This is a genomic window from Kitasatospora sp. NPDC004723, assembly GCF_040609255.1.
Classification (GTDB): Bacteria; Actinomycetota; Actinomycetes; order Streptomycetales; family Streptomycetaceae; genus Kitasatospora.
The window spans coordinates 1-112,826 of sequence record NZ_JBEXJT010000017.1 but is presented as its reverse complement, the minus strand read 5'-3'; the positions used below and the strand labels follow the sequence as shown (position 1 = coordinate 112,826).

At 73.5% G+C, this 112,826-nt stretch carries 101 protein-coding genes, 1 rRNA gene and 6 pseudogenes (1 of these 108 running past the window's edge); 35 read left to right on the top strand and 73 right to left on the bottom strand.

The features are described from left to right. Positions 1 to 204 carry the 3' portion of a hypothetical protein gene (locus tag ABZW10_RS18910; RefSeq protein WP_355366658.1) on the top strand. It extends 831 nt beyond the left edge of the window, so the window shows 204 of its 1,035 coding nt (coding positions 832-1,035); the start codon falls outside the window, past its left edge; it ends in the stop codon at positions 202 to 204. A 293-nt stretch (positions 205 to 497) separates the two neighbouring features. Here the strand turns inward: ABZW10_RS18910 and ABZW10_RS18905 are convergent, their stop codons facing one another. From ABZW10_RS18905 to ABZW10_RS18845, 13 genes and pseudogenes are all read right to left on the bottom strand, one after another. Further along, positions 498 to 1,631, bottom strand: a complete 1,134-nt coding sequence (locus tag ABZW10_RS18905) for a methyltransferase domain-containing protein (protein ID WP_355366655.1) — start codon at positions 1,629 to 1,631, stop codon at positions 498 to 500. After that, a complete protein-coding gene (locus tag ABZW10_RS18900) occupies positions 1,628 to 1,777 on the bottom strand; it encodes a hypothetical protein (RefSeq protein WP_355366652.1) in 150 nt (49 codons plus the stop codon). The genes ABZW10_RS18905 and ABZW10_RS18900 overlap by 4 nt, the downstream gene beginning before the upstream one ends. Positions 1,778 to 1,803: 26 nt before the next feature. Then, a complete protein-coding gene (locus ABZW10_RS18895; RefSeq protein WP_355366649.1) occupies positions 1,804 to 2,388 on the bottom strand; it encodes a DUF6262 family protein in 585 nt (194 codons plus the stop codon). Next, a complete protein-coding gene (locus tag ABZW10_RS18890) occupies positions 2,385 to 4,967 on the bottom strand; it encodes a site-specific integrase (RefSeq protein WP_355366646.1) in 2,583 nt (860 codons plus the stop codon). Before ABZW10_RS18890 ends, ABZW10_RS18895 begins: the two co-directional genes overlap by 4 nt. A gap of 11 nt (positions 4,968 to 4,978) precedes the next feature. Further along, on the bottom strand, positions 4,979 to 6,154 hold the full coding sequence (locus tag ABZW10_RS18885) for a tyrosine-type recombinase/integrase (protein ID WP_355366643.1): 1,176 nt from the start codon (positions 6,152 to 6,154) through the stop codon (positions 4,979 to 4,981). Positions 6,155 to 6,240: 86 nt separating this feature from the next. Further along, a complete protein-coding gene (locus ABZW10_RS18880; RefSeq protein WP_355366640.1) occupies positions 6,241 to 7,149 on the bottom strand; it encodes an MvdC/MvdD family ATP grasp protein in 909 nt (302 codons plus the stop codon). A gap of 1 nt (position 7,150) precedes the next feature. Beyond that, a complete protein-coding gene (locus tag ABZW10_RS18875) occupies positions 7,151 to 7,411 on the bottom strand; it encodes a hypothetical protein (RefSeq protein WP_355366637.1) in 261 nt (86 codons plus the stop codon). A 71-nt stretch (positions 7,412 to 7,482) separates the two neighbouring features. Next, positions 7,483 to 8,310, bottom strand: a complete 828-nt coding sequence (locus tag ABZW10_RS18870; RefSeq protein ID WP_355366634.1) for a helix-turn-helix transcriptional regulator — start codon at positions 8,308 to 8,310, stop codon at positions 7,483 to 7,485. Continuing rightward, a complete protein-coding gene (locus ABZW10_RS18865; protein ID WP_355366631.1) occupies positions 8,307 to 8,828 on the bottom strand; it encodes a DUF6879 family protein in 522 nt (173 codons plus the stop codon). The genes ABZW10_RS18870 and ABZW10_RS18865 overlap by 4 nt, the downstream gene beginning before the upstream one ends. Continuing rightward, a complete protein-coding gene (locus tag ABZW10_RS18860; protein ID WP_355366628.1) occupies positions 8,812 to 9,015 on the bottom strand; it encodes a hypothetical protein in 204 nt (67 codons plus the stop codon). Before ABZW10_RS18860 ends, ABZW10_RS18865 begins: the two co-directional genes overlap by 17 nt. Positions 9,016 to 9,116: 101 nt before the next feature. Next, the gene (locus tag ABZW10_RS18855) at positions 9,117 to 9,629 is read right to left on the bottom strand and encodes a DUF6879 family protein (RefSeq protein WP_355366625.1); all 513 of its coding nucleotides are present in this window, start codon (positions 9,627 to 9,629) and stop codon (positions 9,117 to 9,119) included. Between the two features lie 378 nt (positions 9,630 to 10,007). After that, positions 10,008 to 10,193: pseudogene (locus tag ABZW10_RS18850) on the bottom strand (DUF6879 family protein); the annotation flags it as partial. Next, positions 10,130 to 10,495 carry a hypothetical protein gene (locus ABZW10_RS18845; RefSeq protein ID WP_355366622.1) on the bottom strand — a complete coding sequence of 122 codons (366 nt, stop codon included), beginning with the start codon at positions 10,493 to 10,495 and terminating at the stop codon, positions 10,130 to 10,132. The pseudogene ABZW10_RS18850 and the gene ABZW10_RS18845, both read right to left, overlap by 64 nt. A gap of 268 nt (positions 10,496 to 10,763) precedes the next feature. On the opposite strand from ABZW10_RS18845, the gene ABZW10_RS18840 reads away from it, so the two are divergent. Both ABZW10_RS18840 and ABZW10_RS18835 read left to right on the top strand, forming a co-directional pair. After that, positions 10,764 to 11,213, top strand: coding sequence for a hypothetical protein (locus ABZW10_RS18840; RefSeq protein ID WP_355366619.1), 450 nt, complete (start codon positions 10,764 to 10,766; stop codon positions 11,211 to 11,213). 250 nt (positions 11,214 to 11,463) lie between these two features. Further along, entirely contained in the window at positions 11,464 to 11,970 is a 507-nt protein-coding gene (locus ABZW10_RS18835; RefSeq protein WP_355366756.1) for a hypothetical protein, read from the top strand. 27 nt (positions 11,971 to 11,997) lie between these two features. Here the strand turns inward: ABZW10_RS18835 and ABZW10_RS18830 are convergent. Further along, positions 11,998 to 12,222 (bottom strand): annotated as a pseudogene (locus ABZW10_RS18830) (DUF6879 family protein); the annotation flags it as partial. A gap of 536 nt (positions 12,223 to 12,758) precedes the next feature. Between ABZW10_RS18830 and ABZW10_RS18825 the strand changes: the two are divergent. The 3 genes from ABZW10_RS18825 to ABZW10_RS18815 all read left to right on the top strand — a co-directional run bounded on the left by ABZW10_RS18825 (position 12,759) and on the right by ABZW10_RS18815 (position 15,283). Then, the gene (locus ABZW10_RS18825; protein WP_355366616.1) at positions 12,759 to 13,787 is read left to right on the top strand and encodes a hypothetical protein; all 1,029 of its coding nucleotides are present in this window, start codon (positions 12,759 to 12,761) and stop codon (positions 13,785 to 13,787) included. Positions 13,788 to 13,824: 37 nt separating this feature from the next. Next, positions 13,825 to 14,454: a hypothetical protein gene (locus ABZW10_RS18820; RefSeq protein ID WP_355366613.1), complete on the top strand. Its 630-nt coding sequence runs from the start codon at positions 13,825 to 13,827 to the stop codon at positions 14,452 to 14,454. Positions 14,455 to 14,776: 322 nt separating this feature from the next. After that, positions 14,777 to 15,283 (top strand): DinB family protein, encoded by a 507-nt coding sequence (locus tag ABZW10_RS18815; RefSeq protein ID WP_355366610.1) that lies wholly within the window; start codon positions 14,777 to 14,779, stop codon positions 15,281 to 15,283. 11 nt (positions 15,284 to 15,294) lie between these two features. On the opposite strand, the pseudogene ABZW10_RS18810 reads toward ABZW10_RS18815, so the two are convergent. Continuing rightward, positions 15,295 to 15,417, bottom strand: a pseudogene (locus tag ABZW10_RS18810) (IS5/IS1182 family transposase); the annotation flags it as partial. A gap of 155 nt (positions 15,418 to 15,572) precedes the next feature. Between ABZW10_RS18810 and ABZW10_RS18805 the strand changes: the two are divergent. Then, positions 15,573 to 16,166 (top strand): hypothetical protein, encoded by a 594-nt coding sequence (locus ABZW10_RS18805; protein WP_355366607.1) that lies wholly within the window; start codon positions 15,573 to 15,575, stop codon positions 16,164 to 16,166. 77 nt (positions 16,167 to 16,243) lie between these two features. On the opposite strand, the gene ABZW10_RS18800 is transcribed toward ABZW10_RS18805, so the two are convergent. The 3 genes from ABZW10_RS18800 to ABZW10_RS18790 all read right to left on the bottom strand — a co-directional run bounded on the left by ABZW10_RS18800 (position 16,244) and on the right by ABZW10_RS18790 (position 17,768). After that, a complete protein-coding gene (locus ABZW10_RS18800) occupies positions 16,244 to 16,534 on the bottom strand; it encodes a DUF397 domain-containing protein (RefSeq protein WP_355366604.1) in 291 nt (96 codons plus the stop codon). 164 nt (positions 16,535 to 16,698) lie between these two features. Further along, on the bottom strand, positions 16,699 to 16,881 hold the full coding sequence (locus ABZW10_RS18795) for a DUF397 domain-containing protein (RefSeq protein WP_355366601.1): 183 nt from the start codon (positions 16,879 to 16,881) through the stop codon (positions 16,699 to 16,701). Continuing rightward, complete coding sequence (locus tag ABZW10_RS18790; RefSeq protein WP_355366598.1) at positions 16,878 to 17,768, bottom strand: helix-turn-helix transcriptional regulator; 891 nt, start codon at positions 17,766 to 17,768, stop codon at positions 16,878 to 16,880. Before ABZW10_RS18790 ends, ABZW10_RS18795 begins: the two co-directional genes overlap by 4 nt. Positions 17,769 to 17,894: 126 nt before the next feature. On the opposite strand from ABZW10_RS18790, the gene ABZW10_RS18785 reads away from it, so the two are divergent. Beyond that, positions 17,895 to 18,404, top strand: coding sequence for an ATP-binding protein (locus ABZW10_RS18785; protein WP_355366595.1), 510 nt, complete (start codon positions 17,895 to 17,897; stop codon positions 18,402 to 18,404). After that, complete coding sequence (locus ABZW10_RS18780) at positions 18,391 to 18,597, top strand: hypothetical protein (RefSeq protein WP_355366592.1); 207 nt, start codon at positions 18,391 to 18,393, stop codon at positions 18,595 to 18,597. The genes ABZW10_RS18785 and ABZW10_RS18780 overlap by 14 nt, the downstream gene beginning before the upstream one ends. A 32-nt stretch (positions 18,598 to 18,629) precedes the next feature. Here the strand turns inward: ABZW10_RS18780 and ABZW10_RS18775 are convergent, their stop codons facing one another. After that, complete coding sequence (locus tag ABZW10_RS18775) at positions 18,630 to 19,028, bottom strand: RidA family protein (RefSeq protein ID WP_355366589.1); 399 nt, start codon at positions 19,026 to 19,028, stop codon at positions 18,630 to 18,632. A gap of 72 nt (positions 19,029 to 19,100) precedes the next feature. Here ABZW10_RS18775 and ABZW10_RS18770 point away from each other — a divergent pair, with 72 nt between their 5' ends. Then, on the top strand, positions 19,101 to 20,006 hold the full coding sequence (locus ABZW10_RS18770; protein ID WP_355366586.1) for a LysR family transcriptional regulator: 906 nt from the start codon (positions 19,101 to 19,103) through the stop codon (positions 20,004 to 20,006). Here the strand turns inward: ABZW10_RS18770 and ABZW10_RS18765 are convergent. After that, positions 20,003 to 20,470 (bottom strand): hypothetical protein, encoded by a 468-nt coding sequence (locus tag ABZW10_RS18765; protein WP_355366583.1) that lies wholly within the window; start codon positions 20,468 to 20,470, stop codon positions 20,003 to 20,005. The genes ABZW10_RS18770 and ABZW10_RS18765 overlap by 4 nt on opposite strands. 221 nt (positions 20,471 to 20,691) lie before the next feature. Between ABZW10_RS18765 and ABZW10_RS18760 the strand changes: the two genes are divergently transcribed. Beyond that, positions 20,692 to 21,123, top strand: coding sequence for a hypothetical protein (locus ABZW10_RS18760; protein WP_355366580.1), 432 nt, complete (start codon positions 20,692 to 20,694; stop codon positions 21,121 to 21,123). Between the two features lie 72 nt (positions 21,124 to 21,195). After that, positions 21,196 to 21,750, top strand: a complete 555-nt coding sequence (locus ABZW10_RS18755) for a hypothetical protein (protein WP_355366577.1) — start codon at positions 21,196 to 21,198, stop codon at positions 21,748 to 21,750. Positions 21,751 to 21,772: 22 nt separating this feature from the next. Here ABZW10_RS18755 and ABZW10_RS18750 read toward each other — a convergent pair whose 3' ends face one another. From ABZW10_RS18750 to ABZW10_RS18735, 4 genes are all read right to left on the bottom strand, one after another. Beyond that, a complete protein-coding gene (locus ABZW10_RS18750; RefSeq protein ID WP_355366753.1) occupies positions 21,773 to 22,726 on the bottom strand; it encodes a bile acid:sodium symporter in 954 nt (317 codons plus the stop codon). 162 nt (positions 22,727 to 22,888) lie between these two features. Further along, on the bottom strand, positions 22,889 to 23,350 hold the full coding sequence (locus ABZW10_RS18745; protein ID WP_355366574.1) for a hypothetical protein: 462 nt from the start codon (positions 23,348 to 23,350) through the stop codon (positions 22,889 to 22,891). A 255-nt stretch (positions 23,351 to 23,605) separates the two neighbouring features. Next, entirely contained in the window at positions 23,606 to 25,348 is a 1,743-nt protein-coding gene (locus ABZW10_RS18740) for a glycoside hydrolase family 3 N-terminal domain-containing protein (protein WP_355366571.1), read from the bottom strand. 47 nt (positions 25,349 to 25,395) lie between these two features. After that, positions 25,396 to 26,685 (bottom strand): MFS transporter, encoded by a 1,290-nt coding sequence (locus tag ABZW10_RS18735; protein WP_355366568.1) that lies wholly within the window; start codon positions 26,683 to 26,685, stop codon positions 25,396 to 25,398. 127 nt (positions 26,686 to 26,812) lie between these two features. On the opposite strand from ABZW10_RS18735, the gene ABZW10_RS18730 reads away from it, so the two are divergent. Then, positions 26,813 to 27,496: a TetR/AcrR family transcriptional regulator gene (locus tag ABZW10_RS18730; RefSeq protein ID WP_355366565.1), complete on the top strand. Its 684-nt coding sequence runs from the start codon at positions 26,813 to 26,815 to the stop codon at positions 27,494 to 27,496. A 3-nt stretch (positions 27,497 to 27,499) separates the two neighbouring features. On the opposite strand, the gene ABZW10_RS18725 is transcribed toward ABZW10_RS18730, so the two are convergent. Both ABZW10_RS18725 and ABZW10_RS18720 read right to left on the bottom strand, forming a co-directional pair. Continuing rightward, positions 27,500 to 27,916 (bottom strand): Rid family hydrolase, encoded by a 417-nt coding sequence (locus tag ABZW10_RS18725; protein ID WP_355366562.1) that lies wholly within the window; start codon positions 27,914 to 27,916, stop codon positions 27,500 to 27,502. Positions 27,917 to 27,923: 7 nt separating this feature from the next. Further along, positions 27,924 to 28,826, bottom strand: a complete 903-nt coding sequence (locus ABZW10_RS18720; protein ID WP_355366750.1) for an EamA family transporter — start codon at positions 28,824 to 28,826, stop codon at positions 27,924 to 27,926. A gap of 188 nt (positions 28,827 to 29,014) precedes the next feature. Between ABZW10_RS18720 and ABZW10_RS18715 the strand changes: the two genes are divergently transcribed. Next, positions 29,015 to 29,893: a LysR family transcriptional regulator gene (locus ABZW10_RS18715; RefSeq protein WP_355366559.1), complete on the top strand. Its 879-nt coding sequence runs from the start codon at positions 29,015 to 29,017 to the stop codon at positions 29,891 to 29,893. Between the two features lie 88 nt (positions 29,894 to 29,981). Here the strand turns inward: ABZW10_RS18715 and ABZW10_RS18710 are convergent, their stop codons facing one another. Further along, positions 29,982 to 31,349: a DUF1254 domain-containing protein gene (locus ABZW10_RS18710; protein ID WP_355366556.1), complete on the bottom strand. Its 1,368-nt coding sequence runs from the start codon at positions 31,347 to 31,349 to the stop codon at positions 29,982 to 29,984. Positions 31,350 to 31,820: 471 nt separating this feature from the next. On the opposite strand from ABZW10_RS18710, the gene ABZW10_RS18705 reads away from it, so the two are divergent. Next, entirely contained in the window at positions 31,821 to 33,512 is a 1,692-nt protein-coding gene (locus ABZW10_RS18705) for an IPT/TIG domain-containing protein (protein WP_355366553.1), read from the top strand. A 95-nt stretch (positions 33,513 to 33,607) separates the two neighbouring features. On the opposite strand, the pseudogene ABZW10_RS18700 reads toward ABZW10_RS18705, so the two are convergent. Beyond that, a pseudogene (locus ABZW10_RS18700) lies at positions 33,608 to 34,020 on the bottom strand (XRE family transcriptional regulator); the annotation flags it as partial. Between the two features lie 71 nt (positions 34,021 to 34,091). Here ABZW10_RS18700 and ABZW10_RS18695 point away from each other — a divergent pair. Next, the gene (locus ABZW10_RS18695; protein WP_355366550.1) at positions 34,092 to 34,313 is read left to right on the top strand and encodes a hypothetical protein; all 222 of its coding nucleotides are present in this window, start codon (positions 34,092 to 34,094) and stop codon (positions 34,311 to 34,313) included. A gap of 52 nt (positions 34,314 to 34,365) precedes the next feature. On the opposite strand, the gene ABZW10_RS18690 is transcribed toward ABZW10_RS18695, so the two are convergent. The 5 genes from ABZW10_RS18690 to ABZW10_RS18670 form a co-directional block, all read right to left on the bottom strand. Beyond that, positions 34,366 to 34,797, bottom strand: coding sequence for a hypothetical protein (locus ABZW10_RS18690; protein WP_355366547.1), 432 nt, complete (start codon positions 34,795 to 34,797; stop codon positions 34,366 to 34,368). 86 nt (positions 34,798 to 34,883) lie between these two features. Further along, complete coding sequence (locus tag ABZW10_RS18685; RefSeq protein ID WP_355366545.1) at positions 34,884 to 35,888, bottom strand: winged helix-turn-helix domain-containing protein; 1,005 nt, start codon at positions 35,886 to 35,888, stop codon at positions 34,884 to 34,886. A gap of 254 nt (positions 35,889 to 36,142) precedes the next feature. Further along, on the bottom strand, positions 36,143 to 36,925 hold the full coding sequence (locus ABZW10_RS18680) for a hypothetical protein (protein ID WP_355366542.1): 783 nt from the start codon (positions 36,923 to 36,925) through the stop codon (positions 36,143 to 36,145). A 91-nt stretch (positions 36,926 to 37,016) separates the two neighbouring features. Then, the gene (locus ABZW10_RS18675; protein ID WP_355366539.1) at positions 37,017 to 37,565 is read right to left on the bottom strand and encodes a PadR family transcriptional regulator; all 549 of its coding nucleotides are present in this window, start codon (positions 37,563 to 37,565) and stop codon (positions 37,017 to 37,019) included. A 100-nt stretch (positions 37,566 to 37,665) separates the two neighbouring features. After that, positions 37,666 to 39,717 (bottom strand): NADPH-dependent 2,4-dienoyl-CoA reductase, encoded by a 2,052-nt coding sequence (locus ABZW10_RS18670; protein ID WP_355366536.1) that lies wholly within the window; start codon positions 39,715 to 39,717, stop codon positions 37,666 to 37,668. Between the two features lie 218 nt (positions 39,718 to 39,935). Between ABZW10_RS18670 and ABZW10_RS18665 the strand changes: the two genes are divergently transcribed. Continuing rightward, the gene (locus ABZW10_RS18665) at positions 39,936 to 41,174 is read left to right on the top strand and encodes an FAD-dependent monooxygenase (RefSeq protein ID WP_355366533.1); all 1,239 of its coding nucleotides are present in this window, start codon (positions 39,936 to 39,938) and stop codon (positions 41,172 to 41,174) included. Between the two features lie 85 nt (positions 41,175 to 41,259). On the opposite strand, the gene ABZW10_RS18660 is transcribed toward ABZW10_RS18665, so the two are convergent. From ABZW10_RS18660 to ABZW10_RS18650, 3 genes are all read right to left on the bottom strand, one after another. Further along, on the bottom strand, positions 41,260 to 41,835 hold the full coding sequence (locus ABZW10_RS18660) for a TerD family protein (protein WP_355366530.1): 576 nt from the start codon (positions 41,833 to 41,835) through the stop codon (positions 41,260 to 41,262). 164 nt (positions 41,836 to 41,999) lie between these two features. After that, the gene (locus ABZW10_RS18655) at positions 42,000 to 42,542 is read right to left on the bottom strand and encodes a hypothetical protein (protein WP_355366527.1); all 543 of its coding nucleotides are present in this window, start codon (positions 42,540 to 42,542) and stop codon (positions 42,000 to 42,002) included. Between the two features lie 136 nt (positions 42,543 to 42,678). Beyond that, positions 42,679 to 43,188 (bottom strand): hypothetical protein, encoded by a 510-nt coding sequence (locus tag ABZW10_RS18650; RefSeq protein WP_355366524.1) that lies wholly within the window; start codon positions 43,186 to 43,188, stop codon positions 42,679 to 42,681. Positions 43,189 to 43,652: 464 nt separating this feature from the next. Between ABZW10_RS18650 and ABZW10_RS18645 the strand changes: the two genes are divergently transcribed. Then, positions 43,653 to 43,955: a hypothetical protein gene (locus tag ABZW10_RS18645; RefSeq protein WP_355366521.1), complete on the top strand. Its 303-nt coding sequence runs from the start codon at positions 43,653 to 43,655 to the stop codon at positions 43,953 to 43,955. Positions 43,956 to 43,959: 4 nt separating this feature from the next. On the opposite strand, the gene ABZW10_RS18640 is transcribed toward ABZW10_RS18645, so the two are convergent. Further along, positions 43,960 to 45,534: a glycerol-3-phosphate dehydrogenase/oxidase gene (locus tag ABZW10_RS18640; RefSeq protein ID WP_355366518.1), complete on the bottom strand. Its 1,575-nt coding sequence runs from the start codon at positions 45,532 to 45,534 to the stop codon at positions 43,960 to 43,962. 86 nt (positions 45,535 to 45,620) lie between these two features. Next, the gene (locus ABZW10_RS18635; protein ID WP_355366515.1) at positions 45,621 to 46,208 is read right to left on the bottom strand and encodes a TetR family transcriptional regulator; all 588 of its coding nucleotides are present in this window, start codon (positions 46,206 to 46,208) and stop codon (positions 45,621 to 45,623) included. 77 nt (positions 46,209 to 46,285) lie between these two features. Between ABZW10_RS18635 and ABZW10_RS18630 the strand changes: the two genes are divergently transcribed. Together ABZW10_RS18630 and ABZW10_RS18625 are read left to right on the top strand one after the other, a co-directional pair. Next, positions 46,286 to 47,854, top strand: a complete 1,569-nt coding sequence (locus tag ABZW10_RS18630; RefSeq protein ID WP_355366747.1) for an FAD-binding oxidoreductase — start codon at positions 46,286 to 46,288, stop codon at positions 47,852 to 47,854. Then, on the top strand, positions 47,851 to 48,768 hold the full coding sequence (locus ABZW10_RS18625) for a diacylglycerol kinase (protein ID WP_355366512.1): 918 nt from the start codon (positions 47,851 to 47,853) through the stop codon (positions 48,766 to 48,768). Before ABZW10_RS18630 ends, ABZW10_RS18625 begins: the two co-directional genes overlap by 4 nt. Here ABZW10_RS18625 and ABZW10_RS18620 read toward each other — a convergent pair. Continuing rightward, the gene (locus tag ABZW10_RS18620; protein WP_355366509.1) at positions 48,722 to 49,138 is read right to left on the bottom strand and encodes a hypothetical protein; all 417 of its coding nucleotides are present in this window, start codon (positions 49,136 to 49,138) and stop codon (positions 48,722 to 48,724) included. The genes ABZW10_RS18625 and ABZW10_RS18620 overlap by 47 nt on opposite strands. Before the next feature lie 134 nt (positions 49,139 to 49,272). On the opposite strand from ABZW10_RS18620, the gene ABZW10_RS18615 reads away from it, so the two are divergent. From ABZW10_RS18615 to ABZW10_RS18605, 3 genes are read left to right on the top strand one after another with little or no spacing between them, the layout of a single operon-like run. After that, positions 49,273 to 49,635, top strand: a complete 363-nt coding sequence (locus tag ABZW10_RS18615) for a hypothetical protein (protein ID WP_355366506.1) — start codon at positions 49,273 to 49,275, stop codon at positions 49,633 to 49,635. 34 nt (positions 49,636 to 49,669) lie between these two features. Then, positions 49,670 to 50,953 carry a tetratricopeptide repeat protein gene (locus tag ABZW10_RS18610; RefSeq protein ID WP_355366503.1) on the top strand — a complete coding sequence of 428 codons (1,284 nt, stop codon included), beginning with the start codon at positions 49,670 to 49,672 and terminating at the stop codon, positions 50,951 to 50,953. Continuing rightward, positions 50,946 to 52,262: a Clp protease N-terminal domain-containing protein gene (locus ABZW10_RS18605; RefSeq protein ID WP_355366500.1), complete on the top strand. Its 1,317-nt coding sequence runs from the start codon at positions 50,946 to 50,948 to the stop codon at positions 52,260 to 52,262. Before ABZW10_RS18610 ends, ABZW10_RS18605 begins: the two co-directional genes overlap by 8 nt. 100 nt (positions 52,263 to 52,362) lie before the next feature. Here the strand turns inward: ABZW10_RS18605 and ABZW10_RS18600 are convergent. Further along, positions 52,363 to 52,653 (bottom strand): annotated as a pseudogene (locus ABZW10_RS18600) (hypothetical protein); the annotation flags it as partial. Positions 52,654 to 52,696: 43 nt separating this feature from the next. Further along, positions 52,697 to 52,849 (bottom strand): hypothetical protein, encoded by a 153-nt coding sequence (locus ABZW10_RS18595; RefSeq protein WP_355366497.1) that lies wholly within the window; start codon positions 52,847 to 52,849, stop codon positions 52,697 to 52,699. Positions 52,850 to 52,885: 36 nt separating this feature from the next. Between ABZW10_RS18595 and ABZW10_RS18590 the strand changes: the two genes are divergently transcribed. Then, complete coding sequence (locus ABZW10_RS18590; protein ID WP_355366494.1) at positions 52,886 to 53,446, top strand: TetR/AcrR family transcriptional regulator; 561 nt, start codon at positions 52,886 to 52,888, stop codon at positions 53,444 to 53,446. Positions 53,447 to 53,577: 131 nt separating this feature from the next. Here the strand turns inward: ABZW10_RS18590 and ABZW10_RS18585 are convergent, their stop codons facing one another. The 9 genes from ABZW10_RS18585 to ABZW10_RS18545 form a co-directional block, all read right to left on the bottom strand. Further along, entirely contained in the window at positions 53,578 to 54,939 is a 1,362-nt protein-coding gene (locus tag ABZW10_RS18585; RefSeq protein ID WP_355366491.1) for a DUF2252 domain-containing protein, read from the bottom strand. A 197-nt stretch (positions 54,940 to 55,136) separates the two neighbouring features. Then, a complete protein-coding gene (locus ABZW10_RS18580) occupies positions 55,137 to 56,735 on the bottom strand; it encodes a multicopper oxidase domain-containing protein (protein ID WP_355366488.1) in 1,599 nt (532 codons plus the stop codon). Beyond that, positions 56,732 to 57,355 (bottom strand): hypothetical protein, encoded by a 624-nt coding sequence (locus tag ABZW10_RS18575; RefSeq protein ID WP_355366485.1) that lies wholly within the window; start codon positions 57,353 to 57,355, stop codon positions 56,732 to 56,734. The genes ABZW10_RS18580 and ABZW10_RS18575 overlap by 4 nt, the downstream gene beginning before the upstream one ends. 331 nt (positions 57,356 to 57,686) lie before the next feature. Beyond that, complete coding sequence (locus ABZW10_RS18570; protein WP_355366744.1) at positions 57,687 to 58,001, bottom strand: ABC transporter permease; 315 nt, start codon at positions 57,999 to 58,001, stop codon at positions 57,687 to 57,689. A 914-nt stretch (positions 58,002 to 58,915) separates the two neighbouring features. Next, positions 58,916 to 60,286, bottom strand: coding sequence for an ABC transporter permease (locus tag ABZW10_RS18565; protein WP_355366482.1), 1,371 nt, complete (start codon positions 60,284 to 60,286; stop codon positions 58,916 to 58,918). Continuing rightward, positions 60,283 to 61,080: an ABC transporter ATP-binding protein gene (locus ABZW10_RS18560; protein WP_355366479.1), complete on the bottom strand. Its 798-nt coding sequence runs from the start codon at positions 61,078 to 61,080 to the stop codon at positions 60,283 to 60,285. Before ABZW10_RS18560 ends, ABZW10_RS18565 begins: the two co-directional genes overlap by 4 nt. Positions 61,081 to 61,294: 214 nt before the next feature. After that, positions 61,295 to 62,083, bottom strand: a complete 789-nt coding sequence (locus ABZW10_RS18555; RefSeq protein ID WP_355366476.1) for an aminotransferase class IV — start codon at positions 62,081 to 62,083, stop codon at positions 61,295 to 61,297. Between the two features lie 70 nt (positions 62,084 to 62,153). After that, entirely contained in the window at positions 62,154 to 63,587 is a 1,434-nt protein-coding gene (locus ABZW10_RS18550; protein ID WP_355366473.1) for a pyridoxal-phosphate dependent enzyme, read from the bottom strand. Between the two features lie 135 nt (positions 63,588 to 63,722). Continuing rightward, the gene (locus ABZW10_RS18545) at positions 63,723 to 64,823 is read right to left on the bottom strand and encodes a GNAT family N-acetyltransferase (protein WP_355366470.1); all 1,101 of its coding nucleotides are present in this window, start codon (positions 64,821 to 64,823) and stop codon (positions 63,723 to 63,725) included. A 604-nt stretch (positions 64,824 to 65,427) separates the two neighbouring features. Here ABZW10_RS18545 and ABZW10_RS18540 point away from each other — a divergent pair. Continuing rightward, positions 65,428 to 66,588, top strand: coding sequence for a glycosyltransferase 87 family protein (locus tag ABZW10_RS18540; RefSeq protein WP_355366467.1), 1,161 nt, complete (start codon positions 65,428 to 65,430; stop codon positions 66,586 to 66,588). Beyond that, the gene (locus ABZW10_RS18535; RefSeq protein WP_355366464.1) at positions 66,585 to 67,757 is read left to right on the top strand and encodes a glycosyltransferase family 4 protein; all 1,173 of its coding nucleotides are present in this window, start codon (positions 66,585 to 66,587) and stop codon (positions 67,755 to 67,757) included. Before ABZW10_RS18540 ends, ABZW10_RS18535 begins: the two co-directional genes overlap by 4 nt. Before the next feature lie 302 nt (positions 67,758 to 68,059). Here ABZW10_RS18535 and ABZW10_RS18530 read toward each other — a convergent pair whose 3' ends face one another. The 4 genes from ABZW10_RS18530 to ABZW10_RS18515 form a co-directional block, all read right to left on the bottom strand. Beyond that, positions 68,060 to 68,755, bottom strand: coding sequence for an alpha/beta hydrolase (locus tag ABZW10_RS18530; protein ID WP_355366461.1), 696 nt, complete (start codon positions 68,753 to 68,755; stop codon positions 68,060 to 68,062). A gap of 56 nt (positions 68,756 to 68,811) precedes the next feature. Then, entirely contained in the window at positions 68,812 to 69,477 is a 666-nt protein-coding gene (locus ABZW10_RS18525; RefSeq protein WP_355366458.1) for a response regulator transcription factor, read from the bottom strand. After that, positions 69,465 to 70,763 carry a sensor domain-containing protein gene (locus ABZW10_RS18520; RefSeq protein WP_355366741.1) on the bottom strand — a complete coding sequence of 433 codons (1,299 nt, stop codon included), beginning with the start codon at positions 70,761 to 70,763 and terminating at the stop codon, positions 69,465 to 69,467. The genes ABZW10_RS18525 and ABZW10_RS18520 overlap by 13 nt, the downstream gene beginning before the upstream one ends. A 168-nt stretch (positions 70,764 to 70,931) precedes the next feature. After that, on the bottom strand, positions 70,932 to 71,894 hold the full coding sequence (locus tag ABZW10_RS18515) for a DMT family transporter (protein ID WP_355366455.1): 963 nt from the start codon (positions 71,892 to 71,894) through the stop codon (positions 70,932 to 70,934). Positions 71,895 to 72,022: 128 nt separating this feature from the next. Between ABZW10_RS18515 and ABZW10_RS18510 the strand changes: the two genes are divergently transcribed. From ABZW10_RS18510 to ABZW10_RS18500, 3 genes are all read left to right on the top strand, one after another. Then, entirely contained in the window at positions 72,023 to 72,913 is an 891-nt protein-coding gene (locus tag ABZW10_RS18510; RefSeq protein ID WP_355366452.1) for a LysR family transcriptional regulator, read from the top strand. An 85-nt stretch (positions 72,914 to 72,998) separates the two neighbouring features. Further along, entirely contained in the window at positions 72,999 to 73,655 is a 657-nt protein-coding gene (locus ABZW10_RS18505) for a hypothetical protein (protein ID WP_355366449.1), read from the top strand. Positions 73,656 to 74,081: 426 nt separating this feature from the next. Continuing rightward, on the top strand, positions 74,082 to 75,776 hold the full coding sequence (locus tag ABZW10_RS18500; protein ID WP_355366446.1) for a translation initiation factor 2: 1,695 nt from the start codon (positions 74,082 to 74,084) through the stop codon (positions 75,774 to 75,776). 1,226 nt (positions 75,777 to 77,002) lie between these two features. On the opposite strand, the gene ABZW10_RS18495 is transcribed toward ABZW10_RS18500, so the two are convergent. After that, positions 77,003 to 79,096 (bottom strand): NB-ARC domain-containing protein, encoded by a 2,094-nt coding sequence (locus ABZW10_RS18495; RefSeq protein ID WP_355366443.1) that lies wholly within the window; start codon positions 79,094 to 79,096, stop codon positions 77,003 to 77,005. Positions 79,097 to 79,403: 307 nt separating this feature from the next. Between ABZW10_RS18495 and ABZW10_RS18490 the strand changes: the two genes are divergently transcribed. Then, positions 79,404 to 80,651: a chitinase gene (locus ABZW10_RS18490; RefSeq protein WP_355366440.1), complete on the top strand. Its 1,248-nt coding sequence runs from the start codon at positions 79,404 to 79,406 to the stop codon at positions 80,649 to 80,651. Positions 80,652 to 80,752: 101 nt separating this feature from the next. On the opposite strand, the gene ABZW10_RS18485 is transcribed toward ABZW10_RS18490, so the two are convergent. The 7 genes and pseudogenes from ABZW10_RS18485 to ABZW10_RS18455 form a co-directional block, all read right to left on the bottom strand. Then, positions 80,753 to 83,815, bottom strand: a complete 3,063-nt coding sequence (locus ABZW10_RS18485) for a hypothetical protein (protein WP_355366437.1) — start codon at positions 83,813 to 83,815, stop codon at positions 80,753 to 80,755. Next, positions 83,815 to 85,701 (bottom strand): HSP90 family protein, encoded by a 1,887-nt coding sequence (locus ABZW10_RS18480; RefSeq protein WP_355366434.1) that lies wholly within the window; start codon positions 85,699 to 85,701, stop codon positions 83,815 to 83,817. The genes ABZW10_RS18485 and ABZW10_RS18480 overlap by 1 nt, the downstream gene beginning before the upstream one ends. 125 nt (positions 85,702 to 85,826) lie before the next feature. Further along, on the bottom strand, positions 85,827 to 86,798 hold the full coding sequence (locus ABZW10_RS18475; protein WP_355366431.1) for a hypothetical protein: 972 nt from the start codon (positions 86,796 to 86,798) through the stop codon (positions 85,827 to 85,829). 232 nt (positions 86,799 to 87,030) lie between these two features. Next, positions 87,031 to 87,912 (bottom strand): geranyl diphosphate 2-C-methyltransferase, encoded by an 882-nt coding sequence (locus ABZW10_RS18470; protein ID WP_355366428.1) that lies wholly within the window; start codon positions 87,910 to 87,912, stop codon positions 87,031 to 87,033. A 15-nt stretch (positions 87,913 to 87,927) separates the two neighbouring features. Further along, positions 87,928 to 89,025: pseudogene (locus ABZW10_RS18465) on the bottom strand (family 2 encapsulin nanocompartment cargo protein terpene cyclase); the annotation flags it as partial. Positions 89,026 to 89,445: 420 nt separating this feature from the next. Then, positions 89,446 to 90,114, bottom strand: a complete 669-nt coding sequence (locus ABZW10_RS18460) for a phosphatase PAP2 family protein (protein WP_355366425.1) — start codon at positions 90,112 to 90,114, stop codon at positions 89,446 to 89,448. A 108-nt stretch (positions 90,115 to 90,222) separates the two neighbouring features. Beyond that, on the bottom strand, positions 90,223 to 90,873 hold the full coding sequence (locus tag ABZW10_RS18455; RefSeq protein WP_355366422.1) for a DedA family protein: 651 nt from the start codon (positions 90,871 to 90,873) through the stop codon (positions 90,223 to 90,225). Between the two features lie 148 nt (positions 90,874 to 91,021). Between ABZW10_RS18455 and ABZW10_RS18450 the strand changes: the two genes are divergently transcribed. Beyond that, entirely contained in the window at positions 91,022 to 91,699 is a 678-nt protein-coding gene (locus ABZW10_RS18450) for a response regulator transcription factor (protein ID WP_355366419.1), read from the top strand. Continuing rightward, on the top strand, positions 91,692 to 93,140 hold the full coding sequence (locus ABZW10_RS18445; protein WP_355366416.1) for an ATP-binding protein: 1,449 nt from the start codon (positions 91,692 to 91,694) through the stop codon (positions 93,138 to 93,140). Before ABZW10_RS18450 ends, ABZW10_RS18445 begins: the two co-directional genes overlap by 8 nt. A gap of 58 nt (positions 93,141 to 93,198) precedes the next feature. Here ABZW10_RS18445 and ABZW10_RS18440 read toward each other — a convergent pair whose 3' ends face one another. From ABZW10_RS18440 to ABZW10_RS18415, 6 genes are all read right to left on the bottom strand, one after another. Continuing rightward, positions 93,199 to 93,843, bottom strand: a complete 645-nt coding sequence (locus tag ABZW10_RS18440; protein ID WP_355366413.1) for a response regulator transcription factor — start codon at positions 93,841 to 93,843, stop codon at positions 93,199 to 93,201. Beyond that, positions 93,795 to 95,021: a sensor domain-containing protein gene (locus ABZW10_RS18435; protein WP_355366738.1), complete on the bottom strand. Its 1,227-nt coding sequence runs from the start codon at positions 95,019 to 95,021 to the stop codon at positions 93,795 to 93,797. Before ABZW10_RS18435 ends, ABZW10_RS18440 begins: the two co-directional genes overlap by 49 nt. Positions 95,022 to 95,298: 277 nt before the next feature. Then, positions 95,299 to 97,800: an FtsX-like permease family protein gene (locus tag ABZW10_RS18430; RefSeq protein ID WP_355366410.1), complete on the bottom strand. Its 2,502-nt coding sequence runs from the start codon at positions 97,798 to 97,800 to the stop codon at positions 95,299 to 95,301. After that, positions 97,800 to 98,603 carry an ABC transporter ATP-binding protein gene (locus tag ABZW10_RS18425; RefSeq protein ID WP_355366407.1) on the bottom strand — a complete coding sequence of 268 codons (804 nt, stop codon included), beginning with the start codon at positions 98,601 to 98,603 and terminating at the stop codon, positions 97,800 to 97,802. Before ABZW10_RS18425 ends, ABZW10_RS18430 begins: the two co-directional genes overlap by 1 nt. A 170-nt stretch (positions 98,604 to 98,773) precedes the next feature. After that, positions 98,774 to 99,493: a flavodoxin family protein gene (locus tag ABZW10_RS18420; protein ID WP_355366404.1), complete on the bottom strand. Its 720-nt coding sequence runs from the start codon at positions 99,491 to 99,493 to the stop codon at positions 98,774 to 98,776. Positions 99,494 to 99,579: 86 nt separating this feature from the next. Next, positions 99,580 to 100,308 (bottom strand): DUF5995 family protein, encoded by a 729-nt coding sequence (locus ABZW10_RS18415; RefSeq protein WP_355366401.1) that lies wholly within the window; start codon positions 100,306 to 100,308, stop codon positions 99,580 to 99,582. Positions 100,309 to 100,559: 251 nt separating this feature from the next. Here ABZW10_RS18415 and ABZW10_RS18410 point away from each other — a divergent pair, with 251 nt between their 5' ends. Continuing rightward, complete coding sequence (locus ABZW10_RS18410) at positions 100,560 to 100,907, top strand: VOC family protein (protein ID WP_355366398.1); 348 nt, start codon at positions 100,560 to 100,562, stop codon at positions 100,905 to 100,907. 42 nt (positions 100,908 to 100,949) lie between these two features. Here the strand turns inward: ABZW10_RS18410 and ABZW10_RS18405 are convergent, their stop codons facing one another. Then, positions 100,950 to 101,624, bottom strand: coding sequence for a TetR family transcriptional regulator (locus ABZW10_RS18405; RefSeq protein WP_355366395.1), 675 nt, complete (start codon positions 101,622 to 101,624; stop codon positions 100,950 to 100,952). 58 nt (positions 101,625 to 101,682) lie between these two features. Between ABZW10_RS18405 and ABZW10_RS18400 the strand changes: the two genes are divergently transcribed. Both ABZW10_RS18400 and ABZW10_RS18395 read left to right on the top strand, forming a co-directional pair. Further along, positions 101,683 to 102,561 (top strand): SDR family NAD(P)-dependent oxidoreductase, encoded by an 879-nt coding sequence (locus ABZW10_RS18400; protein ID WP_355366392.1) that lies wholly within the window; start codon positions 101,683 to 101,685, stop codon positions 102,559 to 102,561. A gap of 275 nt (positions 102,562 to 102,836) precedes the next feature. After that, a complete protein-coding gene (locus tag ABZW10_RS18395; protein ID WP_355366389.1) occupies positions 102,837 to 105,848 on the top strand; it encodes a hypothetical protein in 3,012 nt (1,003 codons plus the stop codon). A gap of 79 nt (positions 105,849 to 105,927) precedes the next feature. On the opposite strand, the gene ABZW10_RS18390 is transcribed toward ABZW10_RS18395, so the two are convergent. The 4 genes from ABZW10_RS18390 to rrf all read right to left on the bottom strand — a co-directional run. Beyond that, on the bottom strand, positions 105,928 to 109,041 hold the full coding sequence (locus ABZW10_RS18390) for an acyltransferase family protein (RefSeq protein WP_355366386.1): 3,114 nt from the start codon (positions 109,039 to 109,041) through the stop codon (positions 105,928 to 105,930). 16 nt (positions 109,042 to 109,057) lie between these two features. Further along, a complete protein-coding gene (locus tag ABZW10_RS18385) occupies positions 109,058 to 110,773 on the bottom strand; it encodes a glycosyltransferase family 2 protein (RefSeq protein ID WP_355366735.1) in 1,716 nt (571 codons plus the stop codon). Positions 110,774 to 111,098: 325 nt separating this feature from the next. Beyond that, positions 111,099 to 112,547 (bottom strand): glyceraldehyde-3-phosphate dehydrogenase, encoded by a 1,449-nt coding sequence (locus ABZW10_RS18380; RefSeq protein WP_355366383.1) that lies wholly within the window; start codon positions 112,545 to 112,547, stop codon positions 111,099 to 111,101. Between the two features lie 189 nt (positions 112,548 to 112,736). Continuing rightward, positions 112,737 to 112,826 (bottom strand): 5S ribosomal RNA (gene rrf / locus ABZW10_RS18375); the annotation flags it as partial.

Genomic DNA, 112,826 nt, shown 5'->3' with positions numbered 1-112,826 from the left:
CCGAAGGACGGCCTCGGCAGCATCAAGGCGATGAGCCTGTCGCCGGACGGCAAGGACCTCCTCATCGCCCAGGCCGACGACGACTTCTACTCCACCCACCTCGTGTCGTACCGCCTCGACACGCAGGTCCGCTCCGACCTCCAGCTGCCTTACAAGACCTACAAGGCCCGCTGGTTCACCGCCCCGGACGTCGAAAGCTACTGAGCCCGGAGCGGGGGCAACCAGCTGACGGGAGAGGCCTCACCGCTCGGACAGCCGGGTGCGGGAAGCCGGCCTCCGTCAGCCCTGCCGGGCAATCGGGGGGAGGGCTACCCGCGCCGGTGGCGGAGCCAGGCGCATCCGTGGGAGCTCAGCACGTGCCACGGACGGCCGGGTGCCTCGGCGGCGCGGGGCGTCCACAGGCCGGTGCGGATCGTGCCGAAGGCCGTGGCGGACCGATCACGAGGTCACGCTGTCCGCCCGACGCTCCGCTGCCCGGGAGTGTGCTCCGGGCTCGATCAGAGGGCGCAGGACGTCGTCCCGCCGTCCGGGGTGGTGTAGGTGACCAGTTGGGGGCCGCCCGGGGCGGCGGTGAGGGTGAACCACTCGCGGCGGGGGCGATGGTGGCGGCGCCAGGTGGTGTAGGCGGCCTCGATGATCTGCCAGAGGTCGCGCGGTCCGCCGGTGGTCACGGTGGACGGGCGGCCGGGGTGGTCCGGATGGTCCTGGACGTGGACGGTCGAGCCGTCGTTCGGGTCGTGGAGCGTGCCACCGGAGCGCACGACGGCCGGGGGCAGGCGCAGGCCCGCCCAGAAGGAGAAGCCGTGGTCGTCCAGCACGCGGGCGCCGACGACGCTCGTCCGTTGCCGGCCCGCGACGGGGACGTCGTGGGCCGGCGCCGGGCTCCCGTCCGCCCGCAGGGGCATGAACGCGGCGGGCCGGTGCAGGAACCGGCCCGCCGCGCCGCCGTCGGGCAGCTTGGTGAGGCAGGCCACCGCGCCGCCGCCGAGCGCGTTGCCGATCGGCGCGACGATCAACCCGCCCGTCACGCACTGGTCCAGCCAGGCCGGTGGGAGGCGGCGGACGGAACAGGTCGCGATGATCCGGTCGTACGGCCCGCCGCCCGGGCAGCCGACCGCGCCGTCCGCCCGCCGCACGACGGCCGCCGCGAAGCCCGCCCCGGCCAGCCGCTCCCGCGCCGTGTCCGCGAGGCGCCCGGTGCGGTCGACGGTGGTGACGTTCCCGGCCCCCGCGAGGTGGCAGAGCAGTGCGGCGTTGTACCCGGTCCCCGTGCCGACCTCCAACACCCGGTCGCCGGGCCGGACATCGAGCGCGTCCAGCATCTCCGCCATCAGCCCCGGCGCCGTCGACGACGACGTCGCCACCCCGCCCACCCCACTGGCCGGCGCGTCCTCGGCGTGCACCCCGTCCACCTCGGTGACCAGCACCTCGTCCGCGTAGACGGCCCGCAGCCACCCCTCGTCGCCGCTCCGCCAGGGCCGGTGCACCCCGTCCTCGGACCGGTAGAACGCCGGTACGAACGGATGCCTCGGCACGTTCAGGAACGCCTCGACCACCCGCGAGGACAGCACGGAGGCGCCCCGCTCGATGTCCCGTGCCAGCCGGATCCTCGCGTCGAGTTCCGCGGTCATTTCTCGTCCTCTTCCAGGTAGTCGCAGATGGCGGCGGTGATGGGCAGCCCCGTCGCCTGTTCGACGAACCCGTACTGCCCGTTGGGGTTGACCTCGAGTTTTCCGACCTCGTGAGCGAACTCTGCCGCGCTGACCTGCTGTTTCACGTGGCGTGCATGTTCGCCATGTGCGTTCACGGGGTGGACCGGGTTTCGAGGAGTTGGGCTTCGAGCTGGGCAATGCGCCGGTCCTGGAAGCGGTTGTTGGACCGGGCGGCCTGGAGGCGTTCTTCGAGGGTGCGTTTGGCGTGCTCGGACTCGCGGAGCCGTTGCTTGAGATTGGAGTTTTCCGCAGTGATGCGATCGATGGACTCTGTGGTCTGTTCGGTTTCCAAGTCACGCATATGGCCCATGAGTTGAGCAATTCTTCCGCGCTGGGTCCGGACCTCGGCGTGCGCGGCTTTGAGGGCGTCCTCGGCGTTAAGGGCGCGTTCTCGCCAGGCCGTGTCGGTCCCAGTCCGGGTGACGTCTGCTGCGACGCTCCCATGCGTGGCGGCCTGGTCGGTGGCCTGACTGAGGAGCTTTCGGGCGTCAGAGTTTTCGTAGAGGAAGGTGCGCGAGACGTGTGCCCGGCGAGCGACGGCAGCGGCGGTGACAGGGGCTTTCTCACGTCGCAATGCTGCGACGGCGGCGCTGACTTGGTTCACTTTGGCCGCCGTGCGCTGGCGGCGGGCTTCGAGAGCTGCGGTCGTTCTTGGCAGGGGGACCTGCTCGTTCATGCCGGGATCTCCTCGTCGGCGGGGTCGCTGTCCGTGGCGGCGAGGGCAAGGTCGGTGGCCCGGAAGCCAGTGCTCCAGAGCCGCTGGAAGTAGTCCTGGGGGCGTCGCAGGTCCAGCGCGAGAGCGTCATCGAGCAGGCCGAGACCGGCCAGGGCTTTCTCCAGGCCGTCGATGGCGCGGGCGGTGGGGGCGAAGACCTCGTAAAGGTAGTCCGCGGTCGCGTCGTCGGGGGCGCGTTCGGCGATGGAGTGCCACTGCTCGCGTTTGCGGCGCCAGTAGAGCAGGTCGGCGCCGGACATGACGAACTTGTCGCAGTTCTCGCAATCGAGGTTGAAGGGGCAGGCGCCGCCGTCGACGACGGGTTGGAAGGTGCAGAACCCGCCTTCGGTCGGGGTGCTGCGGCGGGCCAGGTCGATGGCCAGGGCCTCGGCCTGGCGGCGGTTGAGAGGGGCGAGGTGGCTGGAGAGCAGTTCGCCGGGGCGGGCGGCGCCGGGGCCGGCGACCCAGACATGTTGGAGGACGTCGTCGATCTCGGAGACGGCCACTTGCGCGTAGTGCTCGGCCATTCGGTCCGAGACCTGGCCGAGGTAGCGGCGGATGTGGGAGAGAGAGGCGCCGTGCCGCAGGAGTTTGGTTGCCAGGGTGTGCCGGGCCTGGTGGGGGACGACGTGGCCGAGGTCGAGGTCGTCGACCCAGGGCCGGAAGTGGCTTTGGAACCAGTTGTAGGACAGCGCCCGCTGGCCGTCGCGGCTGCGTTGGGTGGACGGGAACAGGGCCATCGCGGTGCGCTGGCGAGGTGTGGCCTGGCGTCCGCCGTGCTGGTCAGCGAAGCGGGCGAGGGTCTTGCGTTGCCGCTCGGCGAGCCGGTCGTAGAGCGGTTCGGGGATGCGAATGGCCTGATCGTAGTTGCCGACTTTGGTCTGGTCGTGCCAGAGCATGGGCAGGCCGTTGTAGCGGCCGATGCATTCCAACTTCAGGTTGATGATCTCCCCGGCTCGGCGGCCGGTGTAGACGATCGCCTCCCAGATGTCCCGCATGCCCTGGTCGCCGGGGTCATGGGCCGTCGCCAGCAGCTCCAGGTTGCCCTGGTCGGCGAGCGCGCGGGCCACCTCATCGGGGAACGGGCTGCGGCGGCGAGTCGCGGTTCGACCGCCCGAGGGCATGGCGACGATGAACTCCCGTGACAGGCCCAGCTGTTCGCAGATGCCGGTCTCCAGAGCGCTTCGGAGCACCTGGCGCGCCCCGTTGAACAAGGTCCGCCGCAGGGCTGGCGTGACGACGACCTTGCTCGTGTGGTCTCGCGAGGAGAGCACACGAGCGGGCAGCTTCATCCGCTCCTTGCGCCGGATCTCGGCGACGTAGCGCTCGGCGTGTTCGGCGGTGAGCTCGCTCGGATCGTGGCCTCCGTCGGGGGCATGCGCCTGCAGGAAGGCGCCGAGCTCCAGGCATCCCTTGCGGGCGACGTCCATGAAGACGGCGGTTCTGGGGCACTGTGGCGAGCGAAGCACCGCGGCGAGGTGGTCCCAGAGCAGGTCGCGCAGCCACCGCTGTGGCACGTCAGTCAGCGGGTAGAAACCGGAACGGCCCTTGAGCAGGACTCCGAACAGCTGGGTCTGGAGAAATCCGGCCTCCCGGGCGTCCTGCGGGGTGAGGTAGAGCAGCTGGAGCTCGGCGAGGACCTCACTCGCGATCATGCGTTGGTAGCAGTTCTTGACCGCGGAGAGGTCCAGATCGGTCAGACAGTTCAGCTCCTGCCGGTGGCAGAGGTCCACCAACCCCTGGATCCACGGCAGTTCCCAGGCCCGCCGCTGGTCTCCGCGGCCGTGGGCGTGCAGGCCCCACTGGATCTCGGCCCTCAACAGTGGTCGAAGCCCGCGCAGGTTGATCTCGCCGACCCGCATCACCGGTGGCTGGGTCGCGCACCAACGACGGAAGACAGCCTCGTCCTGGAAGTTGATGGGTATGGACAGGCCGCGCTTCTCGTGACTGTTTGACCATTTCGCTGGCAGCGACGCTCCGCCCGGCCTGTCCGCAGCGCGGTAGCGGTCCAGGTGCAGCGTGCACAACCCCAGCGGGGACTCGGCCAACTCGTCGCAGGCCCGAGTCCGGCACTCTCCGTAGCTGTCGCACGGCATCTGCCCACTGACCCACACCTCGAAGTCGGCGTCATCGCCTCTCGTGCGCTGGTGGTTGCTCCAGCGGTTGCGATGCCGGCGACACAAGGCCAGCTCCCGGTTGAACGCAGGCCGCCCAGGACAGATGCGGCACCGGACCGCCTCCACCATCCGGCTGGCCTTCAAGGGCTCCGCAGTGTGCACGAAGTCGCTCTTGCGCCCGCCATCGTTCTTCGCCCGCTTCCACTGCTCGGCGTGGATGGCGCACAGATCGTTCTTCGCCCAGCGCGGACGCTCGCAGTCCACGACCGAGCAGTGCCAGGGGTAGACAGGGTGCCGGTTCGGGACGCGGATCACCTCCTCCCGAAAGACCGGCTCGAAGCCCGGCCCCTCGATCAGCGCAGTCAGCACCTCCAGCCGGTCCCGGGCCTCGCGCCGGTGCGGGTCGGGCATGCTGGCGGTCAAGGACAACACGCTCATTCGCCCTCACCCCACGCCTTGTTCAGGGCCCGCGCGAAGTCCGGGTCGTGGACGTCGGCATGCGCGTAGATCTCGTCGACCGTGGTCGCCGAGGCCCAGCCACCCGCTTCCCGGGTGATGATCAGGTTGCCGCCGGAGGCATCAAGGACGGCGGTGGCGAAGGAGTGCCGGAATCCGTGGGGTTTGACCCGGCCCAGCTCCGCGCGTTCCCCCGCCCGCCGCAGCATGCGCCGGGCGGCATCCGTGGTCCACGGCTGCCCACTCTGACCGCCGTGCAGTTGGACGAGGAGCATGCCATGCCCGGCCTGCCGGGGGTACTCGGTGGTCATGTACTCGAAGTAGGTGTGGATCATTGCCGGGCTGACCCGCCGGATCAGCCCGCCCGTCACGGCGCCGTCTTCAATTGCCCACTCGGGCTTGGTCTTTGCTGCCGCCCGATTCGGGTTCGCCGGCCGGTGGCAGACATGCACGTGCGGCGAGCGGCACTGCCCGCACCCGGCACCCTCCCGCAGGTGCAGGTCCTCCAGGTGCAGGCCGCACAGCTCCCCGATCCGGAAACCGCCGTCGGCCAGCCAGGTCACCACCATCCGGTCCCGGGCCGAGTTGACCACCGCCAGAAGCGTCTCCTTTGCCCCCTCCGGGGCCATCTTCGGATGCCGCCGCCGCACCCGCCGCGGGGCCAGCGGATTGCTCGGCATCGCCGTCTTCACGTGCCCGAGCAGAGCGCGGTTGCGGTCCGCGCGGCTCGGCAGCCGGGTCCGGTCCAGTTGCTTGCCGAGGTCTTCGTTGACGCCGAGCGCGGCCTGGTGAAGGTAGAAGCCCTTCAGACAGGCCGCCGCCAGCGACAGCGTCGCCTGCCTGTACGGCCGCTTCCCCTCCCGCCACGGCTGTCCGAACGGCCCGGACGTCTTCGCCCCGACCGCCCCCATGTACCGCTGAAGATCCGACAACGCCACCGCCGCCAGCGGCAGGCACTCGCGCTCCAACCAGCGCAGATGGTCCACCAGCAGGTAGGCGTACGTGCGATCGGTCCCCGGCTCCCGCGTCCGCAAGAACCGATCCGCCTCTGCATGGACCGCACCCTCGGGCCAGACGATCGTGTAGGCCCGCGTACCGTCCCGCCGCTCCAGAACCTGCACCCGCAGGTCCCCGATCACCAGCTGCCGGCTCATACCCGGCCCCTGGACCACATACCGAACATCACGTACATGGCCGGTCAACGAGTACGCCACGATTCAGGACACGGGCACCACGAACATCACGAACAGTCAGAAAGGAGGTCGGTAAACTCCAGGAACACCCACTCCCCGGACGGCGTCACGACGAAGTCGAACGCCCCGTAGGGCAGGCCGAGTCGCGCGAGCATGCGGTGCACGCCGGCAGCCACCTCGGCCGGGGGCTCGCACACGCGGTAGCGGAGGCTGTCGTAGTCGCTGCGCCAGTCGACCCGGGCGGCGTCCGACTCCGCGTGGATCTCGGCCGCGAACAGCCGCCCGCCCACCGCCGTGAGCCGGACCTCGTACGCCTTCGGCACCCACTCCTGGAACAGGTGCGCCGTGGCGGCGATGGCCGGGTGCCCGACGTCCTCCGGCCGGAGCACGCTCGCATACACCGCCAGCGACTCACCGCCGGCGGTTCCCCGGATCGGCGTGAACGGCTTGTAGACGACGGGCCCGCCGATCCGCACCGCGAACTCCCGCGCGGCCTCGGCCCGGTTGGTGATCAGCGTCCGCGGCACCGCCAGTCCGCACTCCGCCGCCACCCGGAGCTGGAGCGGCTTGGACTCGGCTTCCTCGGCCCGGCCCGGCGGCGGCAGCCACCGGGCCGGGAGAGCGGACAGCAGGCCGCCGAAGCCCCGCCGGGCTTCGGCGGCCACCACCGCCCGGGCCTCCGGGGCAAGTCCGGGCGGGAACTCGCACGGTGTGGGGCGGCGGTAGTAGACCGAGCGGACGGCGGCCAGGTCGAGGGAGCGACGGCCGGTGGCGAGCACCCCACCCCACCCGGAGGGCGACCCGTCGAGGCCCGCCGCCACGGCGAGCCTCGACGGGAACCACGCCGTGTCCGCCCGGAAGACCGGCACCGCACGCCGGTTGAGCTCCTCGATCACCAGATCGGCGGTCGGATCGAACGCCCCCGTGACAACGAGAACAGTGCCGGAACCGGACATCTCAGTCGTTGCTGCTTCCGGGGTCGTCCGGCGCGTCCAGCTGCCCGGACGGCTGCGTCGGCCCGTACGTCTTGGGCGGGTTGCTGGTCATGTAGACGCCGGGCGGCAAACCTGCGTAGCTGCAGGTCTGCGTCTCCTCGTCGTACACGACCTCGGAGGCCAGGGCGCCCCCGCTCCCCGTGACCGGGCTCAGGAACCGGAACGCGAACGGCCGCGCCGCCCCGCCCAGTTCGTCCAACACCGGCAACGTCGCAGTGGACATGGATCTCCCTCTCCTTCTGCTCACCTCACGCGGTGAGCAGGATTCAAGGTAGAGCCGAATCCGATGGACAGTCAGGAGGTTTCACGTTGCCGCAAGAACTCGTCCCTGATGGCGGCGAGCATCTCCCGCATGGGCTCACCTTCGAGGGAGAGCTGCTCGAATTTCCTGAACCGCGCCAGGTAGAGGTCCAGGTCCTTGGGGTCCGTGGTGGAGACCTCAGCGTGTGGGATCTCCACGATGACCAGCCGGCTGTCATAGACGATGAAGGAGGACGAGCTGACCTCGGTCATCCGCGCCGATAGCGGGACGATTCCGATGCGCACGTTCGGAAACCGGGACAGCGTCACGATCCTGTCGATCTGGAGTGCCATTTCCACGGGCGAGACGATCAGCCAACGAAGGACCGACTCCGTGATCAGGTAGTGAAAGCGCTTCTCGGGTTCAAACAGCACCGCCTGCCGTTCGAGCCGCGCGGCTATCGTGCGCGACAGGACATCGGGGGTGAGCCCCTTGGGGCTCAGGACGGCCCGCACATATTCCGGAGTCTGGCAGAGCCCGGGGACACAGGACGGCTGAAAGACCCGCTGGATCGCCGTCTCCGCCTCGACGGCCCGGATGCTGTCCTGGTGGTGGTGAAGTCCCGTTCGCCGGAGGAAGCGCCAGGCCACGACCTCGGTCGCCTCCCGGCGGGCTATCTCGACCAGGTCGGACCGCACGGCGTCGGGAACGCCGATGGCGGTGAGGATCCGGTCGACGTCGATGGTGGTCGGCTTGGCCTTGCCCGTCTCGATCCTGCTCAGTTTGGAAGGAGACATGGCTGCGCTGCGGGCGACTGCCTTGGCCTCCTTCCCGGCGGCCTGTCGCAGGTCCCGCAGCGTGCTGCCGATGTCGTTTCTCACGCGGTGCCGTGCCGCTCCCACCAGGACTCGAACGGCTCGGCACGGCTCAGCGCGGTGTCCCTGAGGGCGATCCACTTCTCGGGGCCGGATTCCTCCTCGGCCCCGGTGAACACCCCGCCGTCGGCGTACGCCATCGAGACGACGGTCGATTCGTCGAACATCCAGAAGTCCGGTGCACCGGCCAGCGGGTTCGGCTTGTCGGTGACATCCAGGATGTAGAACTCCTCGCCCGCGGTGGCGTTCTTCCGGTAGCCCCAACCGAGTTCGAACCGCAGGTACGGGGTGAGCGGCCGCGACAGGACGTGTACGCGGTACATGCGCCGTCCGACGGACGTGTTCCGCCGGACCTGCGTCAGCCATGGGGCGTTGTAGTCCTGCGGCTGAGGTTCACCCGCGAGGAATGCCTGATAGGCGTCGAAGTTACCGGAGCCGCTGTAGTCGTCCAGCGTTTCGAGGCGGAAGGCCTCCTGCTGGAACGTGTCGAACAGGGCGCCGAAGGCGTCAGGAGAGATGGTCACGGGCAACCCTCACCAGCAGATCGATCGGAATGCGCACGGCCGTCTCCGTCTCCGGCAGGCTCATGGTGGCGAGCGCCTCGGGGTCGTCCACTTTGAACCCCTGCACCACGAGCTCGCCGGTGTCGGTGGAATAGACGGTGGGGCACGGCCCGTGGTCGCACGAGCTGTCGAGCAGTGTCAGTTTCACTGATGCTCCCTCGATTGCGGACGGCGTCAATCTTCCCGATCCCGACCCTGGCGCGGCAAGGGGATGCTGTTGCGACAACGCGAAATCGGGTCGAGGCCGGCTCAGGACCGCGGCTGTTGCCAGTACTCCGCGAACGGAACCGCCCGGGACTCGGCGATCTGCCGATAGTGGAGGTACTCGGGGGTGGCCTCTGCGGGGAGCTTCTCGGCTCCGATGAACCTGCCGTCCGTCGTGTAGTGCATGCGGTAGACGTCGGTGTCGTCGAACAGCCAGAAGTCGTGGTCCGGGAGCCCGGCCACCTGCTGGTCGGCGCGGTCGATGATTCCGATGGTCTCGCCCGCCGTGATGTTGCCGGGGTAGGCGGCGAGTTCGTACCGCAGGTAGTCGGTCAGCGGCGAGGTGAGGACGTGGACACGGGCCACCGTCTTGCCGTGGTCCGTCATGGACCGGACCCACGGGTTGTCGGCCCACTCGGGCGGCATGGGGTCGCCGGCGAGGAAGGCCTCGAACTCCTCCCGCTCCTCCTCGACGTCGTAGAGGTCCAGCGTCTCCAGCCGGAACGCGGTGTGCTGGAAGTTCTCGAAGAGCCGGCCGAATTCGGTTCCGTCGATCATGGAAGTAGTCCTCCAGGATGTTCACAGGCACACGGACGACGGCCTCACCTTCGGGCAGGCCGATCTGGGCGAGCTGTTCGGGGTCGGTGACCACGTAGCCCTGCACGAGAAAGGCGGTCTCGTACTCCGTTCCCCACAGCGTCGGGCAGGTGCCGCTCTTGCAGTTCGAGTCACCGGACAGTTTGCTCAGAGCCGCTGGTCCTCCTCGTTCCGTTGTCGAGGTCGATACTTCAGGCTCGCCCCGCCGGTAGGCAAGGCCATCGGCTTTCCAGTACAGGAAAGAGCGGAGCTCGAACACCGGAGCGGGACGTCAGCCCGGCCGACTTCCTACGCGGAGCCGCAGACCGAGGGCGGTTCGTGCCTGTTGGAAGTCGGTGCTCACATGCCGGACGGTACCTCAGCGGCGAAAGGTCGGTGCGGCGTGGCGAAGTGCCAGGCGGCATCGCGGACCTGGCAGGCGCGGGCCACCTGGACCGGGTCGGTGATCAGCTCCACGCCGGTCAGGTCGTCGTCGGGGTCGAAGTGCAGCAGGGCGATGACGCGCGAGTCGAACAGCCAGGTGTCCTCGGCCGGAAGGCCGTGTGCTCGAAGTTCTCGAACATGCCGTCGAACTCGTCGAAGCCGATCAGCACGGGCTCCCGGCCGACGGTAGGGAGCTGCGCCACCTCGTCGGGGTCGGTGACGGCTTCACCCTGCACCAGCACCTCTCCGGTCTCGACGTCCCCGTAGAGCGTCGGGTAGCCGTCTTTCCCCGAGTTGCTTCCGATGTACCGCAGTCGTCGGCTCACAGCCGCCCCCTCGCTGTCGGTCAGGCCGGTTAAGAATGCCGTGGGACCGGCCCGGGCGGATGGCTGATTCTCGAACATCCATCCAGGACGTCAAAAAGCTCCCACCCTGCCAGGGCCCACCGCCGGCTGCGGCCACGTCGCGAATGATCTCACCATCCTCGTCCTGTTGCGCCGATCGGGCGATCGCAGCAGGGCAGAGCGAGGAGGAGCACGGTGGGCGCGGGAAGCCGGGCCTAGCTTGATCACGGACGCCTCGGGCCAGGGTCGGCCGAGGGGTCCGGTCCGACTTCGCGCAGTCGGCGCGCGGACCACACCATGCCTGGACAACCAGCCTCCCGGAGGAAGCATGAGTGACGTATCGGAATACGAGCTGAAGCTCGACTGGGTTCGGATCGACGACATCAGCGAGGACTCCGACGACCCCGTCGGCGAGATCTACGGCAGGATCGAGCTGGACGAGGTGACCTTGTGGCAACCCACCGTCGACGGCATCCTCGGCGGAAAGATCGCGACCCATATGGGCATGCGGGCCGGCGAGTTCTTCAAGTTCCCCAAGGACCGGTCCTCGCGACGGCACTTCGATGACGACGCTCCGCAGCAGTCCGCCCCCTTCCACCTGAAGATCCAGCTGATGGAGAAGGACGACTGGAACGCGGACGACAAGATCGCCAAGGTCGATGCGGAGATCCGTCCCGACCCGAGCGACTTCAACGGCAAGGCGAGCGTGACCACGGAGAAGATCGCCTCAGCCGACGGCAAGATCACCTACCGATACACGCTCACACGAATCGGCTAGCACCTGTCCGGCCCCGGGGCACGGCCCGGGGCCGGTTGCCATGACCAGGTCTGCGGGCAGCACGGCCGGCAGCCTCGGCCAGCGCTACTCCACTTCCCGTGTTGAACTACAGATCACGGTCAAAGGGTGCAGGGGGCTGTCGGCCGAGGGGAGTTCGCTCGGTTGGCTGCACAGGAAGTCGGGCGGGCCGACTTCCTGTGCAGTCGGCCGGCAGGACCGGTAGCTGTTCGTTCGGGGAGGGGAAAGCAAGTTGTCGGTTCTTCATGTCATCACGGGTGCACCGGGGGCCGGGAAGTCGACGCTGCTGGGGCACTTGGGGGCGTACCCGTTCGGGAGTGTCGACTTCGATGAATTGCCGGAGCCGGATGGCAGGCTGCTGGGCATCGGCATCACCTCGCCCTCGGCGAGTCCCGTGTGGCCCGCCTACAACAGGCTCTGGGTGAAGATCGCGAGCATGATGCTCCGGGCCGGCGGGCCCGTGCTGATCCTCTGCCCCTTGACGCCGGGCGAATGGGCAAGCGCGGCCGCAGACGTCGTGGACCCGCCGCGCACCTCCTGGGCACACCTCGACTGCGCCGATGCCGACAGGCGCGTACGGCTTGCCGCGCGCGGGTGGGGCCCGGATCGGATCGAGGACGCGATCGAGGACGCCGAAGAACTCCGGCGCTTGGTGGACCGGCAGTTCACCACCACCGGCCGGAGCCCTGCCGAGGTGGCTTCGGCCGTCGCCGACTGGATCGCCAACGGCCCGGAGTAACACCCTTCGAGCGACGACGTTGTCGAGCAGGTACCGCTGTCCCGGGGTAGGCCGGCTGTCCAGGCTCCGCACCCGCTCGAACCGCTTGCCGAGGCCCACCTGCTCCCGGCGCGACCGGCACCACGGGTCCTCCAGGTCCCAACCGGCCGCCTGCCCCGCGGCGAACCGGCGGTAGGTCTCGGTGAGTTCGTCGGACCGGCACCGGCGACGGGTCTCCCGCCGGAAGGCCGTGTGCTCGAAGCTCTCGAACATGCCGTCCAACTCATTGAAGCCGATCAGCCTGTGTATTAGCACAGCGGGAACCCAATGCCCGCCTGGTGCACCGGACGATCCGCTTACGCTCCCAAAGTAGCCCACAGGCATCGAAATGGACTGGACCCCGGATCAACCGGCGGACCATCACGAGCGGTTGAGAGCAGCGTCACATGTCAAACCAGGAATGGCCGCGCAGTCAGCGGCCTGCCAGAATCGACTCATCGCCGGTTGCGCGCGAGGGACACCTACTCGCCGTAGAGTGCGCGCGCTGAAGGTCTAGCCAAGGGGGGCTTGATGATTCAACGTGTCACAATAGCTCTTGCGGCCACCGCTCTGACGGCTGCAGTCACGACCGGAATATCGTCGGCCGGTCCTGATCTGACCGACCAGCAGTTCGCAAATCTGGATGTCGCCCGACAGATGAAGATCCTCGACCCGCTTCGGGCTGTGGAGATGCCCTGGGGGAGCAAGGGCGATCAACCCACTCCGACATCTACGGGTCGCTCGCGATCGACGCCCCCAAAGGGCGCGTCGTGCTGTACGTGACAGACACTACCAAGGCAGACCGCCTGGTCGCAGATGCCAAGAAGTCGTCACCCGCCATCAACATCGCGCTGATCAAGGTCGCGAAGTCGAGCCACTCCCGCAAGGACCTGGCCGCAGCTCGGGATCAGGTCGTGGCCGAGGCCGAGTCGAAGAAACTGCCGTATCCGGTCCACGCCGTCGCATTGAATCCGGATGCCAGCGGCCTCAGGATCGTTACGGACAAGGCCAATGCTGCTGCCCCTGCCGCGAAGTCCGAGGTCGCACCATACAGGACCTCCATGGGGGCGGAGATCCCCGTCACGCTGGAGGCGGGCGAAGCACCGGAAAGTCTTGAATGGCGCTGGAACGATGTCCGGCCATTCATCGCCGGGGACTACGTAGAAGTCAATGGGCACGCGTGCACGACGGGTGCCGTCGCAGGCATTGGAACCGGAGACTTCATCCTGACGGCCGCTCACTGCTTCCCCGAGAACTGGGAGGTCTATGGCAACGCCTATCCGTCTCACGACCTGAACCATCAATGGACGGGAAACCGTATCGGAGTTGTCACCAATGTGTCCCCGCAGTGGGACATGGAGGCAATCTACACAGGGGCTAGTGGAGGAGTCGGGGCGACATCCGACGAAGCCGACAACGTCCAGAATCAGTGGTACCGGGTGGAGGGCGTCGCCTACAGCTACAACGGCGACTGGGTGTGCCATGACGGCATCACGTCCTACTACTCAGGGCACGGAGTGCCCTGCGGCATCAAGGTCACAGACAGCGATATCTCGTGGACCTCCCGGGAGCCCTACTGGTGGGACGGAGTTCGTCACACCTCCCGTGGCGTCTGCGGGCACTCCGACGGCTGGGGGGCTGATCACGGTGACAGCGGCGCTCTGGTCTTCGCCTTCAGCGGTGGAACTCGCCAGGCCCGGGGAAGTCTTTCAGCTTCCGACAACAACACTGTCTGCTGGACCGAAATCAAGGACTACTTCAAGGCAGTCGGACTGAGCCTCTCCCCTTACCACGCTTGAACGAACCGGATCAGCGAGCAGAACGGGATCAGTTGACATGAAAGGGCACCGCCGAGCGACCGTATGGTCGGCAGGGTTTCTCACGAGCCTGCTGCTCACCGCATGTGGCAGCGGTTCACTGTCGGCCGGCGGAGACGGGGGCCCCAAGTCACCACCTTCGCCGATCGACGCCGTCACCTACGCCGCCCTGCAAAACCTGGAGTCGGCGCTCGGGGAACAGGGGCGCACGAACTTCCAGGACACCTTCGGCACGCTTCAGCTCGACCCGGCCGGGCGGCGGGTTGTGCTGTTCGTGACCGACGAGGAGCGGGCGCGGGGCCTCGTCGAAGCCGCGTCGGCGGCGCACCCGGGCATCCAGACGTCCTATACCGCGATCCAGAAGTGCCGGTACTCACGCGGCAGGGTCGACCCGGCGATCAAACTGATCGGGGAAGCAGCAGGGTCGAACAAGCTCCCAGCCCCCGTCTACTCCGCCGCCATGCTCCCTGACGGTTCCGGCATCAAGGTCACCACCACCAAGGTGGGTACGACATCCAGGGAGCTCAAAGACGCCGTCGCCAAGCTCGCCGGCGACATCTACGTCTCGTACGAGGAGGGAGGGTCGTTCGAAAACCTCGACCGTACCGCCACGATGGTCCCCCCGGGCAGCGCTTCGGCGCCAAGATGAGTTGAGTGTCGACCCCTGCCATCCGGACGGCGGGGGTCGGCATCGGTCTGACGGCATCGAGGTCCTGGCTGAGGAAGCCGGCGAACAAGGTGAGGTTACCGTCGCGCGCGTTCAGGGTGCGAAGCGCCGCCCCGCGTGGCCATGGCACAACCCACAACCGGGGGCGGCACCACTGCCGTCCACAGGTGGGTGGACGGCCGTTGGGCCCAGCGGAGAGGCTGGCCGTCAGACGGGACTCGGCCGTGTCGGTCAGCCTCGTGAGACCCGACCTGGTCGGTAAATGCCTCGACATTGGGTCCGGTGTTCGGGGACGCTTCGCACGATGACGAGAATCGACGACACGCCGCCCGCGTGGGACGAGCGCACCCAGCTCACCACGTTCCTCGACTACGCCCGTGACACCGCGCGTGCCAAGTGCGACGGCGTCTCTGCGGAGGACGCCCGCAAGGCCCTCCTGCCGGGCTCGCCGCTGATGACGGTGAGCGGGCTGATCAACCACCTCCGCTGGGTCGAGTACTCCTGGTTCCAGGTGGTCTTCCTCGGTGAGGAGGACCAGGGCCCCTGGACCGAGGAGGACCCTGACCGCGAGATGCGTATAGCCGTCGACTTCCCGCTCGCCCAACTGCTCGACGAATACGCCGAACAGAGCGCCCGCTACCGCGAACTGGTCGCCGGGAACGACCTGGACACCCGCGCCAAGCGAACGGTCCGCAACGGCCTCCACGTCGACCTGCGCTGGATCCTCCTCCACCTCACCGAGGAGACGGCCCGCCACAACGGCCACCTGGACATCCTCCGCGAGATGCTCGACGGCACGGTCGGCAGCTGACGCCGGCGGGGTCACGGGCGGAGCCGGAGTCGGAGTCGGATCGAGGCGACGGTGACGGTGCCGTGGAAGACATGGCCGCGCTTGTCGAACCTTGTGGCGCGGACCGACGAGTCGCGGTGCGCTGTGCGCTCGACGATCGTCCACGCTTCCGGGGATCGAAGCCCCGGTTGCCCCTCTTCCGGGTGAATTCCTCGGCAGCCCGGAACCGTTCGCGGCAGTCCGGTTCCCGGGTGGTGAGGATGGCCGACGCACCGGGCTCCGGCCACGCCGAACGCTGAGGGGTACGCCCATGTGGAAGTCACTACTGCTGCACCGATCGCTGCGCCGTACGGCGGTCGCCGCGGCCGGCTGCCTCGCCCTGCTGGCGGGTACCGCCCCGGCGTCGACCGCGCAGGGCACCGCGAACCGCGCCACCGGTCACCGGCTCCTGGCGGACTTCGCCCACCCCACGCCCTCGAAGCGGGAGACCGTCTTCGACCCCGTCTACCTCGTCCAGGCCAACTCGGGCCGCGGGGCGACGTTCGAGGTCTACGCGGGCTGGGACTACGCGCTCCTGACGAACCAGCCGGGCAACGGCACCGCCCTGGTCTTCACCCTGCACGCCGACGACCTCACCTACAGCATCGAGTCGACCTCCGCCAACTGGGGCGAGTACCGGACCTGGTGCCTCTACGGAACCGACATCAGGCTGGAGAAGAGCAGCTGCCGGACCCGCTGGCAGATCGAGGACCTGGGCGGCGACGAGTTCTACCTCAAAGTGGCGGAGTCGAAGAAGAGGATCAAGACCAGCAAGCTGCAGGACCGGAAGCGTTGGCTGGCCGCCGAGGAGGAGATCTTCATCGTCAACGAGGAGTTCGTCAGGTTCAAGCTCGTCCACCCCTGATCCCGGGCTCGCTCAGCACAGGCGGCCGTCCGCCGGTGGGTGGACGGCCGCTGGGCGCCGAGCGGGGAGGCCGGCCGTCAGACCGACTGGGCGAAGGCGAGGAAGGACTGCCAGGCGGCCGGGGTGAAGGTGAGGTGGGGACCGGACTTGTCCTTGGAGTCGCGGACGAGGACGGCGGACGTCGTCTCGGCGACTTCGACGCACTCGCCGCCTTCGCCACTGCTGTGGCTGCTCTTGCGCCAGCCGACCTCGACGCAGCAGGCATTGTCGTTGAGGCTGTGGCTGCTCTTGCGCCAGGCGATCTCGACGCACTCGCCGCCCTCGTTGCTGCTGTAGCTGCTCTTGAACCACACCAGATCGCTGCTCATGGCTCTCCCTGAAGTGCGGGTGCTGTAGCGCGCGTTCAGGATACGGAGCGCCCGTCCCGAAGGCCATGGCACAACCCACACACGGCGGGGACGGCACCCACACAAACAGCGGCCGTCCACCGATGGGTGGACGGCCGCTGGGCGCCGAGCGGGAAGACTGCTCGTCAGACCGACTGCGCGAACTCGACGAAGGACTGCCAGGCCTCCGGCGAGAAGGTGAGGTGGGGACCGGACTTGTCCTTGGAGTCACGCACCAGCACGGTCGACGTCGCGTCCGCGACCTCGACGCACTCGCCACCATCCGGCCCGCTGTAGCTGCTCTTGAACCACACCAGATCGCTGCTCATCGCTCTCCCAGAATCTTCTCGATCAACGACAGGGACTCCTGCGGAGTATGCGCTTGCGCCCTGAGAGTGCCATATCGAGCATTCATGACACGGACCTCCTCCTGGGCCGTGATCAGCCTACTGCTCGTCTGCACCTCGATGTAGGCCATCTGCGGACGTCCTTTGGGGGTGATCAGGATGAACGGCCCACCCGTCCCCGCGCTCTCCGTACGGTCCAACGGCATGACCTGAATCACCATCCCCCGCATGCTTCCCACCTTCAGCAGGTGACGCAGCTGCTCCTCGTGGATCTCCCATCCACCGAGGGGCCGTCGGAGGACACTCTCGTCGATCACCCAACCAAACACCGCACGGGGCCACTTCGTCAGGATCTCCTGCCGCGCCATGCGAGCCGCAACACGCGTCTCAATGACCTCCTCGGACAGGAGCGGCTGGCTCATCGAGAAGACGGCGCGCGCATGAGCCTCGGTCTGAAGCAGCCCCGGAACGCTGTAGAGGCTGACGCAGTGAAGCTCCTCGGCGATGGCTTCGAGCCCCGCGTAGCCCCGGAACCACTCAGGGTGCCGCACTCGCGCCTTGGCTTTCGCCCGTTCGATGTCGTCCGCGATGACGAGCAGCAGCCCGCCGGCGTCCAGCACCTTCTCGGCCGCCACCAGCAGCTCCCTCTGCGGCGTCCGCTTGCCCTGTTCAACCGCGCCGATCAGACTCTCGGTGTAGCCGACCGCCTTGGCGAACTCCTTCTGCGTCAGACCCGCCCGCTCACGCAGCAGCTTGATCTGCTTGCCGACGGCCCGGAGGAAGTCCGACACCTCCGACAGGTCCTCGTCCAGCTCCGGACGCGCCACCACGTCGCCGCTGTCTCCGCCGGTTCCCTTAACTTCGGTCATTACGACCTCCCCATTTTCCGGTCACGGCCGACCGCCGTCACGCGACACTTTCCGCACACACACAGGCACTCACCGTGCCCACCAGATGCGTCGTCAGCCTAAGCCTGGGGGGGCAGGCTTTTCCCCATGAAGTCCGAAATTCCCCTCGACGACCCCGAGCCGCGCGCCCACACCGCGCTCCTCACTTCCACCCCCAAGGGAGCCGCCATCGGCCGCCGGATCGCCCGGCAGCAGCTGACCGCCTGGGACCTCAACTCCCTTTGGCCGGAGGCGTTTCACCACGCGTTGATCATCGTCGCCGAGCTGGCCGCCAACGCCTCCACCCACGGGCGCACTCCGGGGCGCGGGTTCGAGCTGCACCTCTCGCTCACCACCGCGCGCCGGGCGTGCACCACCGTGCTCCGGATCGAAGTCTCGGACTGCCGAGGCGACCGCCGACCCGTCCTCCCGTCGGCGGCCTGCCCGCCGGACTCCCAGTCGGGGCGCGGGCTCACCCTCGTCGACGCGCTCGCCGACCGTTGGGGCACCCTGCCCCGGGAGCCCAACGCCAAGACGGTCTGGGCCGAACTCGATCTGCCCGTCGCCGAGTTCAAGACCGCCCCCGACCCCTCCCCCACCGACGATGTCGCTGCCTGACCAGACCCCGCACCCCCAGCACAGCCCGGCCGCCGCCGCAGCCTACACCGTCCTCCCCTTCGCCCTCCTCCTCGCGCTGATCGCCTGGATCTACCCGGTCCTGAAGTACCACCACGACCTGCGCCCCACCACCCCGGCCGCCACAGCAACCGCGCCTGCGACCGCGACCCCGACCCCGACCCCCAACCCCTGACCGCCGCACAGGAAGTCGGCCCCGCCGACTTCCTACTCCCCCTCCGCCGCCGGCCGCCGGGCGTCGACCTCGATCTCGATGCGCATCCGGGGGTCGGCGAGTCCGCAGACCATCATCGTGGCCGCGGGCCGCACCTCCCCGAAGTACCGCCGCAGCACGGGCCAGCAGGGCTCGAAGTCCGCACGCTCCGGCAGCAGATACCGCACCCGCACCACGTCGGCGAAGGTGCAGCCGGCCTCGGCCAGGGCCTCGCCGATGTTGCGCAGGCACTGCTCGGCCTGCTCGACGACGCCGTCGGCGATCGTCATCGTCCGGTAGTCGAATCCGGTGGTCCCGGAGACGTGCACCGCATCCCCGACGACCACCGCCCTCGCATAGCCGATCTGCTCCTCGAAGGTCGAACCGCTGAGAATGGCGCGTCGCTCTGTCATGCGGCGAACGCTAAGCACGCTGCGGCGATACGTCCAATACCCGAATAACCATCGCCTGATATCCCTAGGAATATGGACCGCCCCGAACTCCCGCTCCCCCAGTTGCACGCTTTCACCGTGCTCGCCGAAGAACTGCACTTCGGCCACGCCGCCGCCCGCCTCGGTATCGCGCAACCGCCGCTCAGCCAGCAGATAGCCCGGCTGGAGACGAAGGTCGGGCACCCGCTGTTCGTCCGCGCGTCGGGGCGGGTCGCGCTCACCCCGGCCGGGCGGGAGCTGCTGCCGGCGGCGCGGCGGGCGCTCGCCGACCTCTCCGACGGGCTGGCCGCCGCCCGGGCGGTGGGCAGCGGGCGGGCCGGGCGGCTGCGGATCGGATTCTCGGCCTCCCTCGCGCTGACCGTCCTGCCGGGACTGCTCGCCACCTTCCGCACGCGCTACCCGGACGTGGATCTCGACCTGCGCGAGATGACCACCGCCCCGCAGCTCGCCGCCCTCCAGGAGCGGACGATGGACGTCGGGCTGCTGCGCGAGCCCCCGGACGACGCCGAGGCGGGGCCGCTCGCCTTCCGGACCGTGCTCACCGAGCCGTTCGTCGCCGTGCTCCCCGCGGACCACCCGCTGGCCGCCCAACGCGCCATAGACGTCTCCCGGCTGGCGGACGAGCCGTTCGTCCTCCTCCCCCGCCCCGTCGGGCCGCGGCTCTACGACCGGATCACGGGGCTGTGCGAAGCGGCGGGGTTCGCGCCACGGATCGTGCAGCACGCCGTGGAGTGGCAGACGGTGTGCGCGCTCGTCGGCGCGGGGCTCGGGGTGTCGCTCGCCCCGGCGAGCATCCGGCGCCTGCGGCTGCGGGAGGTCGCCTTCCGCCCGGTCGAACCACGCACCGCCCGCACCCTGGTCGCCGCCGCCTGGCGGCGGGAGGACCGGAGCCCCCTGGTGGCCAACCTGCTCGCGGCCCTCGGCGAGCGCGACGGCTAACGGTGCCAGTTGCTCCAGTTGCCGCCCGTGTCGCGCTCCTTGTACCAGCTGTTGCCGTCCGTGCCGCGCGCCTTCAGCTGCAGGTAGTTGCCGCTGTGGGCGCTGATGGTGGCGTCGGAGGTGAGCACGCCGCCCAGCGAGACCACGGGGCTCGCGGTGTTGTTCGGGGTCATCCAGGTGGTCCAGATCGCGTGGTCCGCGCCGACGAAGAACGACTGGCGGGTGCCGTCGTCGAAGTAGTACATGGGGATGTTGAAGCCGTACCCGCCGCCGCAGAGGAACTTCGCGCCGGGCCAGCCGATCCAGTTCTCGGCCGTGGTCGCCGGCTTGGTGCACATGTAGTTCACCAGGGTGTCCACCTGCGCGGCCTGGGCGGTGCCCGCCGTACCGGCGACGGTCCCCGCCAGCGTGGCGGCGACCACGGCCGACGACGCGACGGCCTTCCCGAACCTCTTCATCCCCATGACCAGAACCTCCCGTTGACGGACCGGCCCGCCCACCGGTCCGGCAGGCGGTGCGAAGGCCCTCGCCGCCCATCCTCAGCTGCGGATTCACCGCGTTCGGCGGTCAGCGACGAGGACGGCCCGAGCGGCCGGGCAGGAGTGCCCGGCCGACCTCCCGACGACTGCCCGCTCGCGCGGAAAACCGCTTGCCGGGGGCACGCGGGCAGTGCTGATACTGCGGCATGAGCAGAATCGCGCAGGTCATCGTGCTGGCGACGTACGCGGACGAGGCCATGGAGCCGCTGACGCGGGAGGACTCGCCGGACTGGCGCTTCAAGCCGCTCGACCTGTTCGCCGGCGGGTGGGTGATCGAGTTCCACGGGATGCGCCCGCGGACCGGGCTGCTGCGGCGGCTGGAGTCGCTGGCGTGGCCGCACCCGGAGAGCGTCCAGGTGCTGATCCACGACGAGGAGGACGACTGCTACGGGCTCTGGATGATGCGGGACGGTGTCCTGACCGAGGTGCCGGTCCCCGGTCACCGGCGCTACTACGGTCCGGCACCGACCGGCGACGACCCGCCCTCGCCGGGCTCCCTGTGGCGGCCGGACACGGCGGCGACGGCCGTCGCCGGCTGGGCCCGCACCACGCCCCAGGATCCGCGCCCCGCCTGGTGACGCCCGCCGGGCCGGGCGGTCCCGCGGAAAAGCGCGTGCCCGCACGGAACGGCCGGTGCGAGACTGCGGGCCATGAGCGAACCCGAACTCAGCGAGCTGGACTACCTCCGGGAGATCGAGCGCCTCGCACACGACGTGACCGTCGAGGCGTCCGCCGAGGACCGGCTCTCGTACGCGGAGGATCCGCAGGACGCGACGCCGTTCCAGCGCAGCGTCAACGCGCTCGCCCGGGCGGTGCGCTCGTACCACTTCGAGGGCGACGGCTGTGTGGAGGACCGCCCCCTCCTCAAGCTGGCCGCCGCCGCGGTCCTGAAGCCCGGGGCCATGCCGGCGGGGGCGGAGGAGGAGTACGAGCAGGCGTGCGCGCGGTTCGGTGTGGAGCCCCGGCCGGAGGGCTGGGCGCTCTGGCACACCTGGGGCGAGGGCGGGCTCCAGGTGACCATGGTGGTGTCGGCGGTCGGGACGACCGAGGGGTTGTTCCAGAACTGGTCGCTGGGCCGGGAGTTCGACCCGGTGGCGCCGCTGCCCTCGCAGATCGCCCTCGTCCACCACGGCTGGACCGGCCCGATGACGTTCGCACCGCGCGGCCTCCGACGCTTCGGGCTCACGGGGACACCGCTGTCCTGACGGCCGCGGCGGGAGCCGGCGCTCAGCGCGCCGGGACCGGGCCGGGGACGAGACGGGGCACGAGACGGACGTAGGCGACCATGCCGAGGACCTCGACCAGCGTCTGCGTGACGACGACGGAGGCGGCGAGGGCGAGCGTGTCCGGCAGGGCGAGGGCGAGCGGGAGGACGACCAGGGAGTTGCGGGTCGCGCCGGTGAAGACGATCGCCCGGGCGGCGCCGGTGCCGAGCCCGAAGAGGCGGGCGACGGCCTTGCCCGCGAACGCCATCACCACCAGGAACAGCACGTAGAACGGGACCATCCCGGCGACGTCGCCCAGGCTGTCGCCGAGCCTGGGGACCTGGGAGGCGACCACGGTCAGCAGGGTCGCGGCCATCAGCGGCACCATCGTGGTGCTCGCGGCGGCGGACACCCGCTGCCCGGCCGGGCGGCGGGCGGCCCAGGCCTGGAGCAGCCAGGCGAGGGCGAGCGGGACGACGATCAGGGTGAGGAAGGCCCGCAGGAACGGGGCGGCCTCGACGGTGTCGGCCAGCTCCGAGCCCATGAACAGGTAGAGGAACACCGGGAGCAGCAGCATCTGCGCCACCAGCAGCAGCGGGGTGGCGGCGAGCAGGCGGCGGCTGGAGCCGCCGGCCAGGCCCGAGAAGACGATGACGTAGTCCACGCACGGGCAGAGCAGCACCAGCAGCGCGCCGATGCGCACGGCCCGGTCGTCGGGCAGGAAGGTGAACATCGCGGCCACCACCAGCGGGACGACGACGAAGTTCACCGTCAGCGCGGCGGCGAGGAAGCGGGTGTCACGCAGTGAGCGCAGCAGCTCGGCGGCGGGCACCTGGAGGAAGGTGACGAACAGCAGGGCGCCGAGCACGGGGTTGATGGCGTGCTCCAGTCCGGGGGCCGCGCCCGGGGCCAGCCGGCCAAGCAGGCCGCCGAGCGCCATCGCGGCGAGGTAGATCGCCACTTGGTGCCGTTCCATCCGCTCGACGGGGCCGCCGCCGTCGCCGCTGCCGCTCGCCGGTTCCTGCTGTGACACTCCCACTGCTCCCTCGTGCGTCGGCGTCGGGCCGCCACGGTGGCGGGCCGGGGTTCATCCTCGCAGGTCAGGACGGTCGGGCCGGATGGGGCCAGGTCGGGCGGGTCAGGAGCCGTCGGGGCAGGAGGCCTTGCGGCGCTTCTCGAACTCCTTGGTATTCATCAGCTTGTAGTCCCAGTCCCAGCCGCCGGCCGCCCAGGTGCCGACGGGCAGGCCGAGCAGCACGTCGCCGGGGACGGTCACGCTGAGGGTGCGGTCGCGGGCGACCTCCACGGTGTAGCGCTTGTCGGCGACGACGCCCTCGGCCAGCGCGCCGTGCGAGGTCCAGCCGGGCGGCGGGTCGCCGAGGTCGACCTTGTCGGTGGCGGAACGGCCCTCGCGCGGGCGGACCTCCACCTTGTCCGTGCCGGGGAAGACCTTCACCCGGACGGCGTGCAGGCGCTCGTCGTGACACAGGCCGGTGCGGACGACCACCCGGCCGGACTCCATGCGGACGCCGATCAGCTGCTCCTGCTTGGGCTTCGGCCCGCCGCAGCCGACCGTCGCCGTCACGGCGGCCGTCACCATCACCAGCACCGTTCTCACCCCGCACCGCCGCACCCCGTACCTCCTTCGCACCCACCCGATCGGACCCGACCGGACGATCCTGCCCCACGGGCCCCACCCGCCGCACAGGAGGGACCGGTGGAGGCGTTGCGGGGCGGGCCGTCGGGAGGGCAGCGGCCCGTGCCCCGAGGGGAAAGGGGCGCGCCCCGCACCGGGGGGGCCGGTGCGGGGCGCGGGGTGGGGCGGGGCGGGGTGGGGTGGAGTGGGGCAGGGGTGTCAGGCGTCGTAGCGCAGGCCGTGGCCGAAGCGGAACAGCGGGTCGGCGGTGTCGAACGGGACGTCCGGGCGGCTGGCCTCCACGGCCGCCATCGAGGACGGCAGGTCGAACGGCAGCGAGCCCTGCGGGCGCTCCTCCCCGAACAGGACCCGCACGAAGGCCTGCTCCTCCGCGCCGAAGTTGACCGTCAGCGCGGCGGCGTGGCCCGCGATCCCGGTCAGGATCGCCGGACGGTCCAGGTACACGTCCACGACCGTCGGCACGGTGGCGCAGATCCGCCGCACGCGCTCGACCTCCTCGGCCGGGAAGTCCAGCGAGCCCGCGCGGAAGAAGGACTCGACGGTTCCCGCCTCCCCGCGCGGCTCGAACGGCGCCGCCAGCCGCAGCACGGCCACGTCCGCCTCCTCCGGCGTCGCGACCAGGGCCGCCCGGTCACCCAGGACCTCGGCGGACAGTCCCTCCGCGTACACCTTCAGCGCGCCGCCCGGGGCGAGCGGCAACCGGGCCGGGCCGGCGTCCGCGTTGGCCAGCAGGACGAACGCGGCCGCCTGGGCGGCGAGGCCCTCGGCGCGCGCCCCGGCGGAGCCGACCAGCAGGTCGGCGGCGTCCTCGTCCAGGTACGGCCGGTCGAACAGGCCGAGCCGGAACTTCTCGCGCAGCAGTCGGCGCGCCGAGTCGTCGAGACGCTGCTCGGTCACCTTCCCGGCCGTGACCAGGTCGACCAGCACCTGCGGACGGCACTCGCCGCCGAACTGGTCCACCCCGGCGTCCAGGGACTTGAGCATGCGCTCCTCGTAGGTCAGCTCCTCGACGCCCCAGAACTTGTCGCCGAGGATGGCCCAGTCGGTGCAGACGATGCCGTCGTAGCCGAGCCGCTCGCGCAGCAGGCCGGTGATGATCCCCCGGTTGAAGCCGAAGCCGACCTCCTCGTACTCGGTGCCGACCGGCATGCCGTAGTAGGGCATCATCTGGGCGACGCCGGCGTCGATGACGGCCTTGAACGGCGCGAGGTGGTAGTCGAAGTGGTCGCCCGGGTAGACCTGCTCGCGGCCGTACGCGAAGTGCGGGTCCTCGCCGTTCAGCTGCGGGCCGCCGCCGGGGAAGTGCTTGGCCATCGCGGAGACCGACTCCGTGCCGACCTCCTCGCCCTGGAGTCCGCGCACGTAGGCGACGGCGAGCTTGGAGGTGAGCTCGGCGTCCTCGCCGAAGGTGGTGCTGATGCGGGCCCAGCGGGGCTCGGTGGCGAGGTCGATCTGCGGGTGCAGGGCGACCCGGATGCCGACGGCCAGGTACTCGCGGCGCACCGTGTCGGCCCAGCGCTCGACCAGTTCGGGCGAGCCGACGGCGGCGAAGCCCAGCGGCTCGGGCCACTGCGAGAACGGGCCGGCCATCAGGGCGGTGGCGGGGTTGTCGGTGAAGGAGTGGCGCGGGTCGCTGGAGATGGTGACCGGGATGCCCAGTGGCCGCTCCAGGACGGTGCGCTGGAGGGTGTTGTGCCAGGCCGCCAGGTCCCGCGCGCTGCTCGCCCAGAGGATGTTGAAGTGGTTGATGCGCCGCTCCAGGAGCTTCGCCATGGACGGCATGCCGAAGAGGCCGGGCTCGTCGAGGGCGGCGGTGTGGCCCAGCGGGTGGAACATCAGGCCGACCTTGTCCTCCAGCGGCAGGCGGCTCAGCAGGTCCTCGACGCGCTGGTCGACGGAGAGCGTCGGGTCCTGGTACGGGAAGCGGGCTTCGGTGCTCATGACGGGGGCCTTTCTCGGTGGTGCAGGGGGGCGGGGAGTCGGGAGGGTCAGACGGCGCTTCTGATCCTGGTCACCAGCAGCGCGCCGGCCAGGCAGAACACGGCGGCGAGGCCGAACCAGAGCGAGTAGCCGGCGCCGCCGAGCAGGGCGTTGCCGACCGGGATGACGACCACGCCGGCCAGGAACGGCGAGAGCGAGGCCGGCAGGGTGTTGGCGATGTTGAGCACGCCCAGGTCCTTGGCCGTGTCGTCCTGACTGGGCAGCAGGCTGATGGCGAGGGCGTTGTCGACGGCGAAGAACATGCCGGCGCCGATGCCGAGCACCGCTTCGAGGACGAGCAGGGTGCCGAGGCCGGCGTCGCCCAGGTACGGCGTGACGGTCACCACGGCGAGCACGGCCGCCATCACCAGGCCGCCGCCCATCACGAAGGGCTTGCGGCGGCCGACGCGGTCGGAGACGGTGCCGCCGACGACGCTGGCGACGACCAGGGTGGCCACGCTCAGGCCGTTGGCCAGGGCGTTGAAGCGCAGCTGCTCGTCGGTGTCGTCCATGCCGAACTCGGCCGCCAGGAAGAGCGTCAGATAGCCGGCGAGGGCGCCGTAACCGAGCATGATGAGGAACTTGCTCAGCCAGGCCCAGCCGAAGTCCGGGTGCTTGCGCGGGTCGAAGACGAAGGAGAGCAGCAGGCTGCGCAGGTTGAGCGGCTCGTCCGGCGGGGCGGTGCGGACGCGGTCGGGCAGCCGGGCGGCGAACCAGAAGCCGAGGACGACGGCGATGGCGGCCGGCACGGCGAAGCGCAGGAGGTCGCCGGGCAGCACGGAGAGCAGGACCGAGCCGATCATGATGCCGATCGGGGTGACCGCGCCGACAATGCCGGACACGCTGCCGCGCCTGGCCTCGGGCACGTGGTCGGCGACGGTCGCTCCGGCGGCGGCGAAGGCGACGTTGGCAGCGCCCTGGGCGGCGCACCAGGCGACCAGCAGCAGCGGGACGTTGGGGGCGAGGGCGCAGGCCACCAGGGCCAGGGCCATGACGGAGATGCCGCCGACGATGAAGGGGCGGCGCATGCCGAACCGGGAGGCGCAGCGGTCGGAGAGGCGGCCGGCGAGAGGCTGGGCGACCAGCGCGAACAGGGCGCCGGTGCCGCTCACCAGCCCGAGCTGGGCGGGGGCGTCGTCCAGGCCCACGAGGTCCTGGATCTTGACCGACAGACCTCCCATGACGGGGGCGAGCACGGCCAGGTACATGCCGAACTGGCCGAGGGCCAGTCTTCGGACGAAGCCGTGCGGTGCCTGCGGCGCGGGGGTCGCCGCGGGCAGGGGCGGGGATTCGAGCATGGGGGAGCTCCTTGGAGGCCGGCCACGACGGCGGGGCGGAACCGGCCGCGATTGCGGGGGTCGCGGCGTGGGGCCAATTGCTACACACGTGTAGCTTTCTGTCAAGCAACCCTGCTACCGTTCCCCCATGACCACCTCAGGAGCCGGGGCCCGCGCCGGGGCCCGAGCCGGGACCGCCACGGCCGGCGGGTACGCCAAGGGACGCGCCCGGCGCGCCGCGATCATCCACAGCGCCGCCGAGCACTTCGCGCAGCGCGGATTCCGGGCCGTGACGATCCTCGACCTCGCCGCCGCGTGCGACATCTCCCGGGCCGGTCTGCTGCGCTACTTCCCCGACAAGGACGCGCTGCTGCAAGCCGTCCTGGAGGACCGCGACCGGCTCGACCGGGAGCGCTTCCAGCCCTACACCCGGCTCGGCGGCGGCCTCGGCGTGCTGCGCGGGATCGTCGACCTCGCCGGGCACAACGAACTCACCCCCGGGCTCATCGAGCTGTTCGTCCGGCTCTCCGGCGAGGCGTCCGACCCCGAGCACCCCGCCCACGCCTACTTCGCCGAGCGCTACGAGCGCATCCGGCGCGGCACCGCCCACGCCCTGCGCGAGGCCGGCGAGGCCGGCCACCTGCGGGCCGGCACCGACCCCGGGGACGCCGCCGTCCGGCTCACCGCGCTGATGGACGGCCTGCAGACGCAGTGGCTGTTCGACCGGTCCGTCGAGATGGCCCGCCATGTGCGCGAGGCCGTGCTCGCGCTGCTGAACGAGCGGGGCGCCGCCGCCTTCGAGGCGCTCACCCCGCCCGCCCTGCCCGACTGACCGTCAGTTCGCCTCCGGGCATGCGTGGTCGAGGATCGCGTCGACCTCGATCTCGACGAGCCACTCGGGGTCGATGAAGCGGGACACCTCCACGAACGTGGTGACCGGGCGGACGGCGGCGAAGCGCTCGCCGTGGGCGCGGGCGGCCTCGCGCCAGGCGGTCACGTCGGTGAGCATGATCCGCGTCCGGACGACGTCGGCCGGCCCGGCGCCCGCCGCCTTCAGCGCCGCCTCGGCGATGTCCAGGCAGCGGACGGTCTGGGCGTACACGTCGCCCACCCCGACCGTGCCGCCGTCGTCCCCGATCGGCGCCGTTCCGGCGACGGCCACGTGCGCGCCCTTGCGCACGGCGCGGGAGAATCCGATCTCCGGCTCCAGCGGGGAGCCGGAACTGACGTTCTGTCGATCTTCGTGTGCCATCGCGCCATCATGGCAGGGACCGACGACCGGACGGCGGGGCCGAGTGGGGCCGGCCGAGCACGATCGCGATCGCCAGGAAGACGGCGGCGATGCCGAGGAGTTGGAGCGCGGACAGCGTCTGGTCCTTGACGAGGTAGCCCAGCAGCGCCGCCGTCACCGGGCTGGCGAGCGCCAGGAAGGAGACCGTCACCACCGGCAGACGGGCCAGGCCCCGGAACCAGAGCAGGTAGCTCAGGACGGCGCCCAGACCGGCGAGGTACCCAAAACCGAGGACGTTGGAGCCGGTCAGTCGCTCGGGAAGGGGCTCCAGCGACAGCCAGCACGGCAGCAGGACCACGCCGCCCGCGGTGAGTTGCCACCCGGTGAAGGTGAGCAGGCCGACGCCGTCCGGGCGGCCCCACCGTTTGGTCAGGGTGAGGCCCGCGGCCATGCACAGCGCCCCGCCGACGGCGGCGAGCACGCCGGTGCCGTCGAGCGGGACCGCGCCCTTGAGGACGAGCAGCGCCACTCCCCCGGCGCCCAGGGCGCAGGCCAGCGCGCGCCGGGCGGTGACCGGCTCGCCGAGGACGGCGGCGGCGAGGACCACGACGAACATCGGCTGCGCGGAGAGGATCACGGCGGCGACACCGCCCGGCAGTCGGTACGCGGCGACGAAGAGCAGCAGGTTGAAGGCGCCGATGTTCAGCACGCCCAGCACCAGGGCGCGCCACCACCAGACGCCGGCGGGCAGTCGGCGGCCGGACGGCGACCGGCCGCCGAGGGCCAGGAGGAAGAGGCCGCCGGGCAGGGCCCGGACGGTGGTGGCCAGCAACGGCCGGTCCGGGGGCAGGAGTTCGGTGGTCACCAGGTAGGTGCTGCCCCAGACCGCCGGCGCCAGGGCGGTCAGGGCGACGGTGGGCGCGGTCGTCAGGCCCACGCGGTGTCCTTCGGGGTGTTGTGCCCGGTGCCGTTCACGTGACGCTCCTCTCGGCTGCACGGGCGCACGCAAGCGCGCCCCGGGGACGGGAGTTGAGGGGAAGGGCACCAGTCTCGCGCCGGGCGGATCAATGAGTCCAACACATGCTTGTCACCCGACGCATCGCGTATCACGATGGATCGATGGAGCTCCAGCAGATGCGGTACGTCGTCGCCGTGGCCGAGACGAACAGCTTCACCAGGGCCGCCCAGCGCTGCCTGGTGGTGCAGTCCGCGCTCAGCCACCAGATCGCCCGCCTGGAGAAGGAGTTGGGCGCGCGGCTGTTCGAGCGCACCAGCCGCCGGGTCCGGCTGACCCCGGCGGGCGCGGCCTTCCTGCCGGCCGCCCGGCAGTGCCTGGACGCGGCGGAACGGGCCGCCGCCGAGGTCGCCGCGTCCCTCGGGGAGGTGCGCGGACGGCTCACGGTGGGGCTGATCCCCTCCGTCGCCGCCGTGGACATCCCCGCCGTGCTCGGGGAGTTCCACCGGCGCCACCCGAAGGTCCGGGTGAGCCTGAGCGTGGGCGCGAGCGACGACCTCGTCGAGCAGGTCCGGCAGGGCGCGATCGAGGTGGCCTTCCTCGGCATCCCCGTCACCGCCCGCCCCCGGGGTGTGATGGCGCGGGAACTGGCGCGGGAGCGGCTGGTCGCCGTGGTCGCCCCGGACCACCCGCTCGCCGGGGAGAGGTCGGTGGACCTGCGGCGGCTGGCCCCGGAGGTGTTCGTGGACCTCCCGGCGAAGACCGCCGGCCGGGCCCAGTCCGATCTGGCCTTCGCCGCCGCCGGCCTCACCCGCGAGGTCGCCTTCGAGGTGACCAACGCCGACTACCTGGCACGGCTGGTCGGCGCGGGCCTGGGCGTGGCCCTGCTGCCGCCCTCGTACGTCGCGGGCCTGACGACCGGCATGGTCACGGTCGAGGTGACGGACGCGCCCGCCCGCGCCGAGTACGTGGTCTGGGGCCGGGAGAACCCCCACCCGGCCGCGGCCGCGTTCCTGGAACTGCTGGACCTCTCGGTGCAATGAGCGGGCGGACCGCGGGAACGCCGCCCGGGGCACCCGCGGGTCCGCGGGTGCCCCGGGCGGGGGTTCGGTCCGGCTTGCCCGGCGTGCGTCAGGCCGGGTTGTCGGCCACGGTGAGGGCCGGCGGCCAGTCGGCGGGGATGTCGCCGGTGACCGGGGCGTAGAGGCGCAGGGTGACGGTGAACTTGCCGCTGGCGGGGATGGGGAGCCAGTTGGCGCTCTGCAGGTCGGTGTCGGCGGGCGGCGCGGCCTGGATGTAGAGGGTGGTGGCGCCGTCCGGGCCGGTCTGCGGCACGGCGAAGTGGCCGACGGCGTAGATGCCGGCGTCGTTGGCGACGAGGTAGCTGTCGGCGTCGTACGCGGTCAGCGACCAGAAGGCGTCGACAGGCGGCAGCTGGCCGGCGGGGAAGGTGAGGGTGTAGGCGATCTGCGTCCCGGACTCGTCACTGGCGGACGCGCTGGCCGTGGGGTAGAGGGCGTCCTTGGGGAGGTTGGCGCCGAGCCCGATCGTGGCGACGTAGGCGCGCTGCAGGTAGTCGGTGCCGTAGGTGCCGATGCCGGTGGTGAAGAACGTCCAGCCGTTGACCGGCGTGGGGCCCTGGTGGTGCTTGATGAGTTCCAGGCCCTCGGCCTTGGCGAGGTCCAGGACCTCGCGGCCCGGCAGCCGGTCCTGGTCGTAGGGGTGGACGCCCAGCTCGGCGAGGAGGGCGGACGTCCGGTCGTCCGGCGGGTTGAGCGGCGTGCGGTTCAGCAGGGCGGAGAGCTCGTCGAAGAACTCGGGCCCGCTGAGCCGGGTGATCAGCTCGGAGGGCGGGTCGGTGCTCAGGTCCGGGTCGTAGCTGCCGCTCGGCGGCACGTAGCCGCCGCTGTCGGGCCACGCGCTCAGCGGCAGCAGGCGCATCTGATCCTGGTAGCCGACGACGGTCTGGACCTCCTGGTCGCTGTCGTTGTCGAGCTCGATGCGCCCGATCAGCCACACGGTGTTCGTCGGCATCGGGAGCTGCTGGAGGCCCTCGGCGAGTTCGCCCTTCCAGTCGGGTCCGGTCAGCGCGTAGGCGTAGACCTCGGCGTCCTGCGCCTGGTCGAGGACCGGGGCGGCGACCGGGTCGATGCTGCTCGGGTCGGCGACGGTGTTCGACCAGGCGTCCATCAGCTGCATGAGCCAGTAGCGGCCCTCGTCCATCACCGGCACCTCCAGCACGATCGGCTCGGCGGAGAGGTCCAGCCAGGCCTGGGTGTAGAGGGTGTCGACGTTCGGCCGGACCACGTCCTTCGACTCCGGCGTGGGCAGCGTGGTGTGCTGGCAGAACTGGTTGACCGGCGCCTGCGTCGCGTTCACCTGCTCGGTGTTCGTCTGCAGCCGGCGGGTCAGCTCCATCATGATCAGCGCGTAGCCGAAGACGTAGAGGTCCGTCGCCGCGGCCTGCGGGTCCTGTGCGGGGGAGCTCGGAGAGGTCATGCCGTGATCCGTTCCGGTCGAGGGTTGGAGCAGCGACGCTAACGTCCGGTTCTGGACGGCCACAGCGGCAGAACAAGCCGATGTGAAGGGGCTTCACAAATGGAACCTTTGCTTCCCCTCGCCTCGTCGGTCACAGAGGCCACACCCCCGGGCCCTGCGGCGCCTCGGGCCCGACCGCCCGTCGTAGGAGTTCGCGACGCGGATCGCGGTCGGCGACCGGCGCGAGGGCCGGCCCGGAGCCGGGTGGCGTGAACCGGTCGGGGAGACCGGCGTGCACCGATAAGGCGTTAGATCAACTTTTCCTACTGGAATCCGAGGAAATGGGAGTCCGTTTGTGGACGGTGTGCGAGGATCACCGTCGGCCACAGGCCACTCCGCCGGTTCCGTGCTCCCACCGGCAGCCGAGTGCTCCGCCGCGCCGGACCGCGATCGCCCGTCCTGGCGCGGCCCACCCCCTGACGAAGGGCATCCATGTCTCGTTCCCCCCTCGCCGCGACGTCGGCCCGTCCCGGCAGGCGGGCCCCCGCGGCCCTCCTGGCCACGGCGGTCACCACGTTCGGTCTGCTGGCCGGCGCGAGCCCCGCTCACGCCGACTCCGTGGTGCAGATAGCCGGCCCGGCCGGGCCCGTGCCGGCGAACACCGGCTACACCGTCACCCTCGACGTCCCCAACACCAATCCGAACTCCCGCGCCAACTCCACGTACCTCAAGATCGCGCTGTCCGGCGCAGCCGCCACGGTGACGTCCGCGACCACCTCGAGCAACTTCTGGAGCTGTGACTTCACCGCCGGATCGTCCGGCGAGTGCTGGCACCTCGCCAACCTGGTCGCTCCGGTGTCGATCACCCTCACCGTCGTGCCGACGGCGGGCGGGACCGTCACCACGGGCGTCGACGCCTTCAACGACGCCCTGCAGCCGGTGGGGAAGGACTCCCTCAGCACGCGGGTCCAGGCCCCGGCTCCGGTGGTGACGGGCCTCGCGCCCGGCCACGGCCCGCTGGCCGGCGGCAGCACCGTCGTGCTCACCGGCACCAACCTGACCGGGGCCTCCGCCGTGAACTTCGGTGCCGCGGCAGCCACCTCGTTCACCGTGGACAGCGACACGCAGATCACCGCCACCGCTCCCGCCGGGAGCACGGCCGGGGCCGTCGACGTCACCGTCACCACCCCGGGCGGCACCGCCGCCGCCGCGAAGTACACCTACGACACCCCAGCTCCGGTGGTGACGGGCCTCGCGCCCGACCACGGCCCGCTGACCGGTGGCAACGCCGTCGTGCTCACCGGCACCAACCTGACCGGGACCTCCGCCGTGAACTTCGGTGCCGCGGCAGCCACCTCGTTCACCGTGGACAGCGACACGCAGATCACCGCCACCGCTCCCGCCGGGAGCACGGCCGGGGCCGTCGACGTCACCGTCACCACCCCGGGCGGCACCGCCGCCGCCGCGAAGTACACCTACGAGGAGGGCTCGTACGTCTTCTCCAAGACGGCCGACCCCGCGTCGGGTTCGACGGTGAAGACGGGCGACAAGGTCACCTACACCGTGACCGTCGCTCAGAAGGGCACGGGCGAGGTCAAGGGCGCGACCGTGACCGACGACCTGTCAAAGGTGCTCGACGACGCCGCCTACAACGACGACGTCAAGGCCACCTCCGGCACCGCCGAGGTCAAGGACGGCAAGCTGACCTGGACCGGCGACCTGCCGCAGGGCGGCAGCGCGACCGTCACGTACTCCGTGACCGTCAACGGCAACGGCGACAAGCAGTTGGACAGCGCCGTCACCACGCCGGACACCAAGCGCGGCACCTGCGACACCGAGAAGGCCTGCGCCACCGACCACACCGCGACGGTGGCGAGCACCCCGTCGCCCACGCCGACCTCGACGGCCACCTCGACGCCGACCCCCACGCCGATCCCCACGGCCACGCCGACCGATGCCGGCCAGACGCCCGGCATCCCCGCCCCCAGCGCGTCGACCACGGCTCCGGCGGCCCCGGGCCCCTCAGCCTCGCCCGCCCCGGTGGCCCCGGTGGCCGCGCAGGCGTCGGGAGCTCTCGCGAGCACCGGTTCCACCGCGCTCACCACGACGGCGGTCAGCGGCGCCCTGCTGATCCTCGGCGGCCTCTCCGTCGCTTTCAGCCGCCGGCGCCGCCGCCTCGGCTGACCGGACCGGCCTGACCCTGACGGGGTGAGGGCGTCGGCCGCGCCGGCGTCCTCACCCGGGGAGAAGACATGCAGGACGAGGCCCGTCTCGCCCGGAGCGTTCGGCACGTGCAGGGCCTCGAAGTCCGGGGTGAGGGTGCCGGTGAGCACGTGGTGCAGGCGCTTGCAGCCCGCCGTGCACATCACCACCTCCCCGGAGTCCCAGATCCGTCGGAACTCCGCGCCAGTGGAGGAGAGTTCGGTGGTCAGCGCGGTCAGCTCGACATCGTCCGGCCAGGTGCCCGACGCCGCCCTGAGCTGGCGGCCGCCTCGGCGGCGCGCTGCGCCCAGTCGGGGAAGACGGTGCGGGAGGCGGCGTCCCTGAACAGGAAGCGGGCCTGGTTGCGGTCGCGGCGGGCCTCGTCCCCCACGCCGCCGAGGAGTTCGGCGCCCAGCGGATTCCAGGCCACCACGTCGAGGCGGTGGTCGATGACGAGCGCGGGCAAGCCCGCGCCCAGCGCGTCCAACATCCGCCGCAGCACCGGGCCGACCCGAGGCGTGGGCACCGGCGGGGGTGGCGGGCGCAGGCCAGGGTGTCCAGGTGGCGGCGCTGGAGCCGTTCGCCGCGTACGGGACGGTGGGCCTGGCGGAGGAGGGGTTCGCGGCCGTCGCGGAGGCGTACGGGCGGCGGCTGGACGGGCTGTTCACGGAGCGGCCGGTGCCGTTCCGGCGGCTGGACGGCGGCGACTACGGGCGGGACATGCGGCTGCGGGAGGGCGTCGGGCGGCCGGGCGCGAGCGGCCTGGCGCTGCACACGCGCTGACCGGATCGCCTCGGCGTCGTGAACGGCGCCTCCGGGGCGTTCGGAAGCGGGTTCAGAAGGAGGCCAGGCCGAGGGCTTCGCGCAGCGAGGCGTAGAAGACGCAGAGCAGCAGCCAGACGCCGAGGCCGGCGGTCACGGCGGCGAGGATCCGGCCGAAGCGGCCTCGCCGCTCCTTGGGGCGGCGCAGCTGCCGCACGCCGAGCACGGCCACCAGTACGGCGAGGGCGCCCAGGGCGTAGGCGAACACGGGGCTCAGGCGGTGGGCGAGTTCGGCGAGCACGAAGGCGGCGGCCAGGGAGCCGGTGGTCAGCAGCGCGAGCAGCGTGCCGCCGACCACCTCGATGACCGCGTCCAGCAGGAACGCGCCGATCGCGTACAGGCAGCCGCGAACCGGCCCGTGCGGGGGGTCGGCCACGGGCGTCGGATCGCCCGGCTGGTGAACGGGTTTGCCGAGGTCAGGGGTGCCGAGGCTCTCGTCGCTCACCTCCACCACCCCAGTCGTCCCTCGCCCGTCGCCGCACGCTAACACGGGCGGCGGGGAAGGACGAGGGCCGGATCGGGGGCCGGGGGTCAGGGACGGGGTGGGCGGTCGTCGAGGAGGGCCTGGCCGAGGGGGGTGAGGGTGTGGCGGACGCCGGGGCCGGAGCGTTCGGTGGTGAGCAGGCCCGCGGCGCGCAGGACGCCGGCGTGGTGGCTGGCGGTGGCGGCGGAGGTGCCGGTCCGGCGGGCGAGTTCGGCGGTGCCGGCCGGGTCGGCCGCCGCTCGCAGGGTGCGGGCGCGGGTCGCGCCGAGCAGGGCGACCAGTGCGCCGGCCGGCTCCTCCGCGGCGGCGGCCCAGACGGTCCGGTAGGTGGCGAGGTCGCGGGCCAGCGGGTAGTGCAGCACCAGCGGGTGCTCCGGGCCGCGGTTGTCGGTCATGACCAGCGGCTCCGGCCAGAAGAAGGTGGGCACGACCAGGATGCCGCTCCCCCGCAGCCGGATATCGGCGTCCAGCGGGCAGGGCACCGTCAGCACCGGTGACGCCCAGCGGATCTCGGGGTGCAGCGAGCCGAGCAGGCCGTCCAGTCCGGCGTCCACCGTGGCCAGCGCCCGCAGCGTCCGCTCGGTGTGGGCGGCGGCCAGCAGCTGCGACCAGTACGGGGCGACCGCGAAGGCGTGGTAGTCGCGCAGCCTGCGGTCCACCACGGCGCGCCACTCCCGGGAGCCGCCGTGCAGCTCCCGCACCCAGCGGGGCGTCCTCGGCCGCAGGTACTCCAGGACCTTCAGGTCCGCCGCCCACCGCCGGCGCGACAGCGACCAGGTGTGGTCCAGGCTGTCCGGCAGGCTGTCGGTGGCGGCGTGCAGGAACGCCTCCGGCGCCTCCGCCGCGCCGGCGGGCGTCGCCAGCTCGAACAGCGGCCCCAGGTGGGGACGCAGGCGTTCGCGGGTCCGGCTGCGCCACCCCTCCAGCGCCACTCCTCCCACGTCGCGGGTCTGGACCAGCGACAGGCTCAGGACCGTCTCGGCGAGCGGGTCGGGTGCCCGCGCGATCCGGACCCTGGTCAGGTCGTCGTGGGTGAAGTGGATACGCAGCAATCCGGTCCCTTCCGTCGGCCTCCCGGCGGGGTTCGGCGACGTCCCGGCCACGTCCCCCACCGCTCCCTGCGGCCCCGGGCGGCCGTGAGCCCACCGTAGCCGCGACGGTCGGACGCGTAGGGCGCGTTGCGCGGCTCTGACCGGTTCGTGGCGCCGCCCGGACATTACCCCGTCCGAATTCGATGGAGCTCGAACGGTTTTGGGACGAACTGCGGCGGTTCGTGAGACCGGCGGCCGGGGACGCCCGGACGCCGTCAGACGTGCGCGCCCGGGGCGGCGGTGGAGCCGGCCTGGACGCCCAGGGTGCGTTCGGCCTTGGCGACGGCGGCGCGGTAGTAGAGCGAGGCGAGCCGGGCGTCACCGGAGTCGCGCTGGAAGAAGCCGAAGGCGAGGGCGACGCCGCCGAGGCGTTCGATGCCGAGGAAGCCGTTGAGCCGGACGCCGGCGAAGGTGCCGTCGAGGCGGACGGCCGGGGCCTCCTTGCGGTCGCCGAGGGTGAGCGGGGTGACGGTGAAGGTCACGGCCTCGCCGGTGCTGTCAGTGAAGGTGAGGCTCCGGCAGTCGGCGAACGCGGCGGTCGCGGTGGCGAAGTCGGCGGTCAGGCGCTCGGGTTCCTCGGCGGTGAGCGACTCGGTGACCATCGGGTTGCCGTCGGGGCCGTCGAACTCGACTTCCTGGTGCGGGGTCCGGGACGGGCTGTGGGCGCCGGTGCGGTTCAGCAGGGCGCGCAGCGCGTCGCAGCCGGTCACCGGTGAGGCACCGGCGCCGGGTTCGGGTTCGGCCTCCGGCTCGGGCGAGGAACCGGGGTCGGGGGTGGATCCGGGGTCGGTGGGGACCTCGGTGAAGTCGGGGCCCAGCTCGGTGGCGGTCAGCAGGGCGGACCTGAGCTGGTCGTCGGTGGGCGGCCCGGTGGCGGCGCGGACGGTGGTCACGGGCGCGGCCGGTACCGATCCGGCGGCGAGCTGGGCGGTGCCGAGGGTGAGCACGGTGGTGACGGCCGCGGCGGTGAGGGCGAGGAGAGGCCTCGGGAGAGACATGCGGCCCCCGATCGATGAGGTCGGACAGGGACAGGCGTCCAGTGTCCCACCGGCCACCGGGACTCGCCCGTCCGACCGGAATCGCCGCAGGTCAGACCGTGTCCTCGGGGGTCGGCGGAAGGGTGGTGACGGTCTCCGCGAGCCACTGCACCCAGAAGGTCTCCAGGCCGATCCCGGCGCGCAGCACGGCGTGCTGCAGCGGGTCGCCGTCGCGCCGCTCCCCCGCCGGGAAGTCGCGCCGCTCGATCTCCTCGTAGTGGGCCAACCGCTCCCGGTGCAGGGCGAGATGACGGCGCAGCTCGACGTCCAGACCGGACGTGCCGACCACCGCGGCGGCGCGCAGCCGCAGCAGCAGCGGGTCGCGGACCGGCCGGGGGTCGTCGGCGGCGGCCGTCCACCGCTCCAGTTCGGCGCGGCCGGCGGGCAGCACCTCGTACTCCTTCTTCTGCCCGCGCACCGGCCCGGCCTGCGGGAGCGCCCGGATCAGGCCGGAGGACTCCAGCCGGCCGAGTTCGCGGTAGATCTGCTGGTGGGTGGCGGACCAGAAGAAGCCGATCGACTTGTCGAACCGCCGGGTCAGCTCCAGACCGGAGGACGGCTTCTCCAGCAGGGCGGTGAGGATGGCGTGCGGCAGCGACATGGCACCGATCCTAGGGGTGCCGATCTTGGGGGCCGCTGCCGCACGCGGGGCGGGGGGCGCTCAGGGCGCGGGGTTCGCGATCAGGGCGCGGGGTTCGCGATCAGAGCGCGGCGGCGAGTTCGGTGCCCTGCTTGATGGCGCGCTTGGCGTCGAGTTCCGCCGCCTCGTCGGCGCCGCCGATCAGGTGCGGGGTGACGCCGAGGGCGCGCAGTGCGGCGTCCAGGTCGCGGCGCGGCTCCTGGCCGGTGCAGAGCACGACGGTGTCGACGGGCAGCAGCTGCGGCTCGCCGTCCAGGGTGAGGTGCAGGCCGGCGTCGTCGATCCGCCGGTAGTCCGCGCCGGCGACCATGGTGACGCCGCGGTGCTTGAGCTCGGTGCGGTGGATCCAGCCGGTGGTCTTGCCGAGCCCGGCGCCGACCTTGCCGGTCCTGCGCTGCAGCAGGTGGACGCGGCGCGGCGACGCGGGGCGCTCGGGGCGGGCGAGGCCGCCGCGCTCGCGGTAGTCCGCGTCGACGCCCCAGTGGCGGCGGTGCACGGCCGGGTCGAGGCTCGGCGCGTCGCCCGCGTCGGTGAGGTACTCGGCGACGTCGAAGCCGATGCCGCCCGCGCCGAGGATCGCCACCCGCTCGCCGACGGCGGCGCCGTCGCGCAGCACGTCGAGGTAGCCGAGCACGCTGGGGTGGTCGACGCCGGGCAGGTCGGCGGGGTCGGGGGTGCGCGGGGTGACGCCGGTGGCGAGCACCACCTCGTCGAAGCCCTCGGCGGCGAGCGGGCCCGCCTCCACCCGTGCGCCGAGCCGCAGTTCCACGCCGAGGGCGTCGAGCCGGTGGCGGTAGTAGCGCAGGGTCTCGGCGAACTCCTCCTTGCCGGGGATGCGGCGGGCGATGTCGAGCTGGCCGCCGATGGTGTCGGCCGCGTCGAACAGGGTGACCCGGTGGCCGCGTTCGGCGGCGGTGACGGCGCAGGCGAGTCCGGCCGGCCCGGCGCCGACGACGCCGATCCGCCGGGCGCGCCGGGTGGGGGCGAGGACGAGTTCGGTCTCGTGGCAGGCGCGCGGGTTGACCAGGCAGGAGGTGATCCGGCCGCTGAAGGTGTGGTCGAGGCAGGCCTGGTTGCAGCCGATGCAGGTGTTGACGGCCTCCGGGCGGCCCTCGGCGGCCTTGGCGACGAAGTCGGGGTCGGCGAGCAGCGGGCGGGCGAGCGAGACCAGGTCGGCGTAGCCGTCGGCGAGCAGCTGCTCGGCCAGCTCGGGGGTGTTGATGCGGTTGGTGGTGACCAGCGGGACGGAGACCGAGCCCATCACCCGCTTGGTCACCCAGGCGTAGGCGCCGCGCGGCACCGAGGTGGCGATGGTGGGGATGCGGGCCTCGTGCCAGCCGACGCCGGTGTTGATGACGGTGGCGCCGGCCTGCTCGACGGCCCGGGCGAGGCGGATCACCTCGTCGAGGGTGGAGCCGCCGGGGACGAGGTCGAGCATGGAGAGCCGGTAGATCAGGATGAAGTCGGGGCCGACCCGCTCGCGGACCCGGCGGACGATCTCGACCGGGAAGCGCATCCGGTTCTCGTACGGGCCGCCCCACTCGTCCTCGCGGTGGTTGGTGGCGGCGGCGGTGAACTCGTTGATCAGGTAGCCCTCGGAGCCCATGATCTCGACGCCGTCGTAGCCGGCGCGCCGGGCTAGCGCGGCGCAGCGGACGAAGTCGTCGATGGTCCGCTCGACCTCGTCCGCGGTGAGGGCGCGCGGCGGGAACGGGCTGATCGGCGCCTGGACGGCGCTGGGGGCGACCAGGCCGGGGTGGTAGGCGTAGCGGCCGAAGTGCAGGATCTGCAGGGCGATCCGGCCGCCGGCGGCGTGCACGGCGTCGGTGACGACGCGGTGCTCGTCGGCCTCCTGCTCGGTGGTGAGCTTGGCGCCGCCGTCCCAGGGGCGGCCGGCCTCGTTGGGGGCGATGCCGCCGGTGACGATGAGGCCGACGCCGCCGCGGGCGCGTTCGGCGTAGAAGGCGGCCATCCGGTGGAAGCCGCCGGGGGCCTCCTCCAGGCCGACGTGCATGGAGCCCATGATCACCCGGTTGGGGAGGGTGGTGAACCCGAGGTCGAGCGGGCGCAGCAGGTGGGGGTAGGGCGCCGGGGTGCTGGCGGTCGTCGTCATCGGGGCGTCTCCTGGGGCGGACGGGGGCGGCGGCCCCGGGGTTGTTACCACACGGTAGGGGACGCGGATCCGCCTATGCAACCAGTTGCATAAGTGACCCGGGGAACACCGACGGGCCCCGCCCCGGGACTTCCACTGACGGATCATCAGTTCACGTCGTATCGTCGGAGGGGCGACGGACGGGGTCAGCGGGACTCCGGCGAGGAAGGGGGACGGCCGTGCGGGGTGGATCGGTGGCGGTGGTCGGCGGCAGCATCGCGGGGTGCGCGCTCGCGCGGGCGGCGGCCCGGGGCGGCGCCAAGCGGGTCACCGTCCTGGAACGCAGCCCGGGCCACCTGGAGGACCGCGGGGTGGGCCTGTGCATCCTGCTGGACCGCTACCGGGAACTCGTCCGGGCCGGCCACATCGACGACGGCATCCGCCACCACCCCGTCACCGCCCGGCACTGGGTGGCCAGGGACGGCGAGGGCTCGCCGCGCGGGCGGGCGCTGTGGGTGCAGCCGATGGCGATGCACTCCTACCACTGGGGCGTGCTCTGGCAGGGTCTGCGCGAACGCACCCCGGAGAGCGTCGAGTTCCGCCCGAGCACGGCCGTCACGGCGGTCGGCGGCTCCGACGGCGCCGGGCCCGCCTGGGTGGAGACGGCGGCCGGCGGGCGTGAGGAGCACGACCTGGTGGTCGGCGCCGACGGCCACCGGTCGGTGGTGCGCACCGCCGTCTGCCCCGAGGCCCGCTCGGAGTACGCCGGGTACGTCGCCTGGCGGGGCAGCTTCGACGCCCGGCTGCTCGACACCCTCCCGGGCGGCGCGGCCCGCTGGCCGGAGCAGGAGGTGATCACCGCCTGCTACCCCGGCGGCCAGGTCGTCCTCTACCGCATCCCTGGGCTGGACCCCGGCTCCACCCTGGTGAACTGGGTCTTCTACGCCCCCGCGCCCGCCTGGCTGCGGCGCGCCGACGAGGACTCCGACCCGCTCGGCTTCCCGGTCGGCACGCTCGACACCGCCCGCCACGACGAACTGGCCGAACTCGCCGAGCGCGTCCTTCCGCCGTACTGGGCGGGCGTCGTCAACCTGACCCCGGTCGCGCGGATCCTGCTCCAGCCGATCCACGACCTGGAGACCCCGCGGCGCACCGCCGGCCGGCTGCTGCTCGCCGGCGACGCCGCGACGCTCGTGCGCCCGCACACCACCAGCGGCGCGGCCAAGGCGCTCCAGGACGCCTGCGCCTTCGAGGACGCCTGGCGGGCGGCCGACCACTGGGCCGAGCTGCTGCCCGGCTACGACCGCGAACGCGGCGCGGCCGGGCGCGCGCTGGTGGACCTCAGCCGCCGGCTCGGGCGGGCGCAGGTCAGCGAGGCGCCGGACTGGTCGGCGATCGACGAGCCGGGCATGGTCGCCTGGTGGAGCCGACAGCTGGGCGCCACGGGCGGGTTCGGCGGCCTGGCGCTGGGACGGTAGGCCGCAACGCCGCGAACCACCGGCCGGCCACCGGGCGTGGACCCGCTCGGTCGACCGCCCGGTGGACCGCCGTTCCCCCGTCGGGTCAGACGTTCACGCCGTAGTCGGTGGCGATGCCGCGCAGGCCGGAGGCGTAACCCTGGCCGATCGCGCGGAACTTCCACTCGGCGCCGTTGCGGTAGAGCTCGCCGAAGACCATCGCGGTCTCGGTGGAGGCGTCCTCGGTGAGGTCGTAGCGGGCGATCTCCTGCCCGTTGGCCTGGTTGACGATCCGGATGAACGCGTTGCGCACCTGGCCGAAGTTCTGGAACCGGGCGTCCGCGTCGTAGATCGACACCGGGAAGACCACCTTGGCCACCTGCGCCGGGACGGCGTCCAGGTCGACCTTGATCTGCTCGTCGTCGCCGTCCCCGCCACCGGTCAGGTTGTCGCCGCTGTGCTCGACCGAACCCTCGGGGCTGCGCAGGTTGTTGAAGAAGACGAAGTGCTGGTCCGAGACCACCTTGCCGTGCGCGTTGCAGAGCAGCGCGCTGGCGTCCAGGTCGTAGTCGGCGCCGGTGGTGGTGCGCACGTCCCATCCGAGCCCGACGATGACCGCCGTCAGCCCCGGCGCCTCCTTGGTCAGCGAGACGTTGCCGCCCTTGGCCAGCGAAACTCCCACGATTGCCCTCCTCGGTCGCTCTCCCTGCCAACGAATCTACAGCACTGTAGAGATCACGAGCATCCGTCACCCGACAACCGCCGGGACACGCCGCCGGAAGACAGGCAGGGCCCGCCGGATCGGCGGGCCCTGCTGTCACTGCTCCGTACTGCTACGGATCCTTCCTAGTCCCGGTCCTCCTCCACGAGGGTCCGTTCGATCCTTCCGGAGAAGACGTCGTTGCCGGCATCGCGGAGCCCGTGTGCGGTGAACCGTCGGGTGAAGTCGTCGTGGGCGACGACCTGGCCGAAGGCGTACGCGGGATCCCCGAGGTCGGGGGCGCAGTCGGCCAGGCCCAGTTCTGCCATCCTGGCCTCGACGAAGGCCGACCAGGCGGCCGGGTCCTCGACGTAGAAGTCCCAGCGCCCTTCGACGCTCAGCCGAACCGTGTCGGGGTCGACCGGTTCCGCCTCCTCCGGTTCGCCGTCCCCGTCCGGTTCGCCGTCCCCGTCCGGTTCGCCGTCCTCGTCCGTGGCGAAGAGGTCGTTGAACGGGTGTCCCCACCCGTTGTGCTCCATCACCGCCATGGCATAGGCCCGGGCGGCCGCGCGCACCGCCTCCCCGGCGGCCACCGCGTCCACCGGATCCGGATCGGTTCCGGCCATGACGGACGCGTGGCGTTCCAAGGCCTCACTCAACAGCCCCACCGAGTGCTGGACAGCGGACATGATCACCTCTTCCTGTTGTGCCGCTTCGTGGACTTCGGCGTCTTGCGGGGCTTCGGAGTCCCCCACCTGAAGTGCTCGGTCCGCGCCAGCTGCCCGTTGCCGCGACACCCGGGTGGTGGGGCGGGTTCGGGGCAGGTCAGCACCCGATCTTCGCACCGTCCACGGCAGCCTCGGCGGTGGTCCGGAAGGTTGCGTCAGCCTCCCCCGGCCTGAACGTTATCGTCAGTGTCTCCCATCCCAGTTCGGACCTCCGCGTGAAACACGTCCGCACGTCCCCCGGCCTGGGATCCGGCCCTTCTCCTCCCCAGCCCAACCCGGCAAGCTCCCTCTTATAGAATCCGATCAACTCCTTTTGACTTCCGCCATACGTATACACGCGACTGCTGGACAGCCAGGAATCCGCGGAACCGTCGCCAACGCACTCGGCCGCATTCGCCGATTCCTTCACCTCTTCCGATCCGCTCGGCTTCACAGCAAAGGCATCCAGCTTGTCAAGCGCGGCCAGGCGAGCCTCCTGGCCCGAACACCGGTCGCCCTCCTCGGCCAGAAGCGGCTCGACCGCAAGCGCCACCGCCACCACCAGACCGAGAACGGGGACCGCTATCGCCAAGCGAGTCGCGATCCACACTCGTCGGGCATCCATCACGAACTCTCCCTGCCGTCCTGTTCAGCACCATTCGAACGGAGAAGGGGCCGAACGACACACTGTCAGACGGGTCGGCCGGCCTGGTTACAGGAACTCAGAAAAACTACCGTCCGTCCGCCAAGAGCACCGACCGCACGACCCAGCCGGTCGGCCTGGCGCTCGTCGCATGAGTACGGGCCTCCCCGGTGGATCCGGGGAGGCCCGCAGCCGGCTCGGCTCTGGCGTGGGGTGACCTCTTCGTAGGCCTCCTCGACGACGTTGAGGACGTCCTGACCGCACCAGTCCCAGGACGTGGCGAAGGCCGAGGAGTCCGCCAGGACCTCGTTGCAGACCTTCGCCCCGGAAAGAACCACCGCACAGCGCGCGAACATGGCAAGATCATTACCTTCGTCGTGCTTTTACGTGCTTTGGCGGATGAGTTCTAAACTGACCATGTCTCCACCGGATCCGCCGGGAGGTCCCCCATGCGTCAGCGGCACAGCTTTCACCTCGACCGGGGCGGCCACTCCGTCACGGTCAACGTCCGGTCCGGCTGGATCACCGAGACCGAGGTGCTGGTGGACGGCAAGGAAGTGGCCTTCCACCGGGTGCACGGTCACGGGGTGTATCCGCTCACGCTCGCCGCCCAGCTGCCCGGGCTGCCCGAGGAGCCGGCGCAGCCGCTGGCCGTGCGGCTGGAGCGGACCGGCGTGGCCGAGCGGCCGCTGCGCTGTTCGCTGGAGCTGAGCGGGGCCGTGCACCCGATGGCGGAGCGGACCGAACGCTGAGGGCTCAGCCCGTCTGCGCCACGATCTCCTCGACGGCCGCGCGCGCCCGCTCGGCGTCCGCCGGGACGAGGCCGATCCGGGTGCGCCGGTGCAGGACGTCCTCGGCGTCCAGCGCGCCCTCGTGGGTGAGCGCGTAGGCGATCTCGGCGCGGCTGACGTCGATCCCCTCGGCGACCGGCGCGCCGTGGCCCGCGCCCAGCGACTCCTCCCCCGCCGCCAGCACCTCGCGCGCCGCGCCGCCGTGCCGGGCGAGCAGCGAGGCCGCGGCCTCGCCCCCCTCCGGCAGCGGGCGGCTGTCGCGGTGGTCCGGCGCGCCGACCAGCGGCAGGCGGGCCGTCCAGCAGGCGCGGGCGGGCAGGCCGCGCAGCCGGACGGCGGTGTCCACGGCGTCCTCGGCCATCCGGCGGTAGGTGGTGAGCTTGCCGCCGACCACGGTGATCACCCCGTCCGGGGACTCCAGCACGGCGTGCCGGCGGGAGAGGTCGGCGGTGGCGCCGTCGCCGGTGTCGATCAGCGGCCGCAGTCCGGCGTAGGCGCCGAGCACGTCGTCCCCGGTCAGGGCGGTCTCCAGGGCGGCGTTGACGGTGTCGAGCAGGAAGTCCAGCTCGGCTGCGGTGGGCTGCGGCTCGTCGGGGATCGGGCCGGGCGCGTCCTCGTCGGTGAGGCCGATCGCCACCCGGCCGAGCTGCTGCGGCAGGGCGAAGACGAAACGGCTGGTGGAGCCGGGGACGGGCACGGTGAGCGCGGCGGTGGGCCGGCCGAGCGCGGCCGCGTCGACCAGCAGGTGGGTGCCCCGGCTGGGGCGCAGCCGGATGGACGGGTCCACCTCGCCCGCCCAGACGCCGGTCGCGTTGACGACGGCGCGGGCGTCGAGGCGGAACGATTCGCCGGTCAGGGTGTCGGTGAGCCGGGCGCCGGTGCCGGTCACCTGCTCGGCGCGCACCCGGGTCAGCACGGACACCCCGTACTGCGCCGCCGTCCGGGCCAGCGCCACCACCAGCCGTGCGTCGTCGACGAGTTGGCCGTCGTGCGCGACCAGCGCGCCGGACAGCCCGGCACCGCGCAGGCCCGGCACCAGGGCGCGGGCCCGTCCGGCGTCCACCTTGCGCACCCGCGGCAGCAGCCGGCCCGGGGTGCCGGCGCTCAGCCGCAGCGCGTCGCCCGCGTGGAAGCCCGCGCGGACCAGGGCGGCCTGCCCCGGCTTCATCAACCCGTCGAGCAGCGGGACGAGTTGGGGCAGCGGCCGGATCAGGTGCGGGGCGGTGCGGGTCATCAGCACGCCGCGCTCGACGGCGCTCTCCCGGGCCACGCCGATCCGGCCGGAGGCGAGGTAGCGCAGACCGCCGTGGACGAGCTTGGAACTCCACCGGCTGGTGCCGAACGCGAGGTCGCGCGCCTCGACCAGGGCCACGCAGAGCCCGCGCGCGGCCGCGTCCAGGGCGACGCCCGCGCCGGTCACGCCGCCGCCGATCACCAGCAGGTCGATCGCCGGCCCGGCGGCGAGCGCGTCGAGGTCCATCTCCCGGCGGCGGGCGGTGAGTCGGGTGGTCCCGGCGAAGGGCCCGGCGGTGGTGGTCATCTGCGGCCTCCGTGGCGGTCGGTCTGCTGATGGTCGGCGTACTGACGGTCGATCTTCCGGCGGTCGGTCCGCCGGCGGTCGCGAGGCTACGGCGCGAGGTAGCCGTCGAGGGCGCGGGCGAGTTCGCGCCGCCAGGCCGCCTCCGACAGCAGCGGTGCCACCATCCGGTGCGACTGGACGGTGGACTGGGCGATCAGCAGCACCATCGCGGCGAGTTCGACCGGCTCGCCGGCCCGGATCGAGCCGTGCCGCTGGCCCTGGGCGATGCCGGCCCGCAGTGCCTCCAGCAGCCCGCGCTGGCTGGCGCCCAGGCGGTCGACCACGTACTCGAAGAGCGTGTCGGAGTCGGCGGAGCGCAGCAGCGCGCCGAGCACCGGGTGGTCGCGCAGCCGGACGGCCACCTCGACGACCCCGTCGACAAACGCGGCCCGGTCGGTGCCGGTGAGCCGGACGGCGTCCCGGGTGGCCGCGATCTCGCGGGTGAGCAGCGCGCCGATCACCGCCCGTACGTCCGGCCAGCGCCGGTAGACGGTCGGCCGGCTCACCCCGGCGCGGCGCGCGATCTCGGCCAACTGGGTGCGGCCCACGCCGAATTGGACGATCAGGTCGGCGGCGGCGTCGAGGATCGCGTCATCGGTGCCGCGCTCGCGATGGTGCTCGTTACTACTTGACATGATGTGTAAAACTGTAACGCATGACCCCCGAGAAGCAAGCGGCGCCGGCCGGTGCGGCCGCCCTGCCGCTCCCCCCGATGAAGTGGGACGCCTGGGGCGACCCGGCCCTCGCCAAGGAGCTGTCCGCCGACGTCAAGGGCCTGCTCGCGGCCGCCCTCGGCGTGACCGGCGACGCCGCCCCCGGGCCCGACGCCTCGGAGGTCGTGCTGCGGCCCTCCGCCCTCACCCCCGACGACCTCGCGGCGCTCGCCGCCGCCGTCGGCGAGTCCCACCTCAGCACCGCCGACGCCGACCGCCTCCCCCGGGCCGGCGGCAAGTCCACCCCCGACCTGCTGCGCCGCCGCTCCCGCGAGCCGCAGGACGCACCCGACGCCGTCGTGCTGCCCGGCGACGAGGACGAGATCGCCGCGCTGCTCGCCGTCTGCGCCGAACGCCGCATCGCCGTCGTGCCGTTCGGCGGCGGGACGAGCGTCGTCGGCGGGCTCGCCCCGGAGCGCGGCGCCTTCGCCGCCGTCGTCTCGCTCGACCTGCGCCGCCTCGACCAGCTGCTCGACCTCGACGAGACCTCCGGCGAGGCGCTGCTGGGCGCCGGCCTCACCGGCCCGGCCGCCGAGGCCCTGCTCGCCGAGCGCGGCTTCGAGCTCGGCCACTACCCGCAGAGCTTCCGCTACGCCACCATCGGCGGCTTCGCGGCCACCCGCTCCTCCGGGCAGAACTCGGCCGGCCACGGACGGTTCGACGAGATGGTGCGCGGGCTGCGCGTCGTCACCCCCGCGGGCGTGCTGGACCTCGGCCGCGCCCCGGCCTCCGCCGCCGGGCCCGACCTGCGCGAGCTCTTCCTCGGCTCGGAGGGCACCCTCGGCGTGATCACCGCCGTGCGGGTGCGGGTGCACGCCCTGCCCGCCGTCAAGGCGTACGAGGCCTGGTCGTTCCCCGACTTCACCACCGGCACCGCCGCGCTGCGCGCCGTCGAGCAGCAGGACACCGGACCGACCGTGATCCGGCTCTCCGACGAGGCCGAGACCATGGTCAACCTCGCCATGACCGAGAAGATCGGCGGCGAGCCCGCGGTGAGCGGCTGCCTGGCCGTCACCGTCTTCGAGGGCACCGCCGAGCAGGTCGCCGCCCGCCACCAGCTCACCCGCGCAGCCCTGCTCGCCGCCGGCGGCAGCTCGCTGGGCGAGGCGCCCGGCCGGGCCTGGGAGCACGGCCGGTTCAACGCCCCGTACCTGCGCGACGCGCTGCTCGACGCGGGCGCGCTGTGCGAGACGCTGGAGACCGCCACCAGCTGGCAGCAGCTGCCGGCGCTGCGGTTCGCCGTCACCGCCGCGCTGACCGAGGCCCTGCCCGGTTCGCTGGTGCTGTGCCACATCTCGCACGTCTACCCGACCGGCGCCTCCCTCTACTTCACCGTGGTCGCCGCGCTCGGTGAGCAGCCGCTGGAGCGCTGGGCCGCCGCCAAGCAGGCCGCCGGCGACGCGATCGTCCGCTCCGGCGGCACCATCACCCACCACCACGCCGTCGGCACCGACCACCGCCCCTGGATGGCGGCCGAGGTCGGCGAGCTGGGCGTGCGCATCCTGCGCGCCGTCAAGGCCGAGCTCGACCCGGCCGGCATCCTCAACCCGGGCAAGCTGATCCCATGACCGACCGGAGAACCATCGCCCGCGTCGTTCTCCTCACCAACCCCGCAGCGGCCGCCGGCCACGCCGAACCGGCGGCCCGCCGCGCCACCGCCCGCCTGCGCGCCCACGGCATCACCGTGGACGCCCGGGCGGGCGCCTCCGCCGCCGACTCCCTGGCCCTCGCCCGGGCCGCCGCCGCCTCGGAGGACTGCGACGCCCTGGTCGTGGTCGGCGGCGACGGCATGATCAACCTCGGCCTCCAGGCCGTCGCCGGCACCACCACCCCCCTCGGCGTCGTACCGGCCGGCACCGGCAACGACCACGCCCGCGCCCACGGCCTGCCCCGCAACGCCCCCGAGGCCGCCGCCGACGTCATCGCCGCCGGCCGCACCCGCCCCGTCGACCTCGGCCGGATCACCGCCGCCGACGGCACCACCCGCTGGTTCGGCTCCGTGCTCGCGAGCGGCTTCGACTCCCTGGTCAGCGACCGCACCAACCGGCTGCGCTGGCCGCGCGGCCGGATGCGCTACCACCTCGCCATCGCCGTCGAGTTCGCCAACCTGCGCCCCCTGCCGTTCCGGATCACCCTCGCCGACGGCACCGAGATCCGCCGCGACCTGACCCTCGCCGCCGTCGGCAATACCAGCAGCTACGGCGGCGGCATGCTCGTCTGCCCCGGCGCCGACCCCGCCGACGGCCTGCTCGACGTCACCCTCGTCGACGCCATGCCGCGCCGCCGCATCGCCCGCTTCTTCCCGACCCTGCTGAAGGGCACCCACATCCACCACCCGGAGGTGACGACCTACCGCACCCCGTCGCTGCGCCTCAGCTCCCCGGGCATCACCTCCTACGCCGACGGCGAGTTCATGGCCCACCTGCCGATCGAGGTCACCGCCGTCCCGGCGGCGCTCCACCTCCTCGGCCCGGTCCCCTGAGCACGGCCTGCTGGAACGGGGGCGGCGGGGCGTAGCCGTGGTCGAGGACGTAGTGGATCATCAGGGTCGGCGCCGCGAAACCGCCGCCGCCGGCCCCTCGGACGTGGATCTCGGCGCTGCCCAGCAGCGTCGAACCGGAGGTGGCGTGCGGGTTCTCCACCGTCAGGTAGGACCCGCCGCAGAACGGGCACGTGTGCACGCCGCGCGTGACGTTCACCGGGTCGGCCGCCAGCCGCAGCAGGCCGTCCACCAGCTCGACGGGGACGTCGCCGCGCCGGTACGGGTGGGAGTCGTCCAGCCAGCCGACGTTCACCAGCTCGGGCCACAGGTCGTCGTACACGTAGGGCGAACCGTCGGGGTAGTACGGCACGACCGCCTCCGGGGCGTCACGGGATCGCGGAACCGGTCCACCGTACCCCCGGGGGGTGGGGGCGGGCAGGGGCCGGGATCAGTAGACTGGCCGCCCTCAACTCCGTCCGTCACCAGGCCTTATGGGGGGCGCTCGTGGACGTGCACATTTCCGTGACCGGTGGGGAGACCGTCGCGGAGGCCGAGTCGCTGACCGACTGGCTCCGGGGGGAACCCGAGCTCCGGGGCGTGACCCTGACCGGCCGTCCGCCCGGGCCCGGGGAGATGGGGTCGGTGCTGGACACCGTCTCCGTGGCCCTCGGCACCGGCGGGGGCCTGTCGGTGCTCGCCTCCTCGCTGCGCGCGTGGTTCGCGCAGCCGCGGCGCAGCGACGTCCGGCTGAAGATCCGCCGCCAGGACGGCACGGTCGTCGAGATCGACGCCAAGCGGGTGCGCGCCGGGGAACTGGAGGCGATCCTGCGCACCGCCCTGGACGGCACCGACGCCGAGCAGGCCTGACGTGCCGCTTCCGGATCCACAACGGTCCCGGATCGTGCTCGTCGGCGCGAGCGACTACACGGACCCGGACCTGCCGGACCTCCCGGCGGTCCGGCGCACCGTCACCGACCTCGCCGCCCACTTCACCGACCCGGACCACGGCATCGTCCCCGAGAAGCACTGCACCGTCCTGCTGAACGAGGGCAGCCTGCCCCGGATCGGCCAGACGCTGCGGGACGTCGCGAGGGCGGCCGAGGACCTGCTGCTGGTGTACTTCACCGGACACGGGCTGATCGGCGGCGGCCGGCACGACCTCTACCTGGCGCTGCCCCACAGCGAGTACGAGTCACCGGAGTTCAACTCCCTCGAGTACGACAAGCTGCGCGCCACCGTGCTCAACAGCCGCGCCGCCACCAAGATCATCGTGCTGGACTGCTGCTTCTCCGGCCGCGCCGTCACCGGCACCATGGCCGGCAGCGGCACCCCCATCGCGCAGCTGGAGGTCACCGGCACGTACGTGCTCGCCTCCTCCCCGCGCGACCAGGTCTCCCTCTCCCCGCCCGGCGAGGACCACACCGCGTTCTCCGGGCGGCTCCTGCGGCTGCTGCGCGAAGGCATCGTCGGCGGCCCGGAGGAGCTCACCGTTCTGGAGCTCTACAAGCGGCTCACCACCACCATGCGGGCCGAGAACCTGCCGGTCCCGCGCAACCGGGGCACCGAGAACGCCGACCAGACCGCCCTCGGCCTCAACCGGGCGTTCGCCGCCACCGCCGCCGCGGCCCTGCGCGAGCGGCAGGAGGAAGCCGACCAGCAGGCCCTGGGGGGCGACTGGGCCGGCGCGGCCGAGGCCCTGCGCGCCGTGGTCGACGAGCAGACCCGCATCCTCGGCGCCGAGCACGAGGACACCCTGATCTCCCGGCGCGCGCTCGCCCACTGCCTCGGCGGGGCGGGCGACCCGGCGGAGGCCGCCCGCCTGCTGCGCCCCCTGCCCGAGGTCTACGCCCATCTGCACGGCAAGGACCATCCGCAGACCCTGCACACCCGGCAGTTCCTCGCCGTCAACCTCGGCGAGTCCGGCCACCGGATGGAGGCGGTCACCATGCTGCGGATCCTGCTCGCCGACCGCAGCCGCGTCCTGGGCGGCGAGCATGTCGACACCCTGCGGACGCGGCACATGCTCGCCCGCAATCTGGCGCTGTCGGGCGCCCGGGAGGAGGCGGCGGCCCTGCTGCGGCAGCTGATCGCGGAGCGGGACCGCACCCTGGGCTCGAACCACGTGCACACGGTCCGGGCCCGGAAGGACCTGGCGGCACTGGAGGGAGGTGCGCGAGGTGTCTGAGCGGTTCACCGACCGTGCGCACCAGGCCCTCGTCCTGGCGCAGCAGGAAGCCAGGCATCTGAACTACCTCCGCGTCGGCACCGAGCACCTCCTCCTGGGCCTCCTGCACGAGCAGCAGGGTGTGGCCGGCCAGGCCCTCAGAGCACTGGGCGTGTCGCTGGAGAACGCCAGGAAACAGGTGCTGACCGTCTCCAAGCCCGCCCTTGTTCCGGCGCTCGGGCACATGCCGTACACCCGGAGGGCCGCGGCCGTCCTCCATCGCTCGGCCGAGGTGGCCACCGGCCGCCGGCACTACGAGATCGGGACCGAGCACCTCCTCCTCGCCCTCCTCGACGAAGCGGAAGGGGGTGCGGCACGGACACGGGCGGCGCTCGGTCTGGACGGGGCCCGGGTGTTCCAGGAAGTCATGCTCCGTCTGGAGGACCGGGTCACCACGACGGCGCCGGCCGCCCTGGAGTGGGCCACCCGCAACCTCACTCGCGAGATGGCCGAGCGGTCGGCCACCACCGTCCTCGGACGGCGTCCGGAGATCGAACGGATCCTGCAGACCGTCGCCCGGCAGAGCCGCAACGTCCCGCTGCTGGTCGGGGAACCGGGGGTCGGCAAGACGAGTACGGTCCTCGGGCTCGCCCGGGCCGTGGTGACCGGGAACGTCCCCCGGCCGTTCCGCGACCGGACCGTCCGCCTGCTCGACGTCGGCGCGCTCTTCGCCGACCCGCAGCACCACGGGCGGTTCACCGAGCTGATGGCGGAGCTGGTCGGCGAGGTCCAGCGGACCACGGGTCTCGTCCTGTTCCTCGACAACGCCCTCGCCACCGTGCACACCCGCGAGGGCCGGACGACGGCACTGGCGTTCTTCCGACCGGTGTTCGGCAGGCCGGGCGTCTCCGTGGTCGCGGCCGCCACCACCGCCGAGTACCGGCACTGGGAACGCGACTCCGGGCTCGACCGGCTGATCCAGCTGCTTCCGGTGACGGAACCGCTCCCCGCCGAGGTGCTGGCGATCCTGCGTGACGCCGGGCGCCGGCTGACCGAGCACCACGGCGTGGGGATCACCGGCGAGGCGCTGGAGGCCGCCGTCCGGCTCGCCCGCGGCCATCAGCCCGGCCAGGTCCTCCCGGGGGCCGCCGTCGACCTGCTCGACGAGGCGTGCGTGCGCGTCCGGTCCGAATCGATGGCGGCCGGGACAGCGCCGACGGTCACCGGGGCCGTGGTGGAGGAAACGGCGGCCGGGGCGTACGCCTCGCTGCACCTGTCGGCTGTCTCCCCGCCGGTCCCGCACGACCCGTCCGTCTGGTCGATGAGCTGACGTCGCACCGGAAGTCGGCCGGTCCGACTTCCGGTGCGGCGCCGACGGCTCGGCGGCCGTGCTACCCCAGCTCCAGTGCCTCCCAGTCGAACGCCTCGCCCCACCCGGGCGCGCGGCGGGCCCAGGCGGTCATGGCGGTGATCACCGGCTCGGGGGCGTCGAGCAGCACCTGGAAGTGCCGGTCGGGCCCGCCGTCGCGGTGCTCCAGGGTGTACTCCCCGTCGCCCTCGTGCCACACCTGGACGTAGACGTCCGGCTCGTCGGGTATCCGCTCGACCACCAGGAAGCGGTCCTTGCGCCCCCCGATCCGCCGTACCAGCCCCGCCAGCTCCTCGGCGCTCACCCGCGGGTGGGCCTCGTCGTCTTCCGTCCGCACCGTGATCTCCAGCATGACCGCAGATCCTGGCACGGAGCACTGACACCCGGCCGGGCCCTCACGTCCGGGCAGGCACCGTGTCCTTCTCCGGTGCGCCCGCCCGCGCGGACGGCCGGCCGTCGACCGGTCGCGCGCGCAGCCGGTACAGGGCGGCGGCTGTGCCGAGCAGGGCGGCCAGGGCGCAGAGCCGGACCCGCCTCCTCGGCCGCATCCGCCCCTGAGCGGCCGCTTCGGTACGGTGGGGCGCATGGGTGTGACGCGGACGCCGCGGGGGCGGTGGGTGGAGGAGGGGTTGCGGGCGCTCGCGGGGGGCGGTCCCGAGGCGGTGCGGGTCGAGGTGCTGGCACAGGCGCTCGGGGTGACCAAGGGCGGCTTCTACGGGCACTTCCGCAACCGCGAGGCGCTGCTCGCCGAGATGCTCGACACCTGGGAGCGGACGGTCACCGACGACGTGATCGAGCGGGTCGAGGGCGAGGGCGGGGACGCGCGGACGCGGCTGGACCACCTGTTCGTCATCGCCGCGACGCCCGGGGACGGGCCCGCCACCGGGGTGGCGCTCGATCTGGTGATCCGCGAGTGGGCGCGCCGCGACGAGGCGGTGGCCGAGCGGCTGCGGCGGGTCGACGACCGGCGGATGGCGTACCTGCGGTCGCTCTACGGGGCGTTCTGCCCGGACCCGGAGGAGGTGGAGGTGCGCAGCTTCGTGTCGTTCACGCTGCGGATCGGCTACCACCTCATCGACGTCGACCACGGCGGACGCACCCGGGCCGAGGTGATGGCGCGCACCCGGGACTGGCTGCTGCGGTAGCAGCGGTCCCTGGGTCCGTCACGGCCGGTCCGTCATGGCCGGGCCATCACGGCTGGGCCGTCACGGCGTCGGGAACAGCCCGTCCAGGTGGCGGGCAGGGCCTGTCCGTCCCCGGATTCCTTGCCGGCCGGTCAGACGCCTCGCCGTGCCGTCAGGTCGCCGGCGTCGATCGCCGCGAGCAGCGCGGTGTGGTCGGCGGCGGTCCGGTCGGCGTACTGGAGGGCGAAGTCGGCGACGGCCTCGGCGAAGGCGTCCGAGCCGCCGAGGTAGCCGGCGATGGCGATCCGGTCGCCGGAGCGGGCGTGTGCGCGGGCCAGGGCGCGCCCGCAGAGGTCGGCGTAGACGCGCAGGTCGCCGGGGGTCATCCGGGCGACGTCGGCGGAGCCCTTCATGTCGCGCAGCTGACGGCCGTAGAAGTGCCGGCCGGCCGGGCCGGTGGTCCAGCCGAGGAAGATGTCGCTGGCGGCCTGCAGCAGGCGCTGGCCGGTGACGACGCGCTGCCCGCCGTGCACCACCGGGGCCTCGGCGGCCGGGCGGGCGGGCGGCAGGTGCTGCTCCAGGACGGACCGCCCGGCCTCCTTGATCTGCAGGAACAGCGGGTCGCGCGGATCGCGGCCCTCCAGCAGCAGGATGAAGCAGCGGGTGCCGACGCTGCCGACGCCGACCACCTTGCGGGCGACGTCGATCAGTTGGAAGCGGTCGAGCAGCACGCGGCGGTCCTCGGGGAGGGTGGCCCGGTAGTCGCCGAAGATCTTGCCGACCCGGCGCAGTTCGTCGCGCGGGAGGGGTTCGAGCAGCGGCGGATCGCTGACGATCCGGCGCCGGCCCTCCTCGTCCGTCCCGGTGAGCTTGCCGAAGGCCTGCAGGCTGGTCCGCCGGCGGGCCTTGTCGAGGGTCGCCTCGACGCGCTTGCGGCGGCCCGGCTTGCGGACCAGTGGGAAGACTTCGGCGGCGGAGGTCCGGGTGTACCAGACGTCGAGTTCGCCCAGCCCGGCGAGGCCGCGCACGGCGAGGGCGTAGCCGCGCACGGCGGTGAGGGCGGCCCGGCGGGCGTTGTCGTCGCCCTGGCCGTTGTCGCGGGCGGCGACGGCGACGCTGGCGGCGAGCCGTTTGACGTCCCACTCGAAGGGGCCGGGGTAGGTCTCGTCGAAGTCGTTGACGTCGAAGAGCAGCGTCCGCTCCGGGGAGGCGTACAGGCCGAAGTTCAACAGGTGGGCGTCGCCGCAGAGCTGGACGGTGAGGCCGGTCTCGGGGACGGCCGCGAGGTCGGCGGCCATGACGGCGGCGGAGCCGCGCAGGTAGGCGAACGGCGAGTCGGCCATCCGGCCGTAGCGGATCGGACCGAGGTCGGGGAGCCGGTCCTCGGCCTGCCGGGCCAGGACGGCCAGCGGGTCGGGGCGGTCGGCGGCGGGGATCCAGCGGCCGTGGGCGGAACGCGGGATGAGCTCGCGGGCGGCCCGGCCGCGCCTCCGGCGTTCGGTCGGACTGGTCATGGCGCGACTCCTCGACGTGCGTCCGGCGGGCCGGGGCGGGCGGCCTCCTTCCCCGTGACGCTAGGGCAGCCGCCACCGGACGGCACGTCGAAGCGCGGGCGAGCGTCCTGGACGCTCGCCCGCGCTCCGCCGAACGAGTGAACGGGTGCACGGGTGCACGGGTGCACGGGTACCCGGGGGTCGGCGTGCGGCCGACGTCACTCCACGGCGAAGTCCGCCATCATCGCCATGTCCTCGTGCTCCAGGTTGTGGCAGTGCAGCATGTACGAGCCCGGGTAGTCGGTGAACCGCACCAGCACCTCCACCGCCTCCGCCGGCCGCAGGTCGACGGTGTCCTTCCAGCCCGCGTCGTAGGCGCCCGGGTCGCCGCCGTTGCGCGACAGCACCTGGAAGGAGTTCAGGTGCAGGTGGACGGGATGGTGGACGTCGCTGAAGAACCGCCAGATCTCGGTGCTGCCGAGCGCCGGGCCGGCGAGCGCGCGACCGGGCGCGTAGGGCCGGTTGTTGATGGTCCAGTCGCCGCCGCGGCTGCGGCGGAAGCCGAACACCCGGGTGGCGACGGCGTCCTCGGCGTCGAGCCGTTCGAGGGTGCAGAGCCGCTCGGGCACCGTCGAGTCGTCGCTCACCGCTCGCGAGCCGACGTCGAAGAGCATCACCTCCTCGGTCCGTCCGCCGCCGAAGCGGTTCATCAGCCGCACCGCGGTGCCGGGCGGGTAGCGGGAGAAGTCCACCACCAGGTCGAAGCGCTCGGCGGGGGCGATCTCGACCGCGTCGTGCACGATCGGCTCCTCCAGCAGGCCGCCGTCGCCGCCGATCTGGACGAGCGCGTCGCCGCCGGGCGGCTGCGGGTCGAGTTCCAGCCGGTAGAGGCGGGCGTTGGAGGCGTTGAGCAGGCGCAGCCGGTAGCGGGCCCGGTCCACCGCGGCGCGCGGCCAGGGGGCGCCGTTGACCAGGATGACGTCACCGAGGACGCCGTTCATGTAGTCGTCGGTGACGCCCGGGGCGGCGAGCTCGGGGTCGAGGGCCGGGTAGGCGGAGGAGCCGTCGGCGGTGAAGGCGCGGTCGGCGAGCACCAGCGGGAGCTCGCGGTCGCCGCGCGGCAGCGGCAGGGCGTCCTCCTCGTCGTCGCGGACGAGGTGGAAGCCGGTCAGGCCGTTCCAGATGGCCGGGCCGGTGAAGCCCATCCGGTGGTCGTGGTACCAGAGGGTGGCGGCGCGCTGGTGGCCCGGATAGGTGTAGGCGCGGGTGCCGATGGTGGTCCGGCCGAGGTCGACGGCGCCGGCCATTCCCTCCATTCCCTCCGTTCCCTCCATCCCGGCCATTCCGTGCGCGGCGGCGTGCTCGGCGGACGTGCCGACCGGGAACACCAGGTCCACCGGGTAGCCGTCGCTGTCCGCCGGAGTGTGGCCGCCGTGCAGGTGCACCACCGTGGGCACCGACAGCTCGTTGCGGTGGGTCACCACCGTTCGGCGGCCGGAGCGGACGGACAACGTCGGCCCGGGGTAGCTGCCCCCGTACGTCCAGGTCTCGGTGCGCAGACCGGGCAGGATCTCCAGCCGGGCGACCTTCTGGGTGATCTCGTAGTAGTCCGTGGTGGCGTCGGAGCGGACCGGGGCGAGCACGGCCGGCACCGGCAGCGGCACCTGGAACGCCTCCGGCAGCGGGACCTCGCTGCGCAGCAGCCGGCCCGGCCGGCCCTCGGCCAGCAGCCGGGCGGTCGCGGGGACGGCGAAGGCTCCGAGGGCGCCCGTGCCGAGCAGGGCCACGCCGGCGCCGAGGAACCGGCGGCGGTTCACGGCGCCACCTCCACCGGCCCGGTGCCCGCGCCGGAGCCGGAACCGGTGCCGGAGCCGGAACCGGAACCGGTGCCGGACGGCCGGGGCAGGCGCCCGGTCCCGTCCTCCACCGCCGGCGACGACGTGGGCGCGGACGTGGACGCGGGCGCGGGCAGCGTCAGCGGCAGCCGCCACGCACCGACCAGGCAGAACAGGTGCGCGCTGACCAGCAGGACGCCCAGCGTCACGTGCACCCCGACCGCCCGCTCGTAGCCGGTCCCGGTCTGTACCCCGGCCGCGAGCAGCAGCAGCGCCGTGACCACGAGCGGCCACCAGGGCCCCCGCTCCCCCGCCGGACCGGTGACCCGGCGGACCGGCACCGCCGCCGCCAACTGGAGGAGCAGCACGCCCCCCAGGGCCATCGCGGCCAGCGCGTGCACCCGCAGCGCCTCGTAGTGGCCGTTCAGGAAACCGGCGGCCAGCACCGTCTCGGCCAGCACCAGCACGGCCGAGGCGGTCGTGGCGCCGCGCAGCAGCAGCCGCGGCAGGCGCACGGCCGGGGGCGCCGGCGCACGGTCCGCGGAACGTGCCGGGGGGAACAGCGGCAGGCGGGGCGTGCGGATCACCGGGGGACTGCTCAACGGTCGGCCTTCTCTCTGCCGGGCGCCGCGGCGCCATGGGCACGCCGGGGTGACGGGCATGCCGAAGGGCGCTCGGCGCGGGGGTGTGGGCGGGACAGCCGCGTACGGGCACGCGGCACCGGGACGGGCGCGGCCACGAGCGCGGCTGACCACCCCTCACTATCGGCGCGGTGCCCGGCCTTTACGCTCGGCAACCCCGTGCTCCCGCCTGTTCAGCGCGTCTTTGTCACCCGAACGGGCGGTGCGCCACCCCCGCGCGCACCGCCCGTCCACGCCCCCGGTGTGCTCCGGGAGCTCCCTGCTCCGGTGCCCGGAAGGGCCCCGGGGTCCGCTACTGCTTCCCGCCGCTCGAACCGACCGGGTTCGACCGCAGCAGGGCCCGCGCCGGCAGCGCCGTCGCGCCCAGGCAGAGCACCACCGCCGCGGCCGCCAGCGGCAGCGCCGTCCCGGCCGGGACGTGCGGCGCGGCGCCGGTGATCCCCCGGGTGATCGGCACCAGGGTGAGCCAGGCGATCACCGCACCGACGCCCAGACCGGCCGCGGCCACCAGCAGAGCCTCCCAGCGCATCATGTGCCGCACCTGGCGCCGGGTGGTCCCGGCGAGCCGGAGCAGCGCCACCTCGCGGCGCCGGTCCAGCACCGTCATCACCAGGGTGTTGGCGGCCGTGACGGCGGCGAAGCCGCCCAGCACGCCGGCCATCACCGAGTTCGCCCAGGAGCCCATCTCCTGCGACTTGTCGGACTGCGCCGCGTACCCGGCCCGGTCGGTCACCGTCAGCCCGGGCACACCGAGACCGGACAGGCCCCGGGCGACCGCGGCCCGGTCGGCGCCGGGCGCGTCCGCGACCAGCACCTGCGCGTCGTAGGCGGCGGTGACGTGCGCCGCGACCGCCGCCCGGGGCAGCAGCGCCTGGCCGAAGCCGAGCCCGCGCTGGTAGGTGGCGACCAGCAGCGGCTCCACCGCCGTGCCGTCGCCGAGCCAGAACGGGACGTGGTCACCGACCTCGGCGCCCAGGGAGGAGGCCAGCTCGGTGGAGAGCGCGACGGTGTCCGGGGAACCGCCCAGGTCGGCCAGCGCGCCGTCGCGCACCCCGAGGTCCAGCACCCGGGGCAGCCGGGACGGGTCACCGGTGACGCCCAGCGCGGTGGCGGAGAGCAGTTGGTCGCCGGTGCGGACGACGATGCCGGTGTGCAGCACGCCGACCACCGCGTCCACACCGGGCACCCCGGCCGCCTGCGCGACGACACCGGGCGCGCCGGGCCCGGCGGCGGGCAGGCCCGGTCCGGTGGAGCCGAGCACGTGGTCGGCGGTGATGCCGGTGCGCACCTGCTCGCCGGTCTCGTGGCGGATGGTGCTCTGCATGAACAGCAGGGTGCCGCAGAAGGCGGTGACCATCACGATCGGCGTGATCGCGGAGGCCAGCCGGCGGGCGTTGGCGCGGGTGTTGTCGGCCGCCAGCGAACCGGGCGCGCCTCCCGCCCGCAGCGGCAGGCCCAGCACCCAGGCCGCGGCGCGGGCCACCCACGGGCCGAGCAGGGCGACCGCGACCAGGAAGCACATCACCACGCCGAGCGCGGTGTTGGCGGCGTTCTCGCCGTCCAGGTTGGCCGCGACCGCGGCGAGCACCACGCCGCCGGCCGTGAAGACCACGCCCAGCAGGGTGCGGACGACACCGAGCCGGGCCGGTTCCACGGCGGCCGCGCCCAGCGCCTGGCTCGCCCGCATCTTCGCGGGCGGCGGGCGGCGAAGAATCCGGCCGCGAGGGCGGCGAGCGTGCACAGCACGACCGCGATCAGCATCGGCAGCGGTCCGACCGACAGCTCGACGTCGGCCGGGACGACGCCGCGCTCCACCATCCCGTCGAACCACCAGCGGGCCAGGCCCACGCCGGGCAGGATGCCGAGCGCGGCGGCGAGCGGCGCGACCAGCATCGCCTCGGTGGCGATGGTGCGCCGGATCTGGCGCGGGGTGGCGCCGACGGCGCGCAGCAGGGCGAACTCGCGGGCACGCTGGCCGGTGGCCAGGGCGACGGTGGAGACGACCACGAACACCGCGGTCATGGTGGCGGTACCGCCGAAGGAGCCGCCGATCGCGACCAGCATCACCTTGGCCTCGTTGAGCACGGGCTGCTCGGCCTCGCCGCGCCCCTTACCGCTCAGCACCTCGGCGGCGCCGCCGACGGCCTGCTTCACCTGGGCGGTCAGGGTCTTGCGGTCGACGCCCTCGCGGGGCTGGACGGCGATGGCGTCCACCCGGCCGGGGTGGCCGGAGATCCGGTCGGCCTGCTGGTCGGCGAACCAGGCGGTGGGGCCGGCCTGCTGGGCGGCGGCGAGGCCGGAGATCCGGTAGCTGCCGCTGCCACCGGGAGCGCTGAGCGCCACGGTCGCGCCCGGCGCGAGGTGGGCTGCGCGCGCCGTGTCGGCGTCCAGGACGACCTCGTCCACGCCGGGGGCGCGGCCCTCGACCAGCTTGTCCTGCGGGCCGGCGATGCCGAGCGCGGCGAAGCCCCGGCCGGTGAGCGGGCCCGCCGGGCCCGCGCCGTTCCGGGGTGCGCCCTGCGCCGTGCTCTGCGCCGCGCTCTGCAGCGTGCTCTGCAGCGGGAAGGAGGTGTCCGGGCGGGCGGCGGCGACACCGGGCTGTCCGGCGATCCCGGCCACCAGGCCCGCGTCCACCCGGGCCCGCTCGGACAGCGGCTGCTCGTGGGTGTCGTCGTCGCCGTTCTTCTTGTACTTGATGGAGACGTTCGGGTCGGCGGCCACCACGACCGGCGCCTCGGCGTACCGGACGGACGGCACCGAGGCGGTGATGCCGGTCTGCAGCAGCGTGCCGCAGGCCATGATCACGGCGGCACCGAACAGCAGCGCGACGAAGGTGCCGACGAAGGACGCGGGGCGGAAGCGCACCGAGGCGCGGGCGAGTCCGTTGCTCACGCCGCCACCCCCACCGGACGCGCGGTCAGGCTGACCATCCGGTCGGCGACCGTCTTCGGGTCCGGGTGGTACAGCTCGTCGGCGAGCGCGCCGTCGGCCAGGAAGACCACCCGGTCGGCGAACGAGGCGGCCACCGGGTCGTGGGTCACCATGACGACGGTGGCGCCCATGGTGTCCACCGCGCGCCGCAGCAGGCCGAGCACCTCGTGGGCGGTCGTGGTGTCCAGTGCGCCGGTCGGCTCGTCCGCGAACAGCACGTCCGGGGCGGTGATCAGCGCGCGGGCGATCGCCACCCGCTGCTGCTGACCGCCCGACAGCTGACCGGGGCGCCTGCGGCCGAGGTCGCCGAGGCCGACCTGTGCGAGCAGCTCCCTCGCCCTGGCCCGGTCCTGGCGCTCCCCGGCGAGGCGCTGCGGGAGCAGCACGTTCTGCAGCACGGTCAGCGAGGGCAGCAGGTTGAAGGACTGGAAGACGAAACCGATCCGGCTGCGGCGCAGCTTGGTCAGCCGGTCCTCGCTCAGCCGGGTGATCTCCTCGCCGGCCAGGTAGACCTCACCGGCGCTCGGGCGGTCCAGGCCGGCCGCGCACTGCAGGAAGGTGCTCTTGCCGGAACCGGACGGTCCCATCACGGCGGTGAAGGTGCCGTGGCCGAGCGCCAGGTCGATGCCACGCAGGGCGTGCACGGTCTCGCCACCGCGGCCGTAGCTGCGCCGGACGTCGCGCAGCTCGATCGCGGCGTGGGCGGCGGGGCGCCCGGTCGGCTCGGGCTGGGGGCGGGAACGGCGGGGTGCCATGGTGGGCCTTCCTTCGTGGATCGTCGCTGCTCGTCGACGAGTTCCAGGCTAGGAAGGCGGGATGCGGCGGACCATGCAGGCCGCTGGCGGACCGGGGGTGGGGTTATCCCCCGGTCCGGTGTCCGGGCGATGCCCGGGCGGCGTCAGGGCGTGCGCGCCGGGCGCGTGCGCCGGGCGCGCGTTCGGTGGTGCGCTTCGGGTCGGGCGCCGGCGGTCAGATCTGCTCGCCGTCGACGCCTTCGTAGGCGGCGCGCAGCTCGGCGACAACCGGGTGCGCCGGGTCGAGGGCGGTGCCGTCGACCGCGGCGAGCGGGCGGACGCCGACGCCCGCGTTGACGGCGACGGCGGCGACGAAGCCGCCGAGGGCGTCCACGGTGACGGGATCGCGCCGCTGCGGGCCGGTGTGGGCGCCGGCCAGCAGGGCGGCAGTGACGCCGGGCAGCGCGGCGGCGTCCGGCCAGACCAGCTCGCGGCCGTCGTACAGGGCGACGTTCCAGGTGGCCCCCTCGGTGACGCGACCCGCGTCGTCGAGCAGCAGGGCGTCGTCGTAGCCGTCGAGTTGGGCGAGCCGGCGCTGGTGCAGCAGGCCGAACAGGCCGACGTGCTTCACCTCCGGCAGCTCGCGCCGGTACGCGACGGTGCGCACCCGCAGCGGCCCCGGCGCGGCGGCCGGTGCCGGGCGGGTGGTGACCAGCAGGTGGGGTACGGCGGGGGCGGAGGGGCGCTCCAGGCCGAGCGCCGGGTCGAACACGGTGACCCGGACGATCACCGGCGCGCCGTCGGCCGGGAGCGCCCGGCGGATCCGGGTGCGGACCTGCGCCCGGTCCAGCTCGGCACCGAACACCGTGCGGCAGTCGCGGACCAGCCGGTCCAGGTGCAGCGCGAGGCCCCGGGTACGGCCGGACTCGGCGCGCAGGGTGGTGAAGTGCCCGTAGTTGAGCAGGCCCAGGGCCGCCAGCCGGGCGGGGTCGGCGGGGGCTCCGTCGATCTCGATCTCTGCCATGGCGTCGAGTCTCCCAGGGGCCCCTGGAAACCGCCGCGCGGGGCGGGGACCGCCGGCCCTGGGGCCCCGGCTAGTCGGCGAGCGCCGGCCGCGGCAGCACCCCGGCGGCCCGGCCGTCCACCAGGACCAGGACGCCCGGGTGCCCCGACCCGAGCGCCGCGCGGGCCTCCGCCACCGACTGCCCGACGCCCACCGCCGGCAGCGCCGGCCCGAGCAGGGCGCCCAGCGGGGCGTCCGGCTTGGCGGAGCCGTCCGCGAGCGCCGCCGCCAGCACCTCCCGGGACACCGCGCCGACCACCTCCGCCGCGCTCACCCCGTACGGGCGCGCCGTCCGCGCCAGGACGGCCGGGGCGACGCCGCCCGGCACGCCGTGCAGCGTCCGCGCCGCCTCACCGACGGTGGCATCGGCGTCGACCGTGACCAGTGGCCCGGCGCTGTCGAGCAGCGGCCGCAGGCCCGTCGGCTCCGCCGGCACGGCGTTCTCCACCGCGCCGCCGGTCTCCACCGCGCCGCCGTCCTCCAGGAAGCCCCACTGCCGCATCCACGCGTCGCTGTGCACCTTGGACAGGTAGGAGCGGCCCGAGTCCGGCAGCAGCACCACGACCAGGTCCTCCGGCCCCAGCCGGCGCGCCACCCGCAGCGCCGCCGCCACCGCCGTGCCGGAGGACGGCCCGGCCAGGATGCCCTCCTCGCGGGCGAGCCGGCGCGCCGTCAGCAGCGACTCGCGGTCCGGGATGCGCTCGAAGGCGTCCGCGGCGTCCCGCCGGTAGGCCAACGGCCAGCGGTCCTCGACGGTGTCCGGGTGGATGAAGTGGCCGATGCTCTCGACGTAGTACGGGCTGCCGTCCCCGCCGCCGTAGACCGAGCTCTCGGGATCGGCGCCGACCACGGTCACCGCGCCGCCGGAGACCGCCTTCAGATGGCCGCCGGTGCCGGTGATGGTGCCTCCGGTGCCGACCCCCGCGACGAAGTGGGTCACCCGGCCGCCGGTCTGCTCCCAGATCTCCGGGCCGGTGGTCCGGACATGCGCGTCAGGATTGGCCTGATTGTCGTACTGGTCGGCGAGCCAGGCTCCGGGGGTCTCCTCGACGATCCGGCGGACGACGTTGAACAGGTGCGCCGGGTCCTCCAGCGGCACGGCGGTCGGCGCGAGCACCACCTCCGCGCCGTACGCGCGCAGGATGTCCCACTTCTCCGGCGCCGTCCGGTCCGCCACCGCCGCGATCACCCGGTAGCCGCGCCGGCGGCCGACGATGGCGAGGCCGATACCGGTGTTGCCCGAGGTCGCCTCCACGATCGTCCCGCCGGGCGCCAGCAGCCCGTCGCGCTCGGCGGCCAGCACCATGGACAGCGCGGCGCGGTCCTTCACGCTGCCGCCGATGCTGAGGAACTCGGCCTTGGCGTAGACCGGGGCGGCGAGACCGGCGCCGAGCCGGGCGAGGCGGATCAGCGGCGTCCCGCCGATCGCGTCGAGTACGGATTCGTGCACTGCGGGTGCGGACATGGCGGGCTCCTCAACTCGGTGTGCTGCGGGTGGTGTCGACAGGCCTCCGGCGGAGCCTGCCCAGGGTGGCGCGCCGGTAGGCCGGATCCTGCGACTCGTCCGCGGTGTGCGGTGGTGTGCGCGGGGTCCGGCCCCTCAGGTCGTCGCCGCGCCGTCCGACGGCCGGGGGGCGGGAGCGTCCGGCCGGGGTTCCTCGGACGGCCGGGGCAGGTCCGGGACGGCCGGAGCCCGGTAGGGCGTCACCACCGCCCGCCCCGCGGCGCGGGCCGCCTGCTCGATGTGCCCGATCCGATAGGCGAGGCCCTCCGGTTCACCGATGTCCGCCCAGCGCCAGGCCTCCGCCCACCACTGCGGGCCGCGCACCAGCGGACGGCCGGCGAGCGCGAGGTGCAGGGCGAGGGTCGAGCGGGCGTAACCGTGCACCCACCCGTCGGCCTGCCGGTAGGCGGCGGTCTCGTCCAGGCGCAGCCGGCGGCCCTCGCTCCCCGCGGCGAGCAGTGGCGTCCAGACCGCCTCGGCCGGGTCGGGCGACGGGCGGTCGGCGACCAGCAGCACCAGGCGGCCGTCCTCCTCCCGGACGCGGTAGGGCGGGAGCTGGGGCATCCGGGCGAGGCCGAGGGCGTGCTTCCAGGAGACCACCCACAGGCCGCGGCGCAGGTGGTAGCGGACGGCGTGCTGCCAGGTCCAGTGCGCCTCCAGCCGGTAGCCGGGCAGGCCCTCGGCGGTGGCGGCCCGGTAGACGTGGTCGAGGGCGGTCGCCGCGAGGCCGCGGCCGCGCGCCGAGGGGCGGAGGTAGAGCGAGGAGACGGCCAACTGGCCCGGGCCCCTGGTCCAGTTGTCGACGGCGACGGTCCCGACCGGCTCGGTCTCCCCGGGGCCGGTGCCCATGCCGGGGCCGGTGCCGGGGCCGGTGCCGGGGCCGGGGCTGGGCCCGGGGCCGGGGCCGGGGGCGCCGTTGTCCCCGGTTCCGCCGGCCAGCAGCCAGTAGCGGCGGCGGTACAGCTCGCCGCCCGGCCACTCGCGGCCGCTCTCACCGAGGCGCTCGCGCAGCCGTCGCTCCTCGGCCGGGCCGATCGCCGCCGGGTCGACGCACTCGCCCAACTCCCCCTCGGCGCAGGAGGCGAGGTCCCAGAGCGCGAATCCACGCCCCTCGCCCTCCCCCACCGCCCGCACCCCGGGCGCCGTCGCCAACCGTTCCTGCGCCCGCCCGACCGCCGCATCCCAGGACCTCACCACGGGGTCCACGATAGCGAGCCATCGGCACCGAACGTAATTCGGTGGACACCGAACGTGAGATCGGATACGAATTCCCTTGTCCGGAACGCCCGCTGACGAGGAGGAGCCCACAGCCGTGCACACCGACCGCGCCCACGGCGCCGTGTTCAGGACGCGGGGGCCGCCCCGGCCGCCCGCCCGGTGGTAGGGGAAACCCGACCTGAGGACTCGACCTGACCGTCATGACCTCGCCGACCTGCGCCGCTGCAATGAAGTGGTGCTGATTCACCGCATCCGTACCGCGCTTCCGTCCGGCCCGGGCCCTGCCTCCCGGCCCGGCTCCACCTCCCGATCCGCTTCCGCTTCCGGTTCCAGTTCCGGTTCCGGTTCCGCTTCCGTCCCCCGCCGCGGCCGTCCGCCCCGCACCGGCCGTGTCCACCGCGTCCCCCGTCCACCGGGTTCCTCCGGTCCGCCCCGCCCACCCGGCGGGCGGAGGGCGCTGTGGTGCGGCGGGTGGCTGGTCGCGGCCGGGTGGGCGGGGGCGTTCCCACTCGTCTCCGGGCTGGGACCGCACCGGAGTTGGGGGCTGCTCGCAGCCGCCGGGTACCTCGCGGCGGCGGTCGCCGTGCTCACGCTGCCGCCGCGGTGGGCGCGGGCCGGATCGGTGACGGTCGCGCTGGCCGGTGCGGTGCTCGCGCCGCTGCTTCTCCTGGTCGCGACCGGGCAGGGGCAGAGCGAGGTCGCCGTCATCGAACGGTCGGGCGAGTTGCTGCTCCGGCACGGAACGCCGTACCTGGCCGAGCCGCACACGGTCGCCGAGTACACCCCCTACCTGCCCGGGATGGCACTGTTCGGGCTGCCCCGCGCCCTGTTCGGCGCGGACGGCTGGCCGACCCGGCTGCTCGGCGACGCCCGCCTGTGGTGCGCCGCCGTGTTCCTCGGCTGCCTGGCCGCCGCCGTCCGCCCCGGACGGCCCGGCACCGGCGGCGGCGTCGGTGTCGGTGTCGGTGTCGGTGTCGGCTTCCCCGGCGGCGGCGGCCTGAACGTGCCCGTTCTCGTGGTGGCGGCGCTGGTCGCCTCACCACCGGTCGCGCTGCCGCTCTGCGTCAGCGGAGTCGACCTGCCGCTGACCGGCCTCTGCCTGCTCGCGCTCGCCCTGGCCGGACGGGCCCGCCCGTTCGCCGCCGGGTCGGCCCTCGCGCTGGCCTGCGCGCTCAAGTGGACGGCCTGGCCCGCGGTCGCGGTCGTCGTCGCCCTGCTCGCCGCCACGGCCGGACGCCGGTCGGCCCTGCGCGCGTTCGCCACCGCCACCGTCGGCACGGCCGCGCTGGTCCTGCCCGGCGCACTGCGCGCGCCGGGGCCGCTGGTGGAGCAGGTGTTCGCCTTCCCCACCGGGCGCGGTGGGCTGCCCACCCCGGCGAGCAGCCCGCTGCCCGGCCGGCTGCTCGCCGACCTCGGCCCCGGCGGCTGGTACACGGCGCTCGCCCTGCTGCTGCTCGCCGGGCTCGCCGTCGCCGCGTCGCTGGTCCGCACCCCTCCCCGGGACACCGTCGCCGCCGCCGACCGGCTCGCGCTCGGCCTCGCCCTGGCGTTCCTGCTCGCCCCCGCCACCCGCTTCGGCTACCTCGCCCTGCCCGCCGTGCTGGCCCTCGTCCCCCGCCTCCCCCTGATCCCCCTCCCTCGCATCACCGGTCCGCACCGTCCTCCCCGCCCGCGGTCCACGCCGCGCGCCGTCCCGTCCGCCGCCCCGCACCCCCGCACACCCCAGGTGGTCCCCGTCCCATGACCGGCACACTGATCGTCACCAACGACTTCCCGCCCCGGCAGGGCGGCATCGAGACCTTCGTCCACGCCATGGCCACCCGGCTGCCCGCCGACCAGGTCGTCGTCTACACCTCGGACGAGCCCGGCGCCGCCCGCCATGACGCCGCGCTCCCGTTCCCGGTGGTCCGCGACCGGTCCCGGACCCTGCTCCCCACCCCGCGGGTGACCCGCCGGGCCGCCGAACTCGCCCGGGCGTACGGCTGCGACCGGGTCTGGTTCGGCGCCGCGGCCCCGCTCGCCGCGATGACCCCGGAGCTGCGGCGGCAGGCCCCCGGCATCCGACGGACCGTCGCCACCACCCACGGCCACGAGATCTGGTGGGCCCGCACCCCCGTGGCCCGGCGTCTGCTGCGGCGGATCGGCGACAGCGTCGACGTCGTCACCTACCTCGGTGCCCACACCCGCGACCGGATCGCACCCGCGCTCGGCCCGGCGGCCCGCCTGGAGCGGCTGGTCCCCGGGGTGGACACCGAACTGTTCCGCCCACGCCCCCGGGAGGCCGACCCGCAGGCGCCGGTGATCCTCTGCGTGGCACGACTCGTCCCGCGCAAGGGCCAGGACACCCTGATACGGGCGCTCCCGCTGATCCGGCGGACCGTGCCGGGCGCGGTCCTCGTCCTGGTCGGCCAGGGGCCGGACGAACACCGCCTGCGCGGCCTCGCCCACCGGCTCACCGAACCCGGCACGGTCGTCTTCGCCGGCGGCCGCGAACACGCCGACACCCCGGACGCCTACGCCGCGGCCGACGTCTTCGCGATGCCCTGCCGCACCCGCCGGGCCGGTCTGGAGGCGGAGGGCCTCGGCATCGTCTTCCTGGAGGCGGCCGCCGCCGGCCTGCCCGTCGTCGTCGGCCGCTCCGGGGGCGCCCCGGACGCCGTCCTCGACGGCGTCAACGGCACGGTCGTCGACGGCCGCGACCCGTCCGCCGTCGCCACCGCGATCACCCGCATCCTCCGCGCCCCCGCCCCCGACCGCGCCCGGATGACCACCGCCGGCCGCCAGTGGGTCCGAACCCACTGGTCCTGGGACACCACCGCCCACCGCCTGGCCACCCTCCTCGCCGAGAGCCCCACCCCACCCGAGCAGGCACACCACCAGCCGCCCAGCCGCCCCGACCAACCCCGGCGCTGACCCCGCGCCCCCTCACCGATCGGCCGGGCCGACCCGACACAGCCGGTAGCCCCGCCCAACCCGCCTGCCCAAGCCGGGCCGTACCCAGCGGGCCACCCGCCCAGAGCCGACCGCCCCGCCGGACCGGCCACCACACACCTCGGCCGGGCCGAGCCGCAGCCGCCCAGAGCACCGAAGCAGTCCCCACGCCGGGGGGCCACAGCGGGCCACGCGCCGGCCCCGGCCCCGGGGCGACCGGGGCGACCGGGGCGACCGGGGCGACCAGGGCGACGCTCGGCTCAGCAGTGGGGCGGGCGGGCCGGTCAGCGGTGGGCGGCGGTCAGGAGGAACTCGGCGAGGGCCGTGGGCCGGGAGAACATCGGCCAGTGGCCGATGTCGAGGGTGGCGTGGTGCCAGTCGGCGTCGCGGACGAGGGCGGCGACGGCGGGCGGGGGTTCGGGGCTGTCGAGGAGGCAGGTGAGGTAGGTCGCAGGTATCGCGGCGAGCGGACCGGCCAGGGCGGCGGGCTCGGTGAGGGTGCCGCCGGGGTGCGGGGTGGCGCCGGTGACGATCCGGGAGATCTGCGCGTCGGTGAGCCCCTGGCCCGCGAACCCGTCGGCGGTGAGCGGCGGCCAGTAGCCGTCGTTGGCGCCGATCGAAGCGGCGACGGCCTCACCCCACGGCCCGGCACCGACAAACGCCTGCCCGTCGACGGGGACGTTGGCATCGACCAGGACCAGGTGGGCGAGCCGGTCACCGATCCGCTCCGCGGCCTGCCCGACCGGGATGCCCGAGTAGCTGTGCCCCACCAGGACCACGTCACGCAGGTCGCGCTCCTCCACGAGGTCGACGACGTCCTGCACATGGGTCTGCTGTCCGGCGGGCAGACCGCGCCGTTCGGCGAGGCCGGAGAGGGTCAACGGGTGCACACCGTGTCCGGCGGCGCGCAGCCCGGGGACGACGTCGTCCCAGGCCCAAGCCCCCAGCCAGGCACCCGCCACGAGTACGAATTCCGTCATGACCGGCACGGTAGCGCCCGGCACCGACAACGAGCCCGCCCCGCCGAGCCGCCCGGCTACTCGCCGCGCAGGTCGGCGAGGTGGGCCAGGACGGCGAGGACCCGCCGGTTGCCCTCCACCGGGTCGAGGTCGAGCTTCATGAAGATGTTCCCGCAGTGCTTCACCACGGACGCCTCGGTGATGCTCAGCCGGGCGCCGACCGCCTGGTTGTTGAGGCCCTCCGCCATCAGCCCCAGCACCTCGCGCTCGCGTGGGGTCAGCCGGGCGATCGGGCGGTCGGCGGACTGCTGCCGGAGCAGCACCCGGACGACCTCCGGGTCGATCACCGTCTCCCCGGCCGCCACCCGCCCCAGCACGTCCAGGAACTCGGACACCTCGCCGACCCGGTCCTTGAGCAGGTAGCCGAGCCCGGCCCGCTGCGCGCCGGCCGCACCGAGCAGCCGGGTGGCGTACGGGGTGGCCACGTACTGGGAGAGGACGAGGACGGGCAGGCCGGGGTGGCGTCCGCGCAGGTCGAGGGCGGCGCGCAGCCCCTCGTCGTGGAAGCCGGGCGGCATCCGGACGTCGGTGACGACGGCGTCCGGCCGCTCGGCGTCGACGGCGGCGGCGAGGGCGTCCGCGTCGCCCACGGCGGCGACCACCCGGTGGCCGCCCCTGGTGAGCAGTTCGACCAGGCCGGCCCGGAGCAGCACGGCGTCCTCGGCGATGACTAGCCGGAGCACGGCACCTCCAGCCGGAGCCTGGTCGGCCCGCCGGTCGGACTCGTCACCATCAGTCGTCCTCTCAGGATCGCGACCCGGTCGGCCAGTCCCTGGAGTCCGGCCCCGGCGGCCGGGTCGGCGCCGCCGCGGCCGTCGTCGGTCACCTGGAGCACCAGCCGACCGTCCGCGATCCGCCCGTGCACGGTGATGGCGGCGGCGCCGCTGTGCTTGGCGGCGTTGGTGAGTGCCTCGGTGACGGTGAAGTAGGCGGTGGACTCGACCGGGCCGGGCAGCCGTCCGGGCAGGTCCAGGTCGACCTCGACGGGGATCGGGTGGCGCAGCGCGACCTCGGTGACGGCGGCGGCCAGTCCGTGGTCGGTGAGCACCTGGGGGTGGATGCCGCGGACCAGGCCGCGCAGCTGCTCCAGCGCCTGCCGGGCCTCGCCGCGCGCCCGGTCGACCAGGTCGAGCACCGGGTCGTCACCGACCGGCCCGGCCCCGGGGGGCGTGCCGCCGGCGGCGCCGCCGCGTTGGCGCAGCTCGTGCGCGGCCAGGCCGAGGGTCATGCTGAGGGCGACGAGCTGCTGCTGGGCGCCGTCGTGCAGGTCGCGTTCGATGCGGCGGCGCTCGGCCTCGAAGGCGTCCACCAACCGGGCCCGGGAGCGGGTCAGTTCGACGACCTGCCGGCCGAGGCCCTCCTCGCGGGGGCCGAGCAGCAGCCGGGCCAGCCGGACGTGGACGGCGCTGAGCAGCGCCCCGGCGTAGCCGGCGAGCAGCAGCCCGGCCAGGCCGACGGCGGTGGCGGGCAGGGCGTGCAGCGGTCCCTGGACGGCGTGGCCGGGGAGCAGCATGACGGTCTCGGGGGCCAGCGCCCAGACCACGAGGGGGCTGACGACCAGCGCCGCGGAGAACACCAGCAGGGCGGTGAGGCCGAGTCCGGCGGCGGTGAGCGGCGGGCCGACGAGCAGGGTGTGGGCGAGCTCGCGCCAGGTCGCGCGTTCGCGCAGCCTGGTCCGGAGCCGGGCACGGCGACCGGCCCCGGGCAGTGCGCGGTGCGGGTCGGGCAGCGGGGTCGGTTCGACGAGCCGTAGCAGGCGGCGTTCCAGGGCGCCGACGGGCAGGCCGGAGAGGGCGACGGCCAGCAGCAGCGGCAGGCCGATGCCGACCACCGAGAGCCCGAGACCGAGCACCGCGAGGACGACCAGCAGGACCACCACCAGCAGGCTCAGCAGGGCGCCGCCGACCAGGTAGGCCCAGCAGCGCAGCGAGTCGCGGGTGAGCGGGAAGCGGAGCGGACGGGCGCGCAGCGCCGCCAGGACGGCGACGGGGGGCGGGGACTGCGGCGCGTCGGCCGCACCGTCGAGGGCCTCGTCGACGGCCTCGCGTGTGGCCCCGTCGGCATCAACGTCGACATCCACGCCGACGTTCACACCCGTGCCCCCGTCCGCTGCCCGCCCCGCGCCCATCGGCCCACCCTAACCGACCGGCTGACGCCCTCTCCGGCCCCAGCGGCCGGTCCGGGCCGCGCCGTCGGGCGCGCTCGGCGGCTGCCGGGTGAGCACAACGGCGGCGATCACGGCCAGGCCGCCGACCAGGGTGTTCCAGCCGACGGGCTCGGCGAGCAGCAGCGCGCCGAGAGCCGTCGACCAGAGCGGGGTCACATAGGTGACGGCGGCGGCCACGGCCGTCCCGGCGGTGCGCACCAGATCGAGGTTGAGGACGTAGGCGATGCCGGTTCCGACCGCACCGAGCACCAGCAGGGCCACGGCGGCCCCGGCACCGGGCCAGTGCGGGGCACCGGCGGCGAGCGGGGCGGCGACCGCGAGTTCGACGGCGGCGCAGGTGATCTGGGCGGCGGACAGGGCTGCGGCCGAGTGCGGGCGGGCGGAGAGGTGGCGGCGCAGGTAGGCGAACCCGGCGCCGTAGCAGCAGGTCGCGGCCAGGCAGGCGAGCCCGCCGACGACGACCCCGGTGCCGGAACCGCCCACCGCACCGGAGCCGAGCCCGTGCTGCACACCCAGCACGGTGAGCACCCCGGCGAAGCCGAGGGCGAGTCCGGTGAGCCGACGCCACCCCGGGCGCGGTTCCCCGGGCAGGGCGGCCAGCGCGAAGAGCAGGGCGAACAGCGGGGTGGTGGCGTTCATCACCCCGGCGAGCACCGAGCTGACCCGGGTCTCGCCGTAGGAGAAGAGCACGAACGGCACCGCGTTCAGCAGCACCGCGACCACGGCGCTGTGGCCCCAGGTGGCGAGGTCGCGCGGAGCGGCCTCACGGCGGACGGCGAGGATCGCCCAGAGCGCGACCGCGCCGAGCAGGCAGCGCCAGGCCGCCACCCACACCGGGGGCACCCCGGCGTCGACCGCCACCTTGATCAGGGCGAAGCTCGCACCCCAGATCGCCGACAGTGCCACGAACCCCGGCCACCAGCGCCGTCCCATCCCGGCCACCCGTCCTTCCGCTCTCGCCGACGCGCCTCGCCTCTCGCGGCTTCGCGCTGGACAGAGGGTGACGGGTCGGCCGACCATGAGTCCAACAAGTGATGGTGCTGCACGGATGAGGAAGTCTCATGGCCTCGGAGGTGAACCTCGCCCAGCTCAGGGCGCTGGTCGCGGTGGCGGACGCGGGCGGCTTCGGGGCGGCGGCGATCGAGCTTGGCGTGAGCCAGTCGGCGGTCTCGCACGCGGTGGCGGCCCTGGAGCGGACGCTCGGCGCGCCCGTCCTGCACCGGGGCGCACCGGCCCGGCCGACCCCGCTGGGCGAGCGGATCATGCCGCACGCCCGCACGGCGGTCGCCTCCGCCACCGCGGTGCGGACGATCGCCGCCCACCACTCGGGCGGGCTGACCGGGACCGTCCGGCTGGCCGCGCCGACCACCGTCTGCCAGGGGCTGCTGCCCGGGCTGCTGCGCGACTGGCGGATCGAGCACCCCCGGCTGACGGTGCGGGTGTTCGAGGGCGAGGACGAGGAACTCGGCGTCTGGCTGGAGGCCGGCACGGTGGACGCGGCGGTCCTGGTGGACGCGGACCCGGTGCCGCCGGGGGCCGTCCCGCTCGGCGCGGACTCGATGCACGCGCTGCTCCGCCGCGACCATCCGCTCGCGGGCGAGACGACCGTCGACGTGGCCGACCTGGAGGACGACGACTTCCTGCTCTCGGAGGGCGGCTGCGAGCGGCACATCCGGGACGCCTACCGCCGGGCGGGCGTCCGCTTCACGCCCCGGCACCGGATCCGGGACCTCAACACGCTGATCGGCATGGTGCACGCGGGGGTGGGGGTGTCGGTGATGCCGGCGCTGGCCCAGCCGATGCTGCCGGCGGACTGCGTGCTCGTCCCGATCCGCCCGGCCGCGCACCGGACGCTGACCCTCACCGGCCCGGCCGGCCGACCGTGGTCGCCGACGGTGGCGGGCCTCCTCGCGGCGGTGCACGGCGCCCACCGGGCGTCCACCCCGCGCTGAACGTCCACCCCGCGCCGAGCGTCCGCCCCGCGCCGAGCGCCGGCCCGGAGCGGGAGTGTCGGTGCGGTGCGGCACGATCACCTGCATGACGGACGGAATCACCTGGCTCGCGGAGCAACAGAGCATCGCCTTCGGCGGCTACCACGTGACGCTGGCCCGAGGGCTCGGGACCGAGGCGCTGGCGGCGCGGATCGCGGCCTCGGCCCAGTGGTCGAAGCGGACCGTGGAGCCGGTCGGGGAGCTCACCGGGGACGGGCTGGTCGAGGCCTTGGACTCGGAGTACGGGGACGCCTGGGACGGGATCGGGCTGCGGCTGGGAGTGAGCGGCGGGTGGACCTTCGCGGTGGCGTACGGGGGCTGGTTCGGAGAACTCCGGGACGATCCGGCGATCTCCGAGGGCGGGGCCGAGGTCTTCCTGTTGGAGTACGAGGAGGAGAACGGCAAGCCGGTGCCGCCGACCTTCCACTACTGCCGGGACGGCCGGACGGTGTGCTCGTTCAATCTGCACCTGGACGACTCCTGGGGCAACGGTCAGGTCGCCGGAGATCCCGAAGTCGCGTATGAGGTCAAGGCGTTGCTGAGCGCGGAAGGCCTGCCGGACGAGGAGCGAGCGAACCGTGAGGTGCACCGGACCACCCTGGGGGTGCTGGAGCGGCACTTCGGTCTGGCACTTCCCCGGGCCCTGGTGCTGGAGGCCCCGCTGCCGGCCGTCCTGCTCGCCGACCGAGACACGTCTCGTTGATGCGCTGAGCAGTTGACCGGAGATCGCCCCGGCCCGGTAGCCGCGCACACCTCCCCACCTGCGGCCCGACCTGCCCGAACGCCGCCCGCACCGCTCCCGTAGATTCGGATCCGACTGACGGAACGTCCGATCGACGGGGGCTCGGGGTGGAATGGCGGCGGAGCGGGGTGGGATCCACGCGGTCCGGCCCGTGTCGGCGGTCCGCCGGTTACCATCGCCCCTATGCCCGCGCCGACGCCGCACCGCCCCGAGCCACCCGAGCATCCGCTCGCCGAGGCTCGACGGGGGGCGCTGAGCCGTGGTAGGCGCGAGAATCGGCCAGCGGCCAGCGGCCAGCGGCCAGCGGCCAGCGGCCAGCGGCCAGCGGCCAGCGGCCAGCGGCCAGCGGCCAGCCCGCGCCCCCAGGCCTCCGGCTCGGTGGGTCCGATGACGCCGCCCGACACCCCGCTCGGCGTGCTCTTCGCCGTCCGCTCGGCAGCCGCGCTGCACCGGCTGCTCGACCTGCTGCCCGTCTTCGACGGCGACTCCCGGGTCCGGTGCCGCTTCACCCTCGTCCCCGGCTCCGCCTTCGACGTCGACGCGCTGGCCGCCGTCGCCTCGTCCGGCGCACGCTGCCTGTCCTGGCCGGAGGCGCTGGCCTGCCACCACGACCTGATCCTCACGGCCAGTCCGAAGGGTGAGCTGGCCGCGCTGCGTGGCCCCAAGGTCCTGCTGCCGCACGGCGCCGGGTTCAACAAGGCGCTCTCCGAGGAGGGGTCGCCGCACCTCCCGTCCGGCCTGGACCCGGCGTTCCTGCTCACCGCCGACGAGCGCCCGGTCGCCGACCTGCACGCCCTCGCCCACCCCGACCAGGTCGCCCGGCTCACCGAGCAGTGCCCGCAGGCCGGGTCGACGGCGCTGGTGGCGGGCGACCCGACGCTCGACCGGATCCTCTCCTCACCGGACCGGCGCGAGGCGTTCCGGGCGGCGCTCGGCACCGGTCCGCGCCGGCTGGTCGTGCTCTCCTCCACCTGGGGACCGGAGTCGCTGCTCGCGCGGCATCCGGACCTGCCCGCCCTGCTCGCCACCCGACTCCCGTACGACGCCTACCAGTTGGCGCTGGTCGTACACCCCAACGAGTACAGCCGGACGGGCTCCTTCGACCTGGCCCGGCAACTGCGGCCCGCCCTGGACGCGGGGCTGGTACTCGCCGGCCCCTACGAGGAGTGGGCGGCACTGCTGGTGGCCGGCGACGCCGTGGTCACCGACCACGGCTCGACCGCCCTCTACGCGGCCGCGCTCGACCGGCCCGTGGTGGCGGTCTGCGACGGCGGCGCCGAGCTGGTCGCGGGCAGCCCGATGGCCCGCCTGCTCGCCGCCGCACCCCGGCTGGACCCGTCCGGCGACGATGCGGCGGCCGTGCTCGCCGCGCAGCCGGCCGCCGCGGGCACCCGCCGCTTCGCCGAGGCCGCGTTCGCCCTCCCGGGGGAAGCGCTGACGACGCTCGGCCCGGAGCTGTACAAGCTGCTCGGTCTCCTCCCGCCGCCACGGCCCGCCCACCCGCGCCCGCTCGCCGTCCCGCCGGCCGCGCCCCGCACCCCGGCCGCCTTTGCCGTCCAGGCCACCCGGTCGGACCTGTCGGACCTGTCGGACCGGGCCGACGGCGTCGTCATCGACGTCGACCGGCTCCCGCCGTGGACGGACCTGCCCTACCACCACCTGGCCGCCGAGTACGGCCGCGCCGGGATCCGCGAGACACAGAGCGCGGCGCTGCTCTACCGCCGGACGACCGGTGCACCGCCGCCGGACGCCGCCCGGCACCACGAGTACCGGACCGCCGCCGACTGGACCGCCGAGGCGCTCGCCGACCACCCGGGCTGCCGCACCGCCGCCGTCGTCCTCTCCCCTACCCGCTGCCTGGTCCGACGCCGGAACGGCGAACCGCTCACCCTCCGGATCGACCCGCACCGGACCGCCGGCCGAGTGAGGTACACCGACCCCGCCGCCGCCCTCTCCGCCGTCCACACCTTCCTCGGCGGCCAGCACCCCCCGACCACACCCCTGACCTGCCGCATCAACGGAACCCCCTACCGCCTCCGCCTCACCCCGGCCACCACCGCCGACCTCCAACACCTCCTCTGACAGCCCCCAAAAGTCGACCCCACCGACTTCCCACTCCACCCCTGCATCCCGCCACCATTGATCTATGCGCATAGAAGGGCGCCGCCAGCGGCACGCGGCACTCAAAAGTCGACCCCGCCGACTTCCCACTCCACCACCCGCCAGCACACCCCACGCCTCGCGCCCAGCTGCCACGCGCAGGCCGGACCCAGCATTCAACCCCGCGGACGCCCCTCCACCAGCGCAAATCTGCGCGCATAGAAGAGTGCTGGTGGCAGCACGCGGCACTCAAAAGTCGGCCCCGCCGACTTCCCACTCCACCACCCGCCAGCACGCCCCACACTCCGCGCCCGCCCCCCTCGACCCCGGCATTCGACCCCGCCACCCCCTCCACTAATCTACGCGCATAGACTTGCATTGGCAGATCGCGAGCGAGACCCAGAAGTCGGACCCGCCGACTTCCCGCTCCACCATCCGCCGACGCACCCCACGCGCAGCTGCCGCACGCGGACCGCACCCAGAAGTCAGCCCCGCCGACTTTCCACCACGGCCCCCACTGGCCCCGCGCCCACCACCAGCCTCGCTCTACGCGCACAGATGGCTCCGGCAGATCGCGAGCGAGACCCAGAAGTCGAGCCCGCCGACTTCCCACCCCACCGCCCGCCGACGCACCCCACACGCAGCTGCCGCACGCGGGCCGCACCCAGAGGTCAGCCCCGCCGACTTTCCACTCCGGCCCCCATTGGCCCCGCGCCCACCACCAACCTCGCTCTACGCGCGCAGATGGCTCCGGCGGATCGCGGGCGAGACCCAGAAGTCGGACCCGCCGACTTCCCACTCCACCACCCGCCGACGCACCCCACACGCAGCTGCCACACGCGGGCCGCACCCAGAAGTCAGCCCCGCCGACTTTCCACTCCGGCCCCATTGGCCCCGCGCCCACCATCAACCTCGCTCTACGCGCATAGATGGCTCCGGCGGATCGCGGGCGAGACCCAGAAGTCGGACCCGCCGACTTCCCACTCCACCGCGCCCAACCCCGGCCCGGAATTCGACGCCCCCGCTCCGCCGCCGCGGCCGGTCTGTACACATAGCCGGGCAGTGGCGGCTCGCGGGTGGGAAGCAGAAGTCGGGCCCGCCCGCCGGTGCAGGGGGCATCGAACTGCCGGCGTGGCGGTCCAGTGCAGCGTGGGCGGGACCAGAAGTCGGGCTCGCCGACTTCCTGGGATTCGCAGCCCGGGGTGCCGTCAGGTGAGTGGTGTGGCGGTGCTTCCGTCGGGGCCGCGCAGGGTGGTGGCGGCGGCCCGGTAGACGGCTGCGGCTTCGGCGTCGCCAGTCTCCTCACTGAGTGCCGACAGGGCGTCCAGCACCCGCAGTTCGTCCCCCGGGGAACGCCGTTCGCGCGCCGCCGTCAGCGCCGCGCGGTACAGGATCGCGGCCTGCTCCCGGCGGCCGGCCGCGCGGAGGGCGCTGCCCAGCTCGAAGCCGGTCCGGGCGGCCATCCGTTCCCGGCCGAGTGCGGTCGCCTCCGCGTGCGCCTCGGTCAACAGCTCGACGGCCCGCGGCAGTTCGCCCATCGCGACGGCGGCCCGGCCGAGCAGGTAGGTCTGCAGCATCACGCCGTAGGCGTTGCCGATGGCCCGGTGTTCTTCGCGGGCGGCCTCGAAGTCCGGGACGGCCGCGGCCCAGTCGCCGCGCACGGAGGCGAGCTTGCCGCGGAACTCCACGGCGGAGGCCCGGAGTTTGCGCTCCTCGGGCGAGTCGCCGAGCAGCCGGGCGCCGTTGACGGCCAGTCGCAGCTCGTCGGCGGCCTGCTCGTAGCGGTGCTGCTCCCAGAGCGGGCGGGCGAGTTGGCAGCGCATGCGGACGGTGGCGGCGAGCCGTTCGGCGCGGACGGCGGCGGCGACACCGCGCCCGAAGGCCTCGATGGCGTCGGCGTAGTGGCGGTGGTCGAGGAAGTGGGTCCAGAGGGCTTCGCAGAGCGCCACCGCCTCCTCGTCGAGCCCGTCCTCCGCGGCGAGCCGGACGCAGCCGTAGAGGGCGAGCCGTTCGGCCTCCAGCCAGTGCAGGGCGGTGGCGGCGTCGGGGAAGGGGAGGTCCGGCACCTCGGCGGGGGCGGGCGCCTCGGCGGCGGGGGCGGAGACGGTCAGCCGGGGGCCGGCCGCGACCAGGTCGGCCCGCCCGGCCTGTCGGCGGTACCAGCGGACCAGCCGGCGCCGTGCGTCAACGGCGTCCGAAGCCGACGCCGAAGCGGCCCGCGCCCGGCGCAGCGCGTGGCCGCGCAGCAGGGCGTGCATGCCGAGGCCGTCGGGCCGCCGCTCCAGCAGCCCGGCGCTGTCGAGTTCGTCGAGCGCGTCGGCGGCCACGTCGAGGTCGGTGCCGAGCAGCGCGGCGGCCGCGTGGTCGTCGACGACGGGCGCGGGGTGGTGCGGCAGCAGCCGGTAGAGCCGCGCCGCGACGGGGCCGAGGCTCGCGTACGCCGCGTCCCAGACGGCCTCCACCACGGGCAGTCCCTCCCGGTCCAGTTCGGTGGTCAGGTCCTCGACGAGCCGGCGCAGTTCGCGACGCCGGTGGCGGCGGATCCAGCGGCCGGCGACGTAGAGCGCGGCGGGCAGGCCGGCGCAGCGGCGGGCGAGTTCGGCGGCGGCTTCCGGGTCTGCGGCGAGCCGGGGGTCGGCGACGATCCGGCGCAGCAGGTTGGCGGCGTCCTCGGGGCCGAGCGGGCCGAGCGGCAGGTCGAGGAGGCGGACGCCGTCGAGGTCGTACAGCTGGCCCGGGCCGGCCACGATGACGACGCTCGCGGCGGAGGCGGGCAGCAGCGGGCGCAGTTCGGCGCCGCTGCGGGCGTTGTCGACGACCACGACCAGCCGCCGCCCCTGGGTGGCGGTCCAGTACTGGCGGGCGCGGCCACGGAGTTCCTGTTCGGGCCGGGTCTGCGGGTCGAGCGAGCGCAGCAGGTCGCCGAGGGCGTCGGCGGTCTCCACGGCGCCGTCGCGGCGCAGGTCGTCGAGGTCGACGTGGAGGGCGCCGTCCGGGCAGTGGTCGAGCAGCGCGCGGGCGAGTTCGAAGCCCAGCGCGGTCTTGCCGATCCCGCCCATCCCGCTGAGCGCGACGACCAGCGGCCCGCCGCCGTCGCCCGGTCCCTCGGCGACGGCGGCCAGCACCCTGGCGCGTTCGTCGGCGCGGTCCTCGAAGTGCGCGAGTGCCGGCGGCAGCTGGCACGGCACGGCGGCCACCGGCACGGCCGCCTGGTGCACGTGCAGTTCCCCGACGGAGCCTGCCTGCACGATGGAGCCGGCCCGCACCGGCCCTTCCACCCTGTTCCACGTCTCTTCGGCCACCCGTCAACTCTAGGGCCTTCCTTCCGGATCGCGCCGGATTCTCACCCGGAGCAGCGGTCCGGGCGGTTGACGGCCCCTCAGGACAGGTCTATACCAGTGAGGGCCTTGCGGCGGCCCGACCCCGACGCGGGGTCCTGTCGGCCCGGCGCGCCGCCCCCACAGTTGGCGCGGGTGGGCCGTACTCCGCCGTTTCCTGGAGAGGTTGATCCCGATGGAACGTGCCCTTCCCCCACCGACACCGTCGCATCAGCGGCCACGTCCCTCCCACCGAGCCCCCCGGCGGCGAGCCGCCGCCGCGGTGGCCGGGGTGCTCGGTCTGGTGGCCGGCGGCCTGGTGGCCGTCGCCGCCGCGCACGCGGCGCCCACCACGGCCGCCGGCACGGCCGGCGCCGGCGCCCTCGCCGGCGGCATCGGCAGCAACTGGTACGCCTCCGCGCCGTACCTGATGCCCGAGGACAACAGCCCGCCGGACGTCGCCACGGTGATGGACGCCACCGGCCAGAAGGCCTTCCAGCTCGCCTTCATCCTGGACAAGGGCGGCTGCGTCCCGGCCTGGGGCGGGACGTCGCCGATCGACACCGACACCACCATGCCGAACGTCATCCAGACCGTCCGCGCCAAGGGCGGCGACGTCTCGGTCTCCATCGGCGGTTACAACGGCACCAAGCTGGGCCAGACCTGCGGCACGCCGGAGGCGACCGCGGCCGCGTACCAGAAGGTCGTCGACACGTATCGGTTGAAGGCGCTCGACTTCGACCTGGAGGAGCCGGAGTACGAGAACACGGCCGCGATCCACAACGAGATCGGCGCGGCCCGCATCCTCCAGCGCTCCAACCCGGGGCTGTACATCTCGGTCACCACGGCCGGGACCGCCGCCGGCACCGGCTGGTTCGGCCAGCAGATGCTCAACGAGGCGAAGGCGCAGGGCTTCACGCCCGACAACTTCTCGATCATGCCGTTCGACGGCGGCTTCAACGGCGCGGCGGCACAGACCTCCGCGCTGGTGAACTTCAACCAGATCCTGCGCACCACCTTCGGCTGGTCGGAGGCGGACGCCTACGCCCACGAGGGCGTGTCGCAGATGAACGGCCGCACCGACGCGGCCGAGTACTTCCGGCAGGCGGACTTCCAGACGGTGCTGGACTTCGCGCTGGCACACAGGATGGCCCGCTACACCTACTGGTCGGTCAACCGGGACCGGCAGTGCCCGGGCACCGTCGACCCGGGGCTGTCCGGCTCCTGCTCCAGCGTGGTGCAGAACGACTGGGACTTCACCAGGTTCACGGTGCGGTTCGCGGGGGCCACGCCGCCCACCGACCCCACCGTCTCGCCGACGTCCCCGTCCGCGTCGCCGACGTACACCATGCCGGGGGTCTGCAAGGACCCGGAGTGGCAGCGTGACACGGTGTACACCGCCGGCGCCAAGGTCTCGTACCAGGGCCACGCGTACCAGGCCAAGTGGTGGACGCTCAACGAGGAGCCGACCGCGAGCGGCGAGTGGGGCGTCTGGACGAGGGGGGAGATCTGCGCACCCCGCACCCCCCTGAGCCCCTGAGCCCCTGACCCCTTGAGCACCTGAGCACCTGAGCACCCGAGATCCACCGGGCCCCTGCCGTGTCGCCGCTCCGGGCGGGCCCACGGCAGGGGTCCCGGCCGTCAGTCCGCGAGGCGCTCGCGCAGGTCGGTGAGGATCTCCGCCGCCTCCTCCAGCCCGTGCGCCCGGCACCGCTCGGCGGCGGTGGTCAGCCGCTGACGGGCCGCCGCGACGCGGCCGAGGTCGGTGCCCTCGATCAGCGCGGCCAGCCGGACGGCCTCGGCGCGCGGCGTCTCGGCCTGCTCGCCGCCCTCCTCGTAGGCGGCGATCGCCCGGTCGGCCTCGGCCAACGCCTCCTCGTAGCGGCCGGCCACCGCGTAGACCCGGGTCCGCTCGTAGTGGACGGCGGCGCGCGGGTACCAGGTCTCGACCCCGGGCTCCTCGCGCTCCAGCCGCTCGCGCACGGCGTCCGCCTCGGCCAGCCGGGCGAGCGCCGACTCCACGCCGTCCGGGCCCTCCTTCTGCGCGGTGAGCCGGGCGAACTGCCGCAGCATCGTGGACACCGGGCCGGGCTGCGGCCACTGCTCGTGCGCGGCGAGCGCCCGGGTGCGGGCGGCGTGCGCGGCCTCCCACCGGTCGGCGTGCACCAGCGCGACGGCCGCCTCCGCGGCGACCATGGTGCGCAGGTGGAGGTCCTCGGTCCAGCCCTCCAGGACGGCGGCGAGCCGCAGGAACTCCTCGGCGGCGTCGCGGTCCTCGTCCAGCGCGAACAGGCCGCGGGCGAGGTCCAGCCGGGCCTGGGCGAGCACCCGCTCGTTCAGGCCGCCGGTGGCCGCGTCGGCCAGCACGGACTCCAGGACGGCCACCGCGTCGGCGGTCCGGTCGGCGCCGGTCAGCAGGTCGGCGAGCTGCAGCCTGGTCCGGGCCGCGTCCTCGGCGGCCTCCGGTCCCTTGCGGTCGAAGCGGGACGCGGCCTCGGAGAACGCCCGGATCGCGGCACCGGTGTCGCCGAGCTGGGCATTCGCGTGCCCGGCCATCACATAGGTGGCGGCGAACGGGTACGTCTCGTCGGCCCAGCGGGCGGCCGCCGCCAGGGCGCGGTGCAGCGCCTCGACGGCCCCGGCCGACTCGCCGCTCTGCAGCAGCACCTGCCCCAGCAGACCGTACGCCCGCGGCGTGTGCCAGGGCTGCCCGGCCTGCTCCAACTCGGCTACGACGGCCCGCAGTTCCTCCGCGGCCTCGTCGAGCCGGCCCTGCCGGGCGGCCGCGTCGGCGCGGTACTGGCGGGCCACGGCCAGCCGGCGGGCGGAGCCGCGCTCGGCCGCCGCCTCGCGGTAGGCGGTGACGGCGGCGGCGAAGCGCGCGGCCTGCTCGGCCGGCGGCTGCTCCGGCGGCTCGGGCAGCGCCCGGACCAGCTCCTGGTGGGCGGCGTAGGCGCGGCACTGGAGGACGACCAGGTAGTCGTCGTCGGTGATGCCCGGCGCACCGCCGGCGGCCGAGGTGGCGGCCAGTTCCTCGGCGCGGGCCAGCGCGGCGTCCAGGGCCGCCCAGTCGATCACCGGCGCGGGGGCCGCCACCGGCTCGCCGGTCCCGTCAGCCCCGTCGACGCCCTCGACCCCGTCGGTCCCCTCGTCCTCCTCGTCGTCCTCGTCGTCCCGGACGAGTTCGGCGACCAGTGCCCTGGTTCGGGCCGCCAGCGCCTGGCCGACCAGCCCCTCCCGCCGGTACAGCCCGCCGGCGGCCAGCAGCTGCGCGGTGCCCTCCACCCAGTCGCCGCGGTCGAGTGCGTCGTGCGCCCGCCGCTCGGCGAGCTCGGCACGCAGCTGCCCGAGCGGCCCGGCGTCCGCGCCGAGCAGCCCCTGGAGGACACCCTCCTCCACGGCGCTCCCCTCGGCAGCGCTCTCCTCGGCAGCCGTGAACCGCTCGGCGATCCGCTTCCAGAGCCGGTCCGCGTCCGGGTGGCCGACCAGCTGCAGCTCACGGGCGCGCAGCAGCAGCGCGGTGAAGTCCTCCGGCTCCGGCTCGGTCTCCCGGGCCGGGACCGCCGGGACGACCGGCACGGCCGCGAGCTCCGGCGCGGCCGCCGCCCGCACGCCGAGGGCGAGCGGTTCGGCGAGCAGCGGCCGACGGGCGAGCCGGTCACGACGCCGGCCGCTGACCGCCGCGGTGCCGTTGCGGGCGTCGAAGCGGGCGGCGAGCGCGTCCGCTTCGGTGCGCAGGTGGGCGAGCAGGGTGTCGACGGTCCAGCTCGCGCCGGGCGGGCCGCTGACGGTCAGCTCGCCGTGCCCGGCCCGGGCCAGGCCGGCGATCAGCACCTCGACGCCGGTGAGGAAGTCCAGCCGGCTGACCGGGTCGCCGGTCATGCCGAACAGGTCGCGGTTCTCGGCGAGCAGCTCCAGGCCGCGCGGTTCATTGCCGGACAGCGCGCAGAACTCGATGTGCAGGCCGACCGAGCGGGCCAGCCCGCTCTTGCCGCGGGCGAAGCGGTAGCCGACCAGGTGGCTGGAGCGGGCCTCGTCGAGCCGGCCCTGGCGCAGCAGCGGCAGCAGCGCCTGGGCGTGGCTGACGTAGGGCTCCTCGGCGCAGGTGGCCTCGCCGCCGAGCACCGGCCGCCAGACGTCCAGCGCGGTCGCGTCGTCGCCCTGGCGCAGGTGGTGGACGGCACGGGCGCGGATCTCGCAGGCGTGGCAGTCGCTCAGCTCGGTGCGCGGGCGCCCGGCCCACAGCTCGTAGGCGTCCTGGACGTCCTCGCCGAGGTGCGCGGCGAGGTGGAAGCGCTGGGCGTAGTACGGCTGCAGGCCGTGCCCGGCGGCGCGGTAGCGGCTGCGCATCTCGTCGTGCCAGCGGCGGATCGCGGCGAGCGGCACGTCGGGGGTGCCGAGCAGCGAGGTGGCGACCCACTTGAAGCGCCAGAACACCTGCTGCTGCGACCACTCGCCGAAGCCGTCCGGGTCGGCGTCCCAGAGTTTGAGGACGCGGGCGAAGACGACCGGGGACTTGCTCCGCTCGCCGTCGTACTCGTAGGCCTCCATCAGTTCGAGCAGGGCCATGGCGCGGACCGCGGTGTCGTCGAACTGCTCGGCGGCGTCGACGAGTTCCTCGGCGGTGACGGTCCGCTGCCGCCCGTAGGGGCGGTCGTCGTTCTCGCGCAGCGCGGTCATCACCGCGTCGATGCTGTTCAGCATCACGCCTCCTTCGCGTCGGAGCCGCCGGAGCTGCCGGAGCCGCCGGACGCGGCCTCGTGCCCGAGCATCGCGTGGTCGAGCAGGCTGATGAACGAGCGGTTCAGCAGCGCGCTCTCGCTGGAGGTGAGCGGCCGCCGGGTGAGCAGCACGGCCTGCCCGTAGAGCGTCTCGACGGCGGTGACGGCGAGTTCGCGGTCGCCGATCGAGGCCGCCCGCCGCACCAGCGGGTTGAGGTGGTTGAGGACGAGCTGGGCGCGGGGCACCTCGGCGCGCAGCGAGCCGAGGATGTCGGCCCACAGCCCGTCGGCCTCGTCGGCGAGCTGGGCGCGGGTGCGCTCGTGCCGGGCCTCCCGGTTGTCGAGCAGCAGGGCGGGCGCGCTGGTCGGGTGGAAGCTGCGCAGGGCGACGTCGCAGTCGAAGCGGCCGACCACCTCGCGCGCGGTGGTCAGGAAGGCCGAGGCGGCGAGTTCGGCGGCCGGGTCGACGGTGTCCAGGTGCGCGGTGACGGTGCTCGGGTCGAGGTCCGCGACGGAGGTGCCGGGGCGGATCTCGGGCAGCCGGTGCACGAGGTCGCGGTCGTAGGTGTAGCCGCCGTTGACGACGCCGAGGCCGGCGGCGCCGGCGATCGGGGCGACCTGGCGGAACTCCTCGACGGTGCGGGTGACCAGCACCACCGGGTGGGTGCGGGCGAACTCGTCCAGGGTGACGTTGCCGTCGGTGGTCTCGAACGGCAGCCAGGGCAGCAGCATCCGGAGCAACTCGTCGTCGTAGCGGGCGAGTTCCTTGACGGCCAGGTGGTGCACCGAGATGAACCGGTGGAGCAGCGCCGGGTCGCTGGCGGACAGGCCGGTGAGCCAGTCGCGGATCCGGACGCCGAGCGCGTCGCGGACGGCGGCGAGCGTCTCGTCGGCGTACAGGCCCTCACGGCTGGCGGTGGGCCGCAGGCCGTCGGTGTCGACCACGCAGCGCACGAAGAACGCCCAGTCGGGCAGGAGCTCGTCGGCGTGGTCGGAGAGCAGCATGCCCTTGAGGTGCACCCGGTGGCCGGCCCGGCGCGACGGCGGGACGGCGTCGGGCAGCACGTAGGCGACGCCGCGCAGGCCGACCAGCGGGAGGTCCAGCTCGATGGTGTCGAGCGGGGTGAAGTCGAAGGTGGAACGGCAGTAGGCGGCCAGCGCCTCGCGGCGGGCCAGCGGGGAGCCGTGCTGGGCGGCCCACGGCGGGGTGTGGTTGACCCGGGTGGCGTCGCCGCGGCCGTCGATGACGGTGACCTCGTGGCGCAGCAGGCTGCCGAAGTCCCGGGCGAGGGTCAGCACCCGGTCGGCGCGGGTCCACTCGGCGGCGTCGGAGCGGGGTGCGAGGCGGACGGTGGTGCCGGGCTCGGGCTTGGCGTCGGCGGGCAGGGTGCGGATGGTGTAGCGGCCGTCGGAGCCGCCGCGCCACTCGATGACCGGGGCGTCGGGGGTCGCGGCGGAGCGGGTGACGACGGTGATCTCGTCGGCGACCACGAAGCAGGCGAGCAGGCCGATGCCGAACTGGCCGATGAAGTCGCCGCGGGCGCGGGCGAGTCCGTCGCCGTCGAGGCGGCCGTCGGCGTCCCGCTTGGAGCTGCGGCCGATGGTGGCGAGGAAGGTGTGGACGTCCTGCTCGGTGAGGCCGATGCCGGTGTCGGTGATGCTGAGGTCGCCGTCGGCGCGGACGGTGATGGCGGCGGGCGCGGACGGGTCCAGGGCCTGCCGGGCGGAGATCGCGTCGACCGCGTTCTGCAGGAGTTCGCGCAGGTAGACGCGGGGGCTGGAGTAGAGGTGGTGGGAGAGCAGGTCGACCAGGCCGCGCAGGTCGACCTGGAAGGTGTGCGCACTCGTCGGGTTCTCGGATGGGGACACCGGTGGCTCTTTCGATCGCAAGGGGCGGGTCGGACTTCGGCGGCCTCGGGGCGGGACGGCCCGGGCGGCCGGGCGGCGCGTTCGGTCGCCGCTCCACGGGCTCTGTGCGGGCTGGTCGCGCCCGCTCAGCGCGGCACGCAGCGGTCCCGGTGGACCTGGAAGTTGTCGGCCTCGTCGCCGCCCAGGTAGTACCAGGGCCACTCGGTGGCGACGTCGTCGAGGGTGGCGAACACCGCGTGGGCGAGCTCGCGCTCGTCGGCCAGCGAGAGCACCATGGCGAAGGCGTTGTGGGTGGCCCGCCAGTCGCGCCGGCGCCGGTAGGCCGGGTGCAGCACGGAGCGCAGCACCGCCTCGCGCAGCGAGGAGCGCACGGCGGGACCGGTCAGGTAGGCGTGGTCCTCGCCGTCGGCCAGGTCCAGCCAGTGCTCCAGGTGGGCGAGGGCGACCAGTTCGCCGAGCGGGCTGCCCTCGGGGGCGCCGAGCATCGCGGTACGGGCGAAGGCGTGCATCTCCTCGTGGGAGCCGCCCCATTTGGCGCAGAGCTGCTGGAGGCGCTGCTGGTGGGAGGCCAGGTGCTCCGGATCGCGGCGCAGCGCGGCCTCGAAGCGGGTGGTCGCGACGGTGCGGCCGAGCGAGGCGCCGCGCGCCGCGATCTGGAGGAAGAACCAGGGGGCGAGCCAGCGGGGCTCGCGCTCGGCCACCTCCAGCAGCTGCTCCTCGGCGGTCTCCAGCCGCTCGCCGAACAGCCGCCACTGGTCCTCGGTGACGTGCTTGGCGCGGGCGCCGGTGCGGGCGTCCCAGGCCCAGGCGATCTGCCGGGCGCCGGAGAGCAGCAGCACCAGGGTGTCCTCGGGCCGTTCGGCGACGGCCTTGGCGAGCCACTCCTCGGTGCCCTCGAGGTCGGAGAGCCGGTGCACCAGCCAGGTCAGCTCGCCCTGGTCGGGGACGGCCGCGAGGGCGGGGCCGAGGGCGGCCCAGTCGCCGGCGTCGGCGAGGGCGCGCAGCCGGCGCAGTTCCTCGTCGCCGTGCGAGAGGTCGAGCACGGGGGGCAGCGCGCGCGGCGTCTTCCGCCCGGTCAGGCGGCGGAAAAAGGACATGGTGCGGCCCCCCTGAGACCTCGTCGACCGGCACGGTCGTCGGCATCGTTCGTATGGCCTCGCAGTGGCCAATCGGATGATGCACTGCATATCACGTGCCACCGACGTCCCGGTGAGCAGCCCTCTTCCGGAAGCCTCCCTGCCGGGCCCCGCCGGACGACGGCGGACGACGGCGGACCCGGCCCCGCCGCCGTTCGGCCGGGCCGGGTCCTCGCCGTGCGGCGACGCGGGGTCAGACCCGGTCGGCGGCGATCAGCAGGTACTGGAAGGAGCCGTCCTTGTAGGAGTTGATGAACGCCTCCTCGATGCCGGTCACCAGGGACGGCACGGTGGCCCGCAGCTCCCAGTACGGGAGGGTGGCGGCGGTCAGGTCGACGACGGCGTTCGGGACGAGGCGGTTGTCGGCCATCGCGCGCAGGTACTCGCGGCGGGAGTGGATGTTGCACTCGAAGTGGGCGTTGATCTGCGAGACCCACTTCGACGGCTGGCCGTAGATCGGGTTCCAGCAGCCGGTGATGGTCACGTACCGGCCGCCGACGGACAGGATCCGGGAGTGCTCGGCGAACAGGTCGTGCAGGTCGACGTACATGCTGGACTCGTTGTTCCACGAGGCCCGCACGGTGCCGCTGTCGAACGGCATGTCGAGCATGTTGCGGACCTGGGCGTGCACCGAGTCGTCGATGCCGAGCTCCTTGGCCCGCCGGTTGCCGAACTCGGCCTGCTTGGCCGACAGGGTCACGCCCTCGACCTTGCAGCCGAAGCGCTGGTGGGCCATGACCATCGAGCCGCCGCGGCCGCAGCCCGCGTCGACCAGGGTGTGCTCGGGGCGGATGTCCCCCAGGCTGTCGAGCAGCACGTCGGTCTGCGCGGACTCCAGCCGGTGCAGTTCGGCGACGAGCTTCTTCTCGCGCTCGCTGTCGTCCGGGGCGCCCAGCGCCGACTGGTCGACGTCGCCGATGCCGTAGTGGTGGTGGTAGAGGCCGTCCACGTCGCCGAGGCGCAGGTTCACCGGCCGGGCCTCATGGTCCCAGTAACGGGCGATGTCGCCCTGGTAGGGAGTGGCCGGCCCGGGGACGGCGGTGCGGGTGACGGGGGTGGTGTCGGTGACGGACACGGTTCAGCTCCTTGGTTACCAGAAGTCGGGAAGGCTGTAGCGGTAGGTATTGGTCTGGTGCCAGTAGTGGTTGCCGTCGACCCACGCGGCGACCCCGCGCAGGAAGCGCACCACCACCGGGACGGGGGTGGCGGCGGCCAGCGCCGCGGCCTCCGCCTCGAAGGCGTGCATCAGCTCGTTGTGCACCTCGACGGCCTTCAGGTAGCCGTCGCGGTCGCCGACGCCCTCGCGCTCGGAGATCACCACCGGCAGGTTGAGGTGCCGGCCGGGGCTCGCCAGCTCCTTGGTGTACGAGTACAGGTCGTTGACGATGGTGGTGGCGTTGGAGGCGAGCGCGATGACCCGCTGCATCGCTGGGCGGGCGTGCAGGTCGGCGGGCAGCTCGTAGCCGCCGACGGTGTCCGTGATGGTCGGGCAGGGGCGGAAGTTGTTGAACTGCCGCATCGACAGGTACTCCCACACCTCCGGGACGTGGCCCTCCTGGTCCCAGGCGGCCTCGGCGAGGTAGCCGAGGTGCAGCCGCGCCATGTCGTGCCGGAACCGGTCCGCCTGGGAGGCGGTGGCCGCGCCGGTGAAGTGCTCCATCGCCGAGCGGTACGCCCGCCGGGGCGCGTCCGACAGCAGCGACTCCTGCCAACCGCCCTGGTACTCCGCGGTGGTGTGCACCGGGTCGAGTGCGGTGTGGGCGAGCAGCAGCCGGCTGCCGAGGCCGACCGGCGAGCCGCCGAGGTCCTCGCAGTAGCAGTCGTCGACGGCGTTCTCGGCCACCATCAGCCGGGTGGCGAGCATGAGGTGGTCGACGCTCGGGGCGTCCGGGTGGCAGGCGACCATGTACCGGCTCACCGAGAAGCCGTCGAACTGTTCCTCCCAGTCCGGCGGGTAGAGCTCGATCTCCTCGGCCCACAGCTTGATCCGGCGGTTCACCTCCGCCACCCGCCCGGCGTCCGGCTCGGCCACGGGGTGGAAGTACAGGCCGGGGACCGGGTCGCCGGACTTCGGCTTGCCGGAGGGCACTTCCGCCCCCGCGCCGGCCGACGCCTCCACGACCTGACGCGGCGCCAGGTTCAGTCCGGCGGTGCCGATCCCGCTCGGCCCGCGGAGCAGTTGCTCCAGGGCCGTCCCGCTCATGACCGCACCGCCGCGCGCCGGAACGGGTGCGGTTGCCGCTGCGACGCCGGCGGTGTCTCGTTGCTCGTGGCCACGGGCATGGGAGAACCTTCCTCTGTGACGGGGGACGGGCCATGACGGGTCGTCGGCCGTCGCCTCCGCCCCGGGAAGAGGGGATCTCCGCGCTGCTGCGGCGGCCCCGTCTCGCTTGCGCCCAACCGTAGGCGGGGCGGAACGATCTGGGCCGCTTCCCATGATCCTGTGCACTCGAAAGGGTGAACGTTCACATCAGTCGCGTTTGAAATGGCGCATCTGATGATCGGTTCGGACCGGTACCCATGACGAAGCGGCCCCGCCGGGTTGGCGGGGCCGCTTCGCAAGGGTCGTTCCGGTACCGACGGAGCGCCGGTCCGGCTCGGCGGTGTGCTACCGCCGCGCGTGCTCCGGCAGGAGCGCGGAGGCGACCGCGCCGGCGGCCAGCCAGCCGACGGCGAGCAGCCAGCCGGCCAGCACGTCCAGCGGCCAGTGCACCCCGAGGTAGATCCGGGTCAGGCCGATCGTCCCCGCGAACAGCACCGCGCCGACGACGGCCGGGCGGGTGGCGGCGGGGCGGACGCGGGCGACGGCGAGCGCGAGCAGGCCGGCGCAGAGGGCGGAGGTGAAGGCGTGCCCGGAGGGGAAGGCGAAGCCGGAGGCGCTGAACGCCCAGTCCGTCTCCGGCGGCCGGGGCCGGCCGAAGGCGTGCATCAGGCCCTGGCGCAGCAGTTGCCCCAGGGCCAGCCACAGCACCGGCAGGAGCAGCGCCCGGGCCACGGTCCAACGGGACCTCGGCGATCCGGCGCCGCGCCGGGCGATCAGGACGCCCGCGGCCAGCGCCAGCAGGTAGGGGAACAGGTCGGTGCCGAGGGAGGTGACCGCCATCGCCGTGGCGCGGGCGACCGGCGGCCGGTGGGCGGTGCCCCAGTCGACGGCCGACCGCTCGAAGGCGAACGGCGCCCAGCCGTGGGCGGCGACCACGACCGCGAGCACCGCGAAGGCCGCCCAGGTGGCGGCGAGCACGGCCGGCCACCGCCGACCCGTCGTGCGGTCGCCCATCGGCTCAGCCCTCCTGCCCGTGCCCGGGCCACCGGTCCGCGGCTCCGCGCGGCCAGGGTAGCGGCCCGGCGTCCGGACGACCGAGCGGGCCGGGGACCGTCCTCGTGCTCACCGGTGCCCGGCCCGTCGGCGCGAGCGCAGCAGCTCCAGCAGCAGGGGCAGCAGCGAGAGCACGACGACGACCGCGACGATCGGCAGCAGGTAGCGGTCGACGTTCGGCACCGAGGAGCCCAGGGCGTAGCCGGCGAGGACCAGGCCGAGCGTCCAGACCAGGCCGCCGACCACCTGCCACAGGGTGAAGGTGCGCACGTTCACGCCGAGCGCGCCGGCCAGCGGGTTGAGCACGGTGCGCACCACCGGGACGAAGCGCGCGAGGACGACGGCCTTGCCGTGCCCGTAGCGGGTGAGGAGTTCCTCGGCCCGCACCGCGCCCTCGTGCAGCCGCTTGTTGCGGGAGCGCGCGAGCAGGGCCCGCCCGCCGCGCCGGCCGATGACGTAGCCCGTCTGGGCCCCGGCCAGGGCGCCGACGGCGGAGGCGGCCAGGACCTGGGCGAGGTTCAGGTGGGGGCCGCTGTGGGTGCCGGTGGTGCACAGCAGGCCGGCGGTGAACAGCAGCGAGTCGCCGGGCAGGAAGAAGCCGACCAGCAGCCCGGTCTCGGCGAACAGGACGACGGCGATGCCCAGCGCGCCGAACGCGCCGAGCAGCGATCCGGCGTCCAGGGGGTTGACGGCCAGCAGGGCGGCCGAGGGCGACGGCATGGTCGGGACCTCTCCGTGAGCGGAAGCGCTACGGTCCGGGCCCGGTACCCGGACGACAGCGCCAGCATGGCGGGCCGATGCTGAAGATCCGCTGAAGACGGCACGGCCCCCGTCCCCGACCGGCCCGGACACCTGCCACCCTGGGGACATGCGCGTACTCGTGGTGGAGGACGAACGACGGCTGGCCCAGGCGCTGCGGCTCGGGCTGACCGCCGAGGGATTCACCGTCGACCTCGCCCACGACGGCCTCACCGGCCTCGCCCGCGCCACCGACCACGCCTACGACGTGATCGTGCTGGACATCATGCTGCCCGGCCTCAACGGCTACCGGGTGTGCTCACGGCTGCGGGCCGCCGGCAGCGACGCCGGCATCCTGATGCTGACCGCCAAGGACGGCGAGTGGGACGAGGCCGAGGCCCTCGACACCGGCGCCGACGACTACCTGTCCAAGCCGTTCTCCTTCGTCGTCCTGGTCGCCCGCCTCAGGGCCCTGGCCCGCCGCATCGGCACCCGCGCGCCCCGGCGCACCGTGCTCGGGGACCTCGTCGTCGACTCCGCCGCCCGCACCTGCACCCGCGCCGGCACCGGCATCGCGCTGACCCCGCGCGAGTTCGCCGTCCTCGACCACCTGGCCCGCCGGGCCGGCGAGGCCGTCTCCAAGCGCGAGATCCTCGAACAGGTCTGGGACAGCGGGCCGGACAGCGACCCCAACACCGTCGAGGTGCACATCAGCGCGCTGCGCCGCAAGATCGACACCCCGTTCGGCCGCGCCGCCGTGCAGACCGTACGCGGCGCCGGCTACCGGCTGGCGGCCGACGGTGGCTGAGCCGACGCGCCCCGCCCGCCGACGCGGTGCGGCGCGCGGGGCCGGGGCCCTGTGGCACCGGCTCGCCCGGCACCCCCGCGCCGCCGCGCTGCTCGACCGCCTCGCGCCGCGCTCCGTGCGCACCCGCACCACCCTGGCGGCCTGCGCGAGCGTCGCCGTCGTCCTGTTCGTCGCCTCCGCCGCCGTGCTCCTGCTGCTGCGCGCCAACCTCGAACGCACCGTCGAGACGGGCGCCCGCGAGCAGGCCCAGGCCGTCGCCCGCCTCGCCTCCGGCGGCCACCTGCCGGCCCAGCTCGCCCTGGACCACGGCACCGACTTCATCCAGGTCACCGACCACGCCGGCACCGTGGTCGCCGCCAGCCAGAACCTCGCCGGTCACCCGCCGCTGACCGGTGCCGGGACCGGCCCCGGCACCTTCGACCTCGGCGTCCTCGGCGACGAGCACCACCAGCGCGTCACCACTCTCACCGCCGACACCCCCACCGGCCCCGTCACCGTCCGGGTCGGCGCCTCGCTGCGCACCGTCGACACCGCCGAGGACCTCACCACCGCGGCCCTCGCCGGCCTCAGCGCCGTCCTGCTGCCGACCGTCGGCGTGCTCACCTGGCGGGCCACCGGCCGGGCGCTGCGCCCCGTCGAGGCGATCCGGGCCGAGGTCGCCGCGATCGGCGACCGCGATCTCGACCGGCGCGTCCCGGTCCCCGCCAGCGAGGACGAGATCGCCGGTCTGGCCCGCACCATGAACGCCATGCTCGACCGCCTCGAAGCCGCCGGCACCCGCCAGCGCCGCTTCATCGCCGACGCCTCCCACGAGCTGCGCAGCCCGCTCACCGTGCTGCGCACCCAGCTGGAGGTCGCCCTCGCCCACCCCGACCCGCAGGTGCGGCAGGAGCTGGTCGCCGGGGCCCTCCAGGACACCGAACGCCTCCAGGCCCTCGCCACCGACCTGCTGCTCCTCGCCCGGCTCGACACCACCGGCCAGGACCGCCCCGGCGAGGCGGTGGACCTCGCCGAACTCGTCCGCGCGAGCGTCGCCCCGGGCGGACCGCGGGCCCGTCCGGTCACCGTCCACGCCTCCGGGTCGATCACCGTCGACGGCAACCCGCTGTGGCTCGGCCGGCTGCTGACCAATCTGCTCGACAACGCCCGGCGTCACGCCCGCAGCCGGGTCACCGTGCGGCTGTCCACCGACGCCGCCACCGGTGACGCCGTCCTCGACGTCGCCAACGACGGTCCCGCCATCGACCCCGCCGACCGGGAGCGGATCTTCGAACGCTTCACCCGGCTCGACGACGCCCGCAGCCGCGACGACGGCGGCACCGGCCTCGGCCTGCCCATCGCCCGGGACATCGCCGTCCTCCACGGCGGGACGCTCACCGTCGAGGACGGACCCGACGGCGTCACCTTCCGCGCCCGGCTGCCGCGCACCCGGGCCCGCTGAGCCCGGCCCGTCCGCGCCGCCCGGGCCGGCCACCGGGCTCGGGTGGTGCCGGGCGGACTCAGGCGTTGAGGTAGGCGAGGACCGCCAGCACGCGCCGGTTGCTGTCACTGTCCGGGGCGAGCACGAGCTTGGCGAAGATGTTCGAGATGTGCTTGGCCGCCGCGCCCTCGGTGATGAAGAGGCGGTGGGCGATGGCGGTGTTGGAGCAGCCCTCGGCCATCAGCTCCAGGACGCCGCGCTCCCGTGCGGTGAGGGAGCCGAGCGGCTTGTCGCGCGCGTGGCTCACCATCAGCTGGGAGATCACCGCGGGGTCCATCGCGGTGCCGCCGGCGGCGACCCGGCGGACCGCGTCGATGAACTGCTCGTTGTCGAAGACGCTGTCCTTGAGCAGGTAGCCGATGCCACCGGTGCCGTCGGCGAGCAGTTCCCCGGCATACATCTGCTCGACGTGCTGGGAGAGCACCAGGATCGGCAGTCCGGGGATCTCGCGCCTGGCCCGCAGGGCGGCCCGCAGGCCCTCGGTGGTGAAGGTCGGCGGCAGCCGGACGTCGACGATCAGGATGTCGGGACGGTGCCTGGCGGCGGCTTCGAGCAGGTCGGGGCCGTTGTCGACGGCCGCCACGGTCTCGAAGCCGTAGGCGTCCAGCAGCTGGATCAGCCCCTGCCTGAGGAGGAAGAGGTCTTCGGCGAGGACAACACGCACGGTATCTCCATCGTGATCGCGGTCGGGCCGCCCGGCGGGCTGGCGACGTCGAGGGTGCCGTCGAAGGTGGCCAGCCGGCGGCGGATGCCGTGCAGGCCGGTCCCCCCGGCGGCGTCGGCACCGCCCCGGCCGTCGTCGGCGACCCGGGCGTGCAGCACGGCGCCGTCGTGCCAGGCACGTACCTCGACGTGCTCGGCGCCGGAGTGCTTCAGGGCGTTGGTCAGCAGTTCGGACACCGCGAAGTACAGGGCGGATTCGAGCGGCGGCGGCACCCGGCCCGGGAGGCTCACCGCCACCTCGGTCCGGAGCGGACTGGCCAGGCCGAGGGCGCGCAGCGCGTCGGCCAGGCCGCGTTCGGCGAGCACCGGGGGGTGGATGCCGCGCACCAGGTCGCGCAGCTCGCGCAGGGCCGCGACGGACGAGGCCCGGGCGTCGCGCAGCAGTCTGCGGGCCTCCTCCGACTCGCCGCCGAGGTGGCGTTCGAGCGCCCCGAGGGTCAGGCCGAGGCCGACCAGCCTGGCCTGGGCGCCGTCGTGCAGGTCGCGTTCGATCCGGCGCAGTTCGGCGGCGGCCGTCTCCACCGCGCCGGACCGGGTCTCGGCCAGGTGCCGGACCCGCAGGGCGAGCCGGGAGCGCTCGGTGGGGCCGAGCAGCAGGCGGGTGAAGTGCGCGTGGGCGGTGAGGAGGAGCGGGCTGCAGCGGACCCAGACGACGAAGAGCACCGCCGCCGCCAGCGCCGCCAGGAGAGCGGTGGGCCCGCTCCGGACCGGGACGAAGAAGTACTCGCGCGCGGTGCCCTGCGCCCTCAGCACGGGCCGCCACAGGCCGAGGGCCAGTGCGAACCCTTCGAGGACGTAGTAGAGCACCGCGGCGGGCAGGAAGCCGGTCAGGCCGACGACCGAGTTGAGCAGCAGCCAGAGCAGGTCCCGCCAGCTGGCCGGGTCGGTCAGGATCCACTTGCAGCGGCGGATCCAGCCGACGATGTCCTTCTCGAACTCCGGGGGCTCCGGCCGGTAGGGAACGTCGACCCGGACCCCCACCCGGGCGGCCGCGCGCCGGTTGGCGTTGCACAGCCGGCGCACCCACCCGGTCACGATCGGCAGCGCCGCCGCGCCGATCCCGATGACGAGCAGGATCACGAAGTAGCCGGTGATCACGAACAGGCAGACGGAGAGCATGGCGCCCAGGGCGATCAGCACACCGGTCACCAGGTCTCCCCCGGCCCGGCGCAGCCGGGCCGGGAACCCGTGCGGACCCTTGCGGTAAGCGATTGACACCTGAGCGATCGTCCATCCGTGACGGCGGTGACGGCAGCGGTCCCGCGAACCCGGCCCCTTCATACGTACGTACGTCCAAATCGTTCCGGCTGGTCAGGCTAGCGGGTTTCACCGACGGGCGCCACGGCATAAAAGCGGGATCGCGCGGCACCGGACGGTGGTGCCCCGCGTCCGGCGGTCAGCGGGCCGTTTCGACCGGCGGGGTCCGCATGCCCCGCCAGGAGGGGAGCAGGGTCGCGCCGAGGACCAGGACGAGCGCGCCGCCGACGATCGCGAGGTAGATGCCGATCGAGCCCCTCGGCAGCACCGAGCCGGTCTTCACCAGGCTGTACGGCACGATCGTGGCCGCCGAGGCGGCGGTGCCCAGGACGGTCGCGACGACGGCGATCAGCGCGCCCTCGACGTTCAGCATGCCCAGCACCTGGGCCCTGGTGGCCCCCGTCAGACGCTGCAGGCCGAACTCGCCCCGGCGCCCGCGCGTCACCGCCACCAGGCTGTTGATCACGGTGATCGCCGCATAGCCGACGATCATGGCGACGACGGTGTAGTTCGAGGAGGCCAGGATCTGCTCGATCCGGTTGTCGGCGCCGGTCAGCGCGGAGCGGTCGGCGACCGCGGTGCCGGGCAGCCCGGCCGCCACACCGTCCAGCGCGGACCGGATCCGGGCGGGGTCGGCGCCGGACTCCGCCCGGACCAGGATCCCGGTCGGCAGCCCGGCGGTGGTGTGCGCGGCCAGCACGTCGGCGGGCAGCAGCAGGTACCGCTCCTGCGGGCCGCCCGCGTAGGTGGCCACCACCCTCGGGTCGGCGGCGGCGCCGTCACCGAAGCGGATCCGCAGGGTGTCCCCGACGCGGACGCCGAAGTCCTTCGCCCGCTTCTCCGACAGGGCCACCGTGTTGCCGCGGAGGTCGGCGATCGACCCGTCCCGTACGTCGGGCGCGACGGTCTGCCGCGCTCCGTCGGCCGAGACACCGCGCAGGTCCACGGTGCCGCCGTCGGCGGAGTCCACGAAGCCGGTGGAGCCGACCAGTTCGGAGGCGCCGGCCACACCCGGGAGGGCGCGGACCGCACCGACCACGTCCGGCGCGAAGCCGCCGGTCGAGGAGGTGAGCACGTGCTCGGCGGGCACGCCGCCCGCGCGGCCCGCGGCGGAGACGTGGTCCTCGGTGGCCTGCATGTACAGGGTGCCGGTGGCGATGCCGATCAGCAGCACGATCGGGGCCACGGCGCCCGCCGTCCGGACGTTGTGGACGGCGGCGTTGCGCAGCGCCAGGCACCCGGACAGCCCGCAGAGCGCGCGGACCGGCCGGCCGAGCACCGCCACGGCCGCCCTGGTGATCCCCGGGGCGAGCAGGGCCAGGCCGATCGCGCACAGGACCGAGGCCGGCCCGGCGGTGCTCGCCAGGGTCGGGCCGTCGGCCATCACCGCGGCCGTGACGACCGCCAGCGCCACGCCGTTGAGCAGGAAGAACACCGCCGACAGCAGGCGGGTCCCGGTGAGCCGCCCGGTCGGCACCGTGCTCTCGGCCAGCGCCGCGACCGGCTCGGTCCGCGCGGCCCCGCGGCCGGCGAACAGCGCCGCGCCGAGGGCGGCCGCGATCGCCGCGCAGGCGCCGACCGCGGTCGGCAGCAGGCCCTGGTGGAAGACGACCTCCTCGGACACCACGCCGTTGGCGGCCAGCTGCCCGAACAGCAGCCTGCCGACGACGGAGCCGAGCGCGACCGCCGGCGCGGTGGCGAGCACCGCCAGCACGGCGGTCTCCCCGAGGATCATCCGGCGCACCTGCCGGGAGGTGGAACCGATCGCCCGCAGCAGGGCCGTCTCGCGCGCCCGCTGCCTCAGCGAGAGCCCGAGTGTGGAGGCCACGCCGAACATCACGATCAGGACCGCCCAGCTCCCGAAGATCGCCGCCAGGACGGTCACGGTCGGCCCGCCGGCGAGCGCCCCCGGCAGGTCGGCCAGACCGCGCCGCTCACCGGTGAGCACCACCGCCGTGCCGCCGACCGCCGACCGCACGGCCCGCCGCAGCTCCGCGACGTCGGCGCCGGGCGCGGGCAGGACCCCGATGGAGTCGAACCGCCCGTCGGATCCGGCCAGTTGCCGGGCCTGGAGGTCGGAGAGGAACAGGGTCGGCCCGAGCGTGCGGCCGGTGGCCTGGTGGGCGGTGCCGGAGACCGTGAACGTCCGGGTGACGCCGTGCACGGTCAGCTGCACGGCGGAGCCGACCGTGACGCCCGCGTCGGCCGCGAGCCCGGTGTCGAGGACCACCTGCCCGCCGCCCGGGGCCGACCCCCGGGTCAGCGTGTAGGGGGTCAGCGCGGCGCCGGTCCAGGTGTGGCCGACGGAGCCGACGTCGACCGCCCTGCCGTCCACCACCACGGTCGCGGGGAAGGAGAGGTCGGGGATCACGGCGCCGACGCCGGGAACCGCCCGGACCGCGTCGAGCACCCCCGGGCCGGTCCGGTTGCGCTCGGTCAGCGCGGCGGAGCCGTGGGTCTGCTGACCGGCCACCACGATCGGCACCCCGGCCAGGCGCTGCGGCGCGACCGCGATCCGGACGCCGGTCTCCAACAGACCGCCGCAGGCCATCACGATCGCGGAGCCGAGGAACATCGCCACGAAGGTGGCGGCGAACCCGGCCTTGCGGAACCTCAGGGTGCGCAGGGCCAGCAGCAGCATCAGCGGCCACCCTCCGAGCGGACGGCGGCGGAGGCCGGGACCGTCGCGTCGTTCCAGGCGCCGAGCCTGGTCATCCGCGCCGCGACGGCTTCGGCGGTCGGCCGGTGCAGCTCGCCGGCGAAGCGGCCGTCGGCGAGGAAGACCACCCGGTCGGCGTAGGAGGCGGCCACCGGGTCGTGGGTGACCATCACCAGCGTCTGCCCGCCGGCGTCCACCGTCTCCCGCAGCAGGCCGAGCACGGCCGCGGCGGTGCGGGTGTCCAGCGCGCCGGTCGGTTCGTCGGCGAAGACCACGGCCGGCCGGGTCACCAGCGCCCGGGCGATCGCCACCCGCTGCTGCTGCCCCCCGGAGAGCTGCCCGGGCAGGTGGTCCAGCCGGTCGGCGAGCCCGACCCGGTCGACCACGGCCAGGACCTGGCTCCGGTTCGGACGCCGGCCGGCCAACTGCGACGGCAACACGATGTTCTGCCGCACCGTGAGCGCCGGAAGGAGGTTGTACGACTGGAAGACGAAGCCGATCCGGTCGCGGCGCAGCCTGGTCAGCCCCACCTCGTCCAGGTCCGCGAGGTCGGTGTCACCGATCAGCACAGTGCCCCGGGTCGGCTTCACCAGACCCGCGGAGCAGTGCAGGAAGGTGCTCTTGCCCGACCCCGAGGGCCCCATCACGGCCGTGAAGCTGCCGGCGGCGAAGTCCAGGCTCAGCCGCTTGAGCACGGCCACCTCGTTGTCGCCCCTGCCGTAGACCTTCTCGACGGCCACCAGACGGACGGCCGCCGTCCCCTGCCCGATCCCTTGCGTCAGCACTCGAACTCCCACCACCGGGTCCACCGCGCGCCTCACGCGCGCTGCTGACCACGCTAGGAACGGGGGCGCTCCGGCACAGTGACGCTGTGTGGCGGATCCGGAGTAGAGGTTTCTCCACCACCGGGCCGCCGGACCGGGCCGCCGGACCGGGCGGGCGCGGCGCGGCCGGTTCAGCGGTGCTCGGGGTTCTCGAAGTCGAAGCGGCAGCCGGCGTCCCACTCCGAGCGCTGGTTGCCGTACGCGGGGATGCCGCCGGCGTCCCTGAGCATCCGGGCCAGGTGGAGCAGGTTCCAGGTCATGAACGTGGCGTTGCGGTTGGTGAAGTCGTTCTCCGGCCCGCCCGACCCCGGGTCCAGGTACGACGGCCCCGGCCCGGCCTCCCCCACCCACCCCGCGTCCGCCTGCGGCGGGACGGTGTAGCCGAGGTGCTGGAGGCTGTAGAGCACGTTCATCGCGCAGTGCTTGGCGCCGTCCTCGTTGCCGGTGATCAGACAGCCGCCGACCCGGCCGTAGTAGGCGTACTGGCCGCGCTCGTTGAGGATCGACGAGCAGGCGTACAGCCGCTCGACGACCTTCTTCATCACCGAGGAGTTGTCCCCCAGCCAGACCGGCCCGGCCAGCACCAGGATGTCGGCGGCCATCACCCGGCTGTAGAGGACGGGCCACTCGTCCGTCTCCCAGCCGTGCTCCGTCATGTCCGGCCAGACGCCGGTGGCGATGTCCTGGTCCACCGCGCGGACCACGTCGACCGCGACGCCCTGGCGCTCCAGGATGCCGGTGCTCACGTCGATCAGGCCCTGCGTGTGGCTCCGGTCGGGCGACCGCTTGAGCGTGCAGTTGATCACCATGGCGCTGAGGTCGGTGTACCGGGCGGGGGGCGAGGAGGACATCGGCGGCCTTTCGCGTCGCGGCTTGTCACCGACCAGTCCACCCCGCCCCGGTTCCCTCCCGCCCGCCGGAGTCCGCCAACCGTGCTCTACGAGTCCCCGTCCGGCTGCTCCACCGGCGGGACCACCGGCGTGACCAGCATCCGCCCGGCCAGCGCGGTGCTCGCGGTGACCGCGGCGAGCGTCGCGTCGTACATCGGCCGGATGTTGCGCTGGTGCCACAGCGTCTGGGTGGTCGCCCAGGCGGCGTCCCGGGCCCGGGCGATCGAGAAGCTGGCGACGATGTGCTTCAGCGGCTCGGCCTGCTCGGTCGCGACCCCGATGATCTGCGCCTCGAAGGACGCCCGCACCTCCGCCTCCACCTGCGCGAGCAGCTCGTTCACCTTGAGGTAGTCGGCGTGCACCGGCGGGGTCTCCGGCGTGGTCCGCCGCTCGATGCAGGTCAGGACGACGGCGAGCGCCAGATCGTGGTTGATGTGCGCGTTCATCCCCGCGAACGCGAACTGGACCGGCCACACCTTCCGGTGGCCGCGCGCCTCGAACAGCGGCTGCCACGCCGGGTTCACCGGCCGCCCCGCCTCGTCGGCCTCCACCGCGTCGAAGTACAGGTTCGCGAACACCACGTCCAGCCGCTCGATGAACGCCTGGTCCTGGAAGTACCCGGCCGTCAGCCGCTCCCCGACCAGCTCGGTCACCCTCAGGTACATCCGGTCGAAGCAGGCGACCCCGTCCCGCGGATCCAGCCGCGCCTTGATCGCCCGCATCCGCTCGATGACCTCGTCGACACTCTGCGCGGGCTTGGCGGCTGACTGGGTCATGGGGTGGTCCCTTCCGTCGGTGTGCTCCGGCTGCCAGCTATACACACCGCCGCCGCCCCGGCACCGCCGACCCGGGAGACTCCTCGCCCCCGTCACCCGATCCGGTGAGCGCCCGGGACCCCGTCGTCCGGCCGACGGTGTCCGCAGCGGCGGATTCGTGGCGGAAACACGACCCGGGCGGCCACCGCCGAGCCGCGGCGCGCGATGCTGGACCCGACAGCGAACGACTCAACGGGAAGCAGGGGGTCCGCATGGATGTCGCACGGGTCATGATGGTTGCTCCGGTCCGCAACGCCGAAACGGCGGCGGCCTGGTACGAGAGACTGCTGGGCCGCCCGGCCGACCGCCGGCCGATGGCGTCGCTGGCCGACTGGCACCTGACGCCGGGCGGCTGGCTCCACGTCTTCGAGGACGCCGAGCACGCCGGCTCCACGCTGCTCAACCTGGAGGTGCCCGACCTGGACGCCGCTCTGGCGGAGCTCGCGGGCCGCGGACTGACGGCGGGACCGGTGCAGACGGGTGGTGTCCGCACCCGCTTCGCGGTCCTGGAGGACCCGGACGGCAACCGGGTCACCCTGATGGAACACCCGGTGGCCTGACCGGACGGCGCCTGCGGCCCCGGTCGGGGCCGCAGGCGCCGCTCAGGCCCGGGGGTCGCCCGCGCCCGCCGCCAGACCCCTGACGGTCGCGGTGAGGATGCGGGCGAGGCGCGGTTCGACCTCGACGACGGCGTGGGCGAGGCGGGGGTCGCCGCGGTAGAGGGCGGCGACCTCGGGGCCCGGGTTGGCGATCTGCCACAGGGCGCCGGCGAGGGAGACGGCGGTGGCGACGAGGTCGGTGACGTCCTGCTCGTCCAGGGCGGGCAGCTGGGCGCGGACGGCCGCGGTGATCGGCTCGCGGGCGGCGAGGGTGGCGAGCTTGAAGTCGCGGACCGCGTCCAGCGAGACATGGCGTTCGAGGTTGAGCGGCGCGTGGGCGAGCAGGTCGCAGAAGGTACCGCGGGCGGCGAGGGTGGCGGCGAACTCCCTGGCCACGGCGGCCGGGCCCGGGTCCGTGGCGGCGCGCAGCCGGGCGGTCAGCGCGTCGGACCACTCGGCCCAGCCCTCCGCGGTCAGCCGCAGGAAGATCTCCTCGCGCGTCTCGAAGTAGCGCAGCAGCGCCGACTTGTGCATGCCGACCGCGGCCGCGATGTCGGTGAGGGTGATGTCCCTGATGCCGCGCTCGCGCCCGAGCGACCGGGCCGCCTCCAGGATCGCGGCCTCACGGCGGCGTTTGGCCTCGGGCGAGCGGGCGCGCTGGAAGTCGGATTCGGTCACCCGTCCAGACTAGCGCAACGTCGTTGCACTATTAGCGCAACGGTGTTTCACTAACGGCATGGACACCACGGAGCAGACCTGGTTCATCACCGGAACGTCCCGCGGCTTCGGCCGCACCCTCACCCGCGCGGCCCTCCAGGCCGGCGGCCGGGTCGCCGCGACCGCCCGTCGACCCGAGCAACTGGCCGATCTTTTCGAGGAGTTCGGCGAGCGAATCCTCCCCCTCCGGCTCGACGTCACCGACCCGTCGGCCGCCCGGGCCGCCCTCGCCGAGGCGCACGCCCGCTTCGGCCGGATCGACGTGCTGGTGAACAACGCCGGCTACGCCAACGTCTCGCCGATCGAGACCACCGAGGACGCCGACTTCCGCACGCAGTTCGAGACCAACTTCTGGGGCGTCTACCACGTCACCAAGGCCGCGATCCCGCTGCTGCGCGAGCAGCGGGGCGGGCTGGTGGTGCAGTTCTCCTCGGTCGGCGGCCGGGTCGGCGGCTCCCCGGGCCTCGGCTCGTACCAGGCGGCCAAGTTCGCCATCGACGGGTTCAGCCGCGTACTGCGCGCCGAGACCGCCCCCTTCGGCGTGAAGGTGCTGGTGGTCGAGCCCAGCGGGTTCCGCACCGACTGGGCCGGCTCCTCGATGACCGTCCACGACGTCCCGGAGGCGTACGCGCAGACGGTCGGCGCCATGAACGCGCGCATGCGGCAGAGCGGGGCGGGTGCGGCCGGCGACCCGGTCCGGGCCGCCGAGATCCTCGTCCGGGTGGCCAAGCGGCACGACGTCCCCGAGCACCTGCCGATCGGGGCCTACGCGGCCGAGGCCTCCATCGCCCAGGGCCACCGGCTGCTCGACGAGGACACCAGGTGGCGCGAGGTGGCCCGCTCCGCCGACTTCGCCGAGGCCTATCCCGTGCCCTTCCCGCCCGCCCCGGCGTCCTGACTGCGGGCCGGCTCCCGGGGAGCGGCGGGCCGCAGCTGCGGCAAAACTCCCGATGCTCCTTCAATCACCCTTTTGCTCAAGCCCGGTGAGCGCGCGCACCCCTGCCAAAGGTTCGTGTCCGTCCTCTATGATCCGCCCGGGGATGGGTGCGCCGCGCGCGGTGCGCCGGTGTGTCCGCCCGATCGGCGGCGCGCCCGCACCGCCGATCCGACGCTCCGGCGACCGGGCCCGATCAGGTCCGGCCGGGCCGGACGAGAGATCGGAAGCGAGACCCGGTGATTCTCACCCCACGTGTCCGCGGCGCCCTCGGTGCCGCGGCCACCGCCCTCACCCTGGCGCTGATACCCGCGGGGCCGGGCGGCGCCACGGCCGTCGCCGACGCCGCGCCGAAGCCGCCGCCGAAGCCGGCGAACCTGACCGCCACCCGTGCCTTCCACGACACCTTCCAGCAGAGCCCCGCGCTCGCCACCGCCCCGTTCTACGGACTCAACGGCGGGCTCGACAACGACCTCACCGCCCGTCAGTCGCCGCCGGCCGGAGAGCACGCGATCTCTTACACCCGGGTCTCCGGCCGCTGGTGGACCGCCGAGCCCGCGGGCTCACAGGTGGTCCAGGTCAGCCGGCCGGACCGGCCCGACCGCCTGGTGTTCGGCAACGGCATCTCCGCCGTGATGCTGGGCGCGCCCGCCGTCGCGGACGAGACCGGCACGTACACCGTCTCCACGGTGGTCGACCCCTCGGTGGGTGACACCACCAGCCAGGAGTGGGCCTCGATCGTCCTCAGCCGCAGCCACCGCAGCGCCGGCTACGTCACCAACGCCGACGTCGACCTCGGCCTCACCGTGAAGTCGAACGGCGAGCTCGCCCTGTACCACGGCGGCGGGGGCGAGACCGCGTTCTGGTCCGGCCAGGTCACCCCAGCCACCAGTTACACGGTCTCCCTCACCGTCTCCACCGGCGCGGACCGCACGGTCACGCTGACCGTCAACGGCACCACGCTCACCGCCACCGCCCCGCCCTCGGTCACCCGCTGGCCGAGCAGCGCCTTCCTCTACCTCGGCGCCTACCTCCAGGCCGACCCCTCCAAGGTCACCACCTTCGGCGACGACGCCGGACACGGCCTGTCGGTCAGCCGCATCGACACCTCCGCCGGCGCCACCGCCAGACCGCTCGTCGACACCTTCGACGGCGCCCCCTCCACCACCGCCGACTTCGGCCTGAACCAGGACCTGAGCGCCCGCCAGCCGAGCCTGCTCTCCGGCAACTACGCCGCCGAATCCGGGGTCAACGGGCTCATCACCAACCCCGTCCCGGGCGCCGTGCAGGTCAACTCCCCCGCCCACCCCAACGTCCTCTCCTTCCCCAAGGGCACCGCCGCGGTGCGCCTCACCAAGCCCGCCACCGCGAACCTCGACGGCGACTACACCGTGCGCGCCAAGCTGACGCCCGTCGTCGGCAGCACCACCGGCACCGACTGGGCCTCCCTCGCGGTGAGCCGCGCGAGCAACGGCACCGGCGCCGTGGACGCGCCCGACGTCGCGCTCGGCCTGCGCGTGCAGGCGAACGGCGGGCTCGCTCTCCACCAGGGCGGCACCACCCTCACCCTCCCGGTCCCGACCGTGCCGGCCGCCCCCTCCTACGAGGTCTCCCTGACCCTGGCGACCGGGCCGGAGAAGCTCGCCACCGTGACCGTCAACGGGACCACCGTCTTCACCGGCGCCACCACTGCCGAACTGCCCCGCGACGGCTACGTCGTCCTCGGCTCGCACACCACCGCCCCCGGCCGGGTCACCACCGTCGACGACCTGCGGATCTCCATGCTCGGCGGACTCGGCTACTACGGGTACTACGGCGCCGTGGAGCCCCTCGGGACGATCCACCCGGACTACACCCGCGAATTCGCGGGCTGGACCAACTTCAACGGCTACGGGCGCGACGCGGACGACGTTTCGCTGGACTTCCTGGACCGCTGCCTGCCCGTCTCCTGCGTCCTCGGTGTCAACCCCGAAACCGTCACCCCGGGCATTGACCCCGTCCTCACGCCCAAGCCGGACGACGTGGTCACCAAGAACCTCGACGACCTGAAGAAGCGGATCGGCGCCAACCTCGACAAGATCGGCGCCGTCTACCTCACCGACGAGGCCTACTACCACCGGATGAGCCCCGCCCAGGCCGAGCAGCAGGCCAAGCTGGTGCGGGCGGCCTTCCCCGACAAGCTGCTGATCTTCGACTACGCCGAGGGCGACATCCTGACGGGCCCCGGGCTCAACCTTGCCCCCACGCAAGCCGACATCGTCGGCTTCAACCGGTACTGCCAGGGGCGCGACACCGTCCAGAACCTGCTGGAGAAGCTGCGGTCCAAGCTGACCTCGGCCAACCAGCACCTCATGCTCTACCCGGAGGTCCACAAGGGCTCGACGGGCTGCGGCGACAAGACCGACGCGCAGATGGCCGCGTTCAACGCCGAGTACGAGGCCGTCGCGGCGCAGGACCCGCGCGTCGTCTACCTGCACCCCTTCCGCTGGGTGGACAACACGGCGGCCACCCTGCCGCTGACCGCCGCCCACGAGCAGGCGGCCGGCCGGGCGATCGTCAACGCCACCCCCACCCGCCGCCCCTCCTCCGTCGGCGTGTACCAGGCGGCCGACCGCAGCGTCACCCAGACGTCCCACAACGGGGTCACGATCGCCCGGGCCACCCTCGGCGCCCAGGACGACGTCCCGCTGGTCGGCCACTGGAACGGACCGGGCGTCGACACCATCGGCTACTACCGCCCCAGCACGCGGGAGTTCTTCCTGCCCGGCCCCGACGGCACCTTCGGCACCCCGGTGAAGTACGGCAACACCGGTGACATCCCGGTCGTCGGGGACTGGAGCGGGCGCGGGAAGACCACGATCGGCGTCTACCGCCCGTCCGACCAGTTCTTCTACCTCTCCGACGACAACGCCACCGTCAAGTACCCGATCAAGCTCGGCAACCCCGACTGGAAGCCGCTGGTCGGCGACTGGGACGGCAACGGCACGACCACCGTCGCGGTCTACGACCCGCAGACGCGGATCTTCCACCTGAACAACTCCAACGAGACCGAGAACGTCCAGGACATCACGTACGGCAACCTCGGCGACATCCCGGTCAAGGGCGACTGGGACGGCACCGGCATCGACAGCATCGGCGTCTACCGCCCGTCCGACGGGTCGTTCTCCGGCGCGGCCGTCGGCAGCGACGTGACCGTCTACCGGGCGGCGGTCACCACCAACGGGACCCCGCTGGTCGGCAACTGGGGCTGACCGCCCCCGACCGACGACAGGCCCCGGGCCGGGGAGCGGTGCGCTCCCCGGCCCGGGGCCTGTTCGTTCGCTGTCCCGGCTACGGCTTCGTGGCGACGGAGACGTAGTCGACGCGCATCGGGTGCCCGGGTTCGGTGGCCGGGGTGACGGCGCCGCCGAACGCGCCGGGCAGGTTGCCGCCGACGGCGACGTTGAGGATCAGGAACAGCCCGCGGCCGACCGCCCGGTCCCAGGTCGCCCGGTCCATCTGCGCGGCGGTGACCCGGTGGTGCTCCCGGCCGTCCAGGTACCAGCGGACCTGCTCCGCGCCCGGCCGCAGGTCGACCTCGACCGCGTAGCGGTGGAAGCCGGTGCGGCACTCGGCGCCGCAGGGCTGGTCCCCGGAGCCCAGACCGCGCGGCTCCTGGCAGGGGCCGCCGTCGAGGACGCCGCAGTGCATCGTGCCGAACACCGCGTCCCGGCCGTTGACCTGCTCCATGACGTCCAGCTCGCCGACGGCCGGCCAGCCCGTGTAGCCGTTGCGCAGCTCGCCGCCCAGGGTCCAGAAGGCGGGCCAGTAACCGGCCGCGGCCGGGCCGGTCACGTCGGGCAGGGCGATCCCGGCCTCGATCCGCAGCACACCGCCGGGCGGCGGGGCGAAGTCGGCGCGGCGCGACTCGATCCGCCCGGACGACCAGCGCCCGTCGGCGTCCCGGGTGGGCACGATCTCCAGGGCGCCGCGGCCGTCCAGCCGGACGTTCGCGGTCGAGTCCGTCATGGTCTCGATCTCGCCCGTCCCCCACTGCGGCGCCGGGCAGCCCGGGTAGCACGTGCCCAGGTCGTACTGCCAGTCGGCCTCGGACGGGCGGCTGCCGGCCGGGCCGTCGAAGTCGTCGCGCAGCAGCTGCGTCCAGCCGTCCGCGGTGACCGGCGGCGCGGCGGCCGGCGGCGGCGCGGCGGACGCGGCCTTCGGCGGCAGGGCGCCGGACTCCGTCAACAGCCGCTCCAGGCGCGGCGTGAGCACCACGGCAGCCACGTTGGTGAGGTGCGCGTCGTCCCGGTAGAGCAGGATGCGCTCCAGCACCGCCGGGCAACTGCGGCCGTTGCCGGAGCAGATGACGTCGTTCACCGACACGCTGCGCACGCCCGGCATCCGGCCGGCCGCGATCTCGTCGGCGAGCGGGTCCGCCCACAGCGCCTTGTCGCGCGGGAACTCGCAGGCGGACGGATCGTCGGTGTGGCCGGACACGCAGGCCGGCACGTCCGTCCCCGGGATCGGAGTGTCCCTCACGTAGACGATCGGAACGCCGAGTTCACGCAGCGGGGAGAGGGTCCGCTCCCAGCCCTGGAGCAGCAGCTCGCGGTCGTCGGTGTACCGGTTGAGGGTGGAGACCACGATCAGGCGGGGCTTGGGCCCCTCCGTCAACCGGGTCAGCGCGTTCGCCCGCCAGGTGTCGCACTCGCGGTAGGTGCGGCCCAACTGCGGGTTGACCACCGAGAGTTCCGGCAGCGGGCAGCCCTGCTTCACCAACTCCTCCAGCTCCCACCGCCGTTCGGCGGCGAGCGCGAGCAGTGCGGAGAACCACTGGCCGGCGTGCGAGTCGCCGAGCAGCACCATCCGGTCCGGGCTGCCGATCACGCCGAAGCGGCAGTCGGGGCTGGTGACGGCGGTCGGCGCGACCTCGCACTCGCCGTCCGGCGGGAAGTCCTTGCGGGCCTGGACGGCGTCCGGCACCACCGCGGGACTCCTGGTCTGCGCCGCGGTGCGCACCAGCAGCGAGGTGCCGTCCGCCGAGCCGGGCGGCAGGCCCTGCAGGTCGACCGGCGCGGCCGGGCCGAGCAGCCGCAGCGTGCCCGAGCCGACCACCAGCGCCAGTACCACCGGGATGACCACCGAGGCGAGGCCCAACGAGAGGCCGCGGCGCGGGAGTTCGGAGACCGTCCGGCTGTGCCGCAGCGGTCGCTCGACCCAGCGCAGCACGGCCGCGGCGGGCAGCGCGGCGGCGGCCGTGAGCGCCACCTTCACCGGCCAGTCCAGCGGGCCGAACTTCGCGCCGACGAGCACGAGCACCGGCCAGTGCCACAGGTACAGGTTGTAGGAGAGCCGGCCGATCGCCCGCGGCACGCGCAGGCCGAGCACCCGGTCCACCCCGAACCCGGGCGCCGCGGCCCCGTCCCGCCCGGGCGTGCCGGCCAGGATCACGGCGGCCGTGCCGAGGGTCGGGACGAGCGCCGCCCAGCCCGGGTACGGGGTCGTGTTGTCGTACGCCAGCACGCACCCGACGACGGCCGCCGCCCCGCCCCAGCCGACCAGCACGCGCAGCACGCGCGGACCGCTCAGCAGGTGCCAGGGCAGCAGGGCGAGCAGCGCGCCGACCCCGAACTGCCACACCCGGGAGGGCGTACCGAGGTAGGCGAGCGAGACGGAGTCGTGCGTCCAGCGCAGCGAGAGCGCGAAGGACCCGGCCGTCAGCACGGCGGCGAGCCCGGCCGCGACCGGCCGCACCGCCCGCCCGCGCCCGTCCGCCCGTCCACGCCGCACGACCCGCAGCACCAGGTAGGCGGTCAGCGCCAGCAGCGGGCCCCAGACCAGGTAGAACTGCTCCTCGACGGCCAGCGACCAGAAGTGCAGCAGCGGGCTCTCGTCCCGTCCGGCGGCCAGGTAGTCGGTCTGCTGCGCGACGAAGCGCCAGTTGCCGACGGACAACGCCGCCGCCAGCACGTCGTACTCCAGGTCCGCGCGGCGCAGTGGCACGGTCAGCCAGGCGCCGAACAGGGCCACCGCGCCGAGCACGATCGCCGCCGAGGGCAGCAGCCGGCGGGCCCGGCGGGAGAAGAACTCGCCGAGCCGGATCCGGCCGGTGGTGGTGGCCTCGCGCAGCAGCAGGCCGGTGATCAGGTAGCCGGAGATGACGAGGAAGACGTCCACGCCGACGAAGCCGCCGGCCAGGCCGGGGACGGCCGCGTGGAACGCGAGCACGGCGAGCACGGCGACCGCGCGCAGGCCCTCGATGTCGGGGCGGAAGCCGGCCCGGCGGGGCGCCGGGCCCGGGGCATCGGAACCCCGGGAGACGGCGCCGGCGCTCCGGCCGGGGATGGTGAAGGCGTCCGGCCGCAGCTCGGGGACGGCCGGGTCGGTACCCGGGTCGGTGCCCGACGGTGACAGTGACGGTGTCGGTATCGGTGACGGTGTCGGTATCGGTGACGACGGCATGGAAGGCGACGACCTTTCAACCCAGCCAGGGCAGCATCGGGCGGACCCAGCCGGACGCGAGCAGAGCGGTGAGCACGAGGGCGGCGGTGGCCGCCAGGCCCTCGGGCCACCGACGGGGCAGCATGCCGATCCGGGACGCCTTCGGCCCGTCGGCGGCGGCGTCACGGCGGGCGCCGCCGCGCAGCTCGCCGAGGAGATCACGGATCAGCGGCAGGCCGATCTGGGCCTGCACCACGAGGTAGAGGCCGAGGCCCCAGTTGGGCGCCCAGCCGTACCCGGCGACGGCCAGGGCGAGACCGAGGGCGCCGGCGCCGAGCGAGGCGCAGAGCCAGCCGAGCGAGAGCAGGACCACCTTGCGGGCCATCCCGCCGGACCGGGGCTTGCCGCCCGCGGCCGGGGCCTGCCCACCGGCGGCACCGGCGGCGCCGGCCGCTCCCGCCGCGCCGGTCGGCACCCAGGCGGCGCTGCGTCCGCGCAGCGTGTGCCAGAACGCGACACCGGCGGCGACGCTCATCAGCACGTTGGAGCGGATCACCTCGATCCGCCAGCGGGTCCGGCTGACCCTGGGCAGCAGCACGTGCCAGAGCCAGAGCGGCGCGAGCATCGGCAGCACGTGCCAGGGCCGGATCTGGTCCGGGTAGAAGAACATCATCACCAGCGGCGGCAGCGGCGCGACGAAGATGTTCACGGCGGCGGCCATGTAGCCGACGATGCCCTCGTAGAAGCAGAGCCGCATCCGCCAGGGCGCGCCGATCCGCTTGAGCTCGGGCGAGCCGAGCAGGTGCAGGTTGCCCATCGCCCAGCGGTACTGCTGGTTGACGTACGAGGCGAGGTTGTCCGGCGAGGTGCCCTTGGCGACCAGCACCGGGACGTACAGCGTGCGGTACCCCTTGGCGTACAGGCCGAGGCCGGTGAAGAGGTCCTCGCTGTGGTCGAGCCGCGCGAAGCCGCCGGCCTCGTCGATCGCGGCCCTCCGGTAGACGGCGTTGCTGCCGCAGCAGATGGCCGCGTCGCTGGCGTCGCGGGAGGGCTGGATCCAGCGGAAGAACCATTCCTGCGCGGCACCGGCGGCGCGCTCGATCCAGCTCATCGTCTCGTCGGTGTCGAAGCACTGCGGGCTCTGCACGATGCCGATCCGCGGGTCCGCGAAGTACGGGACGAGGTGGCGCAGGAAGTCCGGCCGCGGCGCGAAGTCGGCGTCGAGGATGGCGATGAGCTCGGCGCTGCTCAGGGTGAGCGCGTGGTTGAGGTTGCCGGCCTTCTTGAGGTGCCCGCGGTCGGGCCGCACCACGTACCGGTAGCCGTGCGCGGCGGCCAGCTCGGCGACCTCGGCCCGGTCGGCGTCGTCGAGCACCCACACCGTCAGCGCGCCCGGCCAGTCCACCCGGGCGACCGCCCGGTAGGCGTTCTCCAGGACGTCCAGCGGCTCACCGCAGGTCGGCAGGTACAGGTCGACGGTCGGCAGTTCCTCCGGCGCCCACGCGTGCACCAGCACCTCGTGGGACTGCCGGGTGAGCCGCCGCTGGCGCAGGCTGTTCACGGACGACAGCGCCAGCGCGACGACGTTGAGCGCGAGCACGGCCAGGAACACCCACAGCGCCGGCGTCCGCAGCGCGAACGTCAGCATCGTCGCGGCGGTGAACACGAACGCCGCCGAACTGGCGACGAGCACCCACCTGCGCTGCGGACCGAAGTACCAGTACAACTCCTGGTCGTCCGGCGGTTGCGGCAGGTGCGGCGGTTGTTCAGGAGATTCGGAAGAGGAAGAGGACAACAAGGAAACAGGAGATACATGTTGAACAGTCATATGGCCCCCACAGCCGTGTTTCTGACAGCTCCACGGGCCACAGTACCCCATTGGTATAGACCATTAATCCAGCATCCGGGTCCCGGACTCCACCTCCTCGCCATCTCGTCCGTCCTGGTGAAGCAGCAGGTCAAGCGGACGTGAACACTCCTCCAACATCCCTTCCCACCCGCCCGCGAAAACGCCTGTGGGGCGGCAACCGGAGACCGGTTGCCGCCCCACGGGCGTTGTGCGTCGTGCGTCCTACGGATCAGACCGCCGGGGACGGGTACGTCGGGTACTCGACGCCCGAGACGTGCTGGACGACCCGGATCACCTGGCAGGAGTAGCCGAACTCGTTGTCGTACCACAGGTAGAGGATCGCGTTGTCGCCCTCGACCTTGGTGGCACCGGCGTCGACGATCGAGGCGTGGCGCGAGCCGATGAAGTCGTTCGACACCGCGTCGGGGGCGGTGGTGAAGTCGATCTGGCGCTTCAGCGACGAGGTCAGCGACACGTTGCGGAGGTAGTCGAGGACCTCCTCGCGGGTGGTCTCGCGGGCCAGCTGGAGGTTCAGGATGGCGATCGAGACGTCCGGCACCGGCACGCGGATCGAGCTGCCGGTGATCTTCGCCTTGAGGTCCGGCAGCGCCTTGGCGACGGCCGAGGCGGCACCGGTCTCGGTGATCACCATGTTCAGCGGTGCCGAGCGGCCACGACGGTCGGCCTTGTGGTAGTTGTCCAGGAGGTTCTGGTCGTTGGTGAACGAGTGGACGGTCTCCACGTGGCCGCGCAGCACGCCGTACTCGTCCTCCATCGCCTTCAGCGGCGGGACGATCGCGTTGGTGGTGCAGGAGGCGCAGGAGAGGATCTGCTCGTCCGGCTTGATGGTGTCGTGGTTGACACCGTGCACGATGTTGGGCACGTCGCCCTTGCCCGGGGCCGTCAGGACGACCTTCTCGATGCCCGGACGGAGGTGGTTCGAGAGACCCTCGCGGTCCCGCCACTTGCCGGTGTTGTCGATCAGGATGGCGTCCCGGATGCCGTACGCCGTGTAGTCGACCTCGGACGGGTCGTTGGCGTAGATCACCTTGATCTCGGTGCCGTTGGCGACGATCGTGTTGTTCGCCTCGTCGACGGTGATCGTGCCCTGGAACTGCCCGTGGATGGAGTCGCGACGCAGCAGCGAGGCGCGCTTCACGATGTCCTGGTCGCCGCCGCCACGGACGACGATGGCCCGCAGACGCAGGCCGTTGCCGGAACCCGCCTTCTCGATCAGCAGACGGGCCACCAGGCGGCCGATCCGGCCGAAACCGTAGAGGACCACGTCACGCGGCGACTCGCGGCGCTCGATCTTGTTGGCACCGGTGGCACCGGCGACGGCCTCGGCGGTGAACTGCTCCACCGAGAGACCGCGGCTGTCCGCGCGGTAGGTGGCGGCGAGCATGCCGAGGTCGATCTGGGAAGGACCGAGATCCAGGGTGGTCAGCGCCTGCAGGAAGGGCAGCGTCTCGGTGACCGAGAGCTCCTCGCCGGCGATCTGGCGGGCGAACCGGTGGGTCTTCAGGATGCTGACCACCGACTTGTTCACCAGGGAACGGCTGTACAGCAGGACGGTGACGTCCCGCTCCCGGTGCAGTCGGCCGATGATCGGGATCATCGACTCCGCGATCTCCTCGCGGTTCTTCCAGTCCGTGAACACGTCGTCGTTGACAGTCACAAGTCCATCTTTCGAGCTAGGAGGGTGTTCACATGCTAACTGGGCCCCACCCCCCACGCCGAAACGGTTCTGCCCTCTCCCGCATGACAAGAATCACATATGATCTCGCTCGGCATGTCGTGACGACACGTTGGCGGGAAACGCAAAGAACCCCCGCCGGATAACCGGCGGGGGTTCTTCTCACAATTTGTTCGGCGGCGTCCTACTCTCCCACAGGGTCCCCCCTGCAGTACCATCGGCGCTGTGAGGCTTAGCTTCCGGGTTCGGAATGTAACCGGG

Excerpts from the sequence above, each read along its gene's own strand:
- ABZW10_RS18820 (WP_355366613.1), top strand. The coding sequence starts at position 13,825 with ATGAAAGGGCACCGCCGAGCGACCGTATGGTCGGCAGGGTTTCTCACG.
- ABZW10_RS18705 (WP_355366553.1), top strand. The coding sequence starts at position 31,821 with ATGTCTCGTTCCCCCCTCGCCGCGACGTCGGCCCGTCCCGGCAGGCGG.
- ABZW10_RS18555 (WP_355366476.1), bottom strand. The coding sequence starts at position 62,083 with ATGGCAGAGATCGAGATCGACGGAGCCCCCGCCGACCCCGCCCGGCTG.
- ABZW10_RS18415 (WP_355366401.1), bottom strand. The coding sequence starts at position 100,308 with ATGACCCAGTCAGCCGCCAAGCCCGCGCAGAGTGTCGACGAGGTCATC.
- ABZW10_RS18645 (WP_355366521.1), top strand. The coding sequence starts at position 43,653 with ATGCGTCAGCGGCACAGCTTTCACCTCGACCGGGGCGGCCACTCCGTC.
- ABZW10_RS18485 (WP_355366437.1), bottom strand. The coding sequence starts at position 83,815 with ATGCTGAACAGCATCGACGCGGTGATGACCGCGCTGCGCGAGAACGAC.
- ABZW10_RS18730 (WP_355366565.1), top strand. The coding sequence starts at position 26,813 with ATGACCACCTCAGGAGCCGGGGCCCGCGCCGGGGCCCGAGCCGGGACC.
- ABZW10_RS18550 (WP_355366473.1), bottom strand. The coding sequence starts at position 63,587 with ATGTCCGCACCCGCAGTGCACGAATCCGTACTCGACGCGATCGGCGGG.
- ABZW10_RS18515 (WP_355366455.1), bottom strand. The coding sequence starts at position 71,894 with ATGGGACGGCGCTGGTGGCCGGGGTTCGTGGCACTGTCGGCGATCTGG.
- ABZW10_RS18770 (WP_355366586.1), top strand. The coding sequence starts at position 19,101 with ATGGACCGCCCCGAACTCCCGCTCCCCCAGTTGCACGCTTTCACCGTG.
- ABZW10_RS18500 (WP_355366446.1), top strand. The coding sequence starts at position 74,082 with ATGACGCCGCCCGACACCCCGCTCGGCGTGCTCTTCGCCGTCCGCTCG.
- ABZW10_RS18510 (WP_355366452.1), top strand. The coding sequence starts at position 72,023 with ATGGCCTCGGAGGTGAACCTCGCCCAGCTCAGGGCGCTGGTCGCGGTG.
- ABZW10_RS18585 (WP_355366491.1), bottom strand. The coding sequence starts at position 54,939 with ATGACCAGTCCGACCGAACGCCGGAGGCGCGGCCGGGCCGCCCGCGAG.
- ABZW10_RS18505 (WP_355366449.1), top strand. The coding sequence starts at position 72,999 with ATGACGGACGGAATCACCTGGCTCGCGGAGCAACAGAGCATCGCCTTC.
- ABZW10_RS18780 (WP_355366592.1), top strand. The coding sequence starts at position 18,391 with ATGTCGCTGCCTGACCAGACCCCGCACCCCCAGCACAGCCCGGCCGCC.
- ABZW10_RS18880 (WP_355366640.1), bottom strand. The coding sequence starts at position 7,149 with ATGTCCGGTTCCGGCACTGTTCTCGTTGTCACGGGGGCGTTCGATCCG.
- ABZW10_RS18410 (WP_355366398.1), top strand. The coding sequence starts at position 100,560 with ATGGATGTCGCACGGGTCATGATGGTTGCTCCGGTCCGCAACGCCGAA.
- ABZW10_RS18655 (WP_355366527.1), bottom strand. The coding sequence starts at position 42,542 with ATGTCCGCTGTCCAGCACTCGGTGGGGCTGTTGAGTGAGGCCTTGGAA.
- ABZW10_RS18455 (WP_355366422.1), bottom strand. The coding sequence starts at position 90,873 with ATGCCGTCGCCCTCGGCCGCCCTGCTGGCCGTCAACCCCCTGGACGCC.
- ABZW10_RS18680 (WP_355366542.1), bottom strand. The coding sequence starts at position 36,925 with ATGTCTCTCCCGAGGCCTCTCCTCGCCCTCACCGCCGCGGCCGTCACC.
- ABZW10_RS18875 (WP_355366637.1), bottom strand. The coding sequence starts at position 7,411 with ATGTCCACTGCGACGTTGCCGGTGTTGGACGAACTGGGCGGGGCGGCG.
- ABZW10_RS18905 (WP_355366655.1), bottom strand. The coding sequence starts at position 1,631 with ATGACCGCGGAACTCGACGCGAGGATCCGGCTGGCACGGGACATCGAG.
- ABZW10_RS18840 (WP_355366619.1), top strand. The coding sequence starts at position 10,764 with ATGAGTGACGTATCGGAATACGAGCTGAAGCTCGACTGGGTTCGGATC.
- ABZW10_RS18675 (WP_355366539.1), bottom strand. The coding sequence starts at position 37,565 with ATGTCGCTGCCGCACGCCATCCTCACCGCCCTGCTGGAGAAGCCGTCC.
- ABZW10_RS18475 (WP_355366431.1), bottom strand. The coding sequence starts at position 86,798 with ATGTCCTTTTTCCGCCGCCTGACCGGGCGGAAGACGCCGCGCGCGCTG.
- ABZW10_RS18885 (WP_355366643.1), bottom strand. The coding sequence starts at position 6,154 with ATGAGCCGGCAGCTGGTGATCGGGGACCTGCGGGTGCAGGTTCTGGAG.
- ABZW10_RS18745 (WP_355366574.1), bottom strand. The coding sequence starts at position 23,350 with ATGGTGACGGCCGCCGTGACGGCGACGGTCGGCTGCGGCGGGCCGAAG.
- ABZW10_RS18855 (WP_355366625.1), bottom strand. The coding sequence starts at position 9,629 with ATGATCGACGGAACCGAATTCGGCCGGCTCTTCGAGAACTTCCAGCAC.
- ABZW10_RS18790 (WP_355366598.1), bottom strand. The coding sequence starts at position 17,768 with ATGACCGAAGTTAAGGGAACCGGCGGAGACAGCGGCGACGTGGTGGCG.
- ABZW10_RS18530 (WP_355366461.1), bottom strand. The coding sequence starts at position 68,755 with ATGACGGAATTCGTACTCGTGGCGGGTGCCTGGCTGGGGGCTTGGGCC.
- ABZW10_RS18710 (WP_355366556.1), bottom strand. The coding sequence starts at position 31,349 with ATGACCTCTCCGAGCTCCCCCGCACAGGACCCGCAGGCCGCGGCGACG.
- ABZW10_RS18750 (WP_355366753.1), bottom strand. The coding sequence starts at position 22,726 with ATGGAACGGCACCAAGTGGCGATCTACCTCGCCGCGATGGCGCTCGGC.
- ABZW10_RS18630 (WP_355366747.1), top strand. The coding sequence starts at position 46,286 with ATGAAGTGGGACGCCTGGGGCGACCCGGCCCTCGCCAAGGAGCTGTCC.
- ABZW10_RS18815 (WP_355366610.1), top strand. The coding sequence starts at position 14,777 with ATGACGAGAATCGACGACACGCCGCCCGCGTGGGACGAGCGCACCCAG.
- ABZW10_RS18725 (WP_355366562.1), bottom strand. The coding sequence starts at position 27,916 with ATGGCACACGAAGATCGACAGAACGTCAGTTCCGGCTCCCCGCTGGAG.
- ABZW10_RS18450 (WP_355366419.1), top strand. The coding sequence starts at position 91,022 with ATGCGCGTACTCGTGGTGGAGGACGAACGACGGCTGGCCCAGGCGCTG.
- ABZW10_RS18535 (WP_355366464.1), top strand. The coding sequence starts at position 66,585 with ATGACCGGCACACTGATCGTCACCAACGACTTCCCGCCCCGGCAGGGC.
- ABZW10_RS18420 (WP_355366404.1), bottom strand. The coding sequence starts at position 99,493 with ATGTCCTCCTCGCCCCCCGCCCGGTACACCGACCTCAGCGCCATGGTG.
- ABZW10_RS18595 (WP_355366497.1), bottom strand. The coding sequence starts at position 52,849 with ATGCGGCCGAGGAGGCGGGTCCGGCTCTGCGCCCTGGCCGCCCTGCTC.
- ABZW10_RS18640 (WP_355366518.1), bottom strand. The coding sequence starts at position 45,534 with ATGACCACCACCGCCGGGCCCTTCGCCGGGACCACCCGACTCACCGCC.
- ABZW10_RS18805 (WP_355366607.1), top strand. The coding sequence starts at position 15,573 with ATGTGGAAGTCACTACTGCTGCACCGATCGCTGCGCCGTACGGCGGTC.
- ABZW10_RS18570 (WP_355366744.1), bottom strand. The coding sequence starts at position 58,001 with ATGACGGTGCTGGACCGGCGCCGCGAGGTGGCGCTGCTCCGGCTCGCC.
- ABZW10_RS18755 (WP_355366577.1), top strand. The coding sequence starts at position 21,196 with ATGAGCGAACCCGAACTCAGCGAGCTGGACTACCTCCGGGAGATCGAG.
- ABZW10_RS18460 (WP_355366425.1), bottom strand. The coding sequence starts at position 90,114 with ATGGGCGACCGCACGACGGGTCGGCGGTGGCCGGCCGTGCTCGCCGCC.
- ABZW10_RS18895 (WP_355366649.1), bottom strand. The coding sequence starts at position 2,388 with ATGAACGAGCAGGTCCCCCTGCCAAGAACGACCGCAGCTCTCGAAGCC.
- ABZW10_RS18845 (WP_355366622.1), bottom strand. The coding sequence starts at position 10,495 with ATGTTCGAGAATCAGCCATCCGCCCGGGCCGGTCCCACGGCATTCTTA.
- ABZW10_RS18800 (WP_355366604.1), bottom strand. The coding sequence starts at position 16,534 with ATGAGCAGCGATCTGGTGTGGTTCAAGAGCAGCTACAGCAGCAACGAG.
- ABZW10_RS18560 (WP_355366479.1), bottom strand. The coding sequence starts at position 61,080 with ATGGCACCCCGCCGTTCCCGCCCCCAGCCCGAGCCGACCGGGCGCCCC.
- ABZW10_RS18740 (WP_355366571.1), bottom strand. The coding sequence starts at position 25,348 with ATGAGCACCGAAGCCCGCTTCCCGTACCAGGACCCGACGCTCTCCGTC.
- ABZW10_RS18635 (WP_355366515.1), bottom strand. The coding sequence starts at position 46,208 with ATGTCAAGTAGTAACGAGCACCATCGCGAGCGCGGCACCGATGACGCG.
- ABZW10_RS18430 (WP_355366410.1), bottom strand. The coding sequence starts at position 97,800 with ATGCTGCTGCTGGCCCTGCGCACCCTGAGGTTCCGCAAGGCCGGGTTC.
- ABZW10_RS18775 (WP_355366589.1), bottom strand. The coding sequence starts at position 19,028 with ATGACAGAGCGACGCGCCATTCTCAGCGGTTCGACCTTCGAGGAGCAG.
- ABZW10_RS18400 (WP_355366392.1), top strand. The coding sequence starts at position 101,683 with ATGGACACCACGGAGCAGACCTGGTTCATCACCGGAACGTCCCGCGGC.
- ABZW10_RS18715 (WP_355366559.1), top strand. The coding sequence starts at position 29,015 with ATGGAGCTCCAGCAGATGCGGTACGTCGTCGCCGTGGCCGAGACGAAC.
- ABZW10_RS18435 (WP_355366738.1), bottom strand. The coding sequence starts at position 95,021 with ATGCTCTCCGTCTGCCTGTTCGTGATCACCGGCTACTTCGTGATCCTG.
- ABZW10_RS18785 (WP_355366595.1), top strand. The coding sequence starts at position 17,895 with ATGAAGTCCGAAATTCCCCTCGACGACCCCGAGCCGCGCGCCCACACC.
- ABZW10_RS18795 (WP_355366601.1), bottom strand. The coding sequence starts at position 16,881 with ATGAGCAGCGATCTGGTGTGGTTCAAGAGCAGCTACAGCGGGCCGGAT.
- ABZW10_RS18765 (WP_355366583.1), bottom strand. The coding sequence starts at position 20,470 with ATGGGGATGAAGAGGTTCGGGAAGGCCGTCGCGTCGTCGGCCGTGGTC.
- ABZW10_RS18670 (WP_355366536.1), bottom strand. The coding sequence starts at position 39,717 with ATGACGACGACCGCCAGCACCCCGGCGCCCTACCCCCACCTGCTGCGC.
- ABZW10_RS18390 (WP_355366386.1), bottom strand. The coding sequence starts at position 109,041 with ATGCCGTCGTCACCGATACCGACACCGTCACCGATACCGACACCGTCA.
- ABZW10_RS18590 (WP_355366494.1), top strand. The coding sequence starts at position 52,886 with ATGGGTGTGACGCGGACGCCGCGGGGGCGGTGGGTGGAGGAGGGGTTG.
- ABZW10_RS18625 (WP_355366512.1), top strand. The coding sequence starts at position 47,851 with ATGACCGACCGGAGAACCATCGCCCGCGTCGTTCTCCTCACCAACCCC.
- ABZW10_RS18760 (WP_355366580.1), top strand. The coding sequence starts at position 20,692 with ATGAGCAGAATCGCGCAGGTCATCGTGCTGGCGACGTACGCGGACGAG.
- ABZW10_RS18735 (WP_355366568.1), bottom strand. The coding sequence starts at position 26,685 with ATGCTCGAATCCCCGCCCCTGCCCGCGGCGACCCCCGCGCCGCAGGCA.